The organism is Gammaproteobacteria bacterium, assembly GCA_013003425.1.
Lineage (GTDB): Bacteria > Pseudomonadota > Gammaproteobacteria > Steroidobacterales > JABDKV01 > JABDJB01.
In genome coordinates this window covers 1-112539 of sequence record JABDJB010000018.1, presented here as the reverse complement: position 1 = coordinate 112539, position 112539 = coordinate 1, and the positions used below count along the sequence as shown (strand labels likewise).

Below are 112539 nucleotides of genomic sequence, written 5' to 3'. Positions count from 1 at the left end.
AATGCCACCCTGGCGGTTGGTGATGTCGACAATGATGGCGATATAGAAATTGTTGGCTCCGATTTTATCAGTACCGGTCTGGCCAATGAGTTGTGGTTGTTGAACGCTGACGACTGCACGTCACAGGCGGTTCCAAACGTATCAGAGATGATCGCTGCAGGGGGCTTTAGTCAGGGTTCGCATCATGGACTGCTGGATATCGATGGCGACGGCGATCTTGAGATTATTGGCACCCGCAGTGTAATACCGGGCGTGGGTGGAGATGGTGATCATCTGCTGGCCATCCATCATGACGGCAGTCTCGTGCAGGAGTGGCCGGGAGACGGGTTTAGTGTCGGTGTCAGCGAAACGATCGCCCTGGACAACATGATTGGCAACAGTAGTGCCGGTGGATTTAGTCAGATGGGCCCGACTTTTGCCGATATCGATGCCGACGGTACGGTCGAAATCATCATGCCCTGGTATTCGGCGGGGCTTGGTGGCGGAACCATCCGCGGCGGTATGACAGCCTTCAATGCCGAAGATGGCACCATCGCCTGGGAATTCCTGACGGGCAATTTACAGTTCGGAGATTCCGACTACAAACCGCCACTCATTGCCGATATTGATCTCGATGGCACGATGGAAATTATCTATCACAACTACGTCATGGATCATACCGGCGAGCTTGAGTTTCTCTTGCCAGTTGATCCGAGCCCCCTCAGCACGCCGTCGCATCTGGCCACCGCAGTCGCAAACTTCGACGACGATCCGTTTGCCGAAATTATCGCAATTGACACAGCCAACCACTATCTCTTCAATCACGACGGCTCCCTGATTTTCCAGATTCCCAGAAATAACAACTCTGGCAGCCAGATTGCGGTGGCAGATTTCGATGGTGATCGTGAAGTCGAATATGCTTGGTATAACGGCTTGGGAAGTACTTTAAGTCTTGGTTACTTTGAGGTTTATGATACGGATGGCTCGGTATTATGGAGTCACCAGGGGCTGCGGCAATATGGCGAAGAACTCACCCGCTTCAAGGGTGTGAACCCCACGGCGTTTGATGCCAACAACGACGGCGCTTTCGATCTTGTGGTTTATCTGGATGTATTTGATGGGCCGTTTGATGACGACGGGGTCTATATTTTCGATGGGCGTGATGGCTCGGTGCTGGAGTTTATGCCCATCCTCTCCGCCTCGAATGAACAACGATTTACGACGATTGCGGATGTAGACAATGACGGCGAAGCAGAAGTTATCTCTTCTTTTACTAACGGACTGGCCTTTGCCACGCGCATCTGGGAAGGCGCAACTTCTCATCCCTTGCCTGCAGCACCGGCCTATCGCAACCAGTGGATTTTTCAGGAAGCGTATGTCAACGACGACCTGACCTTCCCAAGCAACCCGATACCACACTGGTTGCAACCCGGTTTGAATGGTTACAACCTGATCAAACTGCCCCCTGATCCACTGGCCGGCACCACCGACAGTTTTACCTATCTGGCGAACGACGGTGCACTGGACTCCAATGTCGCCACGGTCACCTTCGATGTGCAGCCGCCAGGTAACGCACCGGTCTTCCTGAGCCAGCCCGATACCTTGACCACGGTTGGTTTCCCCTATGAGTACGATCCGTTCGTAGTCGACGTCGATCCGGGCGATTCGATCAGCTTTACGCTGGCGGCCGCGCCGGTCGGCATGACTATGTCGCTGAACGGCACATTGAACTGGTTGCCGGATGCTGAAGGGGAATTTCCGGTCAGCATTATCGCCAGTGACACCATCGGTTTCGCTACAGTGCAGTCATTTACGCTGCTGGTGGGTCAGCCGGTAACGGTGCCCGATGTAGTCGGCTTGCCACAGGCGAGTGCCGAAACGACATTGACCGGCGCCAACCTGCTGACCGGTAACGTGCAGACTGCCACCCACCCGACGATTCCTGCTGGTTCGGTCAGCAGTCAGACCCCGATCGCCGGAGCTGTGATTGAGTTCGGCGGTGCAGTTGACCTGATTGTCTCGCTCGGCCCGGCGCCCGAAGATATCGATGATGATAACGACGGTTTCACCGAGAACCAGGGTGATTGTGACGATGACAACAACGCAATCGCACCGGGGCAACCAGATGCAGCTGGTGACGGTATCGATTCCGACTGCGATGGTATCGATGGCAACCTGGTTCTTACCGAAATCATCGTGTCGCCACCGGCAGCGACGATACTGACCAGCGAGACTATTAGTCTCACCGCCACGGGTATCTTTGAAGACGGTACCAGTCAGAACCTGACCGGTGTAGTGAACTGGTCGGCCGGCCCGGCCTTCAGTTCCGCGACACCTGGAAGCTTCACCGTGACGGCGTCGCGCAGTGCTCGCGCCGGTGGTAAAGTCGGGGCATCGCGATTCGCGCCGATCTTCCGCGGTCTGATTCGGGGGCCACGAGGTGGTGCCATCGTCGGTTCGGCATTCATTGATGTCATCGATCGGGTCGCCGGCGACGCAATACCTCCGATTGCAGTCATCACTGCACCGGAGAACAATTCGACGGTTACCGCGCCGACCGACATCACCGGTAGCGCCAGCGACGCCAATTTCCTCAAGTACGAACTCGCCTACGCACTGGCAGGCGACACCAACTACACGACCATCGCAACCAGCACTACGCCGGTCAGCAACGGTGTGCTGGGGCAGTTCGACCCGACGCTGTTGATCAATGACCTCTACACTATCCGCCTGGCGGTCTTCGACACTGGTGGTAACCAGACCATTGCAACAACAATGGTCCAGATCGACGAGAACCTGAAGATTGGCAATTACACGCTGACATTCACCGACCTGCAGATACCGATGGCCGGTATTCCAATCACTGTAACGCGCACCTATGACAGTCGCGACAAGCGAACCGGTGATTTTGGTGTTGGCTGGCGCCTCGGTGTGCAGTCGATGCGGATTCGTGCCAACCGGATACCGGGGACGGGTTGGGAAGTGATCGGCGGAGGATTCAGCTTTGGACTCGTCCCGACCGATGAGCACATTGTCAGCATTACATTGCCGACCGGCCGGGTCGAAGAGTTCGACCTCCGCGTAACGCCAGAAGTGTCGGCGTTGGTGCCGTTTCCGGTGTCTTCATTACGGGCTTCCTTTGTGCCGAGATTCGGCACCCGTGGTGAGTTGGTCAGCCTCGACAACAACAACCTCAGCATAATCGAGCCGCAACCAGGTGTTGTTACGCTGTCCGATGATCTGACCAACAACACCTATGACCCCAGGTTGTTCCGGTATACATCAGCCGATGGAACTGAAATCGTCATCAGTATCGACGATGGTGTTCAAAGTGTGAGCGATCCGAGTGGCAACACATTGCAGTTTCTCGACACTGGGATAATCCATTCGGCTGGCAAGAGCGTGCTATTCACCCGCGATGACCTGGGTCGTATCAGTGAGTTGACCGACCCCCGTGGTAATACCCAGCAATATCAATACGACGGCAACGGCGACCTGCGCGCGCAGACGGATGCCGAGGGCAATGTCACAACGTTCAAATATGATCTGCGGCATAATCTTATCGAGGCGATGGACCCACTCGGTAATCGTGCAGTTCGCAATGAGTACGACGACGATGGGCGATTGACGGCCATAGTCGATGCTGCTGGTAACCGGGTTGAGTTCCAGCGTGATATTGCTGGCCGCGAAGAGATACAGATCGACCAGCGCGGCAACACGATCCGCTATATTTTTGACGACAATGGTAATTTCCTGTCGCGCGAACGTGTGGTCACAATTGAGGGTGTGCCTACGATAGCGTTACAGCTGTACGAGTACGACGCGCGCGGCAACGAGATCGTCCAGATCGATCCTGACGGGGTCCGCACCGAGATCACCTATGACGATGACGACAATGTGCTGCAGCGCGTCGTCGACCCGACCGGGCTCGCCATCACGACATCCTCTACTTACGGTGATAACGGCAACGTGTTATCGCGTACTGATGCGAATGGCGCCGTGACGACGTACACCTACGATGGTGATTTGCGGCCGCTGACCATCACCGATCCGCTCGGCAATATGAAACGCTTCTTCTACGATAGTGGTGGATTGCTGGTAGCTACCGAGGATGCGACTGGTACCGTGGCACAACGGTCGTACAGCAGTTTCGGTCAGGTTACGTCGGAGTCGATCGTCGATGCCGGCGGGACCCTGGTGTCTCGAGTCGACATCGATTATGACGCTAACGGCAACGAAACAAGCCGCGCGGCGTTCCGGTATGTTGATGGTGTTCTGACGCCGTTCACGACGACGTTTGCCTACGATGGAATGGATCGACGAACCACGACGACGGATCCGCTGGGTTCCGTCACAATAACGGAAATCGATGGGTTGGGCCGGCGCGCCGCGGACATCGATGCGCTGGGCCGGCGTACGGAGTACGGCTTCAACATCCTCGGTCAGCAGACGACTGTCACGTATGCAGATGGTGCCGAGCAAACCGTCGCCTTCGACCCGGCAGGCAATGTCATTAACGAAACCGACGCCCTGGGCCGGGTGACAACCTTCGTTTATGACGAAGTTGGTCGACGTGTAACGACGATTCGCCCGGATGGCACGCAGATCGCCGAAGTATTCAGTCCTGGGGGGCGCCTGGCTGCCAGCATCGACGCGAGGGGCGCGCGTACAGAGTTCATCTACGATAGCGCCGGCCGTCAGGTGCAAACTGTTTTGCCGCAGGTCGTTGATGCCCGCGATGGCACGCTGGTGAATCCGGTGATCACTTCGGTGCTTAGCCCCACCGGGCAGTCGCTCAGTACCAGCGATGCCAACGGCAATCAGACCAGCTTTGACTACGATGACGCTGGCCGTCTACTCGAGACGACATTCGCTGACGGTGTAACGCGGTTACAGACGCCCGATGAAATCGGGCGGCCGGCGAGCCAGACCGACGAGCAGGGCGGTGTCACCGGGTTTGCGTACGATGTAGCCGGACGCCTGCTCAGGGTCGAGCAGCCATCACCGGATGGTATTGCACCGTCTCCGGTGACGACGTATACGTACGATCTTGATGGCAACCGGTTAACTCAAACTGATGCGCTGGGGGCAACTACTCGTTTCGAATACGATGCAGCCGGACGGCGCACGGCGAAGATACTGCCATCGGGCCTGGTCGAGTCAACGGCTTATGATGCTGTCGGTAACGTAGAGTCCCGCACCGACTTCAACGGCGAGATTGCGCTGTTCGATTACGATGTACGCAATCGCGTGATTCAGGCTGACTATGCCGACGGATCAGTGGCAAGCTACACGTACAATCTCAGTGGTACGCGCGCGACGGCGAACGATCCGGCGGGCACGATCACAAGTGATTACGACGCAATGGATCGTGTAATCAGCGAAGCGCGTCCGGACGGACGAGTTTTGACTTACACCTACGACGATAACGGCAACCAGGCATCAGCTACATCGCCCACACAGAGTGTGAGCTATACGTACGACAGCATCGACCGGCTTTCATCGGTGACCGAACCCGGCGGCTTGACGACCTACGGCTACGATCCGGTCGGCAACCAGGTCGAGATTGTCCGCCCGAATGGCGCAACGACAGTTACGACTTTTGATAACCGCAACCGAATCTTGGCAATAAGTCACGAAGACGATGGTGGCGCGCTGCTGGAGTCGTATGCCTACACTCGCACAGCGAAGGGGCAACGCGAAACAGCTACTGAGTCAGACGGTGCGGTTGAAACCTACACGTATGATGCCGTAAATCGCCTGACACGCGAGACGCGCACCGGTAGCCGTCCGCGCGATATCAGCTATAGCTACGATGCCGTTGGCAATCGCATCGCAATGGATGACGGTAGTGTAGTGACATACGGTTACGACATCGATGGCAGGTTGCTCAATGCTGGAACTACGCTCTTTAACTATGACAGCAATGGCAACCGTACTGCGCGGATTGACGGTGCGACGACAGTCTACGACTGGGATGCACGCAATCGCCTGACCGCTCTGAACAGCCCTTCGGTTGCGACCGTATTTACTTACGATGTTGACGACAACCGCATCGAACGCGACGGCGTTACTGGTGGCAGTCAATACCTGATCGACGCGCGCAGCGTCACTACGTTCCCACAGGTATCCGAAGAACGTGACGCGGGTGACAATCTCGTTGCAGCGTTCGTCTATGGCTCGGATCTGATCTCGCGGACCGACGGCGGCCGCAGCTACTACCATACAGACGCACACGGCAACACCGAGTTGCTAACCAATGCAACTGGCAGTGTGACCGACACTTATGGCTACGAGACCTATGGTGAGCTGGCATCATCGTCGGGCAGCAGCTTTAACGAGCATCTCTACACCGGCGAGCAATTCGACAGTGATTCCGGCTTCTATTATCTGCGCGCCCGTTACTACGATCCGGCCACCGGTGTGTTCCTGTCGCGGGACCCGATCGAGGGTTTGCTTGCCTCACCATTTACCCTGCAGCCGTATCTCTATGTCGTGAACGATCCGGTTAACGGTATCGACCCGAGCGGGCAGTTCGGTTACGCAGATGTGTCGGCGGCTCTCAGCAACATCGGTACATTGGCGCGGGTTGTGGTTCCCAATGTGAGACGTGCTTTTTGCACGGCGGGCGGAATCATTCGCTCGGCTGAAGCTGCGGGAGCTGCGGGGCAGATCTATTTCTCGTTGCTGTCCGGCATCTTCCAGACCGGCATTGAGACCAGGCTGCAGGGCAAATCGATATTCTACAAGACCACCATTCCGCTGCCAGAGGACCGGGCTGTCGGCATTGAAATCTTCTCCGATTTCAAGGAAAACATCGCGCGCGGCTACAAGTTCGAGATCGCCAAGGAGACTGTCACAGGCGATGCCAATAAAGGGGCGATCGAGTTTCTGCAGCGTACGGACGGGAAAAACGCCGTGCGTGGCTCTTTTGTTACAGAGATTGGGTTGCGGCTGTACACAATACGAGCATGCGGCATTGCGCCAATAGGAGCACTGGGTATTGGTGCTGAGGTAGGTGGTAACGCTACTGGAACCGGTGGCAGCAGTAATCTCGAATTCAAGGGCGATATTAAGGGCTTCGTCAAGATAGAGGCCGGTTTCCTCGACGGCAACGCCAAGATCGAATTCAAGCAGGAGTTCTTCCCATGATAAGAAACAAGAAAATAGCGCCACTGGTGGCATTGGGGGTTGCGCTTGTACCGTTGGCGCAGGCAAATCCGATTTTCTACGAGGTGGAAAACCTCAGTGGTGACACCTGGCAGTACACCTACACGGTCGGCAACGAAACAGCGGCGCCGATTGATCAGTTCACGATATTTTTCGACCCCGATCTGTATGCGTTCGATTTGATTGCCGGGCCGGGAGGCCTGCAGGTTGATCCCGCCATTTATTCCGGGCCCGCCGGCTGGGACCTGTTCGTCGCGCCGCCGGACCTGCTGTTTCCCGGTCCGGACGACGATCAGTTCGGGTTCTTTGACGGTCTGGCTTTAGCTGCCGGTGTGGCGCCAGGCGAGTTGTTGAGCGCCTTCACGATCGAGTTTACCTGGCTGGGGATGGGCACACCGGGTTCGCAACCATTCACCTTGTTTGAAGAGGATCTGCTCGACGAGTTTGGCGACAATCTCTTCACCCAGCCGCTGTTTACGCCTATGTCCGAGCCCGCAACCGTCCTGCTGATCGGTTTGGGCGGGTTGTTGCTGGCGGCACGCCGCCGCGGCTCACGCTGATCGAGCCTCGACCGGCATGGTTCACTGCCGGACATTCCTGCGGCATTCCACAATTGCCCGTCGCGGTGATCGGCTCTACTATTCCGTTTTCGGCCACACCGCTGTGCGCCCGCAAGGGGGGGATAAATAGTGAAAATCGGTGCACTGGTCAAGCAGGTACCGGCCAAGGATTCTGCGATCGCAATCCGCCCTGACGGGCAGTGGATCGAGGAGGAAGGCCTCGAGTTCGAGACCTGCGAGCCGGACGATTATGCGCTGGAAGTCTGCGTCGACCGTCTTTGTTGCCTGCGTGGTCGTACCCGAGATACGATGTAATGACTTTCCACTTATTGATCAATTCCGTTCCAACTTCGATCTTCGTGGTTGTAAACCTCTACAACAACGTCTATGTTCATATGCGAGTCAATATTATCGTTTCCTCTCTGTTGTCACTTTTACTGTACTCCGGTCATGCTGCCGCGGCGCCCGTCGATGTAGACCTGACCGTTGGCACCTGGGCGGTCTCGGCTACCGATGACATTGGAATCAACTGGGAAGGTTCCACGCTCGTTTTCGAAATGCAGACTGCGGACGGCGACAACTGGCTGCTGGAAGGTTTTTTCGACTGGATTGGCGACAACGGCGCATTCGGGCGTGAGAATTTCACCGGGTCACTGTTCGCGGATAGCACGATGGAGCTCACTGGTTTCGAGATTGTCCTGCCAGCATCCGGCATCGTAACCGCAAATTATTTCGCGATCCTGAGTGCGTCGGGTAACGAAATTATCGACGGATCCTGGGACGGGAGCGGTATCCCGAGCGACGATTGGTCAGCCGTCCGGGTCGTACCGTTGCCGGGAGCGGTATGGTTGCTTGCTTCGGCACTGGTCGGGCTTGTGTTCGGTACACGGCGCCGGGACCTTCATTAACGGGTCACCAGTCGAAAGCAGTCGGAAAGCGGGCGTCCCTGCCCCGGGTAAAAGGTCCGCAAGTGGCCGTTTGCGGAAACCGGAAATCGCGGCTGGAAGCCGCTCCTACGGGAGCATGTTAATGACCGCTATTGGCCGATTGCGGAAGTTATCGCGGCTGGAAGCCGCTCCTACGGATTGTTGTGAACGTCCGGTTTTGGCCGGTTGCTGCCGATCGGGATCGCTGCTGGAAGCCATGGGGCCGGTTGCGCAAGTCGAAACACGTACCACGGTAACGTCGTCCTGCCGGCGCCGCTTCAGTGGCGCAAGCCGCCTGGTCAGCCGCGCGGCTGCATTACATCCCGGCTACTGGTTTGTACTTCGGGCTTGCGACGCGGATTGCCGGTTTCCCTGATGCTGATGTCGCCGCTCATCGTCTCGATGCGAACGCGGTTATCGCCGTTGCCTTCGATCAGCTCCAGCCGGCTGCCTGGTGCGTACTTGCTCTTTTTCTGTGCCTTCTGGCCAAGCACCGGGCTAATGTTGCCGCTGAATGATTCCAGGTAGTAGTCGGTGTCATAAAGGCTGTCCAGGCGCAGATCGACATCACCACTGACCGATTCGGCGTCCACCTTTGCGTTTCGCGCCATGGCGCCGCTGAAGTCCATATCGCCGGAGACCGTATTCAGCTTGAGCCGTGACGTCTGGCCCGACTCGAGTTCGATATCGCCGCTGACGCTGGCCGCGATGATTTCACCAGCCAGCCCGGTCGCTTCGATGTCGCCGCTCACCGTCTTGAATGCAAACATCGATACCTTGCCGTTCCCGGTGACAGTAACCTCACCGCTGACGGCGCGTGCCTCGACCTCCTGGCCGAATGATTGTGCGTCGAGATCGCCGCTGACGGTTTGCAAGCGGAGTTCGCCTTCGATTTCCTCAACCAGTAGGTTGGCGGAAACGGTTGATGCATTGACCCGCGTCGATTTCGGAACCCGAATCACCAGGTCGGTGCGGGAACGATCGCCCCAGCCCTTGCCCTCGCTTTCGACTTCGACCGTTGCGGAGCTGCCGTCAACGGAAAAGACCAGTTCGGATTCGTTGCCAAGGTCACCGGTGACTTCGATGCGGTTGCGCGACCAGCCATAGATTTCAACGCTCCCGGAAACATTGGATACCTTCAGGCGTCCGTTCGCCGGCATAGCAGCTTCCTCGTTGATAGCCCCGGCCCCGGCGACTGACGTCGCGAGCAGTAAAAGTGGCAGGAAAAAATAAGCTTTCATATCTGTATCTCTTGCGGCCGCTCGGCGGCCAGTTTGTTGATGTCGGTTAACAGGTCCAGTTCCTGGCGATAGATCGAGTGCAGCAACTGGTGCAGGAAGGCGTTCTGAGGATCCTGTTCGAGCGCGGTGCGAATCCGGGCCAGGCTCTCATGGATTTCAAGCAGGTTGCGGCTGACGTTGCGCCGCGTGTCAGGTGAAAGGCGCTGCAGGCTGTCATCCAGCGCAACCGTCAGGCGTTGGCGCACCTGCAACATCTCCGCGTCAGCAACGTACTGTGTAGCCGGCGCGGTAATTGCTGCGACTACAGCTGCAGTGCTGACATCTTGTTGAGTGGCGAACCGCCAGGTGACAGCTGACGACAGCGCCACCAAAGCCACACCGGCCGCGACTGCCTGCGGCCACCAGCGACGCTGCTGCACCGCCGGCACTTCGGGCTGGCCGAGCTTACTGGCGATTTGTGGCCACAGGTCGCGTTCCGGGCTGATCTCATCCGGCAGGGCGGCGGCACGCCCGATCAACGAATCACTTCTGTCAGTCATTTTTCCAACCTTGCGCGCAACAGTTTTCGTGCGCGGTGAACCTGCGCTTTGCAGGTGCCGACTGCGACTCCGAGAGTGTCGGCAATTTCCTGGTGGCTGTAGCCGTAAACGGCAAACAGCACAAATGTCTCACGAGCACCGTTGGGCAGGGACTGCACTGCTGCTTCGAGATCCATGTTGACCCCGGCATCCCGGCTGACCAGATCGATATCGGTGCCTGCCGGCAGCTCGCTGACGACTTCCAGGTGAGTGCGACGGCGCGTATCACTACGATGGCGCGAAAGGACTTCGTTTACGGCAATGCGATGCAGCCATGAACTGAAGGCGCTGCGTCCTTCAAACCGGTCGAGTTTTTGCCATGCACGCACGAACGCCGACTGGGTGCAGTCCTCGGCGACGCTGCGATCGGCAGTCATGCGCAGGCAGACAGCGTAGATGCGCCCGACGCAGTCGCGGTACAGTTCCTCGAATGCCGCCATGTCGCCGTCGACCGCGCGCCGCACCAGCGCGGTTTCCTTCGCGGCATCACGTCTTGCTGGCTTCATCACTCGGGCTGTTGCGACCAACGCAGGGTCCTCGCTGCCATGGTAATCCCCATGCCACTCAGATGCCGCCCGGCATTCAATGGTTTACAGCGATCCGAACCAGGGGCGCCTCGCCGGAGCGGCTTTAGCCGCGAATCCCCAAAGCTCGCTGGATTCGGTGTTGCTGAACCCGCCAATCGCGGTTTTTCGGCACAAACCGGTTCGCGGCTGAAGCCGCTCCTACAGGCGCATTTTGGCACCCGCCGGATCGCGGCTGAAGCGGCTCGTACAGGCGTCTGCAATCGTGCGGCTAACCCAGGTCGAAGGTGATGCCCTGCGCCAGCGGCAGGTCGCTGCCCCAGTTGATGGTGTTGGTCTGACGCCGCATGTAAGCCTTCCACGAGTCGGACCCGGCCTCGCGACCACCACCGGTTTCTTTTTCGCCACCGAAGGCGCCACCGATTTCCGCGCCCGACGTACCAATATTGACGTTGGCTATGCCGCAGTCGCTGCCGCTGGCGGAAAGAAAACGCTCGGCATGCTGCAGGTTGTCGGTGAAGATTGCCGACGACAGGCCCTGTGGTACCGAGTTCTGCATTGCGATTGCCTCATCGAGGTTGGCAAAAGGAATCACGTAGAGCACTGGAGCGAAAGTTTCGTTCTGGACGATATCCCACTCGTTACGTGCCCGGGCAATGGTCGGTTGCACGAAGTAGCCGTTGCCCTCGATGGACTTGCCGCCTGCAATTATCTCGCCGCCGGCCTGTGTTACCGCCTCGACTGCTGTTTCAAAGCGGGCAACGCTCGACTCATCTATCAACGGTCCCATCAGCGTCCTGGGATCGAGCGGATCACCGATGCTGACCTGCTGGTACGCGTGCGTCAGGCTGTCGCACAGCTTGTCGATGACTTTTTCGTGCGCGAGTACGCGTCTTGTCGTGGTGCAACGCTGGCCCGCAGTGCCAACGGCGCCAAAGACTATGGCCGGCACCGCAAGATCGAGGTTGGCGTATTCATCAACAATCAGTGCGTTGTTGCCACCCAGCTCCAGCAGGCTGCGGCCCATCCGCGCTGCCACCTGTTCGCCAACCTGGCGACCGATGGCGCAGGATCCGGTAAACGACATCAGCTCGACCCGCGTATCGTCGACAAATTTTTGCGCCAGCCGATTGTCGGCATCGACAAACAAACCGAAGATGCCGGGAAAGCCATTGTCGGTCAGCGCACGATTGCAAATCTGCTGTACGGCCACCGCGCACAATGGTGTTTTCGGTGACGGTTTCCAGACGCTCACGTTGCCGCAAACGGCGGCGATAAACGCGTTCCATGACCAGACCGCAACCGGAAAATTAAAGGCGCTGATGATTCCGGTGATGCCGTACGGGTGCCACTGTTCGTACATGCGGTGATGTGGGCGCTCGGAGTGCATCGTCTTGCCGTACAGCATGCGCGACTGGCCGACCGCAAAATCGGCGATATCGATCATCTCCTGGACTTCGCCATCACCCTCGGCCTTGATCTTGCCCATTTCCAGCGACACCAGGCTGCCAAGCGCATCTTTGTGCCGGCGCAGCTCCTGCCCGACCAGCCGTATCGCTTCGCCGCGTTGGGGTGCCGGAATCATGCGCCACTGGTCAAACACCTGCCGCGCTTCAGTGATGAGCCGCTCGTAGTCAGCCTCCGATGCCGACTGCACGCTGGCGATGGGTTCACCGTTTGCGGGGTTCAGAGATTCGAGCAGCGCGCCTGAGTCATCGGCCGACCAGCCGCTTTGCGGAGTAAAGGTACCCGGGTTGACTGCCTGCAATCCGAGCTGGTCCAGTAGGGCTTTCATCGCTTTTCTCCATAAGACATAAGAGCGGCCGCCAGCCGCAGCGTGGGGCGGCATTCTGCCAAGCACCCCGGCGCAATGCCAACCATTTGTTTGCACCGCGTCATGTGTGCCGCTAGCATCGGTTGCATCATGGTACGTACACCGACACAAACCGACTGGCACCCGGCAACCTGGCAGGCACTGACGGCCACGCAGCAGCCACAATATCCCGATGATGCCGCCGTCGAGCGGGCGGTGGCGGCGCTGTCGCAGCTGCCGCCGATCGTCACCAGCGGCGAGGTCATTGGCCTGAAGCGCCAGCTGGCCGAGGCGCAGCGCGGCGAGCGCTTTCTGCTGCAGGGTGGCGACTGTGCCGAGAGCTTTGACAACTGCACATCTGATGCAATTGCCAACAAGCTCAAGATCCTGCTGCAGATGAGTGTCGTGCTGCTGTACGGGCTTAAAAAACCGATCATCCGGGTCGGTCGCATGGCCGGGCAGTATGCCAAGCCGCGCTCGGCCGATTTGGAAACACGCGACGACGTGACCTTGCCCAGCTACCGTGGCGACCTGGTCAACCGTCATCCGTTCACTGCCGAAGACCGTATACCCGATCCGCAGCTGATGCTGCGTGGTTATGAGCGCGCTGCGCTGACGCTGAACTTTGTTCGCGCGCTGGTCGACGGCGGTTTTGCCGACCTGCATCACCCGGAATACTGGGATCTTGATTTTGTGCGTCATTCGCCAGCGGCAAAGCACTATCATGAAATCGTTCATTCGATTTCCGAATCGCTCGACTTCGTCGAACTGATTTCAGGGCAACCCGCCGCCGGCAGCACCGAGCGAATCGATTTTTATGCCAGCCACGAGGGGCTGCACCTGTTGTACGAGCAGGCACAGACCCGCTACCTGGAGAAGCGTCGCGGCTGGTTCAACCTGTCGACGCATTTCCCCTGGATCGGTATGCGCACGGCAAACGTCGATGGCGCTCACGTGGAGTATTACCGCGGTATCCAGAATCCCATCGCTATCAAGCTGGGCCCGGCGATGAGCGCGGAATGGCTGCAGGAGCTGCTGGGCATATTGAATCCGCAAAACGAGCAGGGCCGCATGACCCTGATATGCCGCTTTGGTGCGAAGCAGATCGAACAGTCGTTGCCGCCGCTGATCGAGGCGGTCCGTGCCACCGGATCACCGGTGTTATGGAGCTGTGACCCGATGCACGGCAATACCGAATCGACCGCTACCGGCGTGAAAACGCGTCATTTCGACAATATCCTCGCCGAGGTGGAAAGTGCATTCCGCGTTCACAGCGAAATGGGCAGTTACCTTGGCGGTGTGCATTTCGAGCTGACTGGCAATGACGTCACCGAATGCATCGGTGGTGCGCGGGGCCTGACCGACAAGGACCTCGAGCGGGCCTACGAATCCACGGTAGACCCGCGGCTGAATTACGAGCAGGCGCTGGAGCTGGCGTTGGGTATCGCGCGTGGGCGTGGTCGCAACTGATTAGCGCGCGGCCTGCCGGGCAAGCGGCTCCAGCTTCCGGCTGACTTCTTCCACCGCGGCGCGCCCGGCGGCAATCGTTTCATCGGCGCGATGAAAATCCATCAGCTGAACGTCGTCCACCCGCGGTGCAATCTCAACCAGCGGCGGCTCGCCTGCCATGCGGCTGCGCGTAATGCGCTCCTGCATGATGCTGACTGAGGCGTTGACCACATCGAGTATGCCCGGCTCGGAGTCACGACTGCTGAACAACGAACTGAATACATCGGCCAGCTTTTCAAAACCACGCAGTTCACGGTCGGACTTGTCGATTTCGATCAGCTTGTTCTCGATAAGATGCCGGCGGTTTGCCAGGTGGGCATTGAGGTTGACTGCAATGACCGTCTCGGCGCCCATCGCATAACACAATGAGACCGGTACCGGATTAACAAGGCCGCCGTCAATCAACCATCGGCCTTCGTGTCGGGTCGGTGAAAACAGGCCGGGAAGGCCGCACGAAGCACGCACTGCTGCCAGCATGTTGCCTTCACGCAGCCAGATCTCGCGGCCGGTGATCAGGTCAGTGGCAACTGCAGCGAACGAAGCGTCAAGCTGCTCGATCGGCCGATCCTTCAGCTGTTCGCCAATGGCATTCATTACCCGGCTGCCCTGGAATACACCGCCACGAAAACGCGCATCGAGCAGGCCAAAGACGTCCATGCGGGTAAGCCCGGTCACCCAGTCCTCGAGTACATCGAGCTGGTCCGAGGCATAGGCTGCACCGACCAGAGAGCCAATCGAGCAGCCGGTAATTACCTGCGGACGGATACCGCGTTCGACCAGCGCCCGGACCACCCCGATATGGCTCCAGCCGCGTGCTGCGCCACTGCCCAGCGCCAGCCCCAGTTTGCCCGTCATGTCCGGCCCGCCTGCGCATGAATGGTGCAATGCCGCATTAGAAAGAGACTAAACATAAGCTACTAACCACCTATTTATACGCTGGAAATCGAGAACTGGTTTACTGCTTTTTTGGTATTGCATAGCACAATTGTGTCTAATATCCGCGAATTTCAAAAGCCCCGCCGGGAGCAGCATGACAACGTATGCAACGCTGCCCCTCAAGCATCAATAACTGAGGCATATAACCATGACAACGGATCTGGAGAAAGACTGGCAGAGCAATCCCCGCTGGAACGGTGTGCAGCGTCCCTATAGCGCCGCCGACGTCGAAAAACTGCGTGGGACCGTGCCCATAGAACACACGCTTGCGCGGCGTGGTGCAGAGCGGCTGTGGCGCCTGATGCACGCCCGCCCGTTCGTCAACGCGCTGGGCGCGCTCACAGGAAACCAGGCGATGCAGCAGGTCAAGGCAGGGCTGGACGCGATTTACTGTTCCGGCTGGCAGGTCGCCGGTGACGCCAACGTGGCCGGGCAGATGTATCCCGACCAGTCCCTTTATCCGGCCGACTCGGTGCCATCGCTGGTGCGTCGTATCAACAACACGCTGCAGCGCGCCGACCAGATTCATCACGCCGAGGGCGACGACAGTATTGAATGGTATGCGCCAATCGTTGCCGATGCCGAAGCCGGTTTCGGCGGGGTGCTCAACGCCTTCGAGCTGACCAAGTGGATGATCGAGGCGGGCGCCGCCGGCGTCCACTTCGAAGACCAGCTCTCATCAGCAAAAAAATGCGGCCACATGGGCGGCAAGGTGCTGGTGCCAACGGTTGAGGCCGTGAACAAACTCGTGGCTGCACGACTCGCTGCCGATGTTTGCGGCGTGCCGACCATTATCGTCGCGCGTACCGACGCCGACGCGGCCAACCTGCTGACAGCGGATATCGACGAGAATGATCGTCAGTTCATCACCGGTGAGCGCACCGTCGAAGGGTTCTACCGCGTCAATGCCGGCCTGGATCAGGCCATCTCTCGTGGCCTGGCCTATGCGCCGTACGCTGACCTGGTCTGGTGTGAAACGTCCGTGCCGGATCTGGACCAGGCAAAGCGTTTTGCCGATGCGATACACGCCGAGCATCCGGACAAGATGCTGGCTTACAACTGCTCGCCCTCATTTAACTGGCGCAAGAACCTGGACGAAGCAACAATTGCAAAATTCCAGCGTGAGCTGGGTGCCATGGGTTACAAATTCCAGTTCGTGACCCTGGCAGGCTTTCATGCGCTCAACCACAGCATGTTTACGCTGGCGCGCGGCTACAAAGAGTCGCAGATGGCCGCGTACGTCCAGCTGCAGGAAGCAGAGTTTGCTACCGAGAGCGCCGGCTACACGGCCACTCGTCATCAGCGCGAAGTGGGCGCCGGGTATTTCGATGCCGTAACACAGGTCATCAATGCCGGTCAGTCGTCGCTGAGCGCGCTGGAAGGCTCGACTGAGGAAGAGCAGTTCGACGAGGCCGCAGGCTAAAGCGTTTCTGTATTTTCGGGCGGTAACAGCGGTGTCCCCGATGCCGCTGTTACCGGCCCGATATCGCTGTTCGTCTCTGGCGCGTGCCGTTCGCGCCGCCGCCAGGACTTTGCTGCCGGGTAGTCTGCTATCCTGTGCGCGCCTAACGCACGGGAGGACACATGCAGTACGAGCACATCGAAGTGCCGGCCGACGGCGAATCCATCACTGCCAACGCAGATTTCACGCTTAACGTCCCTGATAATCCCATTGTTCCGTTCATTGAAGGCGACGGCATCGGCATCGATGTGACGCCGGTGATGCGCGCGGTGGTCGATGCGGCGGTAAGCAAGGCTTATGGCGACAAGCGCGAAATCTCCTGGATGGAGGTTTTCGCCGGCAGCAAGGCCACGCAGAAATACGCCAGCGGCGCCTGGCTTCCCGACGAGACGCTGCATGCGATGCGCGAGTACATCGTTTCGATCAAAGGTCCATTGGCGACCCCGGTGGGTGGCGGCATGCGTTCTCTCAATGTGGCCATCCGCCAGGCAATGGACCTGTATGCCTGCGTACGTCCGATTCGCAACTTCAGCGGCATCAGCACGCCGATGAAAGAGTCCGACCTGGTCGACATGGTGGTGTTCCGTGAAAACACCGAGGACATTTATGCCGGCATCGAGTGGCCGGCCGGTTCACCCGAAGTGCACAAGATCATTGCGTTCCTGCAGGAGCAGATGGACGTACACCAGATACGCTTTCCGAACAGTTCCGGTATTGGTATCAAGCCGGTATCACGCGAAGGCTCGGAACGGCTGATTCGCAAGGCAATTCGCTATGCAATCGAATATGACCGTACTTCCGTAACGCTGGTGCACAAGGGCAACATCATGAAGTACACAGAGGGTGCTTTCCGTAACTGGGGTTACGAAGTTGCCCGCGAGGAATTTGGCGCAGAGCTGCTCGACAACGGGCCCTGGTGCAAATTCAAAAACCCGCAAACCGGTCACGATATCGTGGTGAAAGACATCATTGCCGATAACTTCCTGCAGCAGATCCTGCTGCGACCGGACGAATACGACGTGATCGCCACGCTCAACCTGAATGGTGACTATATTTCCGATGCGTTGGCGGCGCAGGTCGGTGGCATCGGTATCGCCCCGGGCGGCAATATCGGCGACGGCCTGGCTGTGTTCGAGGCCACCCACGGCACGGCACCGGGTTATGCGGGCAAGGACCGGGTCAATCCCGGGTCGCTTATCCTGTCGGCCGAAATGATGTTGCGCTACATCGGCTGGCCGGAAGCGGCGGCGCTGATTATCAAGGGCGTGCGTAACGCGATTGCTGCCAAGGAGCTCACCTTTGACCTGGCGCTGCTGCGCGAGGCGATACGCGGCAACCGGCGCGACCTGGCCTCGCAGCGTACGGTGCCGGAGAAGCTGGAGCGGCTGGTGCCGGGTGCCACGCTGGTCGGTACCAGCGGCTTTGGTGAAGCGGTGATCCGCCACATGCGGGATGCGCCGGCCAGCTGAGATTGATCAAAAATCAACCACTTATGTCAACAAGTGCATAAATATAAAGATCGGGTGGTACATTTAGACCGAGTTTGAGGAACAACACGTGATAAGAGTCTTGCTCGCCGACGACCACAAGCTGGTCCGTACAGGCATAAGAAAAATACTGGAGGGAGCCGGGGATATAGAGGTCGTCGCTGAGGCGGCCTCCGGCGAAGAGGCACTGGAACTGGTCGACGAGGTCAGTCCGGACATCTGCATCATGGACAAGTTCATGCCGGGTATTGGCGGGTTCGAGGCGTCGCGTCGCATCCTCGCGCGTGGCAGTTCGAAGATAATCTGCCTGACCGTTTACAGCGACATGCCGCTGCCGCGCAAGATCCTGGAGCTGGGCGCCAATGCCTACCTGACCAAGGATTGTTCCCCGGAAGAAATTATCGAAGCCGTACGTATGGTCGACCGTGGCGAGCGCTACCTCGCGCCGGTCATTGCGCGCCGGCTGGCGGATGAGACGCTGTTACGCGGTGACCAGGAATCACCGATGAATTCCCTGTCCGAGCGCGAGCTTCAGGTATTGCTGCTCATTACCCAGGGCGACAGCACCCAGGCGATTTCCGACAAGCTGTGCCTGAGCCCGAAAACCGTCAGCACCTATCGCTCACGAATTTTTCAGAAGCTCGATGCTGACAACAACGTCGACCTGGTTCGCCTGGCCATGCGTTATGGTCTGCTCGACCCGGAGCCGCCACCGCTGGCACGCCTCGACTAGCTGCAACATCTGCGCCAATTCACGCCCGGTGAGCCGGGCCGGCGCGCTGTTGCGCTGGTAAAGTAACACCATGTCCGCGGCTATATTCGATCCTGACTGCAAGCGCTGTCCGCGCCTGGTGGAGTACCTGGCGCAAAGTCACGCCAAATATCCCGACTACCATTGCGCACCGGTTGCTCCTTTCGGGGCAGACCAGCCACGCCTGCTTATTGTCGGGCTGGCGCCGGGCATGCATGGCGCCAACCGCACTGGCCGGCCGTTTACCGGAGACCATGCCGGCGGCATCCTGTATCGAACCTTGTATGAGCACGGTTTCTCCAGTGCGCCGGTGTCGGAAGGTGCCAGCGACGGTCTGGAGCTGCGGGACGCCCGTATCACCAACGCGGTCAAATGCGTACCGCCGGCAAACAAGCCGGTCGGCGCCGAGATAAACAACTGTCGCGACTTCCTCAGTGCGGAATTGAAGTCGCTTGCCCGGCCTGTCGTGGTTCTGGCACTCGGCGGCATTGCCCATCGTGCCGTCATCCGCTGTCTTGAATTGCGCCAGGTCGATTTTCCCTTTGGCCACGCCAACGAGTACGAGCCGGAACCGGGGCTGACGCTGATTGATTCGTATCACTGCAGTCGCTACAACACCCAGACCCGCCGTCTTACTGAGCCGATGTTCAGTGCGGTATTCAGTCGCATCCGGGAAATACTGGACCGGTGAAGGGCAGGGCGGAACCCACGGTCTCGCGGCCCACCCCCGGCCAGTTCGACCCGGAGCCGCTGCTGGCTTCACTGAGCAGCCGCCCCGGGGTTTACTGCATGCTCGATGCGGAAGGTAAAACGATATACGTCGGCAAGGCCCGCAACCTGAAAAACAGGGTCAGTAGTTACTTTCGGGGCGGGGCGACCGCAGTCAAGACAGCGGCATTGCTGCGCCATGTTGCCGATATTCGCATTACGCTGACCAATACCGAGACCGAGGCGCTGTTACTCGAAGACCAGCTGGTCAAAAAACACCAGCCGCGCTACAACATATTGCTGCGCGACGACAAGAGCTTTCCCTATGTGAGGGTGTCAATGGTGCATGATTTCCCGCGGCTGTCGTTTTATCGCGGAGCAAAAAAGAAAGGGCACAGGTATTTTGGCCCTTATCCGAGCGCAAAAGCGGTGCGTGAATCTCTGGGTCACCTGCAACGCCTGTTCCAGGTGCGCCAGTGCGAAGACAGTTTTTTTGCCAACCGCTCACGACCCTGCCTGCAGCACCAGATCAAGCGCTGTTCCGCACCGTGTGTGGGGCTGGTCAGTCGCCAGGACTATGCGGCCGATGTCGAACATGCCGTGCTGTTCCTGCAGGGGCGCGAGGCAGAAGTGCGATCCGACCTCATCAGGCGAATGGAACAAGCAGCGGAGCAGCTCGATTATGAGCGTGCCGCGCATTTACGCGACCAGGTAGCACGCATCGAGCGGGTGCAGGAGCGCCAGTTTGTCACCCGCGCAAGCGGGGATGTCGATGTGGTCGCTGCAGCTGCCGAAGGCCGTCACTTCAGCGTGGCGGTGATGTTTATCCGCGGCGGGCGTAACCTGGGCAGCCGCAACTTTTACCCCCGCAGTGCTGCGCAGGCAGGGTCGGCCGACGTGCTTTCTTCGTTTATTTCGCAATATTACCTGGGGCGCGAAGCGCCGGCTGAAATTATTGTCAGCGATGAATTGCAGGAACACGCACCGCTGCTGGAAGTTATCAGTGAACGAGCCGGGCACCGGGTGCAGATCAAGCACCGCGTGCGGGGTGACCGTGCGCGCTGGCTCGAAATGGCCTCGACTAACGCACGCCATGCGCTGCAGCTCCGGGTTGCATCAGCAGCCAGCCTTGCCAACCAGTTCGATGCGTTGAAAGACGCTCTGGACCTTGAGGAAACCCCGACCCGGCTGGAATGTTTTGATATCAGCCACACCGGCGGTGAGGAAACGGTGGCAAGCTGCGTCGTGTTCGGGCCGGAAGGGGCACACAAAAGTGAGTACCGCCGTTTCAACATAAAGGGGGTAACCCCGGGTGACGACTATGGCGCCATGAACCAGGCGTTGCAGCGACGCTACACGCGAATCCGCAGGGGTGAGGCACCGTTGCCTGATGTGCTGTTCGTCGATGGTGGCAAGGGCCAGGTGGCTGAAGCGGCAAAAGTGCTTGAGGAGATGCAGCTCGATAGCGTCCAGATCGTTGGCGTTGCCAAGGGCAGCGACCGTCGACCGGGCGATGAGCGGCTGATCTTGTTGGGGCAGGATCGTCCCACTATACTGCCGGCCGACTCACCGGCGTTGCACCTGATACAGCAGGTCAGGGATGAAGCGCATCGTTTTGCTATCAGCGGTCACCGTTCGCGGCGGGCAAAGGCACGCACCGGGTCGGTGCTGGAGTCGATTCCGGGCCTGGGCCCGAAACGCCGGCGCGAACTGTTGAAGCATTTTGGCGGACTGCAGGGTGTCACGCGTGCCGGTGTCGAAGACCTGGCAGAGGTGCACGGCATTAGCCGCAAGCTTGCCGCGACAATATACGAGACTTTTCACGGAACAGAATAAGTGCGACCACAGCTGAATATTCCAACGCTATTGACGCTGGGCCGCATGGCCCTGATACCGCTGTTTGTGGTCATCTTCTTTTTTGGGGAATGGGGCAAGGCTGTATCGGCATTGCTCTTTCTGCTCGCCGGTCTGACCGACTGGCTCGATGGCTATCTTGCGCGGCGTCTCAACCAGACGTCCCATTTCGGCGCTTTCCTCGACCCGGTGGCGGACAAGCTGATTGTGTCGGTTGCGCTGATTCTGATTGTCTTCGCCCATGACGGGTTGTTTGGCGCCGTGGTTGCCATTTCTTCGGCGATTATTGTCGGCCGCGAGATCGCGGTGTCGGCCATACGCGAGTGGATGGCGCTGCTGGGCGCGCGGCAGAAAGTGGCTGTGGTGGCAATTGGCAAGATAAAAACCATCGTCCAGGTTATTGCCATATTCCTGCTGCTGTACCGCCGGCCTATTGCTGGCGTCGAAATCTATGAATACGGGGTCATTCTGCTGCTGATCGCTGCGGCGCTGACGCTGTGGTCCATGTTCGTCTACCTGCGCGCGGCGTGGCCGGCCATCGTCGATCCCGAGGCCGTGACTGGCGCGGAGGACGGCAGTCAGGGCCAGGGAGACGCAGGCGCTTGACAGCCCTATAACGGCCGCTAAGATGGTCGGCCGCAGCGGGAATAGCTCAGTTGGTAGAGCACGACCTTGCCAAGGTCGGGGTCGCGAGTTCGAGTCTCGTTTCCCGCTCCAGATTCCGGGCCCCGGAACCAGCACGGTTCCGGGGCCTTTTAATGCCGGAGCGGCTTTCACCTGCAGGGGCGGCTTCAGCCGCGAATGCCTGAAGCCCGCAAACAAGGCTGGCGACTTCAGCCCCGATTGACTGGAGTGCTAAACTCCCGGCTCCGCGCCTTCTGCCGACGCGGAGATTTAACGGCCAGGTGGCAGAGTGGTTATGCAGCGGCCTGCAAAGCCGTGTACGCCGGTTCGATTCCGACCCTGGCCTCCAATCTTTCTCCCCAGCCCGGGTGGCGGAACTGGTAGACGCAGCGGACTTAAAATCCGCCGGCCATAATTGGCTGTGCCGGTTCGACTCCGGCCCCGGGCACCAAACCCCGCGATCGCTACCCCAGCTGTTTTATACTCAGTCTGGTCAGGGGTTGGGGAAAGCTATGGATGATGTGATCTGCGTAATTCTGGGTGGCGGTGCCGGGTCGCGGCTGTTTCCGCTGACCATGCATCGCTGCAAACCGGCCGTGCCGCTGGCCGGCAAGTACCGCCTGATCGACATACCAATTTCCAATTGCATCAATTCCAATATCCACCGGATGTTTGTGCTGACGCAGTACAACTCCGCCAGCCTCAACCGCCACATCTCCACCACCTATTCCTTCGACCGCTTCCGCCGCGGTTTCGTCAACATCCTGGCAGCAGAACAGACGGCCGCTTCAAAAGACTGGTTCCAGGGCACCGCCGATGCGGTGCGACAGAGTGGCAAGCACCTCGACAGCTACAGTTACCGTCATCTGCTCGTGCTGTCGGGCGACCAGCTTTATTCAATGAACTACGCAAAGCTGCTGGCGCACCACGAACAGGCCGAGGCGGATATTACCGTGGCAACGATACCGGTCACCGCCGGGCAGGCGCCGGCACTTGGCATCCTGTCCACGGGGTCGAATTGGCGTATTAACGGCTTTCACGAAAAACCGCCGGCCGATAAGCTGGACGGGCTGGAAAGTAATGTGTCGCCCGCCATGCAGCAGGCTGGACGTGTCTACCTCGCGTCGATGGGAATTTATGTGTTCCGTCAGGGTGTGCTGCAGGAGCTGCTTGATGCCAGCCCGGATGCACATGACTTCGGCAAGCAGATAATTCCGTCGGCCATCGACGACATGCGTGTTGTCAGTTACCCGTTTTCCGGCTACTGGAGCGATATCGGCACCATCCGCTCGTTTTATGAAGCAAACCTGATGCTGGCGAAAGATCACCCGGATTTCGACATGTTCAACGCGCGCGCGCCGCTGTACAGCAACGCACGTATGCTGGCGCCGGCCAAGTTCCAGTCGGCCCGGATCAGTCGTTCGATCATTGCAGAAGCCAGCGCGATCGAGAACGCTGAAATCAGCAATTCGGTAATCGGGCTGCGTACCGTGATCGGGCGCGATGCCGTTGTCCGCAATTCAGTTTTGATGGGAGCTGATTACTATCCCTGGACCAAACGGCACGAGCGTGAAATCGCTACGGGGCCGGACCACCCTGGCGTCGGTGCCGGGGCGCATGTAGAGAACGCCATCGTCGATCGTAATGTCTGCATCGGCGAAGGCTGCACCATTGCCAATCAGTCGGGCGTTCGCGAGGCAGACAGTGATAACTACTTTATCCGCGACGGCATCGTGGTTATTCCAAAAAACGTCACCATCCCGGCCGGCACTATCATCTGACCGCTGCCCGGCTATATAACCAGTAAAACTCCTTCGATACCTGGCCGGGGAAAGGGCATGTCAATTAGACTTGACAGAGTCAAAAGGTAAAGTATACTAGACATTGTGTCTAATAAACTTTATAGGGGAGCGCCCACCGTGTCATTCCAGGAAAAGAGCATTGTCGCGAGCTTTGTCACTACCGCGCTGGTGTGGGGCTATTACTTCTCGCGGGTCTACGATTTCAGCACTGGGGTCTTCGCCGGACTGGCAGGGGTCGGCATGCTGCTGCTGGCAGCGGTCGCGCTCACCATTATTCTCGAGATCGTGGTGCAGGCCTTTATCGTCGCGCGTGCCGCGTTAGCCAACGAGTCGGCAGACGCGCCACCCGAAGACGAGCGTGACAAGGCAATACTCTATCGTGCCAGTTACTTTTCCGCCTACATATTGTTTTTTGGCGTCATTGCCACGGTGATCATCGCGCTGGCTACCGAAAGCCTGGTCATCGCCCTGAACACGCTGATTCTGCACTTTGTCGGTGCCGAGTTATGGCGCTATCTGCTGCAACTCTATTACTACCGCCGGGGCATGTGACGTGGGCCGCGTAAAGAGTTCCATCACCAACCGGGTACGCGCGCTGCGATTCGAGCATGACGAAATGACGCAGCAGGCACTGGCAGATCTTGTCGGCGTAACCCGGCAAACCATCGTGGCAATAGAAAAAGGCAAATACTCGCCGTCACTGGAAGTGGCGTTCCGTATTGCACGCACTTTTGATCGCCCGATGGAGGAGGTATTCCAGTTCAATGACTGACGATGCCTCACGGAAGGGAGCGGGGCAGACCCACTGCTCGCCGCAGCATCGTTAGTGGTAGCCAAGCAGGCAGTTACGGTGCCAGGTAGGGTTCCAACGGAATAATGTCGACCTGATGCAGCGAAACATAAGGAACAGCAACACGCTGGCGGCGGGTATCGATGGCGATATCGGCCGGCTTTCCGGGCAGTTTTATCGCAGACCGGTCGGTACCGTCGGTGAGAATGTGCAGACTGGTGTCACCCTGGCTTGCCGTGATGATTTGTCCATCAACAACCTCGACGCCATCGTAGTTGCTGCCGCCGGAAAACGCCGGCAACTCGGTGAACGACCCGTCAGCAATATCCCATTCGACCAATGCATCGCCGTCGCTCCAGGGCGCCAGCAGCAGCCGGCCGGTTTCCGGATTGAAGGTAATACCGTTGGGCCTCATCGCTGTGCTGGTCGCGACGGTGGCTGTCCCATCCACGATCCGGTACACAACAGCCTGTCCGGTGTCGGTCACATATAACGCACCATCCGGACCACGCACTACGTCGTTGGGAAACCCCGGGTCAAATGATGACAAGTCGACAAAGCCGAGTTGCGCACCGCTGATGCGATCGAACAAATGAACACCCAGGGCATCGACTACCCATAAGCCATTTTTGTCTGCATACATGCCGCGGGCGCCATGCAGTGGTGCGTAGTCGCCGCCCTGCATAAACTTTAGTTCGATGATTTCGCCGGCCGGAGACATTTTTGAGACGAAGCCGTTGGAGTCGCCGGAAGACTCGCCGTTGAAGTTACCAACAAAATATACATCCAGCTCGGGATCGTAGCGTACAGATTCCGGCCCGCTGAATCCTGTTACTGAAATCCGTTCGGCAACTTCAGCATGCTGAGATGGCGCCGCTGCGGTCATGTCCTGTGATGTATCGACGGGTTTTGACTGACAGGCGATCAGCGAGAGACACAAAGGCAGGATGGCCAGGTAGCAGATTCGGTTCATGGTGTTGTCCAGATACTCATTGAGGTACCGGTCGAGACGGAGCGGCGACCAGTGCTGAAAGCCAACTTGTCGAAATTATATTCCCTGTCAGATGCGGCAGGCAAAATCCGGGTAGACAGGTCGCCCCATTCTTTTGTCAGCTCTGTTTATCGCCGAGGGTAAAAGGTGGCAGGCGCCGGCGCTGCAGCCAGTTTGCCTGCGACCAGCTCGAGTCCTGCCGGCTGAAGTGCATCGTAAAGGCATGGCGTGACTGCGCGGAAGTATTCTGCGAACTGTAGTGGGGCAGGTGGTCGTCGAACACGACTATGCTGCCGGCCGGCACTTCCAGGGCGACCGCTTCATCGGCCGAAGGCGTGGGCAGTTTCTCCAGCGTGCGCAGCACGCCTTTTCCGGCCGCGTGATTCCACTCGTAGACTTCGCCTAATGGCTGATTCTGGCCGCCCGGCTGCACCCACAGGCAGCCGTTGCCCAGGTGTGCATCCTCCAGCGCAATCCAGAAACCAACCACCCCGGGATGGTCGGCAATGAGATAGCTGGCATCCTGGTGCCAGCGGACCTCGCCGCCAATGTGTGGCTGCTTGAAGATGTACATGGTCTGCCAGAGCGCGGCGGGTGCCAGCGCGAGGCTGTGCAGAATCGCGGTAAAAACCGGCTGGCGGCAGAATTCGGAAAATGCGGGCACCAGGTCGTGCATGGCATGGCCGATCTTGTTGACAGCCAGGTGCTTTGGCCGACTCAGACTGCCGTCAGCATCGAGCGCGTCTTCCTCGAGGAAGCAGTGCACTGCCTCGGCAGACTCGACAAAGTAGCTGTCCCTGCCGGTGTCACGATCCCGCGTTGAAAAAACCGACCGGTGCCGGTCGACGTCAAAGTCTTCGACAATGCCCAGCGCCGCCGCGCGTATGGTATCGAGCGATGCCTGCGGCAATACGCTTTCCAGCACCACGAAACCGTCGCTGCGATAGTGCTCCAGCTGCTCGCTGTCGAGGCCAGCATGGTGCGTCACCATTGTTCGCTCACGATTTCAATGCGACGGCAAACCATGTGCGTCAGGCGCCTCGCGTATCCAGCGCCGTGTCTATGACAAACAGGATGTGCTGGGTGTGCGCCATGGTTTCGTCGTTGCCATCGGTCTTGCCACGCAGCAGTCGTCGCACCTGGTCCAGTTGATACAGCGCCATGGACTGCGATGGGTAGTCATACGAGCTCTTCTTGTCGCCCGTAACCATCGCGGCCAGCCTATTGATGTATTCCAGCTGCAGGTTCTGGCGCACGCTGTTGACGTCGCTGCGGGCATCCGCGGCAAACACAGCATCAGTGAGATCGTCCATGAACGCGGCCAGTTCGTACTGGTTACCGTACAGGCGCGAATCGGTTATGCGCTTGAGCACGTTCGGGTGCAGCAGGTGATCGAGCACACCCTTTTGTGCGGCCAGCTGCCACTCATGCAGCTTCGGGTCTTCGGTCTTGTCCCAGAAATCGAAGCCACGACGGCGCTGCTGCAGGTGGGTGAACAGTTCCGGGCTGCCGGCCAGCGCATCGGGGCCAAACAGGTGAGTCTCAAGCGCCCGCATGGCACGCTGCTGATCGGCATAGCTGACAGGTGTAAACGGTGCGCTGCCGGAAACCTGTCCCGGCGGCGTGCGGTCGACATAAACGCCACCGATATAACGCGAAACAACCGCGCTGGAGCGTGCATATTCGGCCATCATTATCAGGAAACCGTCGTGCAGTGCCTGCCACGATTCAGTGTGTCGCTCCGGCAGGCCGGCCAGTACCTCATCAAGCTGCTCCAGTCGCTTCACGGCATAGCCGATACCGTCCGAGCTCATGTCATAGATATTGACCCGCGGGTCGATTGCTTTGCCGGGGTTACGCATGTCGTCGGCATCGTTGCCGAACGCATGCTGCGGTTCGACCGAACGTGCCAGGATTTCAGCCAGTCGCTCGCGCTCTTCGTCGGCATCATCGACTGCAGGGGAATAGCCGTATTCGATCACCCAGTCGTCGTACGGGCCCGGACTGGTTGAATAGAACAGCGTCTGTTCTTCGTCGGGCGGCGCGACGTTCAGCGCCGGGTAATCCATCACCGAACCGGACAGACCGTTTTCGGCTACTTGCAGCGCATCGAAGGGTTCATCGAGCAACTGCGTGGCCTTCATGTTGTGGTTCAGGCCCAGTGCATGGCCAATCTCGTGCAGGATCAGGTAATGCATCGAGTCGTGGATCAGCTGTTGCTGCAGTTCCGTGCCGGCGCCGTAGGCGTCGAGCGCCTGCATGCCGAACAGGTTACTCAACTGCATGCCGTTACCCAGCGAGCAAAAGGCGTGCTGGCCATGGCCAATAGCCTGTGGCTGTTGACCGCTGATTTCCTGCAGCACGCGCTGCCGACGCAGCCGGTTGGTCAGGAATGAGTACTCGAGCATCACGTCGGCGCCGATAATCTGCCCGGTACGTGGATTGATGAAGCTGGGGCCATAGCCACCAAACGGCGGGTTTGGCGAGGATGTCCAGCGTAAGACGTTGTAACGAATATCGCCGGCATCCCAGTCGGCGTCATCGGGCTGAATCTCTACAGCGACAGCATTACTGAACCCCGCTTTTTCAAAGGCGGAGTTCCATGCCAGCGCAGCGTCGCGGATCAGGTCACGGTACTCGATCGGCGTCGTGTTCTCGATCCACCAGGTAATCGGCTCGACCGGGTCGGAAACATCCGCATCCGGATTCTTTTTCACCAGGTGCCAGCGCGCGATCAGGTCGCGGTAAGGCGTGTTGCTGCGCGTGGTCAGGTCGGTGACCCGCGAGGCGAAGTAGCCGACACGATAGTCGTCCAGGCGTGGCTGGTAGTCGTTATCGGGCATGGCGATAAAGGTATGCTGCACGCGGATGCTCACGGCGCGGCTGTCGGTAATGTCTTCCTCTCCGCGGACAACTGGCGCCGGGTTTTCGTAAACATACTCGGCAGTTAGTGCCGTGTTTTTCGGATAGTTATCTACAGCGACAATTTTGTTGCGTGATTCGCTCAGGGTTCCAAGCGTAAAACCGTCTTTCGGCTTGGCATCCGGGTCCGGCGTTGGTTTTACCTGCTGCAGTTTCTCTTTCAGCAGCACGTCATCGAGCTTGATAAGAACCTCGCCCGTTTTTTCGTCTTCGGCGACTATTTCCTGCACTGCGAGCACTGCCGGGCTGATATTGGCATCAGCGGCGCGTGACAGCGGGCTGTCGGGGTCGAAATAAAAGCTCGTGTTCTCGCCAACAAACTCGAGTCGCTTGTAGTGGCGCTTGAGTGAGAAAACGCTGTTACCAATGTACGCGCCACGGAAGTGACCGCCTTCGACGACACCATTCGTGGTGTGAGCAAAATAAATGTATTCCTGGTTCAGCTGGTCGGGCTGCACCGCCATGTAAACGGTCCCGTCCTCGCGGTCGCGAAACAACGTGAACAGGCCGTCAACGCGATCGCTGTTCTCGGTAACTTCGGCGATGGTTTTCTTTTCTTCCGCTTCGTCTTTCTTGTCGGCTTCGTCAGCTTGCGCTGCGCTATCGTTAGCCACACCGGCGGGCGCTGTGCGACTTTCGCAGCCACCGATCATGGCCGCGGCGAATATCACAAATGACAGGAGTAGTCGGTACATTGATTTTGCTCTCATTAAGATAAAGGCGGGGATGGGCATGGTAGTAAAGAACCGACGGCAAGGCACCCGGGCGCCGTAAAGCTCCCGGTGGTGCGTAACCAGCGGTATATGCGGCTGATAACATGCCATGGAATATGTCAAATTGCACCGCGGCTACGCGGGGACTACACTCGTCAGCAAGTGTCGCCGAATGCGGCACAGGACGGGGGTCCCATGAAACGCATAGTCTTGATAGCCGCCACGGCGCTCTTTTTGCTGCCGGGCGTAAGTTCTGCCGCGCTGGTCGCGCTCAATGCAACGATTAACAGCGACCAGGCCGGTACCACCAGCGGTGGTCTCGGCAGTGCCGCGATGCTGTACAACACCGACACCAACGTGCTGACCTGGGCGATCCTGTTCGATGGTCTGTCAGGCGGCTTGACGGTTGCGCATTTTCACGGGCCCGCAGCGCCTGGTGACACGGCCGGTATTGAGGTAGATATCATTGCCAACAGTGGCGGCGATCTCAGCCCGCTGATCGGTTCGGCCATGCTCTCCGACGTACAGGAAGGCGACCTGCTGAACAACCTCTGGTATATCAACCTGCATACCGCCGCGTTTCCCGCTGGCGAAATTCGCGGCCAGGTGACCTTCAAGAAAGTGGTTCCGATCCCGGCTGCGGTATGGCTGTTTGGCTCAGCACTGATGGGTATCGGTGCGCTACGACGCCGCACCTGAAGCTTTCAGGTTTTCTACAAAAGCCCTGCGGTAACGCGGGGCTTTTTTATTGCTCGAGTTCGGATGCAACTCCGGTTACTTCGTTAATCGATACCTGCCTGCCACAATTGCCCCAGCTGCTGCCGACGTAGGTCATCACGTCAGCAATAGCGTTTGGGTCGAGGTGACCGAGGGTGGCGACCAGATCGTTGACCTCCATGCCATGCAATCGTGCAGCCGGCGACTGGGTTACCAGAATCATGCGTATGCCCCGCGCCGGGTCAGCTACCAGTGGCTCGTTGCCCGCCAGCGCCGGGACGCGCCCGGAAATGCCGCCACCATCCTGCTGATGGCAATAGGCGCAGCTGGAGTCAAACACTACGGCGCCACGGCTGGCCGCATTCGCCCAGGATGGACTGGAAATGCAGTTGCCGGTGGATTGCTCCGGCAGCAGGTCCTGCTGGACCGGCGTTGCGCAGGCGACGAGGCCAAGTGCGGCGAGCAGCTGTATATTGCGCATCAGTTTCCTCCGTTATTGGTGTCATGATACGTGAGATACTCCCGCCCCACTATGAATGAGGGGCTGACAGCAGAGGCGCTCGAACTGTGGCGGGGGAACCGGCGCCTGCTGGCGGGCGTGTCGTTTTCCGCGGCGCCTGGGTCGATCGTACACATTACCGGGCGCAATGGTGTTGGCAAGACCACGCTGCTGCGGGTGATGTGCGGGCTGACCCGGCCCGAATCCGGTCAGGTACTGTGGCGTGGTCGCCGGATTGAGGCCGATGCCGGCGCGTTTCATTCCGAGCTTGCATGGCTGGGTCACCGCGAAGGCCTGAGGCCGGAACTGACGGCCCGCGAAAACCTGGAGCTGGCACGCCGCCTGCAGGGCCGGGAAGCCGGCAATGCCGCAGCGGATCTCGAGAAAGCCGGCATAGGCCACCTGGTTGACCTGGCAGTCAGGGCGTTTTCCGCCGGGCAGAAACGACGTGTGGCGCTGTTGCGGGTATTCAGTTCCGGCGCGTCGCTGTGGTTGCTCGACGAGCCGTTCGCCAATCTTGATGCCGACGGACGCGACTGGGGGCTGGCGAGGGTGCGCGAGCACACGGCCGCTGGAGGAGTCTGCATCCTGAGCACGCATCTGGACCTGGATGGCGATGACGTCGTGAAGGTCAACCTGTCGTCATGACCGAGGTTTTGCGTGCAATTATTGCCCAGTGGCAGAGTGATTTCCGCGTCGCCCTGCGGCGTTGGGGCGAGCTCGCCAACCCGGTGATATTTTTCGTCGCTGTCACGCTGCTGTTTCCACTATCGTTGAGTCCCGATGCGGCGCTGCTGGGGCGCATCGCGCCGGGCATCATCTGGGTTGCCGCGCTGTTCGCGGTTTTGCTCGGACAGGAGAGCCTGTTCCGGCCCGACCTGGCCGACGGCACACTCGAGCAGATGGCGATCAGCCGCCAGCCGCTGATGACGCTGGTTTTCGGCAAATTGCTGGCGCACTGGACCCTGTCGGCCCTGCCACTGGTGCTGCTGTCACCGATGCTGGCAATAGCGCTGGCGATGCCAACCGCGGGTATTCCGACTATGATGCTCAGCCTGCTGCTGGGTACCCCGACGCTGGTGGTCATCAGCGCCATTGCCGCCGCATTGACAGTGGGGTTGAGTCGCGGTGGGTTGCTGCTGTCTATCCTGGTTGTGCCGCTGATCGTACCGGTGCTAATTTTCGGCGCCCGGGCAACCGACCTTGCGGCTTTTGGCGAGGAGCCGGGGGGCGTTTTGTATCTGCTCGGGGCAATACTGGCACTGGCTTTGACATTGGGTCCGCTCGCAGTTGCGGCGGCATTGAGGATCAGTCTCGATTGAAGTTTCTACCGACATTCATTCATAAGCTGGCGTCACCGCCGCACTTTTACCGCCTGGCCGGCATGTTGACGCCTTGGTTTGCCGGCAGCGCCTTGCTGTTGCTGCTGGCCGGCGCCTACGGCGGGCTGGTGATTGCGCCGGCGGATTACCAGATGGGCGACGGCTTTCGCATTATTTATGTCCACGTACCCAGCGCCTGGATGTCATTGTTTGTCTACGTCGTGATGGCATCGGCAGCCGCAGTCGGGTTGATCTGGCGGATCAAGCTGGCGCATGCGGTTGCCGCATCCTGCGCGCCGATTGGCGCCTGGTTCACCTTTCTGGCGCTGGCAACCGGGGCGATCTGGGGCAAGCCAATGTGGGGCACCTGGTGGGTCTGGGATGCGCGGCTGACTTCCGAGCTGGTTCTGCTGTTTCTTTACCTGGGCTACATCGCGCTGCATTCGGCAATTGACGAGCGCGGCCGGGCCGATCGTGCGGCAGGCCTGCTGGCGATAGTCGGCGTCGTGAATGTGCCAATCATCCACTATTCCGTAGAATGGTGGACAACGCTGCACCAGCCGGCCTCGATCGCCAAGCTGGGTGCGCCGTCTGTACGCGATCCGGCCATGCTGGTGCCGCTGCTGGTCATGGCCATAGGCTTCAAGCTGTATTTCGCGGCTGTGCTCATGGTACGCGTGCGCGGTGAGGTGCTGGAGCGCGAGTGGCACAAGCGCTGGGCAGCTGAAAAACTAGGAGTATCATAAAGTTGCAAGAGTTTATTGAGATGGGGGGTTATGCAGAGTACGTCTGGTCGGCGTTTGGCCTGACCGTGGTCGTGCTGTTGCTGAATGTCTACCTGGCGCGGCGTAACCATCGCCTTGCCATCGAGCGCGGCCGTGAACGGCTGAGGAGCACGCAATGACACCGAGACAACGACGAATGTGGGGCGTTGGCCTGGTGCTGGCCGGGGCCGGTGTGGCAACAGCGCTGGCGATGCAGGCATTCAAGGAGAACATGCTTTATTTCTACACCCCCGCGCAGATCGAATCGGGCGAGGCGCCGGTTGCGCGTGCTTTCCGCATTGGTGGGCTGGTGGTACCCGGCACGGTCGAGCGCGAGCCCGGCAGCATCGATGTCAGCTTTGCACTGGCGGACAATTCGCACCAGGTAACCGTCGCCTATTCAAAAATCCTTCCCGACCTGTTTCGCGAGGGGCAGGGCATCATCGCGCGCGGCAAGCTGAATGAAAGCGGCGTGTTCATGGCCGAAGAGGTGCTGGCCAAGCACGACGAAAACTACATGCCACCGGAACTTGCCGAAGCCCTCGAGGGCTCCGGTCATCCCGGCAGCATTGCGTCGGAACAGTAATGCTGCCTGAAATCGGACAAGTCGCGCTTATCATCGCGATGCTGCTGGCAGTAGCGCAGTTTGTGCTGGGAATTGCAGGTGGCATCAGTGCGCGAGCGCCGTTGATTGCGGCGGTAAAGTCAGCGGCAGCGGGTCAGTTCGTTTTTGTCGCAATAGCCTTTGCCATACTCACCACTGCATTTCTGCAGGACGATTTTTCCGTCCTGTATGTCGCGCAAAACTCCAACCTCGCGTTGCCGACGCCGTACAAGGTTGCCGCCGTCTGGGGCGCCCATGAGGGTTCGCTGCTGCTGTGGTCACTGATACTGGCAGCATGGACGATCGCTGTTGCTGCATTCAGCTCGTCGCTGGCAGATCGTTTTGTCGCACGGGTGCTGGGCGTCATGGGAATGGTGGGGTCCGGCTTCATGCTGTTCATGCTGAGTACCTCCAACCCGTTCGCGCGGCTGATACCGGCTGCCGCCAACGGTCGTGACCTGAACCCGTTGCTGCAGGACCCTGCACTGGTCCTGCATCCGCCGATGCTGTACGTCGGCTATGTCGGGTTTTCCGTGGCGTTCGCATTTGCTGTCGCGGCGATGCTGGAGGGGCGCATCGATCAGACCTGGGCGCGCTGGGTGCGGCCGTGGACCACTACCGCATGGGCTTTTCTTACCGGTGGTATCGCGCTGGGCAGCTGGTGGGCCTATTACGAGCTGGGCTGGGGCGGCTGGTGGTTCTGGGACCCGGTCGAGAACGCCTCGTTCATGCCGTGGCTGGTCGGTACTGCCTTGATTCACTCGCTTGCCGTAACTGAAAAGCGCGGGCTGTTTTACAGCTGGACGCTACTGTTGTCGGTGTCGGCATTCTCCCTGAGCCTGCTCGGCACTTTCCTGGTGCGTTCGGGCATCCTGGTTTCGGTGCACGCATTTGCCAGCGATCCGGAACGGGGCCGATTCATTTTGATTTACATGGTTGTTGTGGTGCTCGGGTCGTTATTGCTCTACGCCTGGCGTGCGCCACGCATGGTTGCCAAACAAAGCGGGTTTGCGCTCGCGTCTCGCGAGACCTTTCTGCTGCTGAACAACATGCTGTTGGTCGTGGCTACGCTGGTGGTGCTGAGCGGCACGCTGTATCCGCTGCTTCACGATGCCCTGGGTTTTGGCAAGGTATCGGTCGGGCCGCCGTGGTTCGAAATGTACTTTCTCCTGCCGATGTGGCCACTGCTGGTTCTTGTTGGTGTGGGCATGCACGCCGGGTGGAGAAAAACCGCCAAAGGGCACTTGCAGCAGCAGCTGAAGTGGCCGTTCTGGGTGGGTTTGGTTGCGGCCATTGTTTTTCCGCTTTTCCTGTATCGCAGCGGCGGTGCGCTCACGGCGATGGGCATTGGTACCGCTTTCTGGATTCTTGCATCGGTTGTAACCGAGATAGTCAGCCGGTGGAAGCAAATGGGTCGCATCAGCAAATTGCCCCGCGGCGTCACCGGGATGGTGCTGGCTCACGCCGGTATCGGAATAGTCGCATTGGGTATTGTGGTTACGTCTGCGTACAGCGACGAGCGCGATGTGAGTCTGCGACCCGGCGAATCGGTCGAGATGCGTGGCTACAATTTCAAACTGCTGGGTATCGGGCCGGTAACTGGCCCGAACTGGCGCGCTGAGGAGGCCACGGTAGAGGTGCGCCAGGGCAACGAGCTGATAGCAACGCTGTCGCCACAAAAACGCGTGTACCTTGTGCAAACCAATGCGATGACCGAATCGGCCATCGATGCCAGCGTACGTCGCGACCTGTACGTGGCGATGGGTGAACCTCTGGGCGACGGGGCATGGAGCATGCGGTTCCAGGTCAAGCCGCTGGTTCGTTTTATCTGGCTGGGTGCTCTGGTTATGCTGATCGGTGGCGCCATCGCCGCGAGCGACAGGCGTTACCGCAAGGCCCGCGCGCAGCTGCCGGCAGCCGGCGGAGCGACCGAGCGCGCATGATACGCACGATCGTCCCGGCCACGCTGTTTGCAATCCTGGTGGTGTTTTTCTGGACCGGGCTGAAGCTGAATCCGACGGAAATCCCGTCGCCACTGATCGGCAAGCCCGCTCCGCAGTTTGACCTGCCCGGCTTGCGCGACCCTGACGTTCGGCTGACGACGGAACAGCTGCAGGGCGGTGTTTCGTTGCTCAACGTCTGGGCCACATGGTGTGCGGGCTGCCGCCAGGAGCATGACTTCCTGCTGCAGCTGGCGCAGTCCGGCGTCCCGATTTATGGACTGAACTACAAAGACGACCGTGACCAGGCCATCGCGTGGCTTGAGCAGCTGGGCGATCCCTATCTTGCCAGTGGTTTCGATGGTGAAGGTACTGTGGCTATCGACTGGGGCGTCTATGGTGCGCCGGAAACATTTCTGATCGATGCCGGGGGAGTCGTGCGCTACAAGCACATCGGGCCGCTCGACAACGAGGTCTGGCGCACGAAGTTGTTACCGCGCATTCGATTGCTCAGCGGGGAAAGCGGATGAAGGTGCTGATTTTGCTGACGGGCCTGCTGTTGTTGACGCCGGTGATGGCAATCGATAACAAGGAAGCGCTGCCGGACCCGGAACTGCAGGCGCGATACCTGAAGTTGAGTAACGAGTTGCGTTGCCTGGTTTGCCAGAACCAGTCAATTGCCGACTCGACCGCGGGCCTTGCCGGTGACCTGCGTCAACAGGTGCGCCAGATGCTCCTCGACGGCGCATCAGACGACGAGATTCTTGAATACATGGTCGCACGCTATGGAGATTTCGTGCGCTACCGGCCGGCGTTTACGCCGCGTACCTGGGCCTTGTGGCTGGGGCCGGTTGCCTTGCTGCTGGTTGGCCTGGCAATCGTCGCCGTGGTTGTAAGGCGTTACGCAACGCTCGGAGCCGGGGCAGCGGAGGAGTGATGCCACCACCAGTATTCGTCGTACTCGCCGGAGCAATGGTCATTGCAGCACTGGCCATTCTCGTGCTGCCGCTGACGCGCGGTGAGGACAGCGCGCCCGTGTCCGCCGGGGTAGTCGTTGCATTGCTGCCGTTGACTGCAGCGATTTTGTATTTTTCCTGGAGCAACTGGCGCTGGGATCAGTCGGCGATCCCTGCCGTTGCTGCGGCACATGACGATGCCGCCGCGCCGTCGATCGAACAGGCGGTAGTGCAACTGGAGGCACGACTGCAGGCGGTGCCGGACGATGCGGAAGGCTGGCTGATGCTTGGCCGTTCGTACGTTGTGATGGGGCGCTTTCCGGACGCTGTTGACGCCTATGGTCGCGCGCGCCAGCTCGGTAACGATACCGATGTGCACGCTATTACCGGTTACGCTGAAGCATTGGCTATGGCCCGGGGCGGGGTGATCGACGATGAAGCAGCGGCACTGTTCGAGCAGGCGCTGACCATTGCACCCAATGACACCAAGGCCTTGTGGTATGGCGGGCTTGCGGCGCTCGAAAGTGGTCGCCCGCGGCAGGCGCGCGACCGCTGGCAGCGCCTGCTTGCGGCCGGGCCACCCGAGGAAGTTGCCAGCGTACTGCGTGAACAGATTGCCGCTGCTGATGCGATGCTGGGCGGTGCGACAACTGCGCCCGCAGAAGTTCCTGTTGCAGCGGACGGTCTGAGTTTGCATGTTTCACTGACCAGTGAGCTGGCAGCCCGGGTTGGCCCCAACGTGCCGGTGTTCATACTGGCGCGACAGGTCGACATGCCGGGTCCGCCACTAGCCGTGGTGCGTAAGACGGTTGCCGACCTGCCGGTGCGAGTCGTGCTTTCAGATGCTGATGCGATGGTGCCCGGTAGGGTGCTCTCGGCACACCCGAGCGTCGAAGTCGTGGCGCGTGTGGCTATCGGCGGCACGCCGGCTGCGCAGCCAGGCGACTTTGCCGGCAGCCGCGTCGTGGCAAGCAGCGGCCAGGCCGCAATCATTATCGACAGTGTGGTCAGTCCCTGAGTGCCCGCAATCACGGTTGCCGGTACACAGTGAATTTGTGCGAGGATAGTCAGATGTCAGAAGACTTAAAAGAACAGTTTGAAGCCGCAGCAGTGGCCTCCAAGAGCCTGAGCAGGCGTCCGGCCAATGAAGATATGCTCGAGCTCTATTCATTGTACAAGCAGGCTACGATCGGCGATGTCAGCGGTGAGCGGCCGGGTGGCTTCGATTTTGTCGGCGGTGCCAAGTTTGACGCCTGGTCCGGGCTCAAGGGATTGACTGCCGAAGAGGCTATGCGGCGTTACGTGGCCAAGATCGAAGCGCTGAAAGGCTGATTTGTCGCTCGAACTGAAGTTCGATCGACTTCCGCCACTGCTGCCACGTTACCTGCGTGCGCTTGCGCCGCGGATGCGACGGCCCGGCGGTGAACCGGTCGTGCCGCAAATCAGTGCGATCGCAAAAAGTGTCTCGGCCGATGCCGGCAGGCTGGCGGCTTTTGCCCGTCTCATGGGGCATCCGCCTGACGAGGGTCTGCCGCCAACCTATCCGCACGTGCTGGCAGCACCGCTGCATCTTTCAATCCTGACCCGGCCCGAGTTTCCGTTGCGGGCAACGGGACTGGTGCATCTTGGTAACAGCATCAACGTTTATCGCAGCATTCCGGTGAATGCCACCATGCAGCTGGTTGCCCGGCTGGTACGACCCGAGCGTACATCTCGCGGTATGGAAATGGTGATGGAGACCAGCGCGATTGTTGATGGCACAACTGCCTGGACCGGCGAGAGCCGGTTTTTCGCCCGCTTGCCGGGTAGCGGGCGTGGTGAACGACTAAAGCGCCAGGCAACAGACGGGTTCGATGAAGTGGCTGCCTGGCAGGCCGGCCCCGGCATCGGACGACAGTATGCGGCAGTGTCGGGGGACTACAATCCCATTCACCTGTCAGCGATTACCGCCCGGCCGTTCGGGTTCCGTGCACCGATTGCCCACGGCATGTGGAGCCTCGGGCGCACAATGACGGCCTTGCGGGATCGGCTGTCTGCTCCTTACCATTTTGATGTGCGTTTTCGGCGCCCGTTGCTGCTTCCTGCAGAGGTGCGTTTGATGCTTGCAGCCGACGGCCAGTTCCGGCTGGTCGAGGTCGGCAGCGGCAAGGCCTATCTGTCGGGTTTTCACACTGAAATACAACAATAATCATCAAAACGTGATCAACTTAACGCACCTTATCTAGCAGTATTTCTACAATCAGCCAGACGTTGTTTTGCGTGCGCCACGGAAGTGTGACGCGCGTCACACTGTATTTATCTGAAGGCTGATGCTGCACATCACGAAACATTGTTTTTCCGTCCGGCTGGTGCTGGCGATGTTGCTCGCAGGCTGGTCGCTCGTTGCCAGCGCGCAGGAGCGCGTGCTGGTTCTGGGCGCGATTCATGCCGACCTCGAAGGGCGCTATGCCGAATTACGCCCGATGGCCGATTATGTGGCTGCGGCTCTGGCAGATGCCGGTGTCACCCGTGTCGATGTAATGGTGGTAGAAGACCGCCGGCGGCTGGCGCGCATGATGCGCGACGGACGTATCGACTGGGTCAGTGAAAACGTCGCCAACGCCGTTTACCTGCAGGAGGCAGCCGGTGTCCAGATTCTCGCGCGCAAATGGAAGCAGGGCGCACCCCAGTTCCGCTCGGTATTTTTCACCCGCAGTGACGGCGATATAACGTCGCTGGGTGACCTTGCCGGGCGCACGCTGGCATTCATCGAGTCTGATTCCACCGCTGGCCACCTGTTGCCTGCCGCCGAACTGATCCGCGAGGGTCATCGCACCGTGGCCCTGGAGACACCGCGACAGCAGTCGCCGGCCGGGACCATCGGCTATGCATTTGCAGGCAGCGATATCAATGCAACCACCTGGGTGCACAAGCGAATCGTGGATGCCGGAGTACTGAGCAATGTGGACTGGGAGTCTGATTCCAGCCTGCCGGAGTTTTTCCGCAAGGACTTTGTGATTTTTCACCAGACCGATTCAATGCCTCGCGCCCTGGAGCTGGTTCGTGGTGATCTCGATGAAGACATAAAAAATGCGTTGAGAAGCACCCTGCTGGGCATGGATAAAGACAGTGGTGCTGCGCGCGCCCTGCAGGCCTACCAGGGCACGCTGCGTTTTGACGAGCTCGGTGAGGTCGACCATGAAACGTTGCGGAAACTGCGCAGCACATTTGCCCAGTTGATGTTGGTGAACTGACCAATGCCGGAGATGAAGTTCAACCTGCAGGCGCGATACTCGCTGGTGATGCTGGCCGTCATCATCACTATCGTCGTGTCGCTGTCGGTTGTGCTGCTTCTCCAGTTTCGGGTTTCCACCCGCGAGATTACCCAGCTCAGCGCAGCGTCGCTCGAGCAGGACCTGCTGCAGCAAGTCGAGCAGCGCGGCACGCTTACAGCGACGTTCCTGGCGGAGAATCTTGCCAACAGCCTGTATCGCTACGACATGCAGAGCATGCTCGAATTTACCCGCAGCGCGACCGAGCAGAACGACCTGCTGTACGCGACCATTCACGATACAGATGGGCGCGTCGTGCACGACGGCACCGTTGAAATTGCCAGTTTTGGTACAGCATTGCCGGCAATCACCAGGCTGGACGGCGTGCGTATAGACGCCGAAACGCTGGAGGTCTACCGGCCCATCCTGTACCGCAACCAGGCGATCGGCGGCGTACGCGTAGGACTTTCGCTGGCCCCGATCAAGGAAGAGATTGCAGCGATGACCGCCGGCGTGCGCAACGTCAGCGATCGGCGCCTGCGTAACAACCTGTTGTCCGCCATTGTCACTTCGTTGTTGTTTGCCGTTGCCGGAATGTTAGTGGCGTTCGTCGTTTCGCGCAGCCTGGCACGGCCGATCAGGCAGCTGGCAGAACAGGCTACACGGATCGGCAGTGGCGACTACACCGATACCCTGGCCGTCGACCGCAGTGACGAGATTGGCGAGCTGGCAAGCGCCTTCCGTGACATGAGCCGCAGCCTGCGCGCCAGTGATGGCGAAGTGCGATACCTGGCGTATCACGACAGCCTCACCCGGTTGCCAAACCGTGCGCGGCTTAAGCAGTTCCTGGCCGAGGCGGTTGCGCGGACCCGCCGTGGCGGGCAGAAGATGGCGCTGTTCTTTATCGATCTCGACGATTTCAAGCGGGTAAACGACACGCTGGGCCACAAAGCCGGTGATGTGCTGTTGAAAGAGTTCTCACAGCGGTTGCGCGATTCGCTGCGCGAGATGGATCACATCGATCCGGACGCCGAAGTCGAACGTGACCTGATCGCCAGGCTAGGTGGTGACGAATTTACCGTCGTGCTCGAAGATGTAGAGGACACGCGTGACATTGCAGTCGTTGCGCAACGCATACTCGATGCACTGCATGACCCGTTCCTGCTGGCCGGGCAGGAGGTGGTCGTCGGTGCAAGTATCGGGATCACCGTTTTTCCTGACGATGGCGAAACGGTTGATTCATTGTTGAAGAATGCCGACGTGGCCATGTTCCAGGCCAAGGACAAAGGCAAGAATCACTTCCAGTTCTATAACCAGTCGATGGACCATGCTGCCGTCCAGCGGCTCACGCTGGAGAATGACCTGCGTCATGCGCTGGCCAGGAACGAGCTGCGGGTGGCCTACCAGCCGGTTATTGATGCACAGACTGGCGCTGTGGTGGGCTGCGAGGCGCTGGCGCGGTGGCATCACTCCAGCTACGGCATGATTCCCACGGACGTGTTTCTGCCGCTGGCAGAAGAGAGCGGCCTGATTGTCGAATTCGATGAATGGTGCCTGCGCCAGGCAGCCCAGGACCTCACCCAGCTGCATGCGACCGGCTTTCGCAACCTTTACGCCACCGTGAACATTGCCAGTGTTCATTTCCGCGAGCAGCGCATCGGTGAAACCGTTGGTGCAGTGTTGCGCGAGAATGACCTGCCGGCGCGCTGTCTGCGTCTCGAGCTGACAGAGAAAACGATCATGCGTAATACCCGGCGCGCCGCCGAGTTGCTGGTGCAGCTGCAGGCGCTCGATATAGGCGTCTGGATTGATAACTTTGGCGCCGGCTTCTCGTCATTGACGCACCTGACCAAGCTGCCCATAGCCGGGCTGAAAATCGACCAGGAGTTCGTACACCGCATCAGCCGTGGCGCCAATGACCGCACCGTTATCGCAACGATTATCGCGATGGGGCATAGCCTGGGGATGCTGGTAAGTGCTGACGGTATCGAAGACCAGGAGCAGCTGGAGTACGTACGCAAGGCCGGCTGCGACATGGTGCAGGGCCACTATTTTGCCCGGCCAATGGGGCTGTCCGAACTGATGGGCCTGTTGGGCCGGCGGGCACCCTACGGTGCGGGCAAGGTAGCCGCAACCCGTCTGGCAACGACTTAACCCGCCACACCACTGCTGCCATCGCCTGGCAGTAAAGTTATACTGACGCCTCAATCTCACGGGGTAACGGGCGCTTGCCGGTGACGGCGGGCGTACGGAGTCAATGTGGTTTAAATCCAAGCTGCAACATCCGGATCCGGCAGTGCGACAGGCACATGTCGAGCAAATCGATGTGGACCAGGATGTGTTTGTCACTGTATTGCAGGATGACCCGCACCCGGATGTACGGGCGGCGGCGCTGGGGCGAATCGGACAGCTCGATGCCCTGCAGCAGGCCGCGACGAGCGACGACGACGATCGCGTTCGCAAGCTTGCCAGTGGCCGCATGCAGGCACTGGTAGCCGGGCAGGTCCAGGGCTCGCCGCTGGATACCCGGATGGAATTTTTGCGCCAGACCAGCGATTCCCGCCTGGTGCGGTTTATCGCCCGCAGCGGTGTAGAGCCGGAGTTGCGCAAACTGGCGGTGACCCGGCTGGTGGGTAGCAATTCTGATGACCAGGTGCGTGACCTGCTTTGTGAAATTGCGGTTGGCGATACGGTGCAGGAGATTCGTGAAAGCGCCGTCCAGCCGATTGTTGACCAGCAGCACCTCGAGCGGGTCGCCGAGCACGCGCGCGGTCGTGACAAAAAAATCTATCGCCTGGTGCGCGAGCGTCTGGACCGGATTGAGGCGCAGCAGGCAGCAGCGCAGGGTCTGCAGGAATGCTGTGACGCGATCGAACAGTTGAGTTCCGGTGAATTCTCTGAAGACGGCAAGAGCGAACAGCTGCGACTCGAAAACCTGGTGGCGCAGTGGCAGACACACCACGATGTAGTTGAGGACATCGACTCCGGGCTGGTAGCCCGATTCGAAGAAGGGCGCAGCGCGGTTGCACAACGGCTGGCAAAGCTTCACGAGCTGGCAAGTCAGCGTGATGCGGTGATGACAGAGCTGCGCGCCCATCTCGACGATGATGTTTCGTCGCCGGTCGCTGACCTGACCAGGCGCTGGCACGATCTCGGCACCGCAACGGCCGCACAGCAAAGACAGTTCGACCAGCTGGTCCGGCAGGTAGCCGAGCACGACAGCCGGCGTGACCGTGACCAGAGCAGGGCAGTGACGCGGCGCAGGATTATCGAGGACATGCGCCGGGCAGCGGCTGGTGAATTGCTGACAAAAGCCGATCTGACGCGGCTCGAAGATCGCTGGGCAAAAAGCAAGGCGCCCGAGGATGCGACGGTGGAAGCTGAGCTGGAGGCAGAATACAGCGCGTTGCGCCAAAGCCTTGCCAGTCGGCTGGAGAAGCAGGCTGCAGCGCTGGAAAGTGACATTGATTCCGTAACCAGCTTGCTCGATCAGTATCACGCCGCCCTGGAGGACGGCAAGCTGGGCGAGGCTGTACCGCTGCACGACAAGGCTGTAAGCCTGATGGCGCGACTGGATCTGCCCGATACGCAGCATAAGAAACTGCAGCAGCGCCTGCGCGACGGCGAACCGCGCATGACTGAGCTAAAACGCTGGCGACACTGGGGCACTGATCGCAAGCGCGAGGAGCTGTGCGAAAAAGCGGTTGCGCTTGGCGACAGTGACATGAAAATACCGGACATCGCTCGCGCCGTGCGTGAATATCGTGAGCAATGGAAGGCGCTGGACAAGTCGGACGGGCCGGCCGGCAAGAAGCTGTGGCATCGATTCGACAGCGCTTGCGAAAAAGCCTACGAGCCGTGCCAGGCTCTGTTCAACCAGCAAAAAGAGCAGCGCGCCGCGAACATGGAGCAACGGGTTGCAATCTGCGAGGAGCTGGAGCGGCTGGCAGGTGAAACTGACTGGGAGCAACCGGCGTGGCGCGATATCGCGGAAAAGACCCGGGATCTGCAGCAACGGTGGCACAAGGCCGGGCCGGTCGACCGGCGGCAAAAGAACAAGATACAAAAGCGTTACGACGGCGCACAGGCGGTACTTGATGAACACCTCGGTACCATGCGCAAAAGAGAAATCGAGCGACGCGAAAAGCTTATTGAGCGCGTTGAGAGTCTGGCGGAGGAGCCGGATTCGCGCAATCACGTGCAGGTGGCAAAGCAGGCACAAAGAGACTGGAAGCCGCTGGTGCAGGCTGGCCGGCGCCGCGAGCAGCAACTGTGGAAACGCTTTCGCGCGGCCTGCGACGCGGTGTTTGAAAAGCGCAAGGAAACATTTGCTGCCGCGGACGCAGAGCGTGCCCACAACCTGGCTGAAAAGAAGGCGGTGCTGGGCCAGGTAACGGAAATGCAAGCAGAGCTTAAGCAGGTGCTGGCTGGCAGTGCCGGTACTGCAGAACTGGCAGCCGCTTCACGAAAAAAGGTAAAGCAGCTAAGTGCCGGATGGCGGCGCATCGGCGCGGTGCCGCGTGACAAGCAGGCAATCGACAAGGAATTCGGTAAATCCTGCAGCAGCCTGCTGGATCTGTGCGGCCAGCTGGACAAGCATATTGCCCGCCAGGCGATGGAGCAGATGCGCGAGACAGCACAGCGTCTCGATGAACTGGAGCGGCAGGTTGCTGCAGGAGCAAGCGTTGACGCTGAGGCCGTAACGGCTGTAGTACAACTGGCGGATGGATTCGACGCCGATTTCCGGCAGCGCGCGCGAAGCGTGGCAGAAGCGGCACAGGGCGATGACGGTGCGGTGGCAAAAGTGACTGCGGGACTGGAAGACAACCTGGAAAAGAAACGTCGTCTTTGCCTGGAGATGGAGATTGCTGCCAACATCGAATCGCCGGACGAGTTCAGTGAAGAACGCATGCAATACCGGGTCACGCAGTTGTCCGAGTCGCTCAGTGGCAACCGCCAGACGCTCGACCCGGGTGAGCTGGAAAAGTCATGGTATTGCAGCGGTGCGGTGCCAGCCGATCAGCGCGAGGCACTGGAACAGCGTTTCCGGCGTGCACTCGAGGCACTGAGCAGCCACTGACATCGTTGTGACTGATGCTCTAGACAGCGAACAGGAGCGCCTGAAGCAGCAGGAGCTGGGCGATACCCGGTGGCAGCGCTGGGGTCCGTACATGTCGGAACGCGCCTGGGGCACGGTGCGCGAAGACTACAGCGCCAAAGGCGATGCCTGGAATCACTTCCCTTTTGAACATGCCGTGGCGCGTGCCTACCGCTGGAGTGAAGACGGTCTGGCCGGCATCAGCGATATCGAACAGCGCCTGTGCTTTTCGCTGGCTTTGTGGAACGGCCGCGACCCGATACTCAAGGAACGAGCATTCGGCCTGACCAATGAGCAGGGAAATCGTGGCGAGGAGGTAAAGGAGTACTATTTTTACCTCGATGCGACGCCAACCCACAGTTGGATGCGCTACCTGTACAAATATCCGCAGGCCGCGTATCCGTATCGCGAAATAGCCAGCCGGAATGCCAGGCTCAGGCGCAGCGACCGGCCGTACGGGCTGATGGATACCGGTGCGTTTGAATCGGGTTACTGGGATGTGCTGGTCAGCTACGCCAAAGCCGGTCCGGAAAGCATTTTTATCCAGGTTGCGGTGACCAATCGCGGTCCGAATGCGGCAGAGATTTCATTGCTGCCAATGCTGTGGTGGCGCAATACGTGGAGCTGGAGCGGGGCTGCGGCAAAGTCATCCCTGCGCACGACAAAAGCGCCCGACGGATCAGCGTGGGCGGTCGAAGCAGACGACCAGGAATTTGCCGGGTATCACCTGCTGGGCTCGCAGGACGCACAGGTCCTGTTCACCGACAATGAGTCAAACGCTGATTTGCTGTGGGGCGAGGATGGCGTCCCGTACAGCAAGGACGCTTTCAACCGCTACCTGGTGCATGGCGAGAAAGATGCCGTGCGCGCTGAGGGTCACGGGACCCGGACAGCGGCGCTGCGAACGATCAAGGCAGGCCCCGGCGAAACACACTACTTTGATATGTGGCTCGGCCGCGGCAAACCCGACAAGGCATTCGCCGGCATGCAGGAGATGTTGGCAAAAAGAAGGGGCGAAGCCGATGAGTTTTATCGGCAGCTGCAGCCGGACGCGACCGCTGAGGATCAACGCATTATGCGCCAGGCGCTTGCCGGCATGATCTGGGGCAAGCAGTTTTACCATTACGATGTCGATAAGTGGCTTGAGGGCGACGCACTGAGCCCGCCGCCGCAACGCAAGCGTGGACGCAACTGTAACTGGCGGCACCTGCGAGCCGGCGACATCATCAGCATGCCGGATACCTGGGAGTATCCGTGGTTTGCCGCCTGGGACCTGGCCTACCAGTGTGCGCCGCTGAGCCTGGTTGATATGCCGTTTGCCAAGCAGCAGCTGGAGGTATTGCTGGGCGAACGCTACCTGCATCCCACCGGGGCTATTCCGGCTTACGAGTGGAATTTCAGCGACGTGAATCCTCCGGTGCACCCAGGTTTTGCGTTGCGGCTGTTCCGCACCGATCGCGAGCGCAACGGGGTGGCCGATTACTCGTTCCTGCGGCGGGTGTTTCACAAGCTGCTGCTCAACTACGCCTGGTGGCTCAACCGTAAAGATGTCCACGGGCAAAGCCTGTTTGACGGCGGCTTTCTCGGGCTGGATAACATTTCGGTCTTTGACCGCTCGCATTCACCGCTGCCGTCCGGATACCGGCTGGTGCAGGCAGATGCGACGGGCTGGATGGCGATGTATGCGCTGAACATGACCGTTATTGCGCTGGAGATTGCCGCAGTACAGCCGGACTACGAAGAGATAGCGATACAGTGTTACGAACAGTTCCTGGCAATCGCGGAATCGATCAGCGGCTACGATCGGGTTGGCCTGTCGCTGTGGGATGAGCAGGACGGATTTTTCAAGGATGTCGTGGTGGGGCCCGACGGCCAGCGCCACACGATCGATGTGTTTTCGTGGGTAGGTCTGGTGCCGCTGTTTGCCTGCGAAGTGATTGGCCCCGGCCTGTTGCAGGCATCACCACGCTTTGCCGCCTTGCTTCACGAACATCGCGGTGGCCGTGTTCACGGACATTTCGTGACCGAGTGTCCGGATGAAGACAATGCCCGCGGCGAGCACCTGCTGGCGCTGGTGAACCGGAACATGCTGCGCAGCGTGATTGAGCGGGTCCTGGACGAACGGCAGTTCCTGTCGCCATTTGGTATCCGCAGCCTGAGCCGTGCTCACGGAGGCGGCACACCGGTTGGCACCGTACCGGGCATTGGCGATGTCTTTATCGACTACGTCCCGGGCGAGGCTAACAGCCCGATGTACGGTGGCAATTCAAACTGGCGCGGGCCAATCTGGCTGCCGACCAACTATTCGCTGATCCTGGCGCTGGAAAGGTACTACCGTTACCTGGGCCCCGACTTCACGGTGACTGGCCCCGACGGACAAATAAACCTGCAGCAGGCGGCGGACCTCATAGCTGGTCGCGTGGTTGATCTTTACCGGCGCAATGACGACGGTATCGTGCCCGCGCTGCGGCCGGACAGCCCGTTCCAGTCCGATCCGCATTGGCGCGAGCTGTGCCTGTTTTATGAGTACTTCCATGCCGACAACGGTCGCGGTCTGGGAGCTGCCCACCAGACCGGCTGGACTGGCTTGCTCGCCAACCTGATCCGCCGTTCCTATAACCCGAAGTAGCCTGTCGCAAGGTCTGATCAGGCCGGAACATTGCGCCTGGAGCGGGATCAGACTGATAACGCTCAGGAGTTTTTGAATGAAAGTATTTGCAATTGTCGCATCCGGGTTGGCTGCGCTGCTTCTGCTTCCGGTTGGCGCGGTGGCCGATAATGCGATGCGGGCTCACATGCGGCACCTGCTGAATGACGGCGATCAGTGGCTTGCTGACAATCCGCAGTACGACCCGGAGCGCGGTGGCCCGGCTGCATTCGGGCTGCAGTTTCGATTGCAACCTGATGGCAGCCATATTGTCGGCGAGCTGGGCGGCGTGTTCGAAGATGGCAAGCGCGCCACCTACTGGACACTGTATGCACTCTACAATCCGGTGACGGAGAAAGTGGTTACGCAGCAAATCGGCTGGGACGGCACCCTGGTTTATGGCGAAGTGCCGGTGCAGCCAGGAAAACTCCAGATTATCGACATGATCAGGTACGGTGCCGACGGCACGCTGAGCATTTCACGTCACGAGAACATTTACGATAACAGCGATACGCATACCAGCATCGTGTACAGCAGGAACGGAGCGGGGTGGTCACAGGACCAGGTCTGGGAATGGCGTCGTCATCCCCTCGAGAAAGCACCCGAACGGGCCCGGGTAAGCCCGGGGTCAAAACCGCCGGCGCAACTGGAGCGTCAGGTCGGACACCTGCTTGCAGGATCGGGGCGCTGGCGCGCGCCCAACCCGGACTTCAGTCCGGGCAGCGGCACAGAGAAATTCTATGGCATGAACTATCGCTGGGGACCGCACCGGCAGCATGTGATTGGCGAGATTGTCAGCATCTACGAAGACGGCCGGCAAACGAAGGACTGGTCGAAATACATTATCTTCAACCCGGTCACTGAAAAGGTATATATGCAGCAGACAGGCTCGCGTGGTGTTTACTTCGAAGGTGAACTTGGCGAACAGGACGGGCGCAAGGTGCATGCCGGGCTGATTTACATACCCAATGGCACGTTAAAGTCAGTGCGCGACGAAATTGAAATTATTGACGACAATACCTTTGTCTCGCATGTATTCGAGCGCGACGCCAGCGGCGGCTGGACCAAAAAACGTCAGTGGACCTGGACACTGCAGCCGGGCGCACAATAACCGCAGGGTTATTTAACCTGCACCTTATGTGACAATTCAGCCAGCTGGCGGGCTCAAGACTGGCCCGTACCGGCCGTTACCTCTTACAGGAAACGGGTAAAAGGGCTGGAGTTACAGCATGATCAAGGGTCCGGGCGGATACGATTTGCAGTCGCTGGCAGCGGCATTCACGCGTGCCAGGGGCAGAGGCGGGCCGGTGCGAGGCACTATGCCGGTTCCCGGTCATGACACCGTGCAGACCCGTCCTGTGGCGGGGCAGCGGCCTGAGTCACCACAAGGATCCGAGGCTTCCCAGCGTCCTGAGCATCCGGCAAGACCGGTTCACAATGGTCCTCAGGTCACGCGGCCGGCGGAAGATAACTCCATGATGCAGCGCATGCGCGCCGCCTTCATGAGCGCCGAGGGCGACGACCGTTTTGCTGCTGACCTGGATCTTAATGCTGATGGCCGTATTGATCTGAAAGACCTGGCTGCGTTGCGTCACCAGCAACAGCCGGAACGACCGGCCAAGCCAGTACAGCCTGGCAACCAGGTAACACGGCCGGCAGAGGAAACTTCCATGATTGACCGCATGCGTGCGGCTTTCATGAGCGTCGAGGGCGATGACCGTTTTGCTGCTGACCTCGATCTTCATGCCGATGGTCGTATTGACCTGAAAGATCTGGCAGCGCTCCGCGATCAGCAGCGACCGGCCTCTAACGAGGACATGCTGCAGCGCATGCGTGCCTCATTCCTGCTTGCTGCCGGCGATGACGGTTTTGATGCGTCGGTGGATCTGAACCGCGACGGTCGCGTTGACCTGGCGGACATTGTCGCGTTGCGTTCGCGCATGGATGCCACAACGCCGGTACCGCCGGCTGAACCTGCGGCTGGAAAACCTGCGGTGGAACAGGCCAGCGATGCCGCAACCAGCGTTCACAACCTGCACGCGGATCACCCTGACATGATGCAGAGCATTCGCGGCTCGTTCATGACGCGACTGGGTGACGATGCGTACAGTGCTGTGGCGGACCTCAATGCCGATGGCGCGGTTGACCTGCTCGACCTGGCTGAGTGGCGCAGCCGCAACCACGAGGCATAGTTTCTCGCGCCGCAGCCTGCGGCAAATACCGGATGGTATAGTGACTGGCTACACCAGGAAGCCAGTTGATGCCGCGCGCGATAATAATTGTCCTTGACTCGTTTGGAATCGGCGCCACCGAGGATGCCGGCCGCTTTGGCGATGTCGGCGCAAATACGCTTGGCAGCATCGCAAAGTTTCGCGAGCGTTCGGGCCAGAGCCTCAGCCTGCCAAATTTAGCTCGGCTGGGTCTGTTTAATGCGGCGCGCGACAGCAGCGGCGAGGTCCCGGCGGGTTGTACGCTGCCGAAGACTATAGATGGCGCTTATGGCTATGCGGCTGAACTCAGCAGCGGCAAGGATACGCCAAGCGGGCACTGGGAAATGGCGGGGGTCCCGGTACTGTTTGACTGGGGTTACTTCACCGACAAGACCGACACGTTTCCGCCAGCATTAATTGACCAGCTGATCGCTCGTTGTGACTTGCCGGGTGTGCTGGGGAATTGTCACGCCTCCGGCACGGAGATCATTGCCAGCCTCGGCGAGGAACACGTGCGCTCAGGGAAGCCGATTGTCTATACATCGGCCGACAGCGTTTTCCAGATTGCCTGCCATGAGAAAGCGTTCGGTCTCGAGCGCCTGTACCAGGTGTGTGACGTGGCACGCGAACTGGTTGATGAATACAATATCGGACGGGTAATCGCCCGTCCTTTTGTAGGAACCAGCGCCAGTGACTTCGAGCGTACCGGAAACCGTCGCGACCTGGCGGTGCCGCCGCCGGCAGAAACGTTGCTGGACAAGCTGGTCGCCGATGGCGGAGAGGTCGTTGGGATCGGTAAGATCCCGGATATATTCGCGCATCGCGGCGTGACCGAAAAAATCAAGGCAACAGGCAATGCAGCCCTGATCGACGCAACGGTTGCAGCCCTGGAGTCAGCACCGGACCGGTCAATAGTATTTACCAACCTGGTTGATTTCGACATGTTGTACGGTCATCGCCGGGATCCGGCCGGTTATGCCGATGCGCTGGAATATTTTGATGAACAACTGCCCGGGATTATTGAGGCCATGGCGCCCGATGACCTGCTGGTGATCAGTGCCGACCATGGTTGCGACCCAAGCTGGCCGGGATCCGACCATACCCGCGAACACATCCCGGTAATTGTCTATGGCAATGCCGTCAACCCGGGCTCGCTGGGCAAGCGTGACACTTTTGCCGACATCGGCCAGAGCCTGGCCAGCCTGTTCGGCCTGCCGCCGATGGACCACGGCACTTCCTTCCTCACCTCGTAACCGTTCCTGCAGGAGCGGCTGCAGGAGCGGCCGTGGGAGCGGACGTGGGAGCGGCCGTGGGAGCGGCCGTGGGAGCGGACGTGGGAGCGGCTTCCAGCCGCGACTTACCCGCAAGATACTCCCGTGGGAGCGGCTTCCAGCCGCGACTACCCGGCAATATGCTTTTGCAAAACCAGCTTCAGCTGCAAATCACCACCGGCAGCAATCATAGCGTCGGCATTTGTTTGCCACACCGATTTCCAGGCTCGCAATAGCCGGCAAACAAGCTCCGCCTGTTGCGGAAGCTGCGTATGGGCCTTGTTCTCGATCCCCGCTATCGTTGCGGTACCGAAAGGACAGTAACGAGAGGAAAGTAGCATGTCGCTGCTGAGCAGGATCAGGCAGAAGGCGCGGGCACCGTACGATCCGGATATTACTTACCTGCTGTCGCTCATTTCAACGTGGAGCTATGGCGAGGGAGAGGCCCTGAGAAAGGTTCTTGCGCGGGACAGTGTTGCGGCAAGGGAACCTGACATTCATCACTACCGTGTCCGAAACCCGGCACTACCCGTGGACGCGAACGGTTTCCTGATTACTCTCGACGAGGGTTTTCACGTGCTCAGTTTTCGCGGTACCGAACCGACACACCTGGTTGATGTATTGACCGACGCGCTGGTGGAAAAGCACATCTGGGATAATGACGACGAAGAATGGGTGCACCGCGGCTTCTTCCTGAGCATGGATGTGCTGTGGCCCGAACTCTGCGATCGTCTCGCCACACTGGAGGGCGATCTCTATGTCACCGGCCACAGCCTGGGCGGCGCAATAGCGGTACTCGCCGGGCGTCGCATAGTTGACAGCGAACTGGTGTCCCCCGCACTGCAGGGCATCTACACGTTTGGGCAGCCGATGGTTGGAAACAGCAGGTTCGCCCGGCAGAGCGAGGGCCTGAACCTGCACCGCCACGTCTACGACCCCGACCTGGTGGCTTACCTGCCACCGACCGGTGTCGGTGCCGGCAATTACGTGCACTTCGGCACTCTTTACACCGCGATCGACGGCCATGATGAAAAGGTCTGGAGCAAAGTGGACGGCGGAAATGATGAGCCGAAAAGCTGCCACATTTCCGAGATCCTGCCCGGTTTCCTCACACCGCTCATGGAAAGATTACAGTTCCCGAGCATACCGCTCATGGCGACCAGTTACGGTTTGCGCATGGCTGGCCTGGCGCTGTCACTTTCGAGCCTGCAGGATGTCCTCGACGCGCCAAAAGTTCTCGGACGGAAGCTGTCCTTCGAGCACCACATCCCGTCACACTACGTCGATATATCCCGGGCCAGCCGCCGCGGCGCGCACAGCGAGTCGGCCTCGAAACGGGGAGCCGTGGACTGACTGATTCAGTGGCTGGTCGCCAGGTGACTAATAGCCAGGCGTCTCCGCCGCCGGAATGCGTAGCGGCGGCGTTATCCCTACCGGTCCTGGCCAGTGACCAGCTCGGCCCTGATCCGCGCGGTCAGTTCGCCGGCTTCACGTCGCAGCCGGTACTTGTTAATCGACAGCACCTCGCGGTTACGCATCAAAATGCGACCGTCGACGATCACCGTGGTCACGTCGTGTTCGTCGGCGACATAGGCCAGGTGTGAAATAACGCCGTAGATCGGCACGAAACTCAGGTCAGCCAATGACACCTGGATCAGGTCAGCCCGCATTCCCGGAGCGAGCTGGCCGACCTGGTCGCCAAGACCAATGGCCGCGGCGCCTTCGGCTGTGGCCAGGCTGAGAGCACGACGGGCGGGCAGTGCGGTCGGGTCCATTTCGCTGACCTTGGCCAGGAACGTGGCCAGGCGAATTTCTTCCCACATGTCGAGGTCATTGTTGCTGGCCGCACCGTCGGTACCCAGGCCGACCTTTACGCCGGCAGCGAGCATGCTGCTCACCGGCGAGACGCCTGACGCAAGCTTCATGTTTGACGTCGGGTTGTGAATCACACCGACACCGTGTTGTGCCAGCTTCTGCTTGTCGCTGTCGCTTGGCCAGACAACATGCGCGGCAATAACCGGGTTATCAAAAAAATCCAGCCGCTCCAGCAGTTCTGTTGACGTGCTGTCGTGCTGTTCGCGTATCACCTGGGTCTCGAACGGTGATTCAGACAGGTGAATGGTCGTCGGTACGCCGATTTCGAACGCCGCATCACGCACCTTGCGCACCCATTCGGTCGGCAGCGTGTAGACCGAGTGAGCAGCAATCGCCGGAATGATGCGTGGATTGCGGTCTTTCCAGCGCCGTGCAAATTCCGCTGCCTGGGCCAGCGACTGCGCACCGTTTTCGGCATCCGGGCTTTTCTGGTCAATCACCGTCGGCGCAACTATGGCGCGCAGCCCGCAGCGCTCCACTGCTTCTGCAACCGCATCGGGAAAATAGTAGAGGTCGACAAAAGTTGTAGTGCCGCCACGGATCATCTCCCAGCACGCCAGTTCAGTACCGATACGTACAAACTCTTCGTCGACAAAACGAACCTCGGCAGGAAAAATGTAGTCCTGCAGCCACTGCATCAGCTCCAGGTCATCGGCAATACCGCGCAACAGGCTCATGGCCGCATGGGTGTGGCCATTGACCAGCCCCGGCATCACCACCGTTTGCTCGCCGCTGATGGTCTGGGTGGATGAGTAGCGTTTTGCGATGTCGGCCGCCTTACCGACCGCAACGATCTCGCCCGCGGAGATGGCAACCGCGCCGGATGCGATCATTTCATCGCCATTCATGGTCAGGACGTAGTCGCCCTCGACAACCAGATCCACCGAGGTGCGGCGGTCGCCCGCCGTGGGGTTGGTGGCGCAGGCGCTCAGCAGGGCGGCGCAGCAGGCGATCAGGGGGCGTAAAGTCATGGTACTCACCGGTGCAGTTTGGAGGCGATAATAGGGCGTCGACGGGTGTAATCCAACCAGTCTGCGTGAGAGAATAGCGCGTTATATCGCAGGAACGGGAGCTTATGGCTACCAAGCACATGAATGCCGCGCGCGGCGACTTTGCCGAATCGGTGCTGATGCCGGGCGATCCGCTGCGCGCTCGCTACATTGCCGAAAGCTACCTGGACGATGCGCGCCAGGTGACCGACGTACGTAACATGCTCGGGTTTACCGGCTCGTTCCAGGGTGTGCCGGTCTCGGTCATGGCGCACGGCATGGGAATACCGTCGGTGTCCATCTATGCAACCGAGTTGATGACCGAATATGACGTCAGGCGCATCATTCGGGTCGGTAGTTGCGGCACTGTTAACGCTGCGACCAAACTGCGCGACATCATCATCGGCATGGGTGCGTGCACCGATTCCGGCGTCAACCGCATGCGTTTCGGCGGCTACGACTACGCCTGCATCGCCAGCTACAAGCTGCTGCGCAAGGCAGTCGAGATTGCGGCCCGCCACGGGGCGCCGTACCAGGTCGGCAACCTGTTCTCGGCGGACCTGTTTTACACGCCCGATACGGCGATGTTCGACATCATGGAAAGGTTCAACATACTCGGGCTGGAGATGGAGGCGGCGGGCCTTTATGCACTGGGTGCTGAGCACAATGTCGATACACTGGCAATCTGCACGGTAAGTGACAACATCCGTACCGGCGCAGCGCTTACTGCCGATGAGCGCGCGTCGACATTCGACGACATGATCAAGATCGCCCTGGAGACGGTAAAGCGCAGTGTCTGACGCCGCCCTGCATATCCAGCCGAACCGGCTGCCTGACCTTAGCCAGGTCCCGCGGGTAGACGAGGTTGGCGTGGCCGAACGTGCCGCGCGCTTCTGCACGCGCAGCATAAAGAAAGAATCCAAGGTCGAGGCGCTGCGGCTTGCGCTGAGCATGATCGACCTGACCACGCTGGAAGGCCAGGACACCCCGGGCAAGGTGCGGCAGTTGTGCCAGAAAGCCATCCACCTGCACGACACCATGGCAGGGCTGCCGCATGTCGCAGCAGTGTGTGTGTACCCGACAATGGTTGGCGTGGCCAAAAAAGCGCTGAGTGGTCACGACATCAACGTTGCCTCAGTTGCAACGGCGTTTCCCAGCGGCATGGCGCCTCGTGAGGTGAAGCTGGAAGACACGCGTATGGCCGTCGCAGAAGGTGCCGACGAAATCGACATGGTGATTTCCCGCGGCGCGTTTCTTTCCGGTCAGTATGGCCTGGTATACGACGAGATAGCGGCGATAAAGGAAGCCTGTGGCGACGCGCACCTGAAGGTGATCCTGGAAACCGGCGAGCTCGGCACCCTGGACCGGGTGCGTCGGGCCAGCGTGCTGGCAATGCACGCCGGCGCCGATTTCATCAAGACCTCGACCGGAAAAATCCAGCCGGCGGCAACCATGCCGGTTACCTTGGTAATGCTGCAGGCCATCCGCGATTTTTATTACGAGACCGATCGCAAGATCGGCATGAAGCCCGCTGGCGGCATTTCCAAAGCCAAGCAGGCGATCCAGTATCTGGTCATGCTGCACGAGACGCTGGGTAACGACTGGATGACACCGGACCTGTTCCGGTTCGGCGCCAGTTCGCTGGCCAATGACGTGTTGATGCAGCTGCAAAAACAGCAAACCGGGGTGTACCAGTCACATGATTATTTTTCCAAGGACTGATCCATGAGCGGGCAAAGCAAACTTTCGTTTGATGGTGGCTGGGAGTACGCGGCGGCGCCGCAGGACACCAGCCATGTGAAGCTCGAGCAGCAATACGGGTTGTTCATCGGCGGCGAGTTCGTCGCGCCCGAGCAGGGTGGTTACTTCGACACCATCAACCCGGCCAACGGGCAAAAGCTGGCGAGCATCGCCGCGGCCACCGACGCCGACGTCAACAGGGCGGTAAAGGCAGCGCGTAAAGCCTACGAAGGCAGCTGGTCGAAAATGAGCGCCGCCGATCGCGGCAAGTACATCTATCGCATCGCCCGCATGCTGCAGGAACGATCGCGCGAGTTTGCCGTTATCGAGTCGCTCGATGGTGGTAAGCCAATCCGCGAGTCACGTGATATCGACATCCCGCTGTCGGCTGCCCACTTTTTTTACTACGCCGGCTGGGCCGACAAACTCGAATACGCATTCCCCGGTCGCGCAGCGCGGCCGCTGGGTGTGGCAGGCCAGATAATTCCGTGGAATTTCCCGCTGCTGATGGCAGCCTGGAAAATCGCACCGGCACTGGCCTGCGGTAACACTGTTGTGCTCAAGCCGGCAGAGACCACGCCATTGACTGCGTTAAAGCTTGCCGAGCTTATTCGTGATGCTGACCTGCCGCCCGGGGTGATCAATATAGTCACTGGTGCCGGCGATACCGGTGCAGCGATCGTGCAGCATGACGATGTCGACAAGATTGCCTTTACCGGTTCAACAGGCGTTGGCCGGCAAATTCAGAAAAGCCTGGCCGGTACCGGCAAAAAATACACGCTCGAGCTGGGTGGCAAGGCGGCCAACATCATTTTCGAGGACGCTGCGATCGACCAGGCGGTCGAGGGCATCGTCAACGGCATTTTCTTCAACCAGGGTCATGTCTGCTGCGCCGGTTCGCGGCTGCTGGTGCAGGAGGCTGTCGCCGATGAAGTTATCAGCAAGCTGAAAGACCGGATGGAGACGCTGATCGTTGGTGACCCGCTGGACAAGAACACTGATATCGGTGCGATCAATTCGGCCGAGCAGCTCAAGCGTATCGAGTCCTACCTGGAGCTGGGCCAGCAGGAAGGCGCCGAGATGTACCAGAGCTCGTGTTCGGTTCCGGAGAAAGGCTACTGGTGCCGGCCGACACTGTTCACCGGTGTGTCGCAATCCAATCGGGTGGTCCAGGAAGAAATCTTCGGGCCGGTGCTGGCGATACAAACCTTCCGCACCCTCGAAGAGGGCATCTCCAAGGCCAATAACACGCCCTATGGACTTTCCGGCGGCGTATGGACAGACAAGGGCGCGAAGATTTTCAAGATGACACGCGCGGTGCGCGCCGGAGTGGTCTGGGCCAATACCTTTAATAAGTTTGATCCAACCTCGCCGTTTGGCGGCTACAAGGAAAGCGGTGTCGGCCGTGAAGGCGGGCTGCATGGTTTGTCTGCCTACGTGCGGCTGGAGGACAAGCGATGAGCGGCAAGCGCAGCGAGGGCCGCGTGCCGGTGGCCAAGACCTACAAGATTTACATCGGTGGCAAATTCCCGCGTACCGAGTCGGGTCGTTTCTACCCGCTCAAGGACGAGGACGGCAACGTGCTGGCCAATGTCAGTCACGGCAGCCGCAAGGACTTTCGTGAGGCCGTCGTGGCGGCACGTGCCGCCTTTGCCGGCTGGTCAGGTGCCAGTGCCTATCTGCGCGGGCAGATCCTGTACCGCATTGCCGAGATGCTCGAAGGACGCCGCGCGCAGTTTGTCAGCGAGCTGCAGCTACAGGGCAGCAAGGCAAAAAAAGCCGAACGCGAAGTGGACGCAGCGATAGACCGGCTGATTTACTTTGCCGGCTGGGCGGACAAGTACCAGCAGGTGTTCAGCGCGGTCAACCCGGTGAGCTCATCGCACTTTAATTTCTCGGTGCTCGAGCCGACCGGAGTGGTTGCCATCCTGGCACCGGAGAATTCCGGCCTGCTGGGGCTTGTTTCCAACATCGCGCCGGCGATCGTCGGCGGTAACACCTGCGTGGCACTGGCGTCTGAATCAAAACCACTGTGTGCCATCAGCTTTGCCGAAGTGCTGGAGTCGTCCGACGTGCCGCCCGGGGTTGTTAACCTGATCACCGGTTTTCGCCCCGAGCTGACCGAGCACTTTGCGTCGCACATGGACGTCAACGCGATTGTTTACTGCGAAGACAGCGGCGATGGCGGTGCGCAGATCCAGACGCTGGCAGCGGGCAACATCAAGCGCGTGGTTGGCCGTACCGGTACCGACTGGGCTGACGCGACCAGTGACACGCCGTACCTGATCAACGATACCCAGGAAACAAAAACCACCTGGCACCCGATCGGCCGCTAGGCAACTGCACAGATGGAGTGGGTAGAGCCGGTTGCGGCGTTTTTTGGCCTGCTGGCGGTCATCCTGGTCGTGAGGCAAAACGTCTGGTGCTGGCCCACCGGGCTGGTGCAGGTGTCGCTATATGTTTTTGTCTTTTTCCAGGCAAAGCTCTACTCCGATTTTCTGTTGCATCTTATCTATGTCGCGGTACAGCTTTATGGCTGGTATCACTGGCTGCACGGCGGCGCCGATCAGGGCGAACTGCGGGTTTCGCGTCTTGACCGGAACGCCTTGCTCGGCTGGATTGGGGCGGCTACAGTCGGCACGCTCGGCTGGGGTTACCTGATGTCGGCCACTACCGATGCGGCTATTCCCTATGGCGACGCATTTACAACAGCAGCAAGCCTTGTTGCCATGTGGCTGCAGGCACGCAAGCGTATCGAGACGTGGCATTTCTGGATTGTTGTCGACATCGTTGCCATCGGTATTTACTACGTCAAGGAGCTGTACTGGACGGCCGGGCTCTACGCGGTATTTCTGGGCTTGTGTGTTGCCGGATATATTGCGTGGAACAGGTCCCTGCAGGAACAACAGGCAGCGGCATGAGCAGGCAGGTAACAAAAGTTGCACTGCTGGGCGCGCCGTCGACCGGCAAGACCAGCCTGGCACGCGCCCTGGCGCAGCACTACGACACCGCGTGGATGCCGGAATATGGTCGCGAGTACTGGATGGAACATCAGGAATCGCGGCGTCTCAGTCCCGAACAGCTGGTCGAGATTGCCGAGGGGCACCTGCAGCGCGAAAAGGAGCTGTTGGCGAAGGCAAAACGCTATTTGTTTGTCGATACCGAGGCTATCGTCACCTACCATTACGCCCTGGACTATCATGGCGCCGCATTGCCGCGCCTTATTGACCTGGCCAACGCGGCAGCCGATCGCTACGACTTCTTTTTTCTCTGCGGTACCGACATCCCTTACGAAGATACCTGGGAGCGTTCCGGTCGCCAGCACCGCGAGCGCTTCCAGGCTCAGATACGTGATGACTTGCTGCGCCGAGGCGTTGAGTTTGTCGAGTTAAAAGGCCCGCTGGCCGACCGCCTGGAAACCGTGCGAGCAATCCTCGAAGGCTTTAAATAGCCTGCCAGGCGCGAAAGCGTTCGACCGGGTCGAAAAAGAACATGCGTTTCCAGCCTTGCTCGAGTTCCGGCTGCGCCATCCATGGTATGGGGAAGGGCGTGCGGATGACGTAGTGCAGGTGATGCGGTTTGCCCGCCGCATTGCCACTGTCGCCGACGCTGCCAATGCGCTGGCCGCGCCGCACGGGCTGGAAAGCCCTGACGGCTGACGACTCCAGGTGAGCGTAGTAGTGCAGTCGCCATTTCGGGCCGAGTATCAGCACGACGTTACCGCCGAGCGACTTGCGTCCGGCGTAGGTTACGATGCCGTGCGTCGCAGCGAGAACCGCGGTTCCCTGCGGGGCGAAGATATCGATGCCCTTGTGGACTCCGGACACGCCCCACGGGGTATACCAGAAAGACAGCGGGTCCCAGCTATCGACACTGGCGCCCTCGACCGGCAGCACGCCACGCTCAGGTGGCAGGTATCCCAGCACCAGAACGACGGCCGCGATGACCAGCATTTTGCGGCGTCGCTGGCTCAGCCGGAATCGCACCGCGAATCAGCCAGCGTTAATATCGATAACGCCTTTCTCCAGCCGCGCACCAACTTGACCGATTACCGCTGAAGCACAACGCGTACCCAGCGTGGCACATTCGGCAATCGACCAGTTCTTTGCCAGACCATATAGAAAGCCTGCGGTATAGGCATCACCTGCGCCGGTAGTGTCGACAATCTCATCAAGCTTGTCCGCCTGCTGCACGTGATGATGATCGCCGTGCAGAATAACCGAGCCTTTCTCCGACCGCGTGATGACGTAAAGGGCATCGCTGCCTTTAACTTCGGCGACGGCCGCATCAAAGTTGTCTGCCTGCAGCAGCGCAATGATCTCATCCTCATCGGCAAAAATCAGACGCACATAATCCTTGGCGGCACGGGTGAACTCGTCGCGGTGGCGCAGGACGCATTGATCATCCGACAGGGACAACCCGATCATGGCGCCGGACTGGTTGGCAATTTCCATCGCCTTCTGCGTGATCTCGGGGCCGTTCGGGGTGTCCCAGATATAGCCTTCGATCAGCAGAATGTCAGGCTGGCCGATGGTTTTTTCGTTGATGTCTTCGGGCGCGATTTCGCCACACGCACCGAGATAGGTCTGCATCGTGCGCTGGCCGTCCGGGCTTATCAGTACGTGACTGCGCGCAGTGGGCGACATGCGCGTTTCCGGTGGCAGACGCATATCAACACCCAGCGACTTCATATCGTGCGCAAAGATGGCGCCAAGCTGGTCGGCGGCAACACGCCCGATGTAGGCTGCCTCGCCGCCGAGATTGGCAAAACCGGCGATCGTATTGCCAACCGAACCGCCGGACATTTCCGTTGCCGGACCCATGCGCTGGTACAGCTGGCGTGCCTGGTCGGCGTCGATTAACGTCATGGAACCGCGCTGTGCGCCAATTTCCTCGAGAAAATCGTCCTCGACGTGGGCAAGGATATCGACGATTGCGTTACTGAGTCCGAGCAGTTCGACAGAGTCTGACACGGTTTTTCTTCTCCGGCAGTCAAAACCAGCGGCAGATTCTAGACCGCTTCCCGCCGTAATGCCCCAAACCACCGGCTGCGGCTGGTTAATCAGATGTAAGTCATTTAATATCAAGCTATTACGCCCTGAACCGCAAGTGATACCGATGGGAAGACTGACCACACATGTCCTCGATACCGCGAACGGGCGCCCGGCTGGCGGCGTGCCGGGGCGGCTTTATGCCATCGACGGCGTACGCATGATGGTGGCGGAATTCACGACCAACGATGATGGCCGGGTCGATGCGCCGCTGCTCGACGAAGAAGATTTTGCCTGCGGGACCTACGAACTGGTGTTCGATGTGGGCGACTATTTCGGCGCAATCGACGCCGGTGAGAAGCCATTCCTAAGCGATATAACGCTGCGCTTTTATCTGGGCGAAGACGATCACTATCACGTTCCCCTGCTGGTAACGCCATGGGGCTACACCACTTACCGCGGTAGCTGAAACAGGCATGCATCAGCAGGCTCGTAACAGCATCCGTTTCCTGCTCGATGGCGAAGTTATCCAGCTGCGGGATTTCGACCCCAACCGCACCGTGCTGCAATGGTTGCGTGAGGATCGGCGGCGTACCGGCGCCAAGGAAGGTTGCGCCGAGGGCGATTGCGGAGCGTGTGCGGTGGTTGTTGCCGAACTCGACAACAACGGCAGCGGGCTGCGTTACCAGGCCATCAATTCATGTATCCAGTTCCTTGCCACGCTCGACGGCAAAGCCCTGCTCACCACTGAAAGCCTGAGTGAAAGCGACGGCAGCCTGCACCCGGTACAGCAGGCGATGGTTGACGAGCACGGCTCGCAGTGCGGTTTTTGCACACCAGGCTTTGTCATGTCGCTGTATGCACTTTACGAAGAAAACTCCTCGCCGGGACGTGTGGAGATAGACGACGCCTTAGCCGGCAACCTGTGCCGCTGCACGGGTTACCGGCCGATCGTTGCCGCGGCACGGGCCATGTACAAGTTGCCGCGACCGGACCGCGACGAGAAAACCCTGGTAACAGCCTTGCAGGGTCTGCAGCATGCGCCGGTCGAACTGGCCGCGGCAGGCCACAGCTACTTCGCCCCGACCACGCTGGCCGAACTTGCTGCCCTGGTAGCCGAACATCCGGAAGCGCAGCTGCTGGCCGGCGGCACCGATGTCGGACTCTGGGTCACAAAAGAGCACCGCGAGCTGCCACAGCTGATTTATCTCGGCCAGGTTCGCGAGCTGCAGCAGATTAATAAGTCGCAAATGCACCTGGAGCTTGGTGCGGCGGTGACTTTTAGCGACGCCATGCCGGCGCTGCTCGAAATATATCCGGCCCTGGACGAGTTGCTGCGACGCTTTGCCGGGCCGCCGATACGCAACGCCGCAACGGTCGGTGGCAACATTGCCAACGGTTCGCCCATCGGGGATTCGATGCCGGCGCTGATTGCGCTCGGAGCCGTGCTGGTTCTGCGCCGCGGCGAGACAACACGAGAAGTCGCGATTGATCAGTTTTATCCCGGTTTCCGGCAAACGGATCTGCAGCCGGGCGAATTTCTCGAACGTATTCGTATCCCGATGCCGCGGCCGCAACAGCAGTTTCGTGCCTACAAGGTTTCCAAGCGTTTCGACCAGGATATCTCGGCCGTTTGCGCAGCTTTCAGTATTGACATTGTCCACGGGGTGATCAGCGAGGCGCGTTTCGGTTTTGGCGGCGTGGCGGCAATACCGTCACGGGCACCGGCCGCCGAGCAGGCGCTGACCGGTTCGGCGTTGACGCAGGCCACGGCGGAAAACGGTGTGCAGGCGCTGGCGCGCGATTTCAGCCCGATTACCGACATGCGTGCCAGCGCAGGCTATCGCCTGCAGGTGTGCCAGAACCTGTTGCTGAAGTTTTTGCACGAGACCGCTGGCGAGGTCGAGCAGCGGCTGTACAACTATGGACGCTGAACGCCACGATCGCAGCGTGACGGTCGGCAAGCCGCTGCCGCACGACAGCGCGCCCGGCCATGTCAGTGGCCGTGCGGTCTATACCGACGACATCCCCGAGCCACGCGATTTGCTGCATGTTGCTGTGGGCTTAAGCAGCGAAGCGCATGCCCGGGTAAAAAACCTCGATCTCGACAAGGTACGTACTGCCCCCGGCGTGGTAGCGGTGATTAACGCGGCCGATATTCCCGGGGTAAACAACTACGGCGCCATGGTCGAAGACGATCCGATATTTGCCGATGGCGAAGTGCAATACGCCGGCCAGGCGCTGTTTGCCGTCGCCGCGGACACTGTAGAACAGGCGCGTCGTGCCGCGTTGCTGGCAGACGTGTCATACGAGCCCCTGCCGGCCGTGCTGGGGATCGACGAAGCCGTCAGGCAGGGCCAGTCAGTATTGCCAACCGAACGGCTGCAGCGCGGACAAGCCAATGATGCAATAGCGGCTGCCCCGCACCGGCTGCAGGGGAAGCTGGAGCTGGGCGGGCAGGACCAGTTCTATCTTGAAGGCCAGATTGCGATGGTACTGCCGCGCGAGGCCGGCGAGATGCAGGTGTACAGCTCCACGCAGTTTCCCGGCGAGGTGCAGCACAAGGTTGCACATGCCATCGGTACAGAAGCCAAAGACGTGGTTGTCGAGTGTCGCCGCATGGGCGGAGGTTTTGGCGGCAAGGAAACCCAGCCGGCACTGATTGCCTGCATTGCTGCAGTGGTGGCGCAGCGCACGGGCAGACCCGCAAAGCTGCGGCTGGATCGCGACACCGACATGCTGCTGACGGGTAAGCGGCATGATTTCAGAACCAACTATGAGGTCGGCTTCGACGACACCGGTCGTATTCACGGTATCAACTTCGACTTTGCCTCCCGTTGCGGCATGTCGGCGGATCTGTCCGGGCCGGTCAACGACCGGTGCATGTTCCATGCCGACAACGCCTATTACCTCGAACATCTCGATATCGTGTCGCACCGCTGCAAAACCAACACGGTCTCCAATACGGCGTTTCGCGGCTTTGGCGGTCCGCAGGGTATGTACGCGATCGAATACGTGATCGACGAGATTGCACGGCAGCTGGGCAAGGATCCGCTGGAAGTGCGGCGCCGGAACTTTTATGGCGTCGACGATCGCAACGTGACGCCGTACGGCCAGGTTGTCGAAGACAACATCATTCACGACCTGGCCGACCGGCTGGAACAGACGTCGGACTACCAGCAGCGTCGAGCCAATATTGATCGGTTCAATGCAGCCAGCGAGCTGTGCAAACGCGGTATTGCTTTAACACCGGTCAAGTTCGGTATCTCTTTCACAGCGACACACCTCAACCAGGCCGGCGCCTTGCTGCATATCTATACCGATGGCACGGTAAGACTCAACCACGGTGGCACCGAAATGGGGCAGGGTCTTTACATCAAGGTGGCGCAGGTGGTCGCCGATGAGCTGCAGATCAGCCTCGACCGTATCCGCCTGACCGCCGCCGATACCAGCAAAGTACCCAATGCATCAGCAACAGCAGCGTCGGCCAGTTCGGACATGAACGGCAAGGCGGCGCAGGCTGCCGCCCGCACTATCAAGGCACGGCTGGTTGCCTTTGCCTGTAAAAAGTATGGCGTGGCACCGGATGAGATTGTATTTGCCAGCAACCAGGTGAGCGTCGGCACGGAACAGATGAGCTTTGCTGACCTGGTGCAACAGGCACACATGGCGCGGGTGTCGCTGTCGGCAACCGGCTTTTACAAGACACCGAAGATTCACTATGACCGGGCCACCTTCTCGGGCCGACCGTTCTATTACTATGCTTACGGTGCCGCCGTATCGGAAGTTGTCATCGATGTGCTCACCGGTGAACACCGGCTGCTGCGTGTCGATATCCTGCACGATTGCGGCCGTTCACTAAACCCGGCCGTCGACCTGGGCCAGATCGAGGGTGGATACATCCAGGGTTACGGCTGGCTTACCAGCGAGGAGTTGTGGTGGGATGAAAATGGGCGGCTGCAGACTCATGCGCCGTCTACCTACAAGATTCCGACCTGTTCCGATGTGCCGGCCGATTTCCGCGTCGAAATGCTGCAGTCGGCTGATAACCGCGAGCAGACCATTCATCGTTCCAAGGCCGTCGGCGAACCGCCGCTGATGCTGGGTTTGTCGGCTTTTTTCGCTATACGTGACGCTGTTGCAAGCGCCTCGGGCAATCCGCACCCGCCATTAACCGCGCCGGCCACGCCAGAGGCAATACTCAGGGCGGTGATGCACAAATGAACTGGCCACAACAGCTGGTGCAACTGAAGCAAAACGGAGAACCGTTTGTCGTCGTAACCGTCAGCAATACGCGTGGTTCGACGCCACGCGAGACCGGCGCAAAAATGTTTGTCACTGCTGACAGCATTTCCGGGACTATAGGCGGCGGTCAGCTCGAGCATGAATGCACGGCAATTGCCGCAAAGTGGTTGTGCCAGCCGCAGCAGCCGGAAACTTTCAGCCGCACGTTTACGCTCGGTGCCGATTGCGGCCAGTGTAGCGGCGGCGTCGCCGAAGTGCGCTTTGACCAGGTTCATCCTGCCGAGGCGGACTGGATCGATGCGGTGGAGGCGGCACTGGTGCGCGCTGAACCCGCCGTGCTGGTGACAACTGGCGATACCCGCACCGGAATTACCCGGCGTGTTGTTTGTAACAGCGAGAGTGGCGCGGCGAGCGATGATCCGGTGCAACAGGTAGCCGACGACATCATCCGGCAGCAGGCGCCTGCTCTGCGCACCACGGTGTCACGGGCGGGTAACCTGCAGGTACCGGCCCTGTTCGAGCCATTGCACCAGACTCGCTTTCAGATCGTGGTCTTTGGCGCCGGGCACGTTGGCTCGGCACTGGTGGCCACGCTGGCGGCCCTGCCGTGCCAGGTGAGCTGGGTAGATAATCGCGAGGGAATATTTCCGACACGACTGCCGGAGAATGTCACGACTATAGAAACCGCCGAGCCGGCGACGGCGGTTGAGCAGATTGGCTCCGGTGCGTGCTACGTGGTCATGACCCACAGTCATGCCATCGATCTGGATATCTGCGCGCGTGTCCTGCAGCGCGACAACATCGCCTATTGCGGGCTGATTGGCTCGCGTTCCAAGCGGCGCCAGTTCGAAAAGCGCCTGCGCCGCATGGGTATCGATGAGCAGCAGCTCGCGCGACTGACCTGTCCGATTGGCATCGACGGCATTAGCGGCAAGCGACCGGGCGAGATCGCTGTCGCAGTTGCGGCGCAGTTGCTGCAGTTGCGTGAACGGGTCGCTGCAGGCACTCAATTGCAACACGACAAGCGGCGGGCGCAACTTTGAGCGCCTATGTCGTCGAGTGGCTCAGTCTGCTGGGGCGCTGGCTGCATTTCATTGCCGGTATCGCCTGGGTGGGCTCGTCGTTTTATTTTGTCTGGCTGGACAATCACCTGAAGCCACCGGCGCGTGACGGCGATGCTGATCGCGGCGTTGGTGGCGAACTGTGGTCGGTGCACGGTGGCGGTTTTTATCACGCGCAGAAGTATCGCGTGGCTCCGGAACAGCTGCCGGAAACGCTGCACTGGTTCAAGTGGGAGGCCTACACCACCTGGCTTTCCGGCATGTTCCTGCTGGTGCTGCTGTACTGGTGGAGCGCCGATGTTTACCTGATCGACAACAGCAGGATGGCACTGTCGCAGGCTGCGGCAATTAGCATCAGCGCTGCTGTTATCGCCGGCGGATGGTTGTTGTACGACCTGATGTGCCGCTCGGCTCTGGCCCGGAATGACCGGTTGCTCGGTGTGGCTGTGGCAGCTCTGGCAGTGGTTGCGGCCTTTGGCCTGTGCCAGGTTTTCAGCGGCCGCGGTGCGTTCATACATTTTGGCGCGATGCTGGGCACCATCATGGTTGCCAACGTGTTCTTTATCATCATTCCCGGGCAACGACGCATGGTCAGCGCGGCAGAACGCGGCGAGGCAGTGGATCCGCGTCCTGGTATCACCGCCAAGCAGCGGTCCGTGCACAACACCTATTTCACGCTGCCAGTGCTGTTTGTCATGATCAGTAATCACTATGCGATGACTTACAGCCATGCGTACAACTGGCTGGTGTTGATTGCCATCTCTGCGGCCGGTGCATTGATCCGGGTTTTCTTCGTCGCCCGGCACAAGGGCAAGGCGTCGCCGCTGCCACTGGTTGTCGCCGTTTTTATTCTGGCGGGAGTGGCGGCGGCCATAGCGCCACAAGCGCCCGCCAAAACAGCAACGCAGCTTCCGGTGACCGGTATCGCCGAGGTAAAGCAAGTCATGTACAGCCGTTGTGCCGGTTGTCATGCGGCGATGCCGAGCTATCCCGGTTTTGCTGCGGCACCGGGCGGGGTGGTGCTGGAGACCGTTGCACAGATCGAGGCTGAAGCCGAGCGGATCTACCAGCAGGTGGTGGTGCTGCGGGCGATGCCCATCGGTAACCTGACGCAGATCACGGAAGCCGAACGGGCCGTCATTGCACACTGGTACGCAGGTCTGGATCAATGAACGATTACCCGCGAAATCTGGTTGGCTATGGCGGCAACCCGCCGAGCGTAAAGTGGCCCGGCGGTGCCCGGCTGGCGCTGCAGTTCGTCGTCAATTACGAAGAGGGCGGCGAGCGTTGTGTGCTGCATGGCGATAACGAGTCAGAAGCGTTCCTGTCGGAAATTGTTGGTGCGGAACCTTACGAAAACACCCGCCATATGAATATGGAGTCGCTGTACGAATATGGCGCACGCGCGGGCTTCTGGCGCCTGCATCGGGTGTTAAGCAGCCGCGAGGTTCCCGTGACGGTATTTGGCGTGGCAATGGCATTACAGCGAAATCCGCAGGCCGTCCGGGCAATGCAGGAGGCCGGCTGGGAAATTGCCAGTCACGGCTATCGCTGGATCGATTACCAGTTTGTCGACGAGGCAACCGAGCGCGAGCACCTGCGAAAAGCCGTCGACATTCACACCCGGGTTACCGGAAGCCCGCCGAACGGCTGGTACCTGGGGCGCTGCAGTCCCAATACCCATCAAATCGTCGGCGAGGAGGGCAGTTTTGTCTACAACGCTGACAGCTATGCCGACGACCTGCCGTACTGGGACCTGAACCATGGCAAGCCGCAGCTGATGATGCCGTACACGCTCGATGCCAATGACATGCGCTTTGCTACCGCGCAGGGCTTTAATACGGGCGACGATTTTCTTAGCTATCTCAAGGACAGCTTTGATTGCCTGTACCAGGAAGGTAAGCAGCAACCGAAGATGATGTCGGTCGGTTTGCACTGCCGACTGGCCGGTCGCCCGGGACGGGCATTGGCAGTAGAAAAATTTCTCGACTATGTAAACAGCAAGGAAAAGGTCTGGCTGGCAACACGCATTGATATCGCCCGGCACTGGATTGCCCATCACCCGTACGACAAGGACTGACACGATGTATTTTCGGCACAATCCGCACGACATGAATGAGCAGACGTTCCTGGCAACTTTTGGCGGGGTTTATGAGAATTCGCCCTGGATTGCCGAGCTGTTGTGGCAACGCGGCAGACTCAGCGGCGAAGTAGACAAGCTCGCGGCTAAACTGGCGGCGATCGTTAACGAGGCCGAACGTGAACAGCAGCTGGAGCTGATAAGGGCACACCCGGAGCTGGCCGGACGTGCCGCGCTGGCTGGTGAGCTGACGGCGGAATCTGCCGATGAGCAGGCCAGCGCCGGGCTCGATCAGTGCGGTGAAGATGAGCTGGAACAGTTGCGGGAGCTTAATGCCGCTTACCGGGAAAAGTTCGGTTTCCCGTTCATCCTGGCGGTAAAGGGCGCCAGCAGGCAGCAGGTGCTGGATGTCTTCAGCCGTCGTCTGAAAAATGCGCCGGAAGCGGAATTCGAAAACGCCATGGCCGAGATACACAGGATTGCCCGGCTGCGCCTGCAGGAAATCGCCGGCCGTGCCTGAAAGCAACCCTTTTCGCCAGTGGATCCGGCTGGAACAGCCGCGCCTGGGCACGCGCGTGGTCTATGCAACCGATGATTTCTTTGCTGCCAAGGAAAGATTGATTGAGCCGGCTGAGCCTGCCTTCGTACCCGACAAGTACGATGACCATGGCAAGTGGATGGACGGTTGGGAAAGCCGCCGCCGGCGCGAGCCCGGGCATGATTACTGTGTGATAAAGCTCGGCGTGTCCGGCATCCTGCATGGCGTGGAAATCGACACCCGGCACTTCACAGGAAATTTTCCACCGCAGGCCTCACTGGAAGGCTGCCAGTGCACAGAAGATATCCCGCAGGAAGATCAACAATGGCATGAATTACTGCCGCGCACGACGCTGCAGGGCGATACACAACACTTCGTGCCGATCGCGCCAGACGAGGCTGTGACGCACCTGCGTTTTCATATCTACCCCGACGGTGGTGTTGCACGACTGCGGTTGTTTGGTGAAGTCTGTGTCGATCCGGCTGCCTTCGATGACAGTGAAATTGACCTGCTGGCGCTGGCCTGTGGCGGCCGCGCTGTTGCCTGCAGTGATGAACATTACGGCAGCATGCATAACCTGGTTTTTCCCGGACGTGGTATCAACATGGGCGACGGGTGGGAGACTGCCCGACGCAGGGACGGCGGTAACGACTGGGTAATACTGGCGCTCGGTTGTCGCGGTACCGTTAACCGTATCGAAGTCGACACGGCGCATTTCAAGGGCAATTATCCTGATCGGGTAGCGATCGATGCGATCTGTGTAGAGGCGCAGCCGGATCCTTCTGACCTGGCGCGCGCTGACGTAACCTGGCAGGCGCTGCTGCCGGAAACAAAAATCCAGGCGGACAGCCGGCACCACTTCGACCAGTTGCAGCAGTGTGGCGCGGTGACCCACGTGCGCATGCGTATTATTCCGGACGGTGGTGTCAGCCGCCTGCGACTCTACGGGCGCCGGGCATGAACCTGACACCACAACCGCTGACGCGTGAGGCCTTCGAGCCGTTCGGCCAGGTAATTGAAACCGACAGCACCTCACCGATGAACGACGGACGCTTCGCCCGGTCGCTGGCTCAGGCGACGCTGGACCTGGCTCCGCCCGGCCAGGCGCGCATCGATGTCGTGACCTGCCAGGAAACCACGCCGCTGCCGTATGAGATTGGCGTTCTCGAGCGTCACCCGCTTGGCAGCCAGGCTTTTGTACCGCTGACCGGTTTTTCTTTTGTGGTGGTAGTCGCCGCGGGCGAACAGCCCGGTGAGCCCCGGGCTTTCGTCACCAACGGACGCCAGGGCATTGTCTACCGCCGCGGTACCTGGCACATGCCAATGATTGCCACGGCCGGGCAGCAGTTTCTCCTGATCGAGCGTCACGGCGAGGAAGCCAACTGCGAGGAGCACCGGCTGGCTGAAGTTTTGACCCTGGTGGGGCCAGCATGAGCGGCTTGCGTGCGTTCCGCGGCAGGGTGGTGCACTGCCTCGCCAATCCCGGACCGTTGTCCGATCCGGCAGCGCTGGAGTACCTGGAAGACGGTTTGCTGCTGGTGCGCGATGGGCACGTAGAAGCACTCGGCCGGGCCGAATCCCTTGGCGAGAATCTGTCTGAGGAATATGAGCTAACCCATTATAAAGACAAGTGGATTTTGCCTGGTTTCATAGACTGCCATGTGCATTACCCGCAGCTGGATATTATCGCCTCCTACGGCGAGCGGCTGCTGGACTGGCTCAATACCTACACCTATCCGGCTGAAGCCCGTTTTGCCGATGCCGAACTGGCCGCCGACACGGCCAGCCGGTTTCTCGACGGACTGCTGGCCAACGGCACCACTTCGGCCATGGTCTTTGCCACCGTGCACCCTGAATCAGTCGATGCCATTTTCACTGCGGCCAGGGCGCGTCGCATGCGGCTGTGGTCCGGCAAGGTGCTGATGGACCGGCATTGCCCTGAAGAGCTGCGTGACAGCGCCGAAGCCGGCTATCGTGACAGCCGCACGCTGCTGGAGCGCTGGCATAACCAGGACCGGTTGCAGTATGCGATCACCCCACGGTTTGCGCCGACTTCAACGCCAGAGCAACTCACTGCGGCCGGGCAGCTGGCAGAGGAGTTCCCGGATGTGTATGTGCACAGCCATTTGGCCGAGAGCAAGGCGGAGGTTGCCTGGGTCGACCGGCTGTTTCCCGCACAATCCAGCTATGTCGACGTGTATCGTCATGCCGGCCTGATGCGTGAACGTTCTATCTATGCGCACTGCCTGCACCTCGAGGATGCAGCGGTCAGCGCAATGGCGGAGGATGGTGCCGCCATGGCCTTTTGCCCGTCTTCCAACCTTTTTCTCGGTTCCGGACTGTTTGACTTCAATCGCGCAGACCTGGCAGGAATAAACGTCGGCCTCGGAACGGACGTCGGCGGTGGCACCAGCCTGAACATGCTTCGCACAATTGCTGATGGCTACAAGGTGCTGCAGCTGCGCGGGCAGCCCCTGTCGCCGCTGCGTGCGTTGTACCTGTCGACGCTTGGCGCGGCAAAGGCATTGTGTGCCGATGATCGAATCGGGAATTTTGAGGCGGGCAAAGAAGCGGATTTTGTCGTTCTCGATCCGGCAGCATCACCGGTACTCCAGCAACGACTCAACCACGCCGATACTCTTGCCGCGCAGCTGTTTGCCATGATGATCCTCGGTGACGACCGGCTGGTATACCAGACCTGCATCCTCGGCGAACCCGCGCTGCCCGTCCGCGGCTAAAATCCGCCGCGGTATCAGCCGCGACTGCTCGCGATGAGGCTTCGTGGGAGCGGCATCCCGTGGGAGCGGCATCCCGTGGGAGCGGCATCCCGTGGGAGCGGCATCTTGCCGCGATTGTCCGCGTAATTTGATCGCGGCATCCCGTGGGAGCGGCATCTTGCCGCGATTGTCCGCGTAATTTGATCGCGGCTGGAAGCCGCTCCCACGGTTTTTTGAGGTGAGCGGCCAACTCCCTCGTGGGAGCGGCATCCCGTGGGAGCGGCATCTTGCCGCGATTGTTCGCGTAATTTGATCGCGGCTGGAAGGCGCTGCTATGGTTTTTTGAGGTGAGCGGCCAACTCCCTCGTGGGAGCGGCGTCCCGTGGGAGCGGCATCCTGCCGCGATTGTTCGCGTAATTTGATCGCGCCTGGAAGGCGCTGCTACGGTTTTTTGAGGTGAGCGGCCAACTCGTCGAGTATTGGCGCCAGTGCCGGTTTGTGCTGCTGCAATTCCGCGTCGGAGATGCCGGACATCTCGTAAGGCAGCACCAGCCAGTCATCGGTGCGGTGAACAAAATAGTCCGGTTCTCGCTCTGTACGATCGGTAGGGCGGTACCAGACGGTTGCTGTGCGTATGTCATGCGGCAGGTTGCGCCTGGCTTTTGTCGCCAGCTCGTTAACTACCGCGGCAACGCTGTGACCGGTGCTGTAGACGTCATCAACGATCAGCATCGAATGGCCGGTAATGACCCGCTCGAGCAGGTACTGCAGACCGTGGACCCGTATAGTGTCCTCTCCGGCCACGCGGCGCGAGTAGGCATCGCGCCCGGCATATGATGTACGTACGGCGATGTGATCGGTCTTTACGCCGAAATACTCCAGCCCTTCCTGCACTGCAATACCCACGGCACTGCCACCGCGCCACAGGCCGACGAGAAAGTCCGGCTTGAAGCCGTCCTCGAATATACGGGCCGCAAGGCGAAACGAATCCAGCAACATGTCGTCTGCGGCTACAAACTTTTTGTTTTCCAACCCGGGACCCCGATGCAGTCTGCGCAAGGTGTGATTATAATGACATATCCCTGATAGTTGCGGGCCATTCTCAATGAGCAAAGTAGTCCTGACCGCCCAGCAGTTGCTGGAGGACTCCTGGCAGCTGGGCAGCAAGGTGCTGCAAAGCGGTTTCGAGCCCACGCTTATCGTAGCTATCTGGCGCGGCGGCACCCCGGTGGGCATGGCTCTGCAGGAGCTTGTCGGCCATTGCGGCATTGATGCCGATCACATAGCGATACGCACCTCGTCTTATGCCGGCGTCGACGAACGCATGGCCACGGTCAACGTGCACGGGCTTCACTACATTATCGACAAGGTGGCGCCCGAAGACCGCATGCTGATTGTCGATGATGTCTTTGACACGGGCCACACGATTACTGCCGTTATCCAGGAGCTTGAGCGGCGTACCCGCAACAACATGGCCAGGGATGTACGTATCGCAGTTCCTTGGTACAAACCGAACCGCAACCAGACCAACAGGGTGCCGGACTACTGGGTACACGAGACCGACGACTGGCTGGTTTTCCCGCACGAGCTCGATGCGCTGACGCTGGATGAAATGAAACAGCAAAAGCCGGAGCTGTACGACGTGGTAGCTGCACACAAAGCTTCCGTTTAATTCTCTGACACAGGCGATTTCGATATGGGCGAAAGACTGATCAGCCTGGTGGGCATTGCCGCGATCATAGGTATTGCTGTCCTGTTTTCCAGTAACCGACGGGCAATACGACTGCGCGTAGTAGGGGCAGCCTTTGCCCTGCAGGCGGTGGTGGGTGCATTTGTGTTGTTTGTGCCCGCGGGCAAGGCAATTATCCAGAAGCTGTCCGATGGTGTGCAGGCAATCATCAACTATTCAGATGCCGGCATTACCATGGTGTTTGGCAACCTGGCTTCTATCGAGGGTTTCAGTTTTGCGGTGCGGGTGCTGCCGCTGGTCATTTTCTTTTCGTCGCTGATGTCCGTGCTTTATCACCTGCGCGTCATGCAGTTTTTCGTGAAAATGATCGGCGGCGCCATACAGTGGATCATTGGCACCCGCTCGGTCGAGTCGCTCAATGCAGCGGCCAACATTTTTGTCGGTCAGACCGAATCGCCGCTGGTGGTCAAGCCCTACCTGCGCAACCTGACCGATATCCAGGTGTTTACGATCATGGTTTCCGGCCTGGCGTCGATCGCCGGCACCGTACTGGCCGCCTATGCCCAGATGGGTGTGCGGCTCGATTACCTGCTGGCAGCGAGCTTTATGGCAGCGCCTGGCGGGCTGCTGATGGCCAAGCTGATGATGCCGGATCCACCAGAGGACATGGAGCGGGACAAAGGACCGTTACGCGAAGCCGAAGACAGCCATCACGAAAACGTCATCCTGGCCGCGGCGCATGGCGCCCAGACCGGTCTGCGGCTGGCGGTAAACATCGGTGCAATGCTGATCGCTTTTGTCGCGCTTATTGCGTTGTTTAATGGTGTGGTGGGAGGCCTGGCGGGCCTCGTCGGGCTGGAAAACGTAACGCTTGAGCGTATCCTCGGTTTTATTTTTGCCCCGCTGATGTATTTGCTCAGCGTGCCGTGGGCCGAAGCGCAGACTGCCGGAGCGCTGTTTGGTGAAAAGCTCATTCTCAATGAGTTTGTCGCCTTTCTGCATATGGGCGAAATCATCGATACGCTGAGCCCGCGCGCCGAAGCGGTGGTCACATTCTCGCTATGCGGCTTTGCCAACCTGTCGTCCATTGCCATCTTGCTCGGCGGTCTGGGCAGCCTGATCCCGGAAAAACACGCCGTCATTGGCCGTTTCGGGCTCAAAGCCGTGCTGGCAGGCTCACTGTCAAACCTGATGAGCGCGGCGCTGGCCAGCCTGCTGATTCCATTCTGACAATAAAAAAGGGCACGCGATTGCGTGCCCTTGGTTTGGTATTACAGCTGGCGATCAGAAGCTGAACCTGGCGCCAAACAGGATCCGGTAAACGGAAGGCAGCCGGGCCACGGCTGGTTTTGGCGCAATGGTTGAAGCGCTGACCTGGGCGTTGGAGATCGGCGCATACACGTACTGGTCATTGGCAATGGTTACGTTCGCCAGTGCGACATTGGACGGCGCCGAATAGCCCTCGACCCGGCCCCAGTCGTCATTGAGCAGGTTGCCCAGGTTCTCGATATCCAGCAGAAGCTCTAGCTTCTTGTCGCGGAACAGGTTCACCTCCTGCGACAGACGCAGGCTGATGATGTTGGTGAAATCTGTCTCACAGGCATTGCGGCCAACTATGGAGCCGCGGGCACCGGACAGGCACTCGTCGCTGTCGATAAACGTATTGAGGTTGCCCAGGAAGGTGGCGTCGCCGGTTACCAGCGGGTCACTCATGCCGGTCGGCACATAGAACAGGTGCGAACCCGGGTTGTCGCCCTCGCTGCCAAAATCAGCCAGGAAAGTACCGCCGAATGCCGCGTCGGCGCTGCCAAAGGTATAGGAGTAGTGGCGACCCGAGCGGCCCGTGTACAGCAGGCTGGCGCGGGTGATGTTGTCACCGAACAGCTGTTTCTCCCAGTCCAGGGTGGCGGTGACACGATCCTCGACCTCGTACTTCGATGGTGACAGCCCCATGTTATTGAAATCGGTGGTCGCATCAAAAGCGAAGGATTCGAAGGTGACAAAGCGGTTGTAGGACCGCACCTCGTTGGCATCGGTCTTTGTGTAGCCCAGCGTGGCGTTGATAGTGCCGAAGCTGGTCTCCCAGCCCTTGGCAGCACTGAGTGTGATAATCCTGCTGTCGCCGCGGCTGGTGTTTTCCAGGACGTAGTCGCCACCCGGGGTGAAGTCGTAAATGTTGCGACCATCCGGCGCGGTGCCAACGACAGAACGGCGACGTTCAAGCACGTTAAAGCCGTCTTTGACGTTAGAGAAGATCAACTCGGCACTCAGGTCCCAGCCATCGCCCAGCCCGATGCGTGACAGGTCAGCGTCCCATTCAGCGCCGAGGCTGTATTTCCAGGTGCTGAGAGTTTCAAAGTCAGGCGAGATGGCCTCGACATCCGAATCGGGATTGACGCCATTCGACGACTGCAGCAGCTCAGTGGCAATGGTCGGGCTTGGGAGCCCGGCGGCCAGGTCATCCAGTACATCGAATGCTGTTACGAAGCTGCAGAAGCCACAAACGATATTGCGAGTAATGCCGTTGCCCTGGTAGCTGTTGGACAGCATGATCAGCGGCTCGCCGCCACCAAACAGGCCGGCACCACCGCGTATTGTCAGGCGATCTGTTCCGGTCCACTCGAAACCGAAGCGGGGCATGAACAGCTTGTTCCCATCGAGATTGAAGGTGTTGTCGAACCCGTTGCGCATGGCAAAGTTCGGGTTGCGAGGAATCTGGTCGTCGTTGGAATTCCTGTCCCAGCGAAAGCCGTATTTGAGGGTAAGCACATCGCTGGGCGTCCATTCATCCTGCACAAACAGACTGTCGGTGACCAGTTCAAAGGCGCCTACTGCATCGGCCACGTTGCCCGTAGTCGAGCCGCCAAACAGCACCAGGCCAGGCATGCGGTTCTCGAAATCATCGATACTAAAGAAAAGAAACTGGCCACGGGTAAATGGAACAAACGTATTCACCGTCTTCTTGGCTTCCCGCTCGTAGCCAAACGTAATGGTGTGATCGCCGGTCACGTAATCGGCCTTGAGGCGCAACTGATCCGATTCGTTGTCCAGCTTGTTGTTGTGGCGGAAGCGATCGCCGCCAGCGGCAATAGTGCCGCCGGCATCGGTCGAGATTGCGAAATCCGGTGTGGATGAATCGATGCTGATCTGCCGGTTCGCGACTTCCTTGGTGCCGTACTTGAACTCGGTCGAGAAATTATCGGACCAGTCGGAAAACACCTGTATGGAAGTGGCATCCAGTGTTTCGTTAATGTTGTATCGGTTCGACTGCAGCACCGCCAGATCGGGGAAGTCGTCAAACAATACATCACCTTCGGCGCGCTGGTAGCTGGCTACGGCACGGTGATTGTCATTGATGTTCCAGTCGAACTTGACGAGGATCTTCTCGTCTTCATCGACATCGGAAGCGGCAAAACGCCCCGGATCAAAACCATATTCGGTCTGGAAAATATTGATGACCCGGTCGACGTCTGCCTGCGTTACGCCAACGATGTCATTAATAGTCTGCGAGTTGGACGGCAGGGTAGTCTCGAATTTCTCGTAGTTGGCAAAGAAGAACAGTTTGTCTTTGACAATCGGTCCGCCCAGCGTGAAACCGTAGGTGTCTTCGTCAAAATCACCGATTCCGAGGTCCTGACCGTCCGACTTGTCGCCAGTGAAGCTGTCGCCACTGGTGTAGGCAAACACGCTGCCCTCGAACTCGTTGGTGCCGGACTTTGTGACGATGTTGATATTGCCACCGATAAAACTGCCATAAGTCACATCGTATGGCGCCACGTTGACATTGAGCGCCTCGATCGCATCAATCGATATCGGCGAACGCTGCGTGGCTGAAGCATTTTTCGACAAGCCAAAGTTATCGTTCTGCGCCACGCCATCAATAGTGAGGTTGTTATAACGGAAGTTCTGTCCGGCGATGGAAACGGCCGGGCCCCGCGCAACGCTGTTGTCGACCAGGATCTTCGGGTCGACCTGGATCGTGTTAACAAAATCACGCGAGACCGTTGGTATGGCGGAAATAGTACGGGTGTCAAAGTTGCGTCCGACACCGAGGACCTGTTCCTGCCTTTCCTGGATTCCGGTTACGGTCACTTCCTCGACTGCGCTTGCCGACTGCACCACCAGCTGTACCGATTCGGTCTGGCCAAGCTCGATATAAAAGGTGCCGGCGTCGGAGGTGTAGTTTGCGCCTGATCCCGGGCGGACTTCATAAGGCCCGCCAACGGCAAGACTGCGTGCAGTAGCGACGCCAGCTGCGTTCGTTGAAGTTGTCTGCACACGTCCGGTCGGCACATGGGTAATGGTCACCGGCATGCCGGCTACACTGGTGCCGTTCTGGTCTGAGACGTTGACGCGCAGGGCGCCGGTAGTAGCCTGGCCCAGGGCCTGGGCCGATAGCAGCATCGTAATCAAGAGAGGCAGCGCAATGCGCCCCTGAAACACGGAAATATTCATTGCCTGTATCCCCCGGACGAAGCGAACAAACTCTGTTGGATGGTAGACCTGCCCTGATGCTTTATCAAACCTGGATCTACCAGCAGTTGGACAAAGACCAATCAGTTTTGAGCGTATTGTCAGCCGATCAGTGATCCAGGCTGGCTGCGGTGCTTTGCAGCAATTCCAGCAAGCGGTCGATGTGGTTGAGATGCGTGCGAAAGTTGAGCACTGCCAGGCGCAGCATGTACTGGCCATCGATGAGCGTCGAGGAAACAAATATCTCACCGTGCCGCTGGATGTCTTCCACCAGCTTGCGGTTGATGCCGTCGATGTCGGTGCTGTTCTGTGGCCGGTAGCGGTAGATCACTACCGAAAGGTCCGGTGCCGGGCCTACTTCAAAGTTGGGCAGCTGGCTGAGTTGCTGGTGAAAATAGCGTGCCAGCAGCAATTTTTCGTCGAGCGCCGCACGGAAGGGTGCCAGCCCGTAAAGACGCAGTGGCAGCCACAAACGCAACCCGCGAAACGGCCGGGTCAACTCGGGCGACAGCGAGGCAGGCGAGGGCGTGGACTCAGCCGCCTGTGCATCCTGCATGTAATCGGCGTGATACGAATGTGCCTGTGCCAGGTGTTGCTGGTCTCTAACCAGCAACGCACCGCTGCCGTAGGGCAGGAAAAATCCCTTGTGCGGATCGATAACCACTGAATCTGCGCGATCGATGCCACGCATAACCTCCCTGCCGTAATCGGTCAGCAGGAAAGCCCCGCCGTAGGCAGCATCGACATGCAGCCACAGTCCGTTCCGTTCGGTGATTTTCGCAATACGCGCCAGCGGGTCAGCTGCACCCGTGTCGGTCGTTCCGGCAGAGGCAACGACCAGCCAGGGCTTGAGGCCGGCGGCCCGATCGGCAGCGATTGCCTGCTCAAGTTTTTCTGCGTCCAAACGAAAACGCTCATCCATCGGGATTTGGCGGTGGACGCATTCTTTTAAACCGGCAATCCCGAGTGCCTTGGTAACGCAGTGGTGTACCTGGGCAGTGAAGTAAACGCAGGTCGATGAGATCTCTGCTGCAGGTATGGCGTGGGCTTCACGCGCTGCAACTATCCCCGACAGGTTGGCAATGCTGCCGCCTGAAGTCAGGTCACCGCCGGCGGTGTCACCGAAACCGACCAGGTCGGCCATCCAGCGCACCATTTTCTGCTCCAGCTGCGCAGCGCCGGGTGAAGCGAAGGCGATGCCGGAGTAGCGGTTACTGATATCGGCCAGGAAATCCCCCAGCGCAGCGTAGTAAACACCGCCGCCGGGTATGTAACCGAGGTGTGCGCCGCTGGCCGGATTAATACCAAACGTATCGACCTGCCGGCGCAGTTCGCCGAGCAGTTCCTCCAGCGGTTGCGGCGACTCGTTAACTTGACTTCCAAAGCCCGCGTCCGGCTGGCCCGGCACATACACCGGCATATCCGGCAAGCCATCGAGGAACTCGTTTGCGTACGACATCACTTGTTCTGCCGCTGCCTTGCGATCACCAGGCGAAGGTTCCAGCCGACGCGCGATGGTTTCGAGTTCGGTAATTTGTTTTCGCATGGCCGCAGTATAAGACCTGTACTGCCGCGGGGGCACCACCAATGTGCTTGCGTGATAAGCTTTGCACAGCCAAAAACAGGTCAGCCACGATGAATACTCGAACAATTTGTTGTTTGTTGCTCGTTAGCGCTTTGCTTGGTGGCTGCCCTGGCGAACCGATCAGCTACAACCAACTCAGCAGGCTTGGCCCCGGCGGCGTGGGTATAGACGGCTATTCGCCGGTTTCCTATTTCACTGTAGGCAAGGCAGAGCAGGGCGATCCACAATTCGCGGTGAGCCATGACGGTGTAACCTACTGGCTCACTTCGGCAGGGCAGGTGGATCTTTTCAATGCCGACCCGGCCCGCTATGCGCCGGCCCATGGCGGCTGGTGTTCACTGATGCTGACCGGCTCGGGCCAGATGACGCCGGCCAATCCCGAAAGTTTCAAGATCCTGAACGACCGGCTGCTGCTGTTCTGGAGCGGCGAGTTCAACGGCATGTCTATCGACGGCGGCAAAAACTGGGAATCGAAGTTCACTGACGCGGCCGGAGAGCAGGCATTGCTGGACAAGGCTGATTCAACCTGGTGGAAACTGCTGGCCGGGGGCAAACAGAAGATTGTGCTGTTCAATGAGAGTGATGCCGATCGCATCAGTCGCGAACGCCTTAGCGGCGCCAGGAAGCAGTATTAAGCAAGGAAGCTGCTGTGTTCGCTGTGGTTTTCGTTAAGTAGGTACATTCCACAGGCCTCACCGATCCTGTGCTTTGAAGCATGGCAATTGCAGGACGGCCGGCTCGGTTTATACTGGACGCAATAAAGGCGCGCCAGACGAGGTGGGCAGCGCCGCTCTCGCCAGGATAGGCAGACCAACTTAGAAGAAAGCCATGAAATACCGGATCGGTTTCAACCGCACGTCGCTGCAGGGGAGTGAGATTGAATATATCTCACAGGCCGTGTCCTCCGGCGAGATCGCAGGCGACCAGACTTTTTCACGCAAGTGCCAGAACTTGCTGGAACGCGAACTCGATGTCCCCAAGGTGCTCGTCACATCGTCGTGCACGCATGCGCTTGAGATCGCGGCGCTGTTGCTGGACATTCAGCCCGGCGACGAAGTAATAATGCCGTCGTTTACCTTTGTGTCGACGGCAAACGCATTTGTGTTGCGAGGCGCGCGCCCCATATTTTGCGATATCAGGTCAGACACCCTGAACCTGGACGAACGGCAGCTCGAAGCTCATGTCACGGAGCGCACCAGGGCTGTAGTTCCGGTGCATTACGCCGGTGTTGGTTGTGAAATGGACGACATCTGCACAATTGCAGAGAATCATGGCATTGCGGTGGTGGAAGACAATGCTCATGGACTGTTTGCCCGCTACCACGGACGCCCGTTGGGTACATTCGGCGCTCTGGGCACGCAGAGTTTCCACGAAACCAAGAACATCACCTGCGGTGAAGGTGGGGCCTTGCTGGTCAATGCCCCGGACCTGGTAACCCGGGCAGAAATTATCCGGGAAAAGGGTACTAACCGGGCAAGTTTTTTTCGTGGCGAAGTAGACAAATACTCGTGGCTGGAAGTTGGCAGTAGTTATGTGATGAGCGATGTGCTCGCCGCATTTCTCTATGGCCAGCTCGAAAAATGGCGTGAAATTCAGCAACGACGACGGGAAATCTGGCAGTGTTACCACGAGCAATTGAGCTCATGGGCAAGCTCTAACAGTGTGCAGCAACCCTATGTTCCGGAACACTGCGAACAGGCATGGCACCTGTACTATCTCATCATGCCTTCAGAGCAGACCCGTAGCGCATTCATTGAACACATGACTCAGCGGGGCATACACGTTGTCTTTCATTACCTGCCTCTGCACCGGTCAGAGTACGCTTTGCGATCGAACATTGTCGCGGAATGTCCGGTTACTGATCGCATCAGCGATTGCCTGATCCGGTTACCGTTTTATACCGCCATGAGTCAGCGTGACCAGGATGATGTGATCGAGGCTATTCTGGACTTCCAGCCCTGAATGCCGTGTCGTTTAACATCCTTCATATAGCGCCCGACGACAAGTTTATACCGCTGCAACGTGACCTGTTTGAGGCGGCTTATCCGACGCAAAACAAGTTTCGCGTGCTCCCTGGCGGAGCAGGGCGCCTGGTGCACTGTGAGACCAATGATCACCTGTCTGCCGTCGATGCGGGATACTTTTCTTCGGCCATGGTCAATGAGGATCTGGCTGCCTGCGATTGCGTTGTTTTTCATTCAATACGCCCGGAATTTGCGAGCATGTTCGAAAAGATCCCGGAGCGGAAGCTGGTGGTTTGGAGCGCCTGGGGGCAGGAATACGCACCGCTGCTGATTGAACGTCATGGTGAGGTTGTCCTCGACGCAAGTCGTCGGCTGCATCTGTCGTCTCGACTCACGACTTCGCTGAAAGGACTGCGTTTTAATGAATTGTTCCGACGGCTGGCAAAGCGCGTGCGCGGTGGTTCCCCGACCGTGGCGGCGTTGCGTGACATAGCAAGTCGAATTGATGTCGCCAGTGTCAATATCCTGGACTTGCCGCGGCTGCGAGAGGTGCTCACTGATTTTGACCCACAGCATCATCTGCTGCAGTACTACACAACAGAGAATACGTTTGCGCCTGGACCCGTGCGAATGTCCGGTCCCGATGTGCTCCTTGGTAATTCGGCTACTCCGACGAATAATCATGTCGAGGCATTCGATGTACTGCGGAAACTGGATCTACGCGGCCGGCGGGTAATAACGCCACTGAGCTATGGCAATGAAGATTATTCAGATCGGGTTTGTAAACTTGGCGCAGAAATGCTGGGTGATGCATTCGTACCACTGCGTGATTTCCTCACCGTCGAGGAGTTTAACGAACAGATCAAAGACTGCGGTACGGTGGTCATGAACCACATAAGGCAACAGGCAATCGGCACTATCTGTGCTGCACTTACAAAGCACGCTCGCGTGTACCTCAGGCCCGACAGTGTATTGTTCCGTTACTTCTGTGATCAGGGCGTGGCAATTCATTCTATTGTTGACCTCACCGAGCAGGCGACCGGCAAACTTTTCGATGAACCTGCCGGCAGCAGGAATGCGAGGATTATCGGCGACTACTGGAGTCGTGAGAGAGCTATTGCGCGTATAAGGGATCTGGAGACTTTTGCGGGACGCGCTGCTTTGCGTCGCTCGGCCTAGCTGATGTCCTGCCGGGCTATGCCGAGACCGCCACGCCCATAGTCGTTGCCACAGTAAAGTAAGTAGCGTGTGGAGCCGTACTCGATGACCCATGGGTAACACTGACTTTTGTTTTCCCATTCCTGCAACTCACCGCAGAGCTCCAGCTCCTCGTCGCGTCGTTCCCAGGTAATACCGTCGCGCGAAATCGCGTACCCGAGGCGATAATGACGCCCACGGATGCTGTAGATCATGTGATAGCCAGCCTTGTCACGATAAATGGCCGGCCGGCAGATTGAGTGCTCATCCGGACCGGTACCTGCTATGCAGGTGGTGTCATCCCGGTGCCAGGCAATTCCGTCACTTGAACTGGCGTATTTGATTTCGTACCTGTGCCGGGCAGTACCGCCCAGTTCGTGCCAGCCGCAAAACGCGGTGTACCACATGCGCCATGAGTCCTCGATTCGCAGCACCAGGACTGAGCCGATCGACGAGAAATCTTCGTTGGTGCGATGGAGTATCGGTGCCCGCGACATTCGTTTGAAGCAGTCGCGGGAAGACTCCCGCGCCAGTCCGAGATGATTCTGAAAAGGTACTGTCACGGACGGAGTCCAGCCGGTGTAATACAGGTAACGACTGTTGTCACTCTCCACCACGCACGGATAGGACGTGCCATTGTCGTCAAATGCTCCAAGCTCACCAAGCTCGAGGACCGGTTCCCGGCGTATTTCCGTAATTGTCGGATCTTCCCCCGTCAGGTCGAGGGTCAGTCGGCCAATACGCGAGCGGTTCTGCTTGTCCCGCCCGCTGACATACAGGTCGTAACGCCCCGGAACCGTCGAGGCTGCTGCTGCGCAGGCCCCGGTATGGGTCGTCATCCAGTCAATAGCCTGATCAGGTGCAATCAAACGGCCCAGCCGGGCCCATTTCGAGCTCACCGGATCACCCGAGGTCGGTCGAGTTGCCGATCCCGGCATTGTCAGCGAGCCGGTTGACTGAAAACAGCATCATCCAGCGTCCGCGAAAATCCAGCCAGTTCATCGGTACGTCAGGATCAACCGGAGCAACACCATGTTCGACTGATGCATTGAAGAAAACGACGTCGCCCGGGTCGATCAGGTCGTCCAGCATCAATTGCTCACCGTTTTGCAAAATTGCGTATGCGCCGCCTTGCGCAAACGATTCACCTTTTGCGCTGAGTAGCGTGGTGGGAACCGTGAGCTGGTGATAATCGACCGGGTCCGTGTGCTTGTTAAGTGCGCCGCCGCCAGACGGGTAATACTGAAATGCTATGCGGGCAATGCAACCATCATCCGGCGTGGGAGCAAGGAACCGATCCGGATCCAGTCCGCCGAGGCTGTTTTTCAGCTGGTAAACGGCCCTCGACAGCGCAAAAAGCCCGAACGCATCCTCATTCCACGGATAAAAGACAAACTGGTGAAAGCAGCCACGAACATACGAGCGCGGGTCCCACTTGTTGAGCCGATGTGAATTTGGTGCTCCGACCGCAATCGGGTGGTAATTTGGCAGCGAACTGCCACCAACTGTTGTCAGATAACTGCGAATGTTGGAAAGGAGTGACTTGTCCAGCACAGCACGCACGATATAGACGTCGCCTTCCGCAATGCCAGCACGGGCTTCGGTGAGCCAGGCGTCATTCCGGATAAGGTTATCGATGTTTTCAGCCTCGTGTACGTTACGAGCACGCATAGTTTCAGATCCGGTTGCTCTTTAATCCGCCCCAGCCAGCGAACAGTCGCTCCAGGTTAGCGTAGAGCACGTTTTCACGTTTTGCTAACGGCAGCCCGTCCATCAACGTCCCGATTCGCTGGCGTGCATCGCTCGGCAGATACTCAGGATAGTCAGAACCAACAACCACCCTTTGATCAAGCTCGCGACAGACAAAGGCCAGGTCCTGGTCGAGTGAACTGCCCGCATAACGCATCAGCGTGAAAGAAAGATCCAGAATCAGGTTTTCGTGCATTCGGACCATCTCAAACATATCCAGCAGGGACGAGGCGCCGCCATGCAGTAAAACCAGGCGTTGAGGATTACAGTCATTGACAATGCGATCGACGACGTCTGGCGCGTACGCCGTAACCCGGCCTTTCTGGCGAAACAAAGTATCCAGAAACACGATCAGTCCCGCCTGGCCGGCGTACTCAATGGTCTCCAGGCAGCATGGATCCAGGGGATCATACTCATTCAGGCGCGGGTGCAGCTTGATACCGGGAAAACCGGTAGCGGCCAGGCTTGTCAGTGCGCTTTGGCGCTCAGCGGTGCTGTCATACGCCACTGGATTGAAGCCGGCAATCGGTACGAACAATTCCGGATGCTGCATCGATAACGTAACCAGGTCTTCGTTGCGTTGATACCCGGCGATTGCTACCAGACAGGCCCGATAGTCGCGGCCGTCGATGTCCTGCAACAATCGGTCGATGCCCGAATCGTCTTTGTTATTAAGCCACCCGCCGTCTGGCTGTACATGGATGAGAGAGTCGAAGAACTTCATGGGTCTGTAGTTTCGATGATGACGGTCGACACAACGAGCTCCGCGATCCTGGCAGATTCGATCTGATTGGCAGCCATGGAAATCACGAAGCCCCGACGGTCTCTCGAATCGCGTAGTTCGCTGACCCGGTCGCCGACGGCGAGAATTGGGTCTATTTTGACGGCTCCAGGTATCTCAACGGCGTCGCGCAGGTCGATTTTCTGTACTGTACCAGCTCGCGGTTGGAAAAACCGGATCGATGCCCCGGCGTTTCGTGTCACGCTAAGATCTGGTGTACGGCCAAGCGCAACATTGATGGCTGCACCCAACATATCCACGCCGGTTGCCAGCGGTATCAGGTCCGAGTTGATATAGCCACCTCCCAGGCGGGCCGCAACTTCGATAATTTTCGGTGTGCCGCCATCGACAATTATCTCGGTATGCGATGCGCCGTTCACAATGCCCAGTGAATTAATTGCGCCCTTTGCACACTGTTGGATCGCGCTGCTTTCAGCCGCACTCAGCGACGCCGGCACATCGTGCCCCGTCTCTACAAAGTGCGGCGGGCCCGAGGTCTGTTTGCGGGTGATGGCTATGACGTGGGGTTCGCCATCGACGTTAACAGCTTCTACCGAGTATTCAGGACCTGTTATATATTGCTCGGCCAGCACCTGACCGCTTTGACTGAAAGCGGCAGCCTCCTGAAACGCGGCCGAAACATCGCGTGCCGGTGTCCCGAAATGCAGGAACCGAACCCCTTTGCTGCCGGAACCGCCTGTTGGTTTGAGCACTAATCCGTCGGGGCTTTCCTGCAGGATTGTATCGACGTCGGCGCGATCTTCGCAGATCTGAAAGTCCGGGATGGCGATTGCAGCTTGATTCAGGGTCTGCCGCATCCGTGCCTTGTCGGTGCAGGCCAGCGCAGTCTCGCGACTCAGGCCCAGTAACCCCAGCGCATGGACGATCGCGGCGAGCCCTTGCACCGGATAGTCTGCAGCCACTGTCACCACTCCGGCGATCCCAATCCGCCGTGCTATTTCTGTCAGCGTCGATTCATCCCTCAGGTCGGCAACATGGAAACCATTGGCCAGCGCACGACAAGCACAGCGGGGATCGGGATCCACGCCGAATACCTCCAGCCCCATGGCAAGGGCACGCCGGTAAAGAGCCGCCTGTTGCACGCCTCCGCCCAGGATCATTAATCGCTGCTTGCTCATTCGTCGGCTAAATCTCTTGCGACTTTTTATCGCACCGAGAGAGGTAGGTGATCTCAATTTGAATGAAACACAACGTGATGCGTTTCTGTGTGTTGATAAAAATTTCCGGCACCACTCTGCTGAGTGGCGCGAACAATGCTAAATTACACAGAAACGATAAGCCAGAACCAGAATCCAGGGATCCTGGGAAGACGACAAATCAGCTATGGATACGACAAAGAAACTGCTGGACACGATAACCCTTGAGGTACAGCGTCCGGAGCAGCTTGGCCAGGTGCAGCTGCTGGATATCGGGCGGAAGCACGGTGTGGTCAATGTCCGTGGCCTGATCGATCCGGAGACCATAAGGGCAGCAAAAAGACGCATTGAAGAGACGCTGCTAGTAGGCAACGATTGCCCCGCGACGGGGGAGAAGCCGCAGGATCTCTACAACAATCACCAGAAGTTTGCCGTTGGCGGTGGAGAACTTCGGGACAACGCACACCCGCAGTGCCTGCGTACTTACTACAACCCGGTGTTTGCGGAGGATCTGTTTGGGATGCGTGAGCCGTTTCGCGCAGCGGCGAGATTACGCAATGTACTGATGGGGTTCGAGCTGGATTTTGCGATAGATCGCATAGAAGACGGGTTCTGGACTGCGGCCCGCATACACCACTATCCACGCGGGGGTGGTTTCATGAGCAGGCACCGGGAGGACTACGTGCCGACTATCTATGAACAGTTTGGATTGAGTGGAGAGGCCTACTTCCAGCCGCTAATCGTGATGAGCAAGAAGGGGTCCGGTAGCCCGGATCACGACTTTGTGTTCGGTGGCGGCTATTTTGAGCGTGATGGCATACGTCACTATTATGAAGAGCATGCCGAGTTGGGCGATATCCTCGTCTATGACACCCGCACCATGCACGGCGTAACCGAGATCGACCCAACGCGCCCGTTTCGGCAGGACAGTGCCGAGGGTCGCTATTCCGGCTTCGTCACGCTTTACAGGGATTTCTCTGCGGATGACCACTGAGTCTCGAGGAACGGCAGGACAAGGATGGGTGCCGATTCTTCGAATTACCCTGGTAGTCTTGCTGGTCACAGTCGGGCTGATAGGGTCGACAATCGTGGTTCACCTTGGCTGGGATGAGCCTTTTGGCAGGCTGACACGCGACCCGACAGCGGTGCTGAAAGGACCGCCTTATATCGGGTTTCTGTCACAGATCGGTATCTTCCTTTGGGCAGGTTCGGCGGCTATCTGTTTTCTGGCCGCCGCTGTCCTGAACCGCGCCTCGGCTGGCGCGCGGGTTTGGTCGTTTTTCCTGTCAGCCGGTGCATTGAGCCTGCTGCTCGGGATTGACGATGCTTTTTTGCTGCACGAGAGTGTGCTGCCGCATTTCGGCCTGCCTGAGGAGGCGGTCGTAGCCGGCTATGCTGTACTGGTTGGGGCGTGGCTGGTGGCATACCGACAGCGATTGCGGGCCAGGGATGCCCTGCTGCTCATGACGGCGCTGGTGTTTTTTGCTATCTCCGGACTGGTCGATCTGGTATCCCCATGGCAAATTGGAACCTTGTATGAAGATAGCGCCAAGCTCGCGGGCCTGCTGTTCTGGCTGGCCTATTTCGCCGGCGCTGCGATGACCGCATTGTCTGATAGTCGCTAGAGAGAAGGATGCTCCGGTAGCACGCTGGCTATCGATTCGGTATCCGTTATGTTAAATTACCGCCCGAGTTGCTTTGTCACGATCCGCCGTGGCAAATTAGTGTCCGCTAGCGGATCAAAAAGAAACAAATAAGCGAGGTCATTTCGAACATCCGTCGGGCGTGGCACCCGTGTGTGTGGCGAATACTCAAACTCATAAAACAACGCGGTAGAACCGCGGGACAGGCTTCAGTGAAGACAGACAAGATAGAACGCGCCGGAAGGGCGCCGGGTAACGGTAGTAAATGGTCCGGTTGGCTGGCCGTAATCGGGGTCTCGCTGGCCCTGTTTGGGTATATTTTTCTCAATGACAGTAGCTGGATATCAGCTGCGGTTCTGGTTGCGTTTCTGGCACTGGCAAGGTTTTGGCCGGCATCCCGGGCATTGACGCGGGGACTTTCGGTCGTAGTTGGCGGCGTGTTAATGGCGCTGTACATCTCGTCATACCTGACGAACTGGGTTGAGGGGCCGCGGCTGCTGGATCTGCTGGTTGTCCCGGCGGGTCTCTGGTTTGTCCAGGCTCTTCAGCGCCACGATGTGAGTCGCCGGCAGCCGCAGGCCGATACTCACGAAATTTCATCGCTGCAGCCAGCCGAGCATTTCGAACATGCGCTTGATATGGAGATGCTGCACAGTCGTCGCTACGAGCGATCCTTCTGTCATGTAGTCGTCAAATTCGACAAACCAATGGAACTCCTGAGTGCTTCTGATGCTGCTCTGTTGAGCAGCCTGTTCAATGAATCGGTCCGATTGAGCGATCAGGTGCATGCAGCCAATCAACCAGATGAAATTTTACTGCTTTGTCCAGAGACAGATATCAAGGGTGCAATGTTGTTCGTGAACCGGCTCCGCCTGAGCTTCCAGGAGCTAAGCGGCTGCCAGGTCAGATTTGGCTGGGCTGAATTTCCATCGGAAGCGCTGACCACGGGTGAATTGCGCAGTGAGGCCCGGCTGAAATTGATGCCGGATCATGCTGCACATTCCAATGTGCGTCAGGTAGAATCCGCCGTCGCATAGCAGGGCCAAGACATGACTGAAACCGTTGCCGCTCGATCTTTTCTGCCGAGATTCAAGGTTCTCACCGGAAAACCGTATGCCGCCATCAAGCGAGGTCTGGACCTCGCGCTGGTTCTTGTAACCGCGCCAATTACCTTGCCGCTCATGTTGCTGGTGGCCCTGGCGATCAAACTCGAGGACCCGCGGGGGTCCGTGCTGTTTTTTCAACAGCGCACCGGTATCGGGGGACGCCGCTTTACCATGTTCAAATTCCGCACCATGGTCGCGGACGCCGAGAAGCTCAAAACAGAGCTGGCCCGGCAGAACAAGCTGGCCTGGCCCGACTTCAAGGTGGTCAATGACCCGCGCATCACGCGCGTGGGCAAGATACTAAGAAAAACCAGCCTCGATGAAATACCCCAGCTTATTAACGTGCTCCTGGGCGATATGTCTCTCGTTGGCCCTCGGCCAACGTCTTTCAAGCCGGATACGTACAAGCTCTGGCAAAGTGCCCGTCTGGAGGTGCGTCCAGGATTGACCGGGCTGTGGCAGATCGCCGGTCGTGGACATCTGGAGTTTGAGGAGCGTGTACGCCTGGATATCCTCTACATCCGTAACCGATCGCTGATGCTTGATATTATGATCATGCTGTTTACCATTCCCGCCGCGCTGAAAGGCGCCTAGCTGTCAAGGCCGCAGCTTGGATTCATTGTGGTCAGGAATTTCACGATCAATGAGCTGGCACTCGGCTTTCTGGCCGTATCTGCGGCAACCCTGGCCGGCCTGGCAGCGGCAGGAGTACCAGCGGCACAAACCGTTGCGCTGCTGTTCGGCGCGCTGGGAATATTTGCACTGACTGTCTGGCGCACCGAGATTGGCCTGGCCCTGCTGATCTTCGCTATTTACGTCAATCTGTCAGCCGTCCTGATTGAATATCATGGCGTGGCATCCGTGGCGAAAGGTTACCTGCCGTACATAGTAGTTTTGCTATTTGCCGATTGGGTGCGCAGCGGACACCGGCCATACCTTCCGGGAAAGGCGATGCTGGTGCTGACGGTGTACTTGATCGCGCTGACGTTGTCGTTCTACTACGCTCAGGACAGCAATCGGGTGAGCGATGGGCTGACCGAGCTGCTAAAAAGCCTCGCGCTGGCGCTTGGGATTGCCATGCTCATCTGGCGCCCGGACCGTTTGCGGATCGCTTTGTGGAGTATTCTGGGCGGCGCTATCTTCCTTGGTGGCCTCAGCACCGTAAAATTCCTGAGTGGGAATTTCACTCCGGAATACGGAGGTTTCGCCCAATCCAGCATTTCTTTCATGTTGGGTGAACAAAAGATCTTCCGGATGTCCGGCCCGCTGTATGACCCGAATTACTTCGGTCAGCTGCTGCTCATCGCGATGCCAATAGCAGTAGAGCGCATGATTAACGAAAAGTTTATCGGGCTTCAGATTGCAGCTGGCGCGGCGTTGTTGTTGGGTCTGGCGTCGGTCATTCTTACTTTTTCACGCGGTGCGTTTGTAGCCGTCCTGGTGGTTGCGGGAATTGCGATACTGGCTAGCCGCTCACGGCGCAGGCTGATGGCATTGAGTGCTTTGGCGGTGCTCGTGAGCCTGCCCTTGCTGCCCACGGGCTATCTCGATCGCTTCGCCTCTGCGTTGCCGGCGCTGTCGCAGGAGCGGGCGGACGTTTCCGTTCGCGGTCGTGCCAGCGAAATGCTGGTCGCGTGGGAAATGTTTCGCGATCACCCGCTGCTTGGCGTGGGCTACCAGAATTATCCGGAGTATTTTCAGCGTTACACGATCGAATTTGACCAGATGCCGCGTGGTCAGGCCCGCCCGGCCCATAGCCTGTACCTGGAAATAGCGGCCGAGCGCGGCTTGCTGGGATTGTGCACCTTCGCAGCGTTATTGCTGTATTTTGGCAGGGTCGTGGTTGAAGCGCTGCGTCATCCCGATCGGGTCGGTGGCGAGGATGCGGCGGACATGGTTGCGGGTCTGGCGATGGGTTTCATTGCGTATCTGGTCGCCGCTGTTTTCCTGCATGACGCGTATCCCAGGTATTTCTGGCTGATGACCGGCCTGATCCTGGCGGTATCGGGTATGCTCAGCCAGCAGGCCGGTCAAGCCGCGGCGTTGGCTGATCGCAACCACCCGGGCATTGTGCCCCCTGAACCAGTGTCGTAATGAATAGCTCCGGACAAAATTTTCTCGCCTCGGCCATAAACCTGGTATTTCGCGACGCGAAAATTATTTTTGGCGTTACGGCCCTGACAGTCATCATCGCTGTTGTGGGCTCACTATTGATGGCAAAGACATACGAGGCCAAGGTTACCCTGCTCGTCAAATTCGGGCGGGAGTTTGTCTATCGTGCAGAGACCGGCGACGGCAGGGAGACGGTTCCACAGCGAACCGGCATGGAAGAAGCGATCAACGCCGAAGTGCAGATCCTGGCCAGTCGGGATCTCAAGGAGCGGGTGATCGCCACGATCGGAATCAACCGACTATATCCGGACCTGGCCGGTTCGGATGACGCGCTGGAAGACGCAATAGACAATTTCGCGTCAGCTCTTGATATCAACAGCATCGAGCGTTCCAGCATTATCAATGTCTATTTTCGGCATATTGATCCCGATCTTGCTGCGGATACTCTGAACGAGCTTGTCAATGAATACCGCTCGAAACGACTGGACGTCTATCGCAACTCTGATGTTGGTTTTTTCCAGGGTGAGGTCGACCGGCTGACGGCGGCATTGCGTGAAGCCGAATCCGACTTTGTTTCTTTCAAAGCAAAGAACAAGATATTTGAGTTCGACAGCCAGGCGAATTTACTGGTAAGCACTCGTAACCAGCTCGCGACCGAGTTGGCCAATGCCGAACGCGCTATCAGTGAAATGAGAGAAAAGCAAAAGGCACTGGGCGGACAACTCAAGCTTCAGCCTCGAACAATCGTTCTTTATACCGACTCGGAAAGAGGTCGGCGGCTCGATCAGGCTCGTTCGCAGATTTTTGAGCTTCGTTTGGAGGAACAGAATCTGCTTTCGTCCTACAGGGAAGACAGCAAGGCGGTGACCAGTGTGCGGGCCCGGATTGCACAACTTGAGGCTTTTATCGCCGAACAAGGCAACGATGTCAGCGGTCAAAGCGTCCGTACGGGCCCCAACACGCTCTATCAAACGCTCGAGGCACAACTACTGGCGGCTCAAACAGATTTGTCAGCAGCCGAGGCAAGGCGTGACGCGACCGCCCTGCAGCTGGATCAGCTCGATCAGGAAATCGTGCGGGTCTCGTCACTTAACTCCCGGTACGATGAGCTCGCACGGGAAGTGGAGAGCCATCGCAGCGCGCTCGACGCGCAACTAAACAATCTGTCTGATTCACGCGCTTTTGCAGCGCTTGACGAGCAGAATCGCACCAACATCAGGGTCGTCCAGCCAGCAGTTCCGCCCAGCTCTGCCATCGGCATGACGCGCAAGGGCAGGGTGTTTCTGGCCATACCTCTTGGGCTCCTCGCCGGTGTTTTCGTAGCATTCATCATGAATGTGTTTCGCCCGACAGTGGGCGAGCCGCTAACGGTCGAACGCAGAAGCGGGCTGGACGTTCTGGCGACCATGGATCGGTCGAAATGATGCAGGTTTGCTGCTATGTATGCTGAGTACTACAAGCTCACCGAAGAACCGTTCCCGGTCACGCCGGATCCGACCTATTTGTTTCTCAGTAACAGCCACAAAGAGGCGCTCGCGTCTATTGTGTACGGGATTGAAAACCGTCGCGGCTTTGTTGCTATTGTAGGCGAAGTCGGGACTGGCAAGACGACTATTCTGCAGGCATATCTGGATACAGTGGACAAAGAGTCCACTTCAGTCATCTATGTCTACGATCCCCAGGTCACGTTCGAAGAACTGATAGTTTTTGTCGCCGCAGAGCTCGGCATCACTATCAGGGAGGGCGCCTCACGTTCGGCAATCGTTACCGAAATCCACTTTGCGCTGGTGCGGGCGTTCCGAAGTGGTCGCACCGTCATTTTGGTGATTGACGAAGCACAAAATATACCGGTTACAACTCTCGAATCACTGCGTTTGCTGTCTAATATTGAGACCAAGCGGTCGAAGCTGTTGCAGATCGTTATGGCCGGGCAACCGGAGCTGGAGCAGCTGCTGGCCCGGCAGGAATTACGTCAGCTGCATCAGCGCATAGCGGTAAAATCGACCATCGTTCCGCTGACTACTGAAGAAAGCCGCGACTACATCAATGATCGAATCGAGGCCGTTGCGCTCGAAAGACGACAAATTTTTGATGAGCGCGCACTCAATAGAATAATAAAGTTTGCCGGAGGGATCCCGCGGCTGATAAATATCGCGTGTGATGCCGTTTTGATGAACGGATACGGTCATGGGGCGTGGATAATCACCGACCAGGTAGCCAAAGAGGCTCTGGCAACACTCGAGCAACCGGCGGCGCGACCGCTGTTACCGTACTGGAAAATTGCTTCCGGCCTTGCCGCGGCGGCACTCGTCGCGCTCGTTACACTTAGGCTCACAACGTTGAGCCAGACACCAACCGCCCAATCGGTCAGCCAGGCGCCGGTCGCGCAGCCTGCCGCCGAAAGGGAACAACACGTATTTGTTGATCCGGTTGTAACGAAATCGCAGCGGGATACGGATACCATGGTAGCGATTGAGCAGAAACCGATAGCGGCGCCGGCGGCAATCGATACGCCAGATGAGGCAACCATTTCCGGGCGCAAGGCCAACGAATCAGATGCTGTGGTAAGCCGAGAGGTGAAATCGGCCCCTGTTTCGGAGAGTGTCCTTGCTGCTATACCGGACAGTGTCTTGCCAGTTGCAGCTCCGTTGGAGTCGGATGCTGTCTTTCGCGTCAAATGGGATCCGGAGAACCTGCCGGACGCCGGATTTCCAATGCAGCGGCTTATCCGTCGCGGTGAAATGATTTCGCAAATTTGCCTCGACATTTATGGCTTTGCCGGGCCGGAACTTTATGACCTGCTGCGCAAACGCAACAGTGGACTGTCGGACATCCATGATATTTCGCCCGGACAAACCATCGTTCTGCCGCGGTTAACTGCGGAGTTGCAATCACTACGCGAGCAGTACATAAAAAGAAAATTGCGTCGCCGGGCCCGCCGTATGGCGGATGCGTCATGAGAGAGGGCGCCATCATGAGGACATTCCGCTTTGCTGCACCTGTAGGATGCTTCCTGATACTGCTTGCGGCCTGTGCCGTGTCTCCGTCGCCGCCACCTGTGCCGCTGGAACAGTTGACGGCGCCGGTCGAAGATTTCCCGGAGTACGTAATTCAGCCGGGTGATGAGCTGGAAATCCGTTTCATGACGGCTCCGGAGCTCGACGACATATTGATCGTTCGGCCAGATGGTCTGATTACACTGCCCTATATCCCTGCAATACGCGCAACAGGATTGACGCCGGAACAGCTCGATGCTGAATTGACCGAAAAATTTGCCAGTCAATTAATCGACCCGGATGTCCATATCACTGTTCGTTCGTTCGGCGGGCAGCGAGTCTTCGTCGGCGGACAGGTACGGCGTCCAGGCGTCGTGGAGTTTACCGCTCCGATCACAGTGCTTGAGGCGGTGATCGCTGCAGGGGGCCTTACGGACGACGCGGATGCCGATGAAATACTTCTGATTCGTCGTGGCGAGGACAACAGGCCATTTTCGGTGAAAGCCAATGCACCCGAAACACGTGTGTATCGGCTGGCCGCCGCGGATGTTGTTTACGTGCCTCGTAGTCGTATCGCAGACAGGGTACGGTTTGTTGATCAGTACATTCGGCAGCTGCTGCTGTTCGGTGGCTTCAGAATCGGCTTTGGTTACGATCTGAACGATCCTGAAAGCTGACAGGCCTGAGGCAATGAGCCGACTATTCGATGCACTGCACAACGCTGGCAATGACGTTGCCCGCAAACTGGACCCGCGTGAGGCGACGCAATCATCGCCGCGTGAGGCCCTGCAGCCACCGCGCGCCGCGCAGCCGGGTGACGAACGGTTCTTTGCTTTACTTGAAGCATTGCGGAATATTCATAGTCGCAGGCACGGTCGCATAGTGGCACTGATGGGGGTGCGGGGCGGCGAGGGTACCTCGGTCCTGACGCGTGACCTGGCAGGGTTTATAGCCCGACAAACCGGTGCTCAGGTTCTGCTGCTCGACGCCAAGTCGCACAGTTCCGGAGGTTTGCAAAATCTTCGTCGTCCAGGCGCACTCGACAGCGTTGTGACCCTGCGCAGCCCCGGGCTTGTCCATCCACCTCGTACCGGGCTTCCGTCCAACTGCACGTCGGCAACATTGCTCGCAGAAAGCGACGCGTACTCGCCCGAAGACACCGCCCGTTTTTTTGGTCAGGTTGCCGCGGAATTCGAGTGGGTTGTTCTCGATTGCCCTCCGGTACTGCACCCGGAATACCAGAACTCGAGTGCAAGAGTCGCTGATGGAATAATCCTGCTGGCGGAATCTGACCGGACCGAGACAAATGATCTTATTCGTGCCTCCAGGACCTTGAAGATTGCCGATGCCAATGTCCTGGGGGTCGTGCTCAACAAACGCACGAATTTTGTTCCATCAGTTCTCCGCAGGGTATTGAGCAGGTTGGGAATAAGTTTGTGATTTGATGCATAAGATAAAGAAAACAATAACGTATTCACAATGACACAAAGAAAACAATAACGTATTCACAATGACACACAGAAAAATACTAGTTATCGGTTTCGATTCGGCTGAACCCACGCTTCTGGATGAATGGTGTGGTGATGGCACGCTGCCAAACCTGAAGTCACTGCGTGATCGCAGCGCCTGGGCCAGCGTTTCTTATCCGCCGTTTCTTGGTAGTGGGGCAATATGGCCGTCACTCCTCACGGGCGTTACACCGGCAACGCATGGGCGTTACTTTTTCCTCCAGATCAAGCCGGGAACCTATGAGCAATACTCTTTTCCGCGAGAGCAACTCGCCAGCCGTCCGCTGTGGGATGTCCTAAGCGAAAACGGCAAGCGCTGCATTGTTGTTGATGTGCCCAAGTTCGGTCTCAATGATAATATCAATGGCGTACAGGTGGTTGACTGGATGGTTCATGATCGACGCAGTCAGACGCCGCAGGTGACGCCAAAGCGGCTAAGTGATGAGCTGATTTCAAACTACGGACTCGACAGCATCAGTCGCTGCGATAGCGTGGATCCGACGCCAGAAGGCCTGGGTGCGTTGTATGCCTCCCTGGCGCGGCGGATTCGTTTGAAGACCGAGTTCACGACAGACTTGCTAAAGAAAGAAGACTGGGACCTGTGCTGTACCGTTTTCCACGATCCTCATTGCATTGGCCACCAGAGCTGGCACGCCCGCGATTCCAAACATCCGAGGCACGACAACGAGCTGTCCAATCACGTCGGCGATCCGGTCAGGAAAGTATATCTCGAGCTGGACCGCGCCGTCGGCCGACTGCTCGATTGCGTTGATACCGACACACTCGTCGTCTTCTTCAGTGGGCCAGGTATGGGTCCGAACTATACCGGCAACCATCTTTTGGAAGCGGTGCTGGGCAGATTGGACCAACGTCGGCCGAAGCTCGGTAGGCGCCTTATGATGAGCGCCAGACATACCTGGCACCGGTTGCCACGCAGGATCAAGTTTTTCCAACCACTACGCAAACGGGCTAAAAATGCCGCCGACGCGGCTGATGCCAGGGGCTGGGCAGACTGCACGTTTTTTCCGGTACCGCACAATGATATTGCCGGCGCCATTCGATTAAACGTAGCAGGCCGGGAGCCGCAGGGCGTCGTGCAGCCGGGAGAGCACTTTGACCGTGTATTGCACCAACTCAGGCAGGATCTGCTCGAGCTGAGGAATCTGGAGACGGATGAACCGATGGTTAGCTCCGTTTGTCTGTCGTCAGAATATTTCGACAGGAACTGTCCGCATTTTGACGAGTTGCCGGACGTGTTTGTAAATTGGAATCGCAATGCGCCAATTTCGCGGGTGGGATCGACGAAGGCGGGCATTGTGGCGGGAGAGTTCCGGGCGCGCCGGACTGGTGACCACACGCCAAATGCTGTGATATTTGCTGCGCATGGGAATATTCAAGCGGGCGAGATGCCGGAACCGGTCAATCTCTATGCTATTGCTCCTACGCTTGCAGCGCATCTTGGCGTCGCAATGAATCAGGCAGAGGCGCAACCCGATATTCGTTTTGGTGCAACTGCCAGAGGCATTGTGCCTTGATTTAGTTTTTGTTTTTTCGTCTTGGGTGCTGGCAAGACATGTTTACACGATACAAAGGATGCGCCGATGATCGACGCATAATCGCCGATATTGCGACGCGGCTAGAAGGGCATTTGCCCGATGCTTACGGCCCGAATGCGACATTGCGGACGCGTGCGCCCGTGATCCTTTCGCATACGAGCTCGTTGATTCTGCATTATCCGGTCAGTCTGCCAGACGGGTCGGAAAAGCGATTACTGGTTAAAATACGACGCCACCCGAAGATGACAACCCTGAAAGCGACACTGGATTCCCCCGACCTGCATAGCAGGATGCGGCATGAGTTTGATGCAATGGATGAAACCTTCAGGCATTTTGACGCCCGGTGCGCGGAATTACGCGGCGTCCGGACGTTTGTGTTTCTGCCCGAGTACAACGCCGTAGTTACGGAGCAGTTCGCTGGCCAAACTATGCGGCAGTTGCTTATGACTTGTGCACCGGTGGGTCGGAGCCGTCGAAACATCGAGATGCTGAAGGTCGCGTCCAGGCGAGCCGGAGCCTGGCTGCGAGAAGTGCAGTACAGCATGAACAGATCCGAAACAGGGGTGGTGTCGTCACAGCTCTACGACGAGGAAGTAGCTGCACTCATCAGGGATCTGGGTACTTGTGGAGTCAAGGGAAGTGTGATCAACAGATTGAGCGATCAGTTCCGCAGTGCTGCAGCGACAATTGAGGGCCGAAAGCTTGAGCTTGGGAGGTCCCCGGAGGATTACACAACCGACAACGTTATTTACGATAGCGAGGACAAACTGGCTGTAGTCGATCTCAAGTACCAGGCCGCCCCGAATTATCGTTCGTTGAGCCTGTTTCTCATTCATCCGGATACCTATAAACCACAATTCCTGACATTTGGTAAGTTTTTCCGCAGCGCGATTCTCAGTACTTTTCGGGCGAATGTTCTGGCTGGGTATTTTGCAGATACCACTCCGGATATTCATGTGCTCAACTTTTATTGTGCCCGCAATATCTTGGAAAAGTTCGTGATGTACGAGAGAATCATTGCCGGGCATAGCGGCCTGAAGTCCATTGTCTCGTCGTCGATCAGGCTGGAAATGGCGATGTATTTTGGCGCGCAGATCGATCGTTACCTTGCGGCAGCTTCGCCAGCCGACGTAATGCTAAAGGAGCGGGTCCGGGACTGAGGCAGAGACCGGTGGTGGCAGAATCCGGTTTTAACTTGAGTCTACTGAAACACGCAATGGCAGCCCCGCAACCTTTCTTCCTGGTTATCCAGGTTCACTTGCCCGCGGTGCCAGTCAGAGAGGCATGAGTGAGAGTCGCTCAGGTAATTGATAAGCTCACCGCCGGCGGCGCACAGACCTTGCTGGTCACGTTTGCGGAACAGGCACGGAGGCGCGGGACCGACGTAACCGTCATCGTGCTGTGGGCTAATCCGCGACAGTTCCTGGTGCAGCGCCTGGAATCGGCAGGAGCCAGGGTAGTAGTACTTCCGGGTCGACGGCTTTTTAATGTGAAGCGGTTTCTGAAAATGCTGCGGTTCTTTCGTTCCGCGCAATTTGATGTGATCCATACCCATCTGTTTCACGCCGACATTCTGGGCGCCGTGGTTGGCCGGATGACAAATACGCCGGTTATAAGCTCCCTGCATAACATTGCGACGCCACCGGGCAAGCTGCGTGCCTTTGTATGGCGTAGTGCCGTAAGGCACTTTTGCACTTGTGTCATTGCGGTGGGACAGTCGGTCGCAACAGCGCACGAAAAGTGGCTGGGCTCACTGCCATGCAAGGTTTTATCCAATCCGGTGCAGCCGGTCGCTGGCTGCTCGATCGAGCAACGCCGCGAGCTAAAGCAGTCATTGCTTGGTGCAGCAGATAGCCGGCTGATACTTGCAGTAGGCATGGTAGCGCCACAAAAGGCTTATCAGGACCTGGTGGCTGCCTGCGCCCCGATCTGCGTGCCGGGTAGCGGAAATTTCCTCGCAATTGCCGGCGACGGGCAACCTCACCACATGGCTCATTTGCGCGAGGTCATTGAGCAGTCAGGAGCGCAGGTTCTGGCGCTCGGGGTGCGTGAGGATGTGGCACTGCTCCTTGGCGCGGCTGATGTGTTTGTCATGTCATCTCACTGGGAAGGGCTACCGGTGGCGCTGCTGGAAGCAATGTCCGCCGGGCGCGCCGTTGTTGCAACGAGCGTGGGCGAAGTGACAAACGTATTGAGCGACGGTGCCGGCATACTGGTACCGCCAGGCGATATTGAGCAGCTGCGCGAAGCTATTCGAGGCATGTTGGACGATGCCGGCCGGCGGCAGCACTATGGTGAAACGGCGCGGCGGCGGGTGGCAGAACAACACGATCCGGCAGTTTGGTTCGACAGCCAACTCAAACTGTATGCCGCAGCGACTGCCGCGCCGACCATATAAGATGTGGCTACGCCAGTGACTGCCAACAAGCCGATCAGAGTGGCAATGCTGATCCAGGGCTATTACCCGGAGGTTGGCGGTGCAGAACGGCAACTGGCATCGCTTGCACCACGTCTGCGCGACCGGAATCTGTCGGTCACAGTCTATGCACGACACAAGCCAGGACTGCCTGCCCTCGAGCACATAGAGGGTGTGCCAGTACACCGGCTGGGCGCAACCGGCCCAAAAGCCGCGCGATCACTGTCTTATACGGTCGCCGTGCTACGACACCTGCAGCGCGATCCCCCGGACGTCATACATGCCCACGACCTGTTCTCACCGACCACGACTGCGTTGCTGGCCAGACGCTTGCTGCGAGTTCCGGTGGCAGTCAAGGTTGTCCGCGGCGGTTCGCTGGGTGACCTGCGGTGGTTGGAACGGCGCAACTTTGGTCGCCAGCGGGTCAGCTGGATTTGTCAAAAAGTTGACCGCTTCGTCGTAATCAGCGAAGAGATCAATGAGGAACTCGCAGCGCGCGGGGTTGTGAAACAGCGCCGCGCCCTGATACCAAACGGCGTCGACTGCGAGCGCTTTTTCCCGATCGAAGCCGGTGAGAAAGCTGCGCTGCGTGAGCAGCTGGGGCTACCGGCAGGACCGATTGTTGTCTATGCGGGGCGTCTTGCGCGGGAGAAACGCGTGGAGGATCTCGTAACCGTGTGGCCGGCAATACGGGAGCACGATCCGCTGGCAACATTGCTGGTCGTTGGCACCGGTGAACAGGAGAGCTTCCTGCGGCGGGCCGGCACAGATGGCGTCGTTTTCACGGGTGCGGTTGCTGACGTCGCCCCATACCTGCGAGCGGCGGATATATTTGCGTTACCGTCAGTGGCTGAAGGACTTTCCAATGCACTACTCGAGGCAATGGCTTCCGGGCTGGCATGCATTGCCACGGACGTCGGTGCTGCACCGGAGCTGATCACGTCGGGCCATTCGGGGCTGCTCATTGCGCCCGAATCACCGCAGGTATTGAAGCAACAGATAATGACGTTGCTGGACGACCCGGTGCTGCGAGAAGCGCTCGGGAGCAGGGCGCGCATGCATGTTGGTGAGTATTTCTCTTTGGAGAGCGTCGCTGGAAAACTGGAGCGGCTCTATCATGAGCTGGTTCGAAGTGACTGAACGCTTACTCAATGAAGATCCTGTACGTTACTGATAGTCTGAAGATCGGAGGTGCCGAGACCCTGCTGCTGGACATGGCGCGGGATTTCACCGCGAGGGGGCATCAGGTTGAAATCGCTTACTTCACAGACGGGCCGCTGCGCGGCGAGTTTGCGGCACTGGGCATTACACCGCACCGGCTGTCACGGCATGGATTGAAAAATCCCGGTGCGCTGTTGCGCATGGCGCTCCTGATTCGCCGTTTCAAGCCAAACGTAATCCACACTCACCTGCGCAAGAGCGACCTGGCAGGTCAGCTTACGGCTCGTTTGATGCAGGTGCCGGTGCGCGTCTCGACTGCCCATAATATCGACCCCTGGCGCAGCAACAGGGCATTGTCGGCGATTGCTGCAGCATGCACGGCTGGCTGCCACAAGATAATCGCTGTGTCATCGGAAGTTTGCGACTACACGGTGAACGTTGCCGGGGAGTCAGCCGACAAGGTAGTCACGATCTGTAATGGCATTGATCTGCAAAGATTCGATCCGGCGACAGTGCAGCCGGCCAGTGGCGACCCCTGGGATTCAGCCGGGCCACTGATTGGCATCATCGGCCGACTCGATCCGCAAAAGGACCACGCTACCTTTCTTGCGGCTGCTGCGCTGATTAGTGCACAGGAACCGCGGGCGCGGTTCGTGATTGTCGGTGACGGCATCGAGCGAAACCGGCTGGCCCGGCTTGCCGCAAAGCTTAACCTCGGCGAGAAAGCAGTATTTGCCGGCCTGCAGCGCGACATGCCAGCCGTGCTGGCGGCTCTCGATATCATCGTATTCTCCTCGCGCTGGGAGGGCCTGCCCGTTGCCCTGCTGGAGGCTCTGGCAATGTGCCGTCCTGTGGTGGGAACTGCAGTCGGTGGCATTCCTGGTGTCATAGAACACGGTACGACCGGGCTGCTGGTGCCACCGGCCGAGCCGGCGGCGCTGGCAGAACGGATTCGGCAGCTGCTCGGCGATGATGCCCTGGCCGCACGACTCGGCGCCGCGGGACGCCGGTTGGTCGCACAGCAATACAGTCAACGGCGCATGCACGATCAGGTTTTGGCGCTGTACGAAACACTGGCCCGACGCGAGCCGCCGGAGTGACGGGCTTGACGCAGCCACTCGACATACTCTGCGTGAGCAAATCTACCGGCGGGGTGGCCAACTACAATCGTGCGGTTGGCGAGTATCTGGCCAGGCAGGGCCATCGGGTGCACGTTGTGTGCTTATCGGAAGGTCGCGAAGCCTACGCGAAGCAACTCGAGGGCCTCGGGATGGACGTCACGGCATTGCGCATGAATCGCTACAAGGTCAGCCTGCTTTCTGACCTGGTGGTCGGTTTTCGGTTGTGGCAACACATGCGCAGCAATTCGGTGTCGATCGCAATTGCGCATAGCGCCAAGGCGGGCTTGCTGACCCGACTTGCTGCAAGGCTGAGCGGTACACCAACGCTGTATGTGCAGCACTCACTGCCGTTCCTGCGGCGCGTGCAGGGCAACAGGGCAGTTGTATACCGGTGGATCGAGCGTTTCGGCAGCGGCCTGGGTGGTCGCATTGTCGCGCTGACCCGTTCAATGCGTCAGCAGATCATCGAAAATGGCGTGGCGACGGCCGATGACATCGATGTGATTTATACGGGCATCGAACCCGATCGTTACCGCACGGGCAACAATCATGCTGCTGCCTGCCTGGCACTGGGACTAGATCCGGGAAAGCCGGTAGTTGGCTGGGCTGGCCGGTTCAACACGCAAAAAAATCCCACCGGATTGGTTGAGGCCGCGGCGCAGGTCCTGGCAAGAGTTCCCGAAACGCAGGTACTAATGGCGGGGGAGGGGCCACTCCGCGATGCCGTTGTGGAGTTGGCACGAAAGTACAACATTGCGAGCAACCTCGTGCTGGTGCCGTGGCAATCCGATATTTCGGTTGTTTACGCGGCCTGTGACGTTTACGTCATGACTTCGCGCTGGGAGGGGTTGCCGTTATCACTACTCGAAGCAATGGCCTGCGAGTGCCCGGTTGTTGCCAGTGCCGTTGATGGCATCGCGGAGGTGATTCGTAACGATGTAGACGGCCTGCTGGCACCAGCAGGCGATACAGACGCGCTGGCTGACGGAATAGTACGGCTGCTGGTTGAACCGGACAGCCGCAGCCGGATTGCTCAGGCCGCACGACAGCGCATCTGTGACAACTTCACAGTTGAAGGCATGATGACTGGCTGGCGTGATCTGGTGGAGAGATACGCCGGAAAATAGCTTGTCAGGACCGTTGCGGGGAAAAAGCAGAACGCAGCTGGCGGTATCCCTGCAACAGCATTTTACGCTGCCATACCCAGATAACGCTGCCGTATAGCAGTGCCCCGGCAACTACGCCGGCCAACAGCTGCAGGAACGGGCTCGAATCGCTCAGGACGGTGATAGTTGCGACGACGCCGGCGTACATGATGATGCCAGCCGTTACTGCAGGGAGCATAACTGCGAGCAGTTGGCCGAGGCTCAGCTGCAAAATTCGTGTGAGGATGCTCCAGCAGATCAGGAGATGAAGCATGATCGCGCCAACCTGAACCGCCATCACCGCAATGAGCGACTCTTGCTGGACCACGGCCCATCCAACCGAGGGCAGCAGGATTGCCAGGCGCAGGAGGGATAGTCGGATGATCAGTCCAGGTCTGCCGACGGCCTTGAACACTGTGCCCGCATTAAAGCCGAGCGACAACAGCATCACGTAGATGGCCGCGAGGCGGATTACCGGTATCATCTCAGCCCATTTGTCGGTCAGTAGTGACAATACAAAGGGTTCGGCTACCGCAGCCAGCCCGAGACCAAGCGGCACGGTGAGCAGTGCGAAATAGCGCATCACCGAAAGATAGCCGCGACCAAGTTTTGCGGTGTCATCCTTGATCTTGGTAAAGACAGGGAACAGCACGTTATTGATAACCTGTGCTGACTCCTTGATGAGAACAGTAGGGATACGCAGTGCCAGCACATAGACACCAACGATCGCGGCACTCATAAAACGCCCGACAAAGAAAAAACCGATGTTGCTGACAAGAAAGCCCAGAATGCCGACAGCGATGATTCTTGTCCCATAGTTCAGCAGGCTATGGGCGGCGCTGGCTTCGAAACGCATTGACGGCCGCCACGGATTGACGATCCACACAGTGGCGACACCCGCTGCCGTGCCGGCAAGCTGTCCATAGATCAGGCTCCAGGCACCGAAGTCAAAAAGGGCAAAACCAATTGAAAAAAGCACCTTGACGACGGAATTGGTGAGCTCGGGGATAAGCTTTTTGCCAAACTGGAGATGCTTTTCGAGCAGGGCGACGTGAATGTTACCTAGCGCCGACAGCGGTAGTGCCAGTGCCAGTACACGCGAAACGTCGGCAGCACGCGGGTCCTGAAAAAAGGTTGCCAGCAGCGGCGCGCCGAGCCATGTAAGCGTCATCAGCGTCAGGCCCGCTCCCAGCCCCAGCCAAAACCCGGTGTCGCGAGTAATCGGCTCGTCGCGTTGATAGATCAACGCTGGCCCGATGCCAAGACCGCTGATTGTTTCCAGAAAGGCGATAACTACGAGCGCGTAACCGGCAACGCCGAAATCTTCCTGCAGCAGCAGGCGAGCCAGTACGAGCGTGCTGACGAATACCAGCAGCTTGCCCGAGTACCGCGAGGCATATGCCCATATGACGCTCCGGGTCGCCGATCTCTTGAGATTGTCCATTCGTTCTTATGCCTGTAACAATACTCACGCGGCCTGAATGGCAATGCCATTGCGCATCAGGTAATTTCCAGCAGGAATCCGCGACGCCAACTGCCAGCAGGACGACCCGGTACGAGCTATATGCATTATCAGAGAACAATCGTGCCCGAACAAGCGATCAGAGTTTCCGCTCGCGCGTAACAATGACCGAGAACCAATCCGAACCATTCTTCATCGTCGGGGCGCCCCGATCCGGCACAACCCTGCTGGCTGTTTTACTGGACCGTCATCCGCTGCTGGCGATACCGCCGGAGACCCAGTTCTATACAGAGTTTGTCGCTAAGGTTGACGCAACCTTCTGGCAACAGGAGTGCGAACAGGTGGTTGCGACCGCGCTGGCTCATCCGCGCATAGCCGATCTCCAACTTGACCCGGTCGAAGTGACGGGCTTGCTCGAGCAGTATGGCCGGTCACCGGCCGGCCTGCTGCGGGCGCTTCTGGATTGCTACTCACGCAAGCGCGGTATGGCAAGGGTTGGCGAGAAATCGCCGCGCCACAACGAACACGTTGCAACGATCCTGAATGATTTCCCGCGGGCCCGGATTGTTGCCCTGGTGAGAGACGGGCGCGATGTTGTGAATTCCATGATCAAGGCGCCCTGGGCGGCACCAGGTAATCCGCGACGATTCTTGCTGTTTTGTCGTGACTGGATGGTGCAGATGCGCCACGTCGAGCGCAATCAGCAACGCGTCGGGAGCGGGTGTCAATTGATCGTAAAGTATGAGGACCTGTTGCATAACCCGGAAGTCGAGCTGCGACAAATCTGCAGGTTTCTCGACACTGACTATGAGCCATGCATGCTGGATACTTCGGTCAAGACGGCAGCGGTGCCGGAATGGGAATCGGAGTGGAAATCGAAGGCGACGATGGGACTCGATGCTACGCGCATCGGAGCCTGGCAGCGGGAACGCACCCGCGAGCAGATCTGGAAGATGAACACGATACTGGGGCCGATGCTACGGCGGCACGGCTACGCAAACACGACACTGCGGGATTGCCCGCCACTGCACAGACTAAAGCTGATGCCTTATATTGCCCTGCGCTGGGAACCACTTCGTCCGTTTGCCGTGTTCCTGCTGCGTTTTGGTCGGAAAATGATGCGGATTGCGCGACCGGGCCGCTGACGCGGCTGTTTGTCAGTCAGCCGATCAGCCCGTTCAGATACTCTTCGAGGGCGGTATAGCCGTCGTTGTCGTTATCGCTATTGCGATCGCTGCGATCGCCCGGGTCCAATTGCTGTTCTATCTCCCATGCGTCCGACATGCCGTCCCGATCACTATCCAGAGGCGCGGAAATCACAGGCGTAATCTCGTATCCGCCCACATCAGCGGGTGAGTCAATAACACTGCCGCTGTTCGCAGTAATGCTACCGATAATTCGGGCATCGATGGAGTCACGCTGCGGGGATATCGCCCCTGCGGCGGGTAACACCACTTCCAGCAGATCCCTCGGTTTAGTGATATCTATCCCTGAACCGGAAAACACTTTGCGCTCCACACGCATTTCCGGCGTCCAGCTATGCGCAACGCTCCACTCATCGCCCTCGGTTGCCAGCGGCCGATAAACAGAATCCGTATTGCCTCGCAAATAGACCTGATGCTGGCCTGTTTCGCTGCTTTGCAGATAAAACGCCGGGCGCAAGGTGGTATCCGGTCCATGGGCATAATGATTATTGATGGCGTGCAATGTGGTGCTTCCGGTGGACCTGATTGCTATGCCCTCTGATTTCCAGTTGTAACCGACGTTGTTGATCAGCTCGATGGACCGGCCATCTCTGATTGCTGGATTGCGATGCTCGTTACTGACAAAAACATTATGGTGTAGTGAGATATACCGAGAACCGGGTCCAATGATGTACCCCATGCTATGGGAACCTTCCGGGTGAATACTGTTACGCAGACCTTCGGCAAAGATGCACCACTGAACGGTTATGTACTCGTTGGGGTTCCAGTTGGAACCATTTTCATCGACGGCCCATGTAAAAGAAGAATGGTCGATAATGATGTTATTGACCGGGTCCGTTGACCCGATGCTGAAACCATCGCGATTTTCCGGCTCCATGCCATCCGGATCGTCGCCTGGGCGAACCCGCAGTCCTCGTACGATCACATTGTGGGTGCTGAATTTGAGCCGGCCACCGGAAATAGTGATGCCGGCGGGCGAACTCTGTCCTGCCAGGGTTACCCAGGGTTTGTCGATATTCAGCTCACTGTTCAGCTCAATGATGCCGCTAACTGCAAAGACAATCGTGCGTGGGCCGTCCTGGTCCAGCGCCCAGCGCAGACTGCCAGTACCCGAATCATCGAGATTGGTAACGATATATACCTCCCCGCCGCGGCCTCCACGGCTGAACGCACCGAATCCCTCGGCGCCTGGAAAGGCCCTCGCAGGCGGACTGGGCGCGGCGGGTGGGGGCACATCCTGACCCGGTTCAGGGTCAGGTTCGGGATCAGGGTCTGGCTCCGGCGCTGGATCTGAAGCGGGGTCGGTCTCGTCATCACCGCCTGTGTTATCACCCGAGTCATTGGCCGGAGAAGCTGCGTTCGCCTGGCTGGAGGCGTCCGGCTCACTTGCATCCTCATCCGAGGAGCTGCCACAAGCCACTAGCGACGCGGCAGCTACTATGCAACAAAGCCAGCACGTTAAAAGTTTGTGACTATTCCGGCAGATATTATTACTCAGCATGACCGTTTTTACCCGTTGGGGACCACGAATTACGCCTGTCCTGCCACCGAGGTGTCAAGCGGTTTAAACAGGCAAACGGTCTGCGGCGGCGCGACTCGCCTAAGCAGAGGCAGAAGCCGCTGGCGGAGCTTCGCTATCGTCGAGGATGGCGTGCCGGATAGCCGCGCCTACAGTGGTCCAATTGTAACGCGTTATTACCAGGCGCTGGCCCCTGGCACCAAGTTTGCGCGCCCTGTCAGGATCGGCAAGCAATTCGTTCAGAGCAGCCGTCAGGGCGTCGACATTGTGGGGTGGGACGAGTATGCCGGTATCGGCGGTGACTACTTCTGGCACCGCACCGATTGACGTTGCGATCACGGGCAGCCCGTGCGCCATCGCCTCCAGCAAGACCACGCCGAAAGGCTCCTGCAGCGTCGGCAGGCAAAACAAAGACGCGCGGCTGTAGTGCTTGTCTATTTGTTCAAGCGGAACCCTGCCCAGCACGCGACAGTTTGGCACGCTGACCTGCGGCCTTGCGCCAACGATAGTCAGGGTGGCGTCCGGATGCGACTCAAGCACCTGAGAGAATGCCTGTATCAGTATGTCGCCGCCTTTCCTGGCCCAGTCAGACCCAATAAAAAGTATCGACTTACTGTTGTTGCTGATTCCTGCCGTTGCGCCGACGGGGCCTGGCGTGTTCATACCGACATAAACACACTCTATTTTCTCCGGGGCGCACTCATAGTCGCGTTCCAGGGACTGCGACACGTTTTCACTTCGCGTAAAAATCCCGGTCGCGTTTGCGTAAATCTTTTTTTCCAGCGCCAGCCAGCGTTCAGATTTGAATCTGACCGAGAAACCCTGGTAAGCGTGGTTGAGCAGGTGTGTGTGATCCGTGTAGACGTAGTTTGGTATTCCCGGGACGCTGCAGTCGAACAGCGATTGAAGCTGAAAGCTGAAAACGTAGTGCTCCTTATTGGCAACGATTGCGTCCCTGCACAATTCACTAATTTTCTGGAACAGGTACGGAGTGGATAAAAATGCCTGTTTGAAAGAATTGTAGTTTTTGAGTGAACCAAGTCCGTATTCGCGAATCATCGCGAAAAAGTTTCCCAGAATTACCAGCGGGCGCCGACGAAGCAGAGGAATCAGCGTTATTGACTGAACGTCAAATTCAGGGAACGACGCACCCAGCATGCGATACACGCTTTCTTCGATTGGTGGCTTGCCGAATACATGAAAGTAGGCAATCTTCACAAATTGCTGGTCATCCAATCAGACTGTTCAGGAATTCTTCCGGTTCAGTGTATCCGTCAGCGTCGCGGTCGTCGATCCCATCGGCAGGATCATCAGCATCCAGGCCGTTGGCAAATTCCCACTCATCTGGCATACCGTCGCCATCACTGTCGGTGGGTGCCGGAGTCGAGGGTAACAGTTGGTACCTGCCAACCTCATTGGGGGAATCGATGACGGCGCCGGTGTTATTGAGAATGCCGCTGATAATTCTGGCGTCGACCGGATCGCGTTGCGGGCTGACCGCCCCTGCGCTCTGCAGTACCAATTGTGGCACGCTGCTGGTCGTAGCGGTTGTGATGCCGGAGCCGTCGAAGACCGGGGCGGTGGCCTGCATGGATTCATTCCACCCGTGGGCAACGTCCCACTCATCGCCCGGATCGGCACTTGGCCGATAGAGCGTGTCGATATTGCCACTCAAATAGATGCTGTACTGGTCGCCATCAGGCTGACGCAGAAAGAAGGCCGGGCGAACAGTAGTATCCGTCCCGTGCGCATAATAATTGTTTATGGCATGCAGCTTTGTGCTGCCGGATGAGCTGACTGCAACCCCTTCAGCCGCGAACGGCGTGACAAGGCTCGGCAACAATATTAATAACAATAACTTAGAAGTGATTAATAACGTGAATTATTGACTCGCTGAACGTCGCGTAAGTACAAGCCGCCACTGGAATGGTGGCTCCCGGCCCAAATCATCTCCTTGGCAGGCCAGCAGGAAATAGACGAGAAAGGGCCTTGGTCGCAACAACCAGCTGCGCACGTTGGCTTAGTTCCGAATGCGGCTCCCGTGAAGTGCGCTGGATCCGACAAGGCAATTTCGCCGGCGCCGGAAGAGCAGGGCAAGCATCAACAACCCCAGGGGCGACAGTGAGCCGCTACCGGAGCAATTCACCGAACTTGCAAAAACGTTTTCGCCCGAGCATTCCGGTTGTGCCGGCGCCGCAGCGACGGGAGCGACAGGAGCGGGGCCAGAAACCGGCGGTGGCGATGCTGGTGTGGCTGCCGGCGGCGTTTGCTGTGCCGGCGGCCGGACCTCAACCACGACGATGGTTGGCGGCATGCGCAGACCAGCCTGGTCTGCTGCATCATAGTAAAAGACGACATTGCCACCGTAGCCGTTGGTCGACCTGTACGTGACGGTACCGTCCGGATTGGCCGTCGCGGTGCCGTTGCCCGGCGTCGAGACGATGCTCACCGATGACATATCAAATGCGGGACCCGACGGAACGTCATTGGACAGCACGTCAATTGTCACCGCGACCGCGGAGTCGGTTGCGGCATAGTCTATGGTGCCGACGGGGCCAGGCAGCACATCAAAAACGACTGTAGCCACATTTGATTCTGTGGCGTCGTTATCGAGCACGACATAGGTTGCAGTTAAGCTGCCGGTGAAATCTACTGGTGGCCCGAACAGCAGGCCATTTTCACCGCGAGTCAGGACGCCCACCGCAGGCGCGTCAATAATTTCTATCGAAGCAGAGTCAAAAGTACCGTCGCTGTCACTGTCATTCGCAAGCACTTCCGCGTCAACAATGAAGCCTTGTTGCATGACAATTCGATCATCAACCGCAGTCGGTGGCTGATTGTCCTGCAGTATGTTGATGGTCACATCGTCGCTGTCAACATGACCGACCTCGTCAGTGACACTCAGCCTGAACCCGAACTTTTCCTCAAGCACAGCGTCACCAAGCTCATGACTGAAAGAAGCGACCCCGGTTGGTGAATCAAGCGTGACGGCCGGGCCGCTGAGCTGTTCCCACTCGATGCTCTCTATTGACCCATCCGCATCCAGCGATGCTCCGGGATCCAGTACGATCGAGGTGCGCTCGAGCACCGTACGGCTGGTTCCAGCGTTCGCTTCGGGAAGCACCATCTGGTAGCGCAGCTGGCCGCTGAGAACATCCTGTGAGCCGGTGCACGCCTGAACAAAATCCGCACTCAAACCATTCAGTACCTCCGTTACTGGCTCGAAAGCAATCGCATTAAGCAGGAACAGGCCATCCCCGGTGGAACAGTTATTTCCTTCACGAATTGCGGCAAGGTCGGCACCGCCCGTGCTATCGCCCGATACCAGATACGTAGTCCCAGCGGTAAGCAGCTGTCCGGGAGGAGCAAAGAACGCCACAGACCAGGCGTCGAGACCTTCCAGTGCAACCTGGGCACCGTTGCCACCAGCACTCAAGAACCCGGCGAACGCCGCATCATCCTCAGTCAGTATCCCGTCTTCGCCACCAACGCTGTTAATGCTGGTCGAGTAGCGCAGCCAGCTTCGGGGCAGGCTGCGATCGCGCACCTCAACGTCCGTGACGTCTGAATCGACCAGCCCGTTTTCATTGCTGACGTCCAGCTGGAAGCTGAGCAGGAGCGGGGCGCCACTTACGTCCGGGCTCCTGAATCGCGGCGTCGCAGTTGTCTCGTCCGAAAGCCCGACCTCAGGCCCACCGATCTGCGTCCAGAGGTAGCTGGCCACCGGGCTGTTTCCCCCAACCGTCTGCAGTCCGTCAAGCTCAACCTGCTCCCGTTCAAATACAATCCGGTCGCGGCCTGCAGATGCAGTCGGGACTTCAAGTATTAACGGTAAGTCGCTGTTAAACCTAACATTCGCGCGGAATGCTGAACCCGAGTTATCGCAAAACAGCTCCAGATCTGCTGCAAAGCGCAGCACCTCATTACTAAAGCCGTACTCAACCTCCAGAACGACAAAACGACCGGTAAGCTCGTTACAGCCACGTCCATCACCTGAGGCGTCCAAACCGGGTCGCGGGGCAGGGTGGAATGGAAAACGGGTTGCTTCCTCATATATCCCTTCCTCGAGCAATCCGTCACCAACATTGTCGAATACAAACCTCCAGGTCTCGAAACTGCTCAGTACCTGGAGGCTGTTACCAAACTCGACTGTTGCCTCGATCGTGCCGTCTGCCTCTGTAATTTCAAAGGTTTGGCCCTGACCCAGGTACTCGTTGTTGCTGGCAATCCTGATAGCCGTCAGGGCCGCGGCAGGCTCAACCGCCAATCCGAGGCTGAATCCAACAAAAACCAGTGTAATAAGTGCTTTGCGCATGACGCTTCCGACTAAGTTAAGTCACGGCAGGCTATCAGGTGCACCCGAAAACGACTGTGATCTGCCACACAGGCTACAAGCTCGATGACAGCAGCTTAGGGGTCTGTATGGGTAGGTTGTGGGCCAACGGTTCGAATTGTGGCGCTTCCTTTGCGAAATCTATCCGATAGTTAACATAATATACATTATGCGCATAAGATATGAGAGGCGGGCAGTCCCCACTCTCCAGACACTCGATCTATTGTGATTCCTAGCAAAAGCATGCACATATCTCGCACAACCGTTAGGACATCCGGACCAAAGTTAAGGACATTGCCGATTTAGCGGTAGCAAAGATCCGGACATTGCGGCGGGATCGGAGCAAATCCCAGCACATTGCCGAGCGCTCCTCGCAAGAAGTCGGCACGGCCGCGAATTAACGCTTCTTATTTATTCTCATGATCATCCGGACTGCTTGCCTGGTCGTGAGCGCATCATCATCGAGCTGCTGCAGAATTGCGATCGCTAGTTCGCTGACTTCCTCGTTATAGGCGCGAACGATATCGACAGCACGTTTCGTCGCAACCGGTAGCGACGAACAGTCGATCGTACGTCTTGGATATTTATCGCCATTCATTTCCCTGTATTCTCAACCTCGGCTCACAAGTTGCCATGATCTTGTTACCGTAATGCTGTAACAACCGTGGACAAACCCGCTCTCATAGCTCTGCTGCCCATGCCCAACTTTTAGGAAAAAGTTGGGCTTACAAAAAGATTAATATCGTTTTGATTTGTCTATGATTAATCGCCAATTAGGGCTACAATCCAGATCGGAACGCGGAAATTTTCGCCCAACTTTCTAGGAAATCCTAAAAAAGTTAAGCAATGCGTAGTGCCTCAATTCTGGACGTGAAACCTAACCCAAATCACCCCAAGTCCGGTGACACTATCAAGGTTGAGCCGATCCGGACAGTCAATGCAATTAACAAGCTTAAACAGCATCTGGCGCCCTCGCCTCGCAACTACGCACTTTTCGTTGTGGGCATCAACACTGCATACCGCGCCTCCGAGTTGCTTTCGATTCGCATCGGACGAGTAAGGCATCTCCAGCCAGGCGACCGGCTCGAAGTTAAACAGCGTAAGACCAACAAGTATCGTGCTGTGACATTGAATAGCGCGAGCTACCGGGCTATTCAGAATTTACTCGAACATTTGGATCATATGGCTCTGAAATCCAAGAATCTCGCATGGGTCGATGACGATGCCTTTCTTTTCGCTGGTCGCAAACCCGATCAAGCCATTCGGGTTCCGACTTTAAATAATTTGGTCAAGGATTGGTGCCGCAGCATCAAACTGAAAGGCAACTATGGCAGCCATTCTCTCCGCAAGACTTGGGGTTACATGCAACGCACGAAACAGAACACCCCTATTCCACTACTGATGCAGGCATTCGGCCACGCCAGTCAACAGCAAACGCTTTCGTACCTCTGCATCCAGGATGAAGAGATTGAGTCTATTTATACAAGTTTAGAGCTTTGATTAGGGCAGAATCCGAGCGGCTTGGGTACGGAGCGAGAATGGAAGGCACAAAAAACGAGTTATTGAAGTTTTGCGCACCCACAGACTATTCTATCTCGAACCTCGAGAACGGTGTTATCTATTGCCAGCACTTTTCTGCTTACAACGATCCTTTTGAATTCTGGAATCATGTGTACGATGGGATTCCTGACCACAAAAGGGAGCCTGAACGGTTCGCGGCCGCGCTAAAGGCATGGGGCATGGAGGGATCTTCACCTCACAATGAAGACGTGATTGCGTACTTTGACGAATGCCAACACTACCAG

95 protein-coding genes, 3 tRNA genes and 1 pseudogene are annotated in these 112539 nt (G+C 58.5%); 76 read left to right on the top strand and 23 right to left on the bottom strand.

Going from position 1 to position 112539, the window contains the following annotated elements; all coding sequences use genetic code 11:
• The 4 genes from HKN06_04000 to HKN06_03985 all read left to right on the top strand — a co-directional run.
• On the top strand, window positions 1-7131 hold a 7131-nt coding region (locus HKN06_04000), incomplete at its 5' end, for a PASTA domain-containing protein (GenBank protein NNF60475.1).
• A complete protein-coding gene (locus tag HKN06_03995; protein NNF60474.1) occupies window positions 7128-7709 on the top strand; it encodes a PEP-CTERM sorting domain-containing protein in 582 nt (193 codons plus the stop codon). The genes HKN06_04000 and HKN06_03995, both read left to right, overlap by 4 nt.
• Before the next feature lie 129 nt (window positions 7710-7838).
• Window positions 7839-8024 carry a hypothetical protein gene (locus HKN06_03990; protein NNF60473.1) on the top strand — a complete coding sequence of 62 codons (186 nt, stop codon included), beginning with the start codon at window positions 7839-7841 and terminating at the stop codon, window positions 8022-8024.
• The gene (locus tag HKN06_03985; GenBank protein NNF60472.1) at window positions 8024-8617 is read left to right on the top strand and encodes a hypothetical protein; all 594 of its coding nucleotides are present in this window, start codon (window positions 8024-8026) and stop codon (window positions 8615-8617) included. The genes HKN06_03990 and HKN06_03985 overlap by 1 nt, the downstream gene beginning before the upstream one ends.
• Window positions 8618-8934: 317 nt before the next feature.
• On the opposite strand, the gene HKN06_03980 is transcribed toward HKN06_03985, so the two are convergent.
• From HKN06_03980 to HKN06_03965, 4 genes are all read right to left on the bottom strand, one after another.
• Window positions 8935-9876, bottom strand: coding sequence for a DUF4097 family beta strand repeat protein (locus HKN06_03980; GenBank protein ID NNF60471.1), 942 nt, complete (start codon window positions 9874-9876; stop codon window positions 8935-8937).
• Window positions 9873-10415 carry a hypothetical protein gene (locus tag HKN06_03975; protein ID NNF60470.1) on the bottom strand — a complete coding sequence of 181 codons (543 nt, stop codon included), beginning with the start codon at window positions 10413-10415 and terminating at the stop codon, window positions 9873-9875. The genes HKN06_03980 and HKN06_03975 overlap by 4 nt, the downstream gene beginning before the upstream one ends.
• Entirely contained in the window at window positions 10412-10960 is a 549-nt protein-coding gene (locus tag HKN06_03970; GenBank protein NNF60469.1) for an RNA polymerase sigma factor, read from the bottom strand. Before HKN06_03970 ends, HKN06_03975 begins: the two co-directional genes overlap by 4 nt.
• Before the next feature lie 289 nt (window positions 10961-11249).
• Window positions 11250-12773 (bottom strand): aldehyde dehydrogenase family protein, encoded by a 1524-nt coding sequence (locus tag HKN06_03965; GenBank protein ID NNF60468.1) that lies wholly within the window; start codon window positions 12771-12773, stop codon window positions 11250-11252.
• 102 nt (window positions 12774-12875) lie between these two features.
• Here HKN06_03965 and HKN06_03960 point away from each other — a divergent pair, with 102 nt between their 5' ends.
• Window positions 12876-14261: a 3-deoxy-7-phosphoheptulonate synthase class II gene (locus HKN06_03960; protein NNF60467.1), complete on the top strand. Its 1386-nt coding sequence runs from the start codon at window positions 12876-12878 to the stop codon at window positions 14259-14261.
• On the opposite strand, the gene rssA is transcribed toward HKN06_03960, so the two are convergent.
• Window positions 14262-15155: a patatin-like phospholipase RssA gene (gene rssA, locus HKN06_03955; protein NNF60466.1), complete on the bottom strand. Its 894-nt coding sequence runs from the start codon at window positions 15153-15155 to the stop codon at window positions 14262-14264.
• A gap of 229 nt (window positions 15156-15384) precedes the next feature.
• On the opposite strand from rssA, the gene aceA reads away from it, so the two are divergent.
• From aceA to HKN06_03895, 12 genes are all read left to right on the top strand, one after another.
• The gene (gene aceA, locus HKN06_03950; GenBank protein ID NNF60465.1) at window positions 15385-16659 is read left to right on the top strand and encodes an isocitrate lyase; all 1275 of its coding nucleotides are present in this window, start codon (window positions 15385-15387) and stop codon (window positions 16657-16659) included.
• A 161-nt stretch (window positions 16660-16820) separates the two neighbouring features.
• On the top strand, window positions 16821-18167 hold the full coding sequence (icd, locus tag HKN06_03945) for an NADP-dependent isocitrate dehydrogenase (GenBank protein NNF60464.1): 1347 nt from the start codon (window positions 16821-16823) through the stop codon (window positions 18165-18167).
• Between the two features lie 88 nt (window positions 18168-18255).
• Window positions 18256-18918, top strand: a complete 663-nt coding sequence (locus HKN06_03940; protein NNF60463.1) for a response regulator — start codon at window positions 18256-18258, stop codon at window positions 18916-18918.
• Between the two features lie 70 nt (window positions 18919-18988).
• A complete protein-coding gene (locus HKN06_03935; protein ID NNF60462.1) occupies window positions 18989-19627 on the top strand; it encodes a uracil-DNA glycosylase in 639 nt (212 codons plus the stop codon).
• Window positions 19624-21480, top strand: a complete 1857-nt coding sequence (gene uvrC, locus HKN06_03930; GenBank protein ID NNF60461.1) for an excinuclease ABC subunit UvrC — start codon at window positions 19624-19626, stop codon at window positions 21478-21480. Before HKN06_03935 ends, uvrC begins: the two co-directional genes overlap by 4 nt.
• A 45-nt stretch (window positions 21481-21525) precedes the next feature.
• On the top strand, window positions 21526-22104 hold the full coding sequence (gene pgsA / locus HKN06_03925; GenBank protein ID NNF60460.1) for a CDP-diacylglycerol--glycerol-3-phosphate 3-phosphatidyltransferase: 579 nt from the start codon (window positions 21526-21528) through the stop codon (window positions 22102-22104).
• Between the two features lie 35 nt (window positions 22105-22139).
• Window positions 22140-22215, top strand: a tRNA-Gly gene (locus HKN06_03920).
• Between the two features lie 182 nt (window positions 22216-22397).
• Window positions 22398-22471: transfer RNA gene (locus HKN06_03915), tRNA-Cys, on the top strand.
• A 13-nt stretch (window positions 22472-22484) separates the two neighbouring features.
• Window positions 22485-22573 (top strand) — tRNA-Leu (locus HKN06_03910).
• A 61-nt stretch (window positions 22574-22634) separates the two neighbouring features.
• Complete coding sequence (locus HKN06_03905; GenBank protein ID NNF60459.1) at window positions 22635-23903, top strand: glucose-1-phosphate adenylyltransferase; 1269 nt, start codon at window positions 22635-22637, stop codon at window positions 23901-23903.
• Window positions 23904-24041: 138 nt separating this feature from the next.
• Window positions 24042-24476 (top strand): DUF2178 domain-containing protein, encoded by a 435-nt coding sequence (locus HKN06_03900; GenBank protein ID NNF60458.1) that lies wholly within the window; start codon window positions 24042-24044, stop codon window positions 24474-24476.
• A 1-nt stretch (window position 24477) separates the two neighbouring features.
• Complete coding sequence (locus HKN06_03895; GenBank protein ID NNF60457.1) at window positions 24478-24696, top strand: helix-turn-helix transcriptional regulator; 219 nt, start codon at window positions 24478-24480, stop codon at window positions 24694-24696.
• Window positions 24697-24769: 73 nt separating this feature from the next.
• On the opposite strand, the gene HKN06_03890 is transcribed toward HKN06_03895, so the two are convergent.
• The 3 genes from HKN06_03890 to HKN06_03880 form a co-directional block, all read right to left on the bottom strand.
• A complete protein-coding gene (locus tag HKN06_03890) occupies window positions 24770-25687 on the bottom strand; it encodes a hypothetical protein (GenBank protein NNF60456.1) in 918 nt (305 codons plus the stop codon).
• Window positions 25688-25823: 136 nt separating this feature from the next.
• Window positions 25824-26696 carry a phytanoyl-CoA dioxygenase family protein gene (locus HKN06_03885; protein ID NNF60455.1) on the bottom strand — a complete coding sequence of 291 codons (873 nt, stop codon included), beginning with the start codon at window positions 26694-26696 and terminating at the stop codon, window positions 25824-25826.
• 40 nt (window positions 26697-26736) lie between these two features.
• Window positions 26737-29322 carry a DUF5117 domain-containing protein gene (locus tag HKN06_03880; protein NNF60454.1) on the bottom strand — a complete coding sequence of 862 codons (2586 nt, stop codon included), beginning with the start codon at window positions 29320-29322 and terminating at the stop codon, window positions 26737-26739.
• 213 nt (window positions 29323-29535) lie between these two features.
• Here HKN06_03880 and HKN06_03875 point away from each other — a divergent pair, with 213 nt between their 5' ends.
• A complete protein-coding gene (locus tag HKN06_03875; protein NNF60453.1) occupies window positions 29536-30039 on the top strand; it encodes a CHRD domain-containing protein in 504 nt (167 codons plus the stop codon).
• 46 nt (window positions 30040-30085) lie between these two features.
• On the opposite strand, the gene HKN06_03870 is transcribed toward HKN06_03875, so the two are convergent.
• Complete coding sequence (locus HKN06_03870; GenBank protein ID NNF60452.1) at window positions 30086-30538, bottom strand: cytochrome c; 453 nt, start codon at window positions 30536-30538, stop codon at window positions 30086-30088.
• 51 nt (window positions 30539-30589) lie between these two features.
• Here HKN06_03870 and ccmA point away from each other — a divergent pair, with 51 nt between their 5' ends.
• From ccmA to HKN06_03775, 19 genes are all read left to right on the top strand, one after another.
• On the top strand, window positions 30590-31204 hold the full coding sequence (gene ccmA / locus HKN06_03865; protein ID NNF60451.1) for a cytochrome c biogenesis heme-transporting ATPase CcmA: 615 nt from the start codon (window positions 30590-30592) through the stop codon (window positions 31202-31204).
• Window positions 31201-31878, top strand: coding sequence for a heme exporter protein CcmB (ccmB, locus tag HKN06_03860; protein NNF60450.1), 678 nt, complete (start codon window positions 31201-31203; stop codon window positions 31876-31878). The genes ccmA and ccmB overlap by 4 nt, the downstream gene beginning before the upstream one ends.
• Before the next feature lie 62 nt (window positions 31879-31940).
• Window positions 31941-32624 (top strand): heme ABC transporter permease, encoded by a 684-nt coding sequence (locus tag HKN06_03855; protein ID NNF60449.1) that lies wholly within the window; start codon window positions 31941-31943, stop codon window positions 32622-32624.
• A gap of 20 nt (window positions 32625-32644) precedes the next feature.
• A complete protein-coding gene (gene ccmD / locus HKN06_03850) occupies window positions 32645-32782 on the top strand; it encodes a heme exporter protein CcmD (GenBank protein ID NNF60448.1) in 138 nt (45 codons plus the stop codon).
• Window positions 32779-33228 (top strand): cytochrome c maturation protein CcmE, encoded by a 450-nt coding sequence (ccmE, locus tag HKN06_03845; GenBank protein ID NNF60447.1) that lies wholly within the window; start codon window positions 32779-32781, stop codon window positions 33226-33228. The genes ccmD and ccmE overlap by 4 nt, the downstream gene beginning before the upstream one ends.
• Window positions 33228-35189: a heme lyase CcmF/NrfE family subunit gene (locus tag HKN06_03840; protein ID NNF60446.1), complete on the top strand. Its 1962-nt coding sequence runs from the start codon at window positions 33228-33230 to the stop codon at window positions 35187-35189. The genes ccmE and HKN06_03840 overlap by 1 nt, the downstream gene beginning before the upstream one ends.
• On the top strand, window positions 35186-35716 hold the full coding sequence (locus HKN06_03835; GenBank protein NNF60445.1) for a DsbE family thiol:disulfide interchange protein: 531 nt from the start codon (window positions 35186-35188) through the stop codon (window positions 35714-35716). Before HKN06_03840 ends, HKN06_03835 begins: the two co-directional genes overlap by 4 nt.
• Complete coding sequence (locus HKN06_03830) at window positions 35713-36123, top strand: cytochrome c-type biogenesis protein CcmH (GenBank protein NNF60444.1); 411 nt, start codon at window positions 35713-35715, stop codon at window positions 36121-36123. The genes HKN06_03835 and HKN06_03830 overlap by 4 nt, the downstream gene beginning before the upstream one ends.
• Window positions 36123-37160: a tetratricopeptide repeat protein gene (locus HKN06_03825; protein NNF60443.1), complete on the top strand. Its 1038-nt coding sequence runs from the start codon at window positions 36123-36125 to the stop codon at window positions 37158-37160. Before HKN06_03830 ends, HKN06_03825 begins: the two co-directional genes overlap by 1 nt.
• Before the next feature lie 53 nt (window positions 37161-37213).
• Entirely contained in the window at window positions 37214-37474 is a 261-nt protein-coding gene (locus HKN06_03820; protein ID NNF60442.1) for an acyl-CoA-binding protein, read from the top strand.
• A gap of 1 nt (window position 37475) precedes the next feature.
• Entirely contained in the window at window positions 37476-38330 is an 855-nt protein-coding gene (locus HKN06_03815; protein NNF60441.1) for a hypothetical protein, read from the top strand.
• 121 nt (window positions 38331-38451) lie between these two features.
• Complete coding sequence (locus HKN06_03810) at window positions 38452-39375, top strand: phosphate/phosphite/phosphonate ABC transporter substrate-binding protein (GenBank protein NNF60440.1); 924 nt, start codon at window positions 38452-38454, stop codon at window positions 39373-39375.
• 3 nt (window positions 39376-39378) lie between these two features.
• The gene (locus HKN06_03805) at window positions 39379-41547 is read left to right on the top strand and encodes an EAL domain-containing protein (GenBank protein NNF60439.1); all 2169 of its coding nucleotides are present in this window, start codon (window positions 39379-39381) and stop codon (window positions 41545-41547) included.
• 103 nt (window positions 41548-41650) lie between these two features.
• Window positions 41651-44473, top strand: a complete 2823-nt coding sequence (locus tag HKN06_03800; protein ID NNF60438.1) for a DUF349 domain-containing protein — start codon at window positions 41651-41653, stop codon at window positions 44471-44473.
• Window positions 44474-44480: 7 nt separating this feature from the next.
• A complete protein-coding gene (locus tag HKN06_03795) occupies window positions 44481-47120 on the top strand; it encodes a glucosidase (protein NNF60437.1) in 2640 nt (879 codons plus the stop codon).
• Between the two features lie 76 nt (window positions 47121-47196).
• Window positions 47197-48249 carry a hypothetical protein gene (locus tag HKN06_03790; GenBank protein NNF60436.1) on the top strand — a complete coding sequence of 351 codons (1053 nt, stop codon included), beginning with the start codon at window positions 47197-47199 and terminating at the stop codon, window positions 48247-48249.
• Between the two features lie 118 nt (window positions 48250-48367).
• On the top strand, window positions 48368-49330 hold the full coding sequence (locus HKN06_03785; protein NNF60435.1) for a hypothetical protein: 963 nt from the start codon (window positions 48368-48370) through the stop codon (window positions 49328-49330).
• A gap of 68 nt (window positions 49331-49398) precedes the next feature.
• Complete coding sequence (locus HKN06_03780; protein NNF60434.1) at window positions 49399-50601, top strand: phosphopentomutase; 1203 nt, start codon at window positions 49399-49401, stop codon at window positions 50599-50601.
• Between the two features lie 357 nt (window positions 50602-50958).
• Complete coding sequence (locus tag HKN06_03775) at window positions 50959-51972, top strand: lipase family protein (protein NNF60433.1); 1014 nt, start codon at window positions 50959-50961, stop codon at window positions 51970-51972.
• 77 nt (window positions 51973-52049) lie between these two features.
• Here HKN06_03775 and HKN06_03770 read toward each other — a convergent pair whose 3' ends face one another.
• Window positions 52050-53465, bottom strand: coding sequence for an amidohydrolase (locus HKN06_03770; protein ID NNF60432.1), 1416 nt, complete (start codon window positions 53463-53465; stop codon window positions 52050-52052).
• Window positions 53466-53569: 104 nt separating this feature from the next.
• On the opposite strand from HKN06_03770, the gene deoD reads away from it, so the two are divergent.
• From deoD to HKN06_03740, 6 genes are read left to right on the top strand one after another with little or no spacing between them, the layout of a single operon-like run.
• A complete protein-coding gene (gene deoD, locus HKN06_03765) occupies window positions 53570-54283 on the top strand; it encodes a purine-nucleoside phosphorylase (protein ID NNF60431.1) in 714 nt (237 codons plus the stop codon).
• The gene (gene deoC, locus HKN06_03760; protein NNF60430.1) at window positions 54276-55205 is read left to right on the top strand and encodes a deoxyribose-phosphate aldolase; all 930 of its coding nucleotides are present in this window, start codon (window positions 54276-54278) and stop codon (window positions 55203-55205) included. Before deoD ends, deoC begins: the two co-directional genes overlap by 8 nt.
• Window positions 55206-55208: 3 nt before the next feature.
• The gene (locus HKN06_03755) at window positions 55209-56684 is read left to right on the top strand and encodes an aldehyde dehydrogenase family protein (protein NNF60429.1); all 1476 of its coding nucleotides are present in this window, start codon (window positions 55209-55211) and stop codon (window positions 56682-56684) included.
• Window positions 56681-57559: an aldehyde dehydrogenase family protein gene (locus HKN06_03750; GenBank protein ID NNF60428.1), complete on the top strand. Its 879-nt coding sequence runs from the start codon at window positions 56681-56683 to the stop codon at window positions 57557-57559. The genes HKN06_03755 and HKN06_03750 overlap by 4 nt, the downstream gene beginning before the upstream one ends.
• Before the next feature lie 12 nt (window positions 57560-57571).
• A complete protein-coding gene (locus HKN06_03745) occupies window positions 57572-58144 on the top strand; it encodes a nicotinamide mononucleotide transporter (protein NNF60427.1) in 573 nt (190 codons plus the stop codon).
• Complete coding sequence (locus tag HKN06_03740; GenBank protein ID NNF60426.1) at window positions 58141-58674, top strand: ATP-binding protein; 534 nt, start codon at window positions 58141-58143, stop codon at window positions 58672-58674. The genes HKN06_03745 and HKN06_03740 overlap by 4 nt, the downstream gene beginning before the upstream one ends.
• Here HKN06_03740 and HKN06_03735 read toward each other — a convergent pair.
• Together HKN06_03735 and HKN06_03730 are read right to left on the bottom strand one after the other, a co-directional pair.
• A complete protein-coding gene (locus HKN06_03735) occupies window positions 58667-59176 on the bottom strand; it encodes a M23 family metallopeptidase (GenBank protein NNF60425.1) in 510 nt (169 codons plus the stop codon). The genes HKN06_03740 and HKN06_03735 overlap by 8 nt on opposite strands.
• Before the next feature lie 39 nt (window positions 59177-59215).
• Window positions 59216-60196: an adenosine kinase gene (locus HKN06_03730; protein NNF60424.1), complete on the bottom strand. Its 981-nt coding sequence runs from the start codon at window positions 60194-60196 to the stop codon at window positions 59216-59218.
• Window positions 60197-60335: 139 nt separating this feature from the next.
• Here HKN06_03730 and uraH point away from each other — a divergent pair, with 139 nt between their 5' ends.
• From uraH to guaD, 10 genes are read left to right on the top strand one after another with little or no spacing between them, the layout of a single operon-like run.
• Window positions 60336-60683 (top strand): hydroxyisourate hydrolase, encoded by a 348-nt coding sequence (uraH, locus tag HKN06_03725; protein NNF60423.1) that lies wholly within the window; start codon window positions 60336-60338, stop codon window positions 60681-60683.
• Between the two features lie 7 nt (window positions 60684-60690).
• The gene (gene xdhA, locus HKN06_03720) at window positions 60691-62148 is read left to right on the top strand and encodes a xanthine dehydrogenase small subunit (GenBank protein ID NNF60422.1); all 1458 of its coding nucleotides are present in this window, start codon (window positions 60691-60693) and stop codon (window positions 62146-62148) included.
• On the top strand, window positions 62138-64438 hold the full coding sequence (gene xdhB, locus HKN06_03715; GenBank protein ID NNF60421.1) for a xanthine dehydrogenase molybdopterin binding subunit: 2301 nt from the start codon (window positions 62138-62140) through the stop codon (window positions 64436-64438). Before xdhA ends, xdhB begins: the two co-directional genes overlap by 11 nt.
• Window positions 64435-65502 (top strand): xanthine dehydrogenase accessory protein XdhC, encoded by a 1068-nt coding sequence (gene xdhC / locus HKN06_03710; GenBank protein ID NNF60420.1) that lies wholly within the window; start codon window positions 64435-64437, stop codon window positions 65500-65502. Before xdhB ends, xdhC begins: the two co-directional genes overlap by 4 nt.
• Complete coding sequence (locus tag HKN06_03705) at window positions 65499-66692, top strand: urate hydroxylase PuuD (GenBank protein ID NNF60419.1); 1194 nt, start codon at window positions 65499-65501, stop codon at window positions 66690-66692. The genes xdhC and HKN06_03705 overlap by 4 nt, the downstream gene beginning before the upstream one ends.
• Complete coding sequence (puuE, locus tag HKN06_03700) at window positions 66689-67600, top strand: allantoinase PuuE (protein NNF60418.1); 912 nt, start codon at window positions 66689-66691, stop codon at window positions 67598-67600. The genes HKN06_03705 and puuE overlap by 4 nt, the downstream gene beginning before the upstream one ends.
• 4 nt (window positions 67601-67604) lie before the next feature.
• Complete coding sequence (gene uraD, locus HKN06_03695; protein NNF60417.1) at window positions 67605-68120, top strand: 2-oxo-4-hydroxy-4-carboxy-5-ureidoimidazoline decarboxylase; 516 nt, start codon at window positions 67605-67607, stop codon at window positions 68118-68120.
• On the top strand, window positions 68032-69099 hold the full coding sequence (alc, locus tag HKN06_03690) for an allantoicase (protein NNF60416.1): 1068 nt from the start codon (window positions 68032-68034) through the stop codon (window positions 69097-69099). Before uraD ends, alc begins: the two co-directional genes overlap by 89 nt.
• Window positions 69096-69572 carry an ureidoglycolate lyase gene (locus HKN06_03685; protein NNF60415.1) on the top strand — a complete coding sequence of 159 codons (477 nt, stop codon included), beginning with the start codon at window positions 69096-69098 and terminating at the stop codon, window positions 69570-69572. Before alc ends, HKN06_03685 begins: the two co-directional genes overlap by 4 nt.
• Window positions 69569-70876 (top strand): guanine deaminase, encoded by a 1308-nt coding sequence (gene guaD, locus HKN06_03680; protein ID NNF60414.1) that lies wholly within the window; start codon window positions 69569-69571, stop codon window positions 70874-70876. The genes HKN06_03685 and guaD overlap by 4 nt, the downstream gene beginning before the upstream one ends.
• A gap of 420 nt (window positions 70877-71296) precedes the next feature.
• Here guaD and HKN06_03675 read toward each other — a convergent pair whose 3' ends face one another.
• Window positions 71297-71854 carry a hypoxanthine phosphoribosyltransferase gene (locus tag HKN06_03675; GenBank protein NNF60413.1) on the bottom strand — a complete coding sequence of 186 codons (558 nt, stop codon included), beginning with the start codon at window positions 71852-71854 and terminating at the stop codon, window positions 71297-71299.
• 106 nt (window positions 71855-71960) lie between these two features.
• Here HKN06_03675 and HKN06_03670 point away from each other — a divergent pair, with 106 nt between their 5' ends.
• A complete protein-coding gene (locus HKN06_03670; GenBank protein ID NNF60412.1) occupies window positions 71961-72527 on the top strand; it encodes a hypoxanthine phosphoribosyltransferase in 567 nt (188 codons plus the stop codon).
• Between the two features lie 24 nt (window positions 72528-72551).
• A complete protein-coding gene (locus tag HKN06_03665) occupies window positions 72552-73775 on the top strand; it encodes a NupC/NupG family nucleoside CNT transporter (protein ID NNF60411.1) in 1224 nt (407 codons plus the stop codon).
• Window positions 73776-73829: 54 nt separating this feature from the next.
• Here the strand turns inward: HKN06_03665 and HKN06_03660 are convergent, their stop codons facing one another.
• Window positions 73830-77000, bottom strand: coding sequence for a TonB-dependent receptor (locus HKN06_03660; protein NNF60410.1), 3171 nt, complete (start codon window positions 76998-77000; stop codon window positions 73830-73832).
• Window positions 77001-77127: 127 nt separating this feature from the next.
• Window positions 77128-78564 carry an aminotransferase class I/II-fold pyridoxal phosphate-dependent enzyme gene (locus HKN06_03655; GenBank protein NNF60409.1) on the bottom strand — a complete coding sequence of 479 codons (1437 nt, stop codon included), beginning with the start codon at window positions 78562-78564 and terminating at the stop codon, window positions 77128-77130.
• A gap of 89 nt (window positions 78565-78653) precedes the next feature.
• Here HKN06_03655 and HKN06_03650 point away from each other — a divergent pair, with 89 nt between their 5' ends.
• The 3 genes from HKN06_03650 (at window position 78654) to HKN06_03640 (ending at window position 81746) form a co-directional block, all read left to right on the top strand.
• Window positions 78654-79238: a hypothetical protein gene (locus HKN06_03650; protein NNF60408.1), complete on the top strand. Its 585-nt coding sequence runs from the start codon at window positions 78654-78656 to the stop codon at window positions 79236-79238.
• Between the two features lie 193 nt (window positions 79239-79431).
• The gene (gene rffA / locus HKN06_03645; GenBank protein ID NNF60407.1) at window positions 79432-80565 is read left to right on the top strand and encodes a dTDP-4-amino-4,6-dideoxygalactose transaminase; all 1134 of its coding nucleotides are present in this window, start codon (window positions 79432-79434) and stop codon (window positions 80563-80565) included.
• Window positions 80566-80570: 5 nt separating this feature from the next.
• A complete protein-coding gene (locus HKN06_03640) occupies window positions 80571-81746 on the top strand; it encodes a TDP-N-acetylfucosamine:lipid II N-acetylfucosaminyltransferase (protein ID NNF60406.1) in 1176 nt (391 codons plus the stop codon).
• Here the strand turns inward: HKN06_03640 and HKN06_03635 are convergent.
• The 4 genes from HKN06_03635 to HKN06_03620 are packed head-to-tail and all read right to left on the bottom strand — an operon-like array spanning window position 81743 to window position 85433.
• Window positions 81743-82663 carry a hypothetical protein gene (locus tag HKN06_03635; GenBank protein NNF60405.1) on the bottom strand — a complete coding sequence of 307 codons (921 nt, stop codon included), beginning with the start codon at window positions 82661-82663 and terminating at the stop codon, window positions 81743-81745. The genes HKN06_03640 and HKN06_03635 overlap by 4 nt on opposite strands.
• 4 nt (window positions 82664-82667) lie before the next feature.
• Window positions 82668-83435 carry a hypothetical protein gene (locus tag HKN06_03630; GenBank protein NNF60404.1) on the bottom strand — a complete coding sequence of 256 codons (768 nt, stop codon included), beginning with the start codon at window positions 83433-83435 and terminating at the stop codon, window positions 82668-82670.
• A 4-nt stretch (window positions 83436-83439) separates the two neighbouring features.
• The gene (locus HKN06_03625) at window positions 83440-84237 is read right to left on the bottom strand and encodes an amidohydrolase family protein (protein ID NNF60403.1); all 798 of its coding nucleotides are present in this window, start codon (window positions 84235-84237) and stop codon (window positions 83440-83442) included.
• Window positions 84234-85433 (bottom strand): ATP-grasp domain-containing protein, encoded by a 1200-nt coding sequence (locus HKN06_03620; protein NNF60402.1) that lies wholly within the window; start codon window positions 85431-85433, stop codon window positions 84234-84236. The genes HKN06_03625 and HKN06_03620 overlap by 4 nt, the downstream gene beginning before the upstream one ends.
• A gap of 205 nt (window positions 85434-85638) precedes the next feature.
• Here HKN06_03620 and HKN06_03615 point away from each other — a divergent pair, with 205 nt between their 5' ends.
• From HKN06_03615 to HKN06_03545, 15 genes are all read left to right on the top strand, one after another.
• Window positions 85639-86445 (top strand): hypothetical protein, encoded by an 807-nt coding sequence (locus HKN06_03615; GenBank protein NNF60401.1) that lies wholly within the window; start codon window positions 85639-85641, stop codon window positions 86443-86445.
• A gap of 28 nt (window positions 86446-86473) precedes the next feature.
• Window positions 86474-87076 (top strand): hypothetical protein, encoded by a 603-nt coding sequence (locus tag HKN06_03610; GenBank protein ID NNF60400.1) that lies wholly within the window; start codon window positions 86474-86476, stop codon window positions 87074-87076.
• 230 nt (window positions 87077-87306) lie between these two features.
• Window positions 87307-88131, top strand: coding sequence for a hypothetical protein (locus tag HKN06_03605; protein ID NNF60399.1), 825 nt, complete (start codon window positions 87307-87309; stop codon window positions 88129-88131).
• Between the two features lie 12 nt (window positions 88132-88143).
• Window positions 88144-88794 carry a sugar transferase gene (locus HKN06_03600; protein NNF60398.1) on the top strand — a complete coding sequence of 217 codons (651 nt, stop codon included), beginning with the start codon at window positions 88144-88146 and terminating at the stop codon, window positions 88792-88794.
• A 27-nt stretch (window positions 88795-88821) separates the two neighbouring features.
• A complete protein-coding gene (locus HKN06_03595) occupies window positions 88822-90294 on the top strand; it encodes a hypothetical protein (protein NNF60397.1) in 1473 nt (490 codons plus the stop codon).
• Window positions 90294-91736, top strand: a complete 1443-nt coding sequence (locus HKN06_03590) for a hypothetical protein (protein NNF60396.1) — start codon at window positions 90294-90296, stop codon at window positions 91734-91736. Before HKN06_03595 ends, HKN06_03590 begins: the two co-directional genes overlap by 1 nt.
• A gap of 15 nt (window positions 91737-91751) precedes the next feature.
• On the top strand, window positions 91752-93272 hold the full coding sequence (locus HKN06_03585; GenBank protein NNF60395.1) for an AAA family ATPase: 1521 nt from the start codon (window positions 91752-91754) through the stop codon (window positions 93270-93272).
• The gene (locus tag HKN06_03580) at window positions 93269-93985 is read left to right on the top strand and encodes a polysaccharide export protein (GenBank protein ID NNF60394.1); all 717 of its coding nucleotides are present in this window, start codon (window positions 93269-93271) and stop codon (window positions 93983-93985) included. The genes HKN06_03585 and HKN06_03580 overlap by 4 nt, the downstream gene beginning before the upstream one ends.
• Window positions 93986-93998: 13 nt before the next feature.
• Window positions 93999-94748: a hypothetical protein gene (locus tag HKN06_03575; protein ID NNF60393.1), complete on the top strand. Its 750-nt coding sequence runs from the start codon at window positions 93999-94001 to the stop codon at window positions 94746-94748.
• Between the two features lie 70 nt (window positions 94749-94818).
• Window positions 94819-96351 (top strand): hypothetical protein, encoded by a 1533-nt coding sequence (locus tag HKN06_03570; protein NNF60392.1) that lies wholly within the window; start codon window positions 94819-94821, stop codon window positions 96349-96351.
• Window positions 96352-96389: 38 nt separating this feature from the next.
• A complete protein-coding gene (locus tag HKN06_03565) occupies window positions 96390-97532 on the top strand; it encodes a hypothetical protein (protein ID NNF60391.1) in 1143 nt (380 codons plus the stop codon).
• 128 nt (window positions 97533-97660) lie between these two features.
• Entirely contained in the window at window positions 97661-98770 is a 1110-nt protein-coding gene (locus HKN06_03560; GenBank protein ID NNF60390.1) for a glycosyltransferase, read from the top strand.
• A 15-nt stretch (window positions 98771-98785) separates the two neighbouring features.
• The gene (locus HKN06_03555; GenBank protein NNF60389.1) at window positions 98786-99928 is read left to right on the top strand and encodes a glycosyltransferase family 4 protein; all 1143 of its coding nucleotides are present in this window, start codon (window positions 98786-98788) and stop codon (window positions 99926-99928) included.
• Between the two features lie 11 nt (window positions 99929-99939).
• Window positions 99940-101049, top strand: coding sequence for a glycosyltransferase (locus HKN06_03550; GenBank protein NNF60388.1), 1110 nt, complete (start codon window positions 99940-99942; stop codon window positions 101047-101049).
• Between the two features lie 5 nt (window positions 101050-101054).
• Entirely contained in the window at window positions 101055-102197 is a 1143-nt protein-coding gene (locus HKN06_03545) for a glycosyltransferase (protein ID NNF60387.1), read from the top strand.
• A 4-nt stretch (window positions 102198-102201) separates the two neighbouring features.
• On the opposite strand, the gene HKN06_03540 is transcribed toward HKN06_03545, so the two are convergent.
• Window positions 102202-103659, bottom strand: coding sequence for a lipopolysaccharide biosynthesis protein (locus HKN06_03540; protein NNF60386.1), 1458 nt, complete (start codon window positions 103657-103659; stop codon window positions 102202-102204).
• A 182-nt stretch (window positions 103660-103841) separates the two neighbouring features.
• Between HKN06_03540 and HKN06_03535 the strand changes: the two genes are divergently transcribed.
• Entirely contained in the window at window positions 103842-104822 is a 981-nt protein-coding gene (locus HKN06_03535; GenBank protein ID NNF60385.1) for a sulfotransferase, read from the top strand.
• Window positions 104823-106126: 1304 nt separating this feature from the next.
• A pseudogene (locus HKN06_03530) lies at window positions 106127-106198 on the top strand (endoglucanase).
• Window positions 106199-106482: 284 nt separating this feature from the next.
• On the opposite strand, the gene HKN06_03525 reads toward HKN06_03530, so the two are convergent.
• The 3 genes from HKN06_03525 to HKN06_03515 form a co-directional block, all read right to left on the bottom strand.
• Window positions 106483-107637 (bottom strand): glycosyltransferase family 4 protein, encoded by a 1155-nt coding sequence (locus HKN06_03525; protein NNF60384.1) that lies wholly within the window; start codon window positions 107635-107637, stop codon window positions 106483-106485.
• Window positions 107630-108244, bottom strand: a complete 615-nt coding sequence (locus tag HKN06_03520; GenBank protein ID NNF60383.1) for a hypothetical protein — start codon at window positions 108242-108244, stop codon at window positions 107630-107632. The genes HKN06_03525 and HKN06_03520 overlap by 8 nt, the downstream gene beginning before the upstream one ends.
• A 177-nt stretch (window positions 108245-108421) precedes the next feature.
• The gene (locus HKN06_03515; protein ID NNF60382.1) at window positions 108422-110716 is read right to left on the bottom strand and encodes an Ig-like domain-containing protein; all 2295 of its coding nucleotides are present in this window, start codon (window positions 110714-110716) and stop codon (window positions 108422-108424) included.
• An 864-nt stretch (window positions 110717-111580) separates the two neighbouring features.
• Here HKN06_03515 and HKN06_03510 point away from each other — a divergent pair.
• Window positions 111581-112234: a tyrosine-type recombinase/integrase gene (locus tag HKN06_03510; GenBank protein NNF60381.1), complete on the top strand. Its 654-nt coding sequence runs from the start codon at window positions 111581-111583 to the stop codon at window positions 112232-112234.
• Window positions 112235-112539 lie beyond the last annotated feature (305 nt).

Bases quoted from the DNA above. Each gene is read 5' to 3' on its own strand.
- HKN06_03995 (NNF60474.1), top strand. From the start codon at position 7,128: ATGATAAGAAACAAGAAAATAGCGCCACTGGTGGCATTGGGGGTTGCG.
- HKN06_03985 (NNF60472.1), top strand. From the start codon at position 8,024: ATGACTTTCCACTTATTGATCAATTCCGTTCCAACTTCGATCTTCGTG.
- HKN06_03980 (NNF60471.1), bottom strand. From the start codon at position 9,876: ATGAAAGCTTATTTTTTCCTGCCACTTTTACTGCTCGCGACGTCAGTC.
- HKN06_03975 (NNF60470.1), bottom strand. From the start codon at position 10,415: ATGACTGACAGAAGTGATTCGTTGATCGGGCGTGCCGCCGCCCTGCCG.
- HKN06_03970 (NNF60469.1), bottom strand. From the start codon at position 10,960: ATGAAGCCAGCAAGACGTGATGCCGCGAAGGAAACCGCGCTGGTGCGG.
- HKN06_03965 (NNF60468.1), bottom strand. From the start codon at position 12,773: ATGAAAGCCCTACTGGACCAGCTCGGATTGCAGGCAGTCAACCCGGGT.
- HKN06_03960 (NNF60467.1), top strand. From the start codon at position 12,876: ATGTGTGCCGCTAGCATCGGTTGCATCATGGTACGTACACCGACACAA.
- rssA (NNF60466.1), bottom strand. From the start codon at position 15,155: ATGACGGGCAAACTGGGGCTGGCGCTGGGCAGTGGCGCAGCACGCGGC.
- aceA (NNF60465.1), top strand. From the start codon at position 15,385: ATGACAACGGATCTGGAGAAAGACTGGCAGAGCAATCCCCGCTGGAAC.
- icd (NNF60464.1), top strand. From the start codon at position 16,821: ATGCAGTACGAGCACATCGAAGTGCCGGCCGACGGCGAATCCATCACT.
- HKN06_03935 (NNF60462.1), top strand. From the start codon at position 18,989: ATGTCCGCGGCTATATTCGATCCTGACTGCAAGCGCTGTCCGCGCCTG.
- pgsA (NNF60460.1), top strand. From the start codon at position 21,526: ATGGCCCTGATACCGCTGTTTGTGGTCATCTTCTTTTTTGGGGAATGG.
- HKN06_03905 (NNF60459.1), top strand. From the start codon at position 22,635: ATGGATGATGTGATCTGCGTAATTCTGGGTGGCGGTGCCGGGTCGCGG.
- HKN06_03890 (NNF60456.1), bottom strand. From the start codon at position 25,687: ATGAACCGAATCTGCTACCTGGCCATCCTGCCTTTGTGTCTCTCGCTG.
- HKN06_03885 (NNF60455.1), bottom strand. From the start codon at position 26,696: ATGGTGACGCACCATGCTGGCCTCGACAGCGAGCAGCTGGAGCACTAT.
- HKN06_03880 (NNF60454.1), bottom strand. From the start codon at position 29,322: ATGTACCGACTACTCCTGTCATTTGTGATATTCGCCGCGGCCATGATC.
- HKN06_03875 (NNF60453.1), top strand. From the start codon at position 29,536: ATGAAACGCATAGTCTTGATAGCCGCCACGGCGCTCTTTTTGCTGCCG.
- HKN06_03870 (NNF60452.1), bottom strand. From the start codon at position 30,538: ATGCGCAATATACAGCTGCTCGCCGCACTTGGCCTCGTCGCCTGCGCA.
- ccmA (NNF60451.1), top strand. From the start codon at position 30,590: ATGAATGAGGGGCTGACAGCAGAGGCGCTCGAACTGTGGCGGGGGAAC.
- ccmB (NNF60450.1), top strand. From the start codon at position 31,201: ATGACCGAGGTTTTGCGTGCAATTATTGCCCAGTGGCAGAGTGATTTC.
- HKN06_03855 (NNF60449.1), top strand. From the start codon at position 31,941: ATGTTGACGCCTTGGTTTGCCGGCAGCGCCTTGCTGTTGCTGCTGGCC.
- ccmD (NNF60448.1), top strand. From the start codon at position 32,645: ATGGGGGGTTATGCAGAGTACGTCTGGTCGGCGTTTGGCCTGACCGTG.
- ccmE (NNF60447.1), top strand. From the start codon at position 32,779: ATGACACCGAGACAACGACGAATGTGGGGCGTTGGCCTGGTGCTGGCC.
- HKN06_03840 (NNF60446.1), top strand. From the start codon at position 33,228: ATGCTGCCTGAAATCGGACAAGTCGCGCTTATCATCGCGATGCTGCTG.
- HKN06_03835 (NNF60445.1), top strand. From the start codon at position 35,186: ATGATACGCACGATCGTCCCGGCCACGCTGTTTGCAATCCTGGTGGTG.
- HKN06_03830 (NNF60444.1), top strand. From the start codon at position 35,713: ATGAAGGTGCTGATTTTGCTGACGGGCCTGCTGTTGTTGACGCCGGTG.
- HKN06_03825 (NNF60443.1), top strand. From the start codon at position 36,123: ATGCCACCACCAGTATTCGTCGTACTCGCCGGAGCAATGGTCATTGCA.
- HKN06_03820 (NNF60442.1), top strand. From the start codon at position 37,214: ATGTCAGAAGACTTAAAAGAACAGTTTGAAGCCGCAGCAGTGGCCTCC.
- HKN06_03810 (NNF60440.1), top strand. From the start codon at position 38,452: ATGCTGCACATCACGAAACATTGTTTTTCCGTCCGGCTGGTGCTGGCG.
- HKN06_03805 (NNF60439.1), top strand. From the start codon at position 39,379: ATGCCGGAGATGAAGTTCAACCTGCAGGCGCGATACTCGCTGGTGATG.
- HKN06_03800 (NNF60438.1), top strand. From the start codon at position 41,651: ATGTGGTTTAAATCCAAGCTGCAACATCCGGATCCGGCAGTGCGACAG.
- HKN06_03790 (NNF60436.1), top strand. From the start codon at position 47,197: ATGAAAGTATTTGCAATTGTCGCATCCGGGTTGGCTGCGCTGCTTCTG.
- HKN06_03785 (NNF60435.1), top strand. From the start codon at position 48,368: ATGATCAAGGGTCCGGGCGGATACGATTTGCAGTCGCTGGCAGCGGCA.
- HKN06_03780 (NNF60434.1), top strand. From the start codon at position 49,399: ATGCCGCGCGCGATAATAATTGTCCTTGACTCGTTTGGAATCGGCGCC.
- HKN06_03775 (NNF60433.1), top strand. From the start codon at position 50,959: ATGTCGCTGCTGAGCAGGATCAGGCAGAAGGCGCGGGCACCGTACGAT.
- HKN06_03770 (NNF60432.1), bottom strand. From the start codon at position 53,465: ATGACTTTACGCCCCCTGATCGCCTGCTGCGCCGCCCTGCTGAGCGCC.
- deoD (NNF60431.1), top strand. From the start codon at position 53,570: ATGGCTACCAAGCACATGAATGCCGCGCGCGGCGACTTTGCCGAATCG.
- HKN06_03755 (NNF60429.1), top strand. From the start codon at position 55,209: ATGAGCGGGCAAAGCAAACTTTCGTTTGATGGTGGCTGGGAGTACGCG.
- HKN06_03750 (NNF60428.1), top strand. From the start codon at position 56,681: ATGAGCGGCAAGCGCAGCGAGGGCCGCGTGCCGGTGGCCAAGACCTAC.
- HKN06_03745 (NNF60427.1), top strand. From the start codon at position 57,572: ATGGAGTGGGTAGAGCCGGTTGCGGCGTTTTTTGGCCTGCTGGCGGTC.
- HKN06_03740 (NNF60426.1), top strand. From the start codon at position 58,141: ATGAGCAGGCAGGTAACAAAAGTTGCACTGCTGGGCGCGCCGTCGACC.
- HKN06_03735 (NNF60425.1), bottom strand. From the start codon at position 59,176: ATGCTGGTCATCGCGGCCGTCGTTCTGGTGCTGGGATACCTGCCACCT.
- xdhA (NNF60422.1), top strand. From the start codon at position 60,691: ATGCATCAGCAGGCTCGTAACAGCATCCGTTTCCTGCTCGATGGCGAA.
- xdhB (NNF60421.1), top strand. From the start codon at position 62,138: ATGGACGCTGAACGCCACGATCGCAGCGTGACGGTCGGCAAGCCGCTG.
- xdhC (NNF60420.1), top strand. From the start codon at position 64,435: ATGAACTGGCCACAACAGCTGGTGCAACTGAAGCAAAACGGAGAACCG.
- puuE (NNF60418.1), top strand. From the start codon at position 66,689: ATGAACGATTACCCGCGAAATCTGGTTGGCTATGGCGGCAACCCGCCG.
- uraD (NNF60417.1), top strand. From the start codon at position 67,605: ATGTATTTTCGGCACAATCCGCACGACATGAATGAGCAGACGTTCCTG.
- alc (NNF60416.1), top strand. From the start codon at position 68,032: ATGCGCCGGAAGCGGAATTCGAAAACGCCATGGCCGAGATACACAGGA.
- HKN06_03685 (NNF60415.1), top strand. From the start codon at position 69,096: ATGAACCTGACACCACAACCGCTGACGCGTGAGGCCTTCGAGCCGTTC.
- guaD (NNF60414.1), top strand. From the start codon at position 69,569: ATGAGCGGCTTGCGTGCGTTCCGCGGCAGGGTGGTGCACTGCCTCGCC.
- HKN06_03675 (NNF60413.1), bottom strand. From the start codon at position 71,854: ATGTTGCTGGATTCGTTTCGCCTTGCGGCCCGTATATTCGAGGACGGC.
- HKN06_03670 (NNF60412.1), top strand. From the start codon at position 71,961: ATGAGCAAAGTAGTCCTGACCGCCCAGCAGTTGCTGGAGGACTCCTGG.
- HKN06_03665 (NNF60411.1), top strand. From the start codon at position 72,552: ATGGGCGAAAGACTGATCAGCCTGGTGGGCATTGCCGCGATCATAGGT.
- HKN06_03660 (NNF60410.1), bottom strand. From the start codon at position 77,000: ATGAATATTTCCGTGTTTCAGGGGCGCATTGCGCTGCCTCTCTTGATT.
- HKN06_03655 (NNF60409.1), bottom strand. From the start codon at position 78,564: ATGCGAAAACAAATTACCGAACTCGAAACCATCGCGCGTCGGCTGGAA.
- HKN06_03650 (NNF60408.1), top strand. From the start codon at position 78,654: ATGAATACTCGAACAATTTGTTGTTTGTTGCTCGTTAGCGCTTTGCTT.
- rffA (NNF60407.1), top strand. From the start codon at position 79,432: ATGAAATACCGGATCGGTTTCAACCGCACGTCGCTGCAGGGGAGTGAG.
- HKN06_03630 (NNF60404.1), bottom strand. From the start codon at position 83,435: ATGCGTGCTCGTAACGTACACGAGGCTGAAAACATCGATAACCTTATC.
- HKN06_03625 (NNF60403.1), bottom strand. From the start codon at position 84,237: ATGAAGTTCTTCGACTCTCTCATCCATGTACAGCCAGACGGCGGGTGG.
- HKN06_03620 (NNF60402.1), bottom strand. From the start codon at position 85,433: ATGAGCAAGCAGCGATTAATGATCCTGGGCGGAGGCGTGCAACAGGCG.
- HKN06_03615 (NNF60401.1), top strand. From the start codon at position 85,639: ATGGATACGACAAAGAAACTGCTGGACACGATAACCCTTGAGGTACAG.
- HKN06_03600 (NNF60398.1), top strand. From the start codon at position 88,144: ATGACTGAAACCGTTGCCGCTCGATCTTTTCTGCCGAGATTCAAGGTT.
- HKN06_03590 (NNF60396.1), top strand. From the start codon at position 90,294: ATGAATAGCTCCGGACAAAATTTTCTCGCCTCGGCCATAAACCTGGTA.
- HKN06_03585 (NNF60395.1), top strand. From the start codon at position 91,752: ATGTATGCTGAGTACTACAAGCTCACCGAAGAACCGTTCCCGGTCACG.
- HKN06_03580 (NNF60394.1), top strand. From the start codon at position 93,269: ATGAGAGAGGGCGCCATCATGAGGACATTCCGCTTTGCTGCACCTGTA.
- HKN06_03575 (NNF60393.1), top strand. From the start codon at position 93,999: ATGAGCCGACTATTCGATGCACTGCACAACGCTGGCAATGACGTTGCC.
- HKN06_03570 (NNF60392.1), top strand. From the start codon at position 94,819: ATGACACACAGAAAAATACTAGTTATCGGTTTCGATTCGGCTGAACCC.
- HKN06_03565 (NNF60391.1), top strand. From the start codon at position 96,390: ATGTTTACACGATACAAAGGATGCGCCGATGATCGACGCATAATCGCC.
- HKN06_03550 (NNF60388.1), top strand. From the start codon at position 99,940: ATGAAGATCCTGTACGTTACTGATAGTCTGAAGATCGGAGGTGCCGAG.
- HKN06_03540 (NNF60386.1), bottom strand. From the start codon at position 103,659: ATGGACAATCTCAAGAGATCGGCGACCCGGAGCGTCATATGGGCATAT.
- HKN06_03535 (NNF60385.1), top strand. From the start codon at position 103,842: ATGACCGAGAACCAATCCGAACCATTCTTCATCGTCGGGGCGCCCCGA.
- HKN06_03515 (NNF60382.1), bottom strand. From the start codon at position 110,716: ATGCGCAAAGCACTTATTACACTGGTTTTTGTTGGATTCAGCCTCGGA.
- HKN06_03510 (NNF60381.1), top strand. From the start codon at position 111,581: ATGCGTAGTGCCTCAATTCTGGACGTGAAACCTAACCCAAATCACCCC.